Raw genomic sequence first — 112,159 nt, forward strand, 5'->3', positions numbered from 1 at the left:
TGAGCCGGGCACCTTGTGCCGCGTTGGTGGTGCGGGCCAGGGTGTGCCCTGGCGCGGCCGGTGGTAGCACGGCATGTTCGTGCGGCGTGACGTGGTCGATCGCCAGCATCAAGCCCATCCCCAGGGCCAGGCCCAGGCCGCTGAGCAGGGCCGCGCTGGTGCGCCCGCCGAGCAGTGCCTGCCCCGCGTCGAGCGAGGGCAACAGCAGCGCGAAGAGGGCCGCCGCGAGCATCACGCCCGCCGAGAAGGACATCAGGGCCGCCTCTTGCAGCTTGCTCACGCGCTGCACCAGCAACACCGGCAGGGCACCGACTGCGGTGGCCATGGCCGCCAGCAGCGAGGCCTGCACGCCCGCCACCATCGCACTACCTTGCTCGGCCGCGTCCCACCAGGCCCGTGTGGGCGCCCAGAAGGTGCTCAGCGACGCGATGCCGGCCATCAGCAAAGCACCCGTGCCCAGGGCGAGCAGGGCGTTGCGCAAGGCGTGGGGCGTCAGTGGCCGCTCAGGAGGGGCCCAGACGGGGCGGATGTGGCGGATGGGTTCGGCCATGCGGGCTCCAGAAGGTCGGAGCCGATAGTTTGGCAAACCCCCCGCTCAAAGGCCAATCGATGTTGGCAATGGTGTGGATAGGTTATTGGGCTTGCGCGCCAGACGCCTTGACCACGGCGCCCCAGTTCTTCGTTTCACGCGCCATGAACTCGGTGGCGTGGGCCACGGAGCCGCCCACCGGTTGCGCGCCCAGGGCCGCCAGCTTGTCTTTCACGTCCTGGCTGGCAAGGGCCTGGTTGACCTCGCGGTTCAGACGCTCGACCACTGCCTTCGGTGTCTGCGCGGGAGCGACCATGCCTACCCAGGCATAGAAGCTGAGATCGGCGAAGCCCGCCTCGGTGGCCGTGGGCACCTGCGGCAGATGGGGCAGGCGCTTCTCGGTCGTGACGAACAGCGGCTGGATCTTTCCCGATTCCAGGAACGGGGTGCTGGTGATCAGGGTATCGAAGAAGATGTCGACCTGTCCGCCGATGAGATCGGTCATGGCTTGCGAGCCCCCGCGGTAGGGCACGTGGGTCATCTGCACTTTGGCGAGTTCGGCGAACCAGTGTGCGCCCAGGTGCCCTATGGTGCCGCTGCCGCCAGAGGCGTAGTTGACCTTGCCAGGATGGGCCTTCGCATGGCTGAGCAGTTCCTGCACGGTCTTGTAGGGCGCACCGGGGCGCGCCACCATGATGAAGGGCACGCGGCCGGCGATCGCCACGGGCTGCAGGTCCGATGGCTTGTAGGGCATCGTCGCATAGAGCGCCGGGTTGACGGTGAAGCTGTTGCCGACCATGGCGATGGTGTAGCCGTCGGGCGCGGCCTTGGCCACTGCGTCCGTGCCTACGTTGCCGCCCGCGCCGGCGCGGTTGTCGACCACGATGGGTTGCCCGATGTGCTCGGACACCTTGTTGGCCACGATGCGCGCGATGCCGTCGGTGGTGCCGCCGGGGGCGAAGGGCACGACCATGCGGATCGGTTTGTTGGGGTAGTTCTGCGCGTGCGCCATGGCGCACGTGGCCAGGAGCAGGGATGTGGTGAGGAGCGAAGCCGCGAGGCGGCCGTTGGAAAGCTGGCGCATGCGTTGTCTCTTGAGTGGGGCTGAAGGGAGCCGGATTCTGGCGCCGCGTGCGGGTGAGGTCCAACGAGTATCGGCGTGGATGCACATAAGCCATGTTTATCGAAGCGGATGGAACCCTGCGGCAGAATCCCCGCATGAAAAGCGCGCCTCCACCCACGTCCGCCACCCCATCGCCCGTGCGCACGCGGGTGATCGAACACGATCTGCTGCGCGTGTTCGTGGCGGTGGTGGATTACGGTGGCTTTACCGCGGCCGCGTCGGTGCTGCACCGCACGCAGGCGGCGGTCAGTTTGCAGATCAAGCGGCTGGAAGAAACCGTACAGGTGGCCTTGTTCCAACATCCACGCCGGGCCGTACAGCTCACGCCGCGCGGCGAGCTGCTGCTCGAATACGCGCGGCGCATGATCAGTCTCAACGACGAGGCCTTGAGTGCGGTGCGCGGCGACGAGGTGACGGGCCGCATCCGCATCGGCGCGATCAACAATTACGCCAGCGGCATCCTGCCGCCGCTGCTCGCCGAGTTCTGCGGCATGTATCCCGAGGTGCAGATCGAGGTGCACACCGGTGTGGCGGCCGAGATGGAAAAGCGCCTGGGCAGCACCTACGACATGACCATCAACCTGCACCCGCCCGGCCAGGGCGAAGGGGTCTTGATCTCGACGCAGGAGCCGATCTGGATCACCTCGCTGCACAACTCGCCGCACGAGCGCGACCCCTTGCCCCTGGCCTTGTTGCCCAATGGTTCGCTGTTTCGCCGCTACGCGCTGCAGGCGCTGGCGCAGATGGGCCGCTCGTGGCACCTGGCGCAGGAGAGCACCAACATCCAGGCGGTGGAAGCCGCCACGGCCGCGGGGCTGGCGCTCACCGTGTTCCAGCGCAAGAGCGTGGACTTCAACCGCCTGCGCGAACTCACCGAGGCCGACGGATTTCCCAAGCTGCCGGGCGCGGACGTGCGCCTGGAAATCGCGGAGCGCTACCTGCCGCGCGCCGCGCTGCAGTTGCGCGAGTTCCTGCTGGAGCGGTTCGCGCAGCAGGCCAAGGCACCATAACGCGCCCTTATCCGGACGCATCGCATTCTTCGTTGGCCTGTTGGCGGTCGAGTTCCTAGACTTGATCGCATCCGCAACCGATGAAGGAATGTGTACATGCTCACCCCAGAACAGAACGACTTGCTCACCCGCGTGGGTCCCGGCACACGCATGGGCGACTACTTGCGCCGGTACTGGCACCCGATCGCCGGCGTGAGCGAGTTCGACACCGTGTCGATCAAACCGGTGCGTCTGCTGGGTGAAGACCTGGTGCTCTACAAGGATCTGAGTGGTGAGTACGGTCTCGTTGCCCGCCAGTGCGCGCACCGCCGTGCGGATCTGGCCCACGGCATCGTCGAGAAGAAAGGCATCCGCTGCAACTACCACGGCTGGACGTTCGATGCGTCGGGCCAGTGTGTGGAGCAACCCTTCGAGGACACCGCTGCGCCCGAGCGCAACGGCAAGGCGTCGATCCGGATCGATGGCTACCCGGTAGGCGTGCGCGGCGGCATGCTCTGGGCCTACATGGGGCCGTTGCCCGCGCCTTGCCTACCCGACTGGGAGGCGCTCTCGCGGCCCAACACCTTCGCGCAGATCGTGATCTCGGAGGTGCCCTGCAACTGGCTGCAATGCCAGGAGAATTCGATCGACCCGGTGCACTTCGAGTGGAACCACGAGTACTGGGACAAGCGGCTGCGCGAAGGTGACGACGCCCGGCCGGGCCCCAAACACACCAAGCTGGATTTCTCCGAATTCGAGTACGGCTTCGTCTACAAGCGGGTGCGCGAGAACAGCGACGAGAGCCACCCGTTCTGGACCATCGGCCGCGTGGCGCTGTGGCCCAACGCCTTCTTCCTGGGCGACCACTTCGAATACCGTGTGCCGATCGACGATGAGAACACCTTGAGCATCGCCTGGCGCCTGACCCATGTGCCGCGGGACCGCGAGCCCTACGTGCAGACTTCCATCCCCACCTGGCACGGCCCGATCAAGGACGAGCAGGGCGAATGGATCACCAGCCACGTGCTCAACCAGGACTTCGTCGCCTGGGTGGGCCAGGGGCGGATCATGGACCGCTCGAAGGAGCGCCTGGGCGCGAGCGACCGTGGGATCGTGATGGTGCGGCGCCGTTTCCTTGCCGATCTCGAGGAAGTGGCGCAGGGGCGAGACCCCAAGGGACTGATCCGCGATCCTGCGAAGAACGTGCGCGTGGCGTTGCCCATGGCCAACCACGACACGACCTTGCGCGGCTTCACCACCGCCGAGATCATGGCCGACCCACGCCGGCGATCGTTTCTCACGAGCTTCTACCTGCAGGCGGGACAACCCGAGTGGGTGCAGCGCGCGATGTCCGAGGCCATGGGCGTGCCGTATGGCGATTTCCGCGGCATCGCCGACATGGCGCCTGGCCAGCAGACGGCAGCCCGCCAGGCGCGCGACAGCGCGCCAGTGGCTTGACGCATGGGCGCCCACGCAGTACTGCAGGCCGTCGTCGTGGCCAAGCGAACGGAGACGCCGGACATCTGCGCCTTCGAGCTGGAAGGCGTGGGCGCAGCGGCGTTGCCCCCGTTCGCTCCGGGAGCGCATATCGATGTACACCTGCCCAACGGCCTGGTGCGACAGTATTCGTTGTGCAATGCGCCATCGCCGCGGGGCCGGTATCTGCTGGGCGTGCGCCGCGCGCCCGATTCCCGAGGCGGCTCGCGCGCCCTGCATGAAACCGTGGGAGTGGGCGACACGCTGCGCATCGGTGCGCCACGCAATCTCTTCGCGCTCCACCCGCAGGCGCGGTACAGCGTGCTGGTGGGTGCGGGCATTGGCATCACGCCCCTCCTGAGCATGGCCGAGCACTTGAGCGCGCAGGGGGCTGCCTTCGAGCTTCACTATGTGGTGCGATCCCGCGAGGCGGCCGGCTTCCTGCGGTGCATCGAATCGTCCCGCTTCGCAGATCACGTGCGCGTGCATGTGAGCGGCGGTCTGCCGGCCGCCCGGGTGAGCGCCGACAGGCTCGTGCCCCCGCCCGGGCCCGATCACCATCTCTATGTGTGCGGGCCGACCGGTTTCATGGACGCCGTGTCGGGCGCAGCTCGGCGCGCCGGCTGGGCCGCGCAGCGCTTGCACCAGGAGCATTTCGCGGCGGCCGCGACCATCCCGTCCGAGGCGGGCGGGTTCGAGGTCGTTCTCGCGCGCTCGGGCCGTTGCGTGGCGGTGCGCCCCGGGCAGGTCGTCACGCAAGCACTGGCCGCCGCCGGTGTGGCGATCCCCACTTCGTGCGAGCAAGGCGTTTGCGGCACCTGTCTCACGCGCGTGCTCGATGGTGAGCCCGATCACCGAGACCTGTACCTCTCGGCGGACGAGCAGGCGCGCAACGACCAGTTCCTCCCGTGTTGCTCGCGTTCGCGCTCGCCCCGCCTCACGCTGGACCTCTGAAAAGCAACTTTCATGACCGCATCTTCTGCAAACCCGGCGCCTCCTGCCGTGTTCACCGCCCTGGCCGACCATGCGTGTCGTCTCGGTTTTGACGATCTGCCCGAAGCCGTGGTGCGGCGCGTGGAGGCGGTCCTGATGGACCTGATCGGCTCCACCTGGGTGGTGCTGGGCGGCCCGGGATCGCGCGCGTTGTGGCGCTATGCGAGTGCGATGAACCCCACGCCGCAGGCCACGCTGTGGGGCACCTCCCGGCAGGTCGCGGTGGCCGAGGCGGCGACCGTGAACGGTGCGCTGGGCTACGAAGCCGAATTCGACGATGGCAACTCGCTGGGTGGGCACTGGGGGAGCTCCAGCATTCCCGCCATCCTCGCGCTGGCCGAGCGCGATGGCACGTGCGCGCAGGAGGTGGCGGTGGCGATCGTGGTCGCCTACGAGATCGGCAACCGGGTGAGCCGGCTGGTCTCCAAGGGCCTGCTGGAACGCGGCATCCATTTCCCAGGCACCATGGGCGCGGTGGCGGCGATCGCCGGTGCGGGGCGCCTGCTCGGGCTGGACCGCGACACACTGGCCGCGGCCCTGGGCCATGCGGCCTTGTCGCCCGTGGCTCCGTATCTGCCAGGCCACGTCGGCGCTGACACGAAGAACCTGTACTCGGGCTGGCCGAACCACTGCGGCATCCACTTCACGGCGCTCGCGCAAGCCGGTTACCTGGGCGCGGCGGACCTGCTCGAAGGCCGCGATGGCCTGGCCGCCGCGCTCGGCCGCCCAGGTGCGCCCGCAGAGCTCGCGGCCGAGGCACTCGATGGCCTGGGTACCCGCTGGGCCATCTCGCAAACCTATTTCAAGGCCTATCCCTGCTGCCGATGGCTGCAGGCACCGGTGCGCGGTGTGATCGGGTCGATGCGAGCGAACGCCATTGATGCCATGGACATTGCGAGCGTGCGTGTGCGCGGCCCCCGCTTCCTGGCGATGTACGCCCACGGCGAGCCCTGCATGCGCCCGATCCAGGGCAAGTACAGCCTCATGTACTGCGTGGGCGCGGCCGCCGCGCGCGGCGCGTTGGGGCAGGACGAGTTTTCGGCGGATGCGCTCGATGACGCACGCATTCGCGGTTTGTCGCAGTGCGTGGAGTTCTGCGTCGATCCTGTGCTGGAAGCCCAGTTTCCTGCCCGTTACGAGACAGTCGTCGAACTGCGCCTGCGAGACGGTCGCCTATTCGAGTCGCGGGACACACCGCCCTGGGGGCCTGACCAACCACCCGCGCTGGACGAACTCGCGGGCAAGTTCATGCCGATCATGCGCGCCGCCTGCGGCGACGGCACCGCACAGGCCTGGCTGGCGTGGTTTCGCGGAGGCCTCCAGGCCGACCCATCGATGCGCAATTTCTTTGACTTGTTGCGCCGCTCGGCGGTCGGCTGATGCGCCACCGTGAACACCGTCCTTCTTTTCCTCTTCATCTCCATCCAAAGGATCTGCACATGGCTTCACAACATTCGCGCGTGGCTGTCGTCACCGGAGCGCGTCGCGGCATCGGTCGCAGCATCGCGCTGGCCCTGGCCGACGCCGGCTGGGGCATCGTCGCGATCGACCTGCTCGACGACGACGAAACCCGCAAGACCCGCGAAGCGCTGGACAGCCGCCACGCCCGCCACGCGTTCCTCTCGGCCGACATTGCCGATGTGCAGCGCGCTGGGGAACTCTGCGAGCAGGCCCATGCCGCGTTCGGCCGCGTCGATGCGCTGGTGAACAACGCGGGCGTACAGGTGGCGGACCGCCAGGCGGACATCCTGCACACCAGTGTCGAGAGCTTCGACCGGCTGATGAACGTGAACCTGCGGGGTACTTTCTTTCTCACGCAGGCCTTTGCGCGCGCCATGCTGGCCCACCCCGCCAGCGATGGCGCCTACCGCTCCATCATCACCATGTCCTCGTCCAACGCCTTGCACGCCAAGACGCGCGGGGCCGAGTACGGGCTGTCCAAGACGGGCCTGTCGATGTTGAACAAGACCATGGCGCTGCAACTCGCGCCTCACGGCATCGCCTGCTTCGAAGTGCAGCCCGGCCTGGTGAAGACCGAGATGAATGCCTCGATGCACGCGGTGTACCAGCCGATCGTGGAACGCGGGCTCACGCCGATTCCCCGCTGGGCCTTTGGGGAGGACGTGGGCAAGACGGTGGTGACGCTGGCCGATGGCGGCTTGCCGTTCTGTACCGGACAGACGATCTACGTGGACGGTGGCCTGCACATCCCCAAGAGCCCATTCGAGAGTCCCTTCGTGCGCGACCACCTCGCGGTGTGAACGCCCGGGCCCGCGGCAGCGGGCCTTCTTCGAACCCGCCGCGCGGCTTCAGCGCGGCATGAGATCCAGGCGCGGGGCGGGACGCGTCGGCGCGGCCACATCCGCGTGGTGCACGCGCGATGCCATGCGGTAGCTGCCCACCGCGCGCCACACCGGCGCCACGGGCCACGCGGCGGTCTCGGTGCTGGTGGCCAAACGCGCCAATGCGTCGGATACATCGGGCTCGAAGCTGTCCACGATGCCGACATATTCCGCTCCCGTGGGTGCGCTGTCCACGTTGCGCAGCGCCTGTGGGCCCGCAGTCTCCACGGCCTGGATGCGCACCCGCGTCACGCCGAGCGCCGCGCCCGTGAACAGCAATTGGTCCGCGTACCGCTGCAAAGCCGCCGCCGAGGGTGCCGAGGTTTGCGGCCACACCCAGCGCACGATCGACACTGCGCAGCCAGCGGTGTTGCCCGCCTGCGCGCACACCGGTCCGGTCTTGCGCAGAAAGTTGGAGAAGGACGGACGCATCGACGCGCTCCAGGGCGTGGGATTGGCCACGAGGTCGTTGTAGGCTTCGCTGCGCAGGCAGTCCAGGCCGTCGAGTTCGTACAAGGTGAAATAGCGCACCTGCGCCTCGGTGGTGGCGACATACCGTGTGGCGGCGATGTAGCCCGGCACCCACACCCGCTCCGCTACGTGCTCGAGCGTGTGCCACCGGTCGTATTCGGGAATGCGCTCGCGCTCGATGTCGTTCCAGAGCGAGAGCAGTGCGAGGGGGTTTTTCAAAGGCATGCGTGGAGATCCTGGTGGGTGAACGGATGGGAGGGCGATGAGCCGCATTCTGGATGCGCGCACGCACCGACGCCAACGCGTTCTCGTTATGCCAGCATTAGCGCGATTGCAATGTGCTGTGGCCGGCCGCGGGGCGTGCCGTCGATAAGCGGGTGTTATGCACGCGTCACGCAGAACTCGTTTTGATGCGGTGGATCGGTTCCCTACCATTCGATTTCTTTTGCACCGAACATCCTCAGGAGACAGCACCCATGAACACATACACACGCCGCGGCTTGTTGGCCGCGATGGCTTCGGCCTGCCTGATCACCCTGGGCAGCGCAGCCGCGCAAGTCAGTACCAAGCCGCTGTCGATCGTGGTGGGCTTTGCCGCCGGCGGGCCCACCGACATCGTGGCGCGCGTGGTGGCCAAAGCCTTGGCCGAAGAACTGGGCAAGCCCGTGATCGTGGAGAACAAGCCCGGTGCAGGCTCGACCGTGGCAGCGGGATACGTGGCGCACGGGCCCACGGATGGGACCAGCATGTTGCTGGTGGTGCCGGGCCTCACGGGGGCCGAGACGTTGTTTCCCAACCGCAAATACGACCTGACGAAAGATTTCGCCGCCATTTCCTTGCTCGGCACCTCGCCCAACTGGCTGCTGACCCCCGTGGGCAGCGACTTCAAGACCGCACAAGAGGTGGAGAAGCGCGCCAAGGCGGCACCCGGCAAGTATTCCTACGGCCATGGGGCGACCGGTGGCATTTCGCATCTTTCTTCCGAATGGCTGAATGCGGTCAAGAAGCTGGACATTCTGTCCGTGCCCTACAAGGGCAATGGCCCCGCGCTGGTGGACCTCGTGGGCGGGCGCATCGACCTGATGTTCGACCAGCCGATCAGTTCCGAATCCTTTGTCGCCTCGGGCAAGCTGCGGCCTCTGGCCGTGACCTCGGCCAAACGCCTGGCCACCTATCCCGATGTGCCGACGATGGAAGAGGCCGGGTATCCGGGCTTCGTGGTGGAGGTCTGGTACGGATTGGTGTTTGCGGCCAAGACGCCCGAGACCACGGTGAAGACGGTCAACGAAGCCTTGGCGCGCGTGCTGGCCCGCGACGACGTGAAGAGCAGCTTGAACAATTCGGGCGTGACGCCGCAACACAGCACGCCGCAGGCGTTTCAGAGCCGCATCAATGGCGAAGTGGAGCGTTGGAAGCGCGTGATCATCGACGCGAAGATCACGACGCAATAAAAAAAAGCGACGCCGCGGCGTCGCTTTTTTTGGAGCCTGAACCTTCGATCAGGCAAAGAACGACTTCGCCTTCTCGAACCAGCCCTTGTCGTTCGGGCTGTGCTTGTGGCCGCCCTTCTTGAACGACTCGTCGAGTTCCTTGAGCAGCTTGCGCTGGTGCTCGGTGAGCTTGACCGGCGTTTCCACCGCCACGTGGCAGTACAGATCGCCGGGGTAGCTGGAGCGCACGCCCTTGACGCCCTTGCCGCGCAGGCGGAAGGTTTTGCCGCTCTGCGTGCCTTCGGGCAGGTCGATGGTGGCCTTGCCCGCGAGCGTGGGCACGTCGATCTCGCCGCCGAGCGCGGCGGTGGTCATGCTCACCGGCACCTGGCAGTGCAGGTCGTCGCCTTCGCGCTCGAAGATGTCGTGCTTGCGCAGCCGCACCTCGATGTAGAGGTCGCCCGAAGGCCCGCCGTTCTGTCCGGGCTCGCCGTTGCCGGTGCTGCGGATGCGCTGGCCGTCGTCGATGCCGGCCGGGATCTTGATCTCCAGCGTCTTCTGCTTCTTGATCTTGCCCTGGCCGTGGCACACGGTGCAGGGGTCGGGAATGATCTTGCCCTGGCCGTGGCACGTGGGGCAGGTCTGCTGCACGCTGAAGAAGCCCTGGCGCATCTGCACCTGGCCTTGCCCGTGGCAGGTGGTGCAGGTCTTGGCGCTGGTGCCGGGCTTGGCGCCCGTGCCGTTGCAGGTGTCGCAGTTGTCCCACGAAGGAATGCGGATCTGCGTTTCCTTGCCGGCTGCCGCTTCTTCCAGGGAGATCTCCATGGCGTAGGACAGGTCCGCGCCGCGGTACACCTGCCGGCCGCCGCGCTGGCCGCGCGCGCCGCCGAAGATGTCGCCAAAGATATCGCCGAAGGCGTCGCCGAAACCACCGAAGCCTTCGGCACCGCCCGCGCCACCGCGCATGTTCGGGTCCACGCCGGCGTGGCCGTACTGGTCGTACGCCGCCTTCTTCTGCGGGTCCGACAGCATTTCGTAGGCCTCCTTGGCCTCCTTGAATTTCTCTTCGGCCGTCTTGGCCGCATCACCCTGGTTGCGGTCGGGGTGGTGCTTCATCGCCAGCTTGCGGTACGCCTTCTTGATCTCGTCGTCCGAGGCGTTCTTGGGCACGCCCAGCACTTCGTAAAAATCGCGTTTAGCCATGGTCTTCTTGGGATTCGGGGAGAGCGGATGGAGTGCAAACGCCGCGTCAGGTTTCCCCAGACGCGGCGCGTGGATTCAGGAAGATCGCTCTCCCATCAGTCCTTCTTCACTTCCTTGACTTCGGCATCGACCACGTCGTCGTCGTTGGCCCGGCTGTTGCCCGGCTGCGCCGCGTCTTCGCCAGCCCCGCCCGCTGCCGCGGCCTGCTCGGCCTGCGACGCGGCGTAGACCTTCTCGCCCAGCTTCTGGCTGGCGGTCATCAGGGCTTCGGTCTTGGCGTCGATCGCGGCCTTGTCGTCACCCTTGACGGCTTCTTCCACGTCCTTCAACGCGGCTTCGATGGCTTCCTTCTCGGCGCCTTCGAGCTTGTCGCCGTGCTCGCCCAGCGACTTGCTCACGCTGTGCACCATGGCTTCGGCCTGGTTGCGCGCCTGCACGAGTTCGACCTTCTTCTTGTCGTCGGCGGCGTTGAGCTCGGCGTCCTTCACCATCTGCTGGATCTCGTCTTCCGACAGGCCCGAGTTCGCCTTGATGGTGATCTTGTTTTCCTTGCCCGTGCCCTTGTCCTTGGCGCCCACGTGCAGGATGCCGTTGGCATCGATGTCGAACGACACTTCGATTTGCGGCATGCCGCGCGGCGAAGCCGGAATGCCTTCGAGGTTGAACTCACCCAGCGCCTTGTTGCCGGCGGCGATTTCGCGTTCACCCTGGAACACCTTGATGGTCACGGCCGGCTGGTTGTCTTCGGCGGTGGAGAACACCTGCGAGAACTTGGTCGGGATCGTGGTGTTCTTCTGGATCATCTTGGTCATGACGCCACCCATGGTCTCGATACCGAGTGAGAGCGGGGTCACGTCGAGCAGCAGCACGTCCTTGCGGTCACCCGAGAGCACCTGGCCCTGGATGGCGGCACCCACGGCCACGGCTTCGTCGGGGTTCACGTCCTTGCGCGGTTCCTTGCCGAAGAATTCCTTCACCTTCTCCTGCACCTTGGGCATGCGGGTCATGCCACCGACCAGGATCACGTCGTGGATGTCGGACACGCTGATGCCGGCGTCCTTGATGGCGGTGCGGCAAGGCGCGATGGTGCGTTCGACCAGCTCTTCCACCAGGGCTTCGAGCTTGGCGCGGGTGAGCTTGATGTTCAGGTGCTTCGGACCCGACGCATCGGCGGTGATGTAAGGCAGGTTCAGGTCGGTCGCGGCCGAGCTGGAGAGCTCGATCTTGGCCTTTTCAGCGGCTTCCTTCAGGCGCTGCAGGGCCAGCACGTCCTTGCTGAGGTCGACGCCTTGTTCCTTTTTGAACTCGCCAATGATGTAGTCGATGATGCGCTGGTCGAAGTCTTCACCACCCAGGAAGGTGTCGCCGTTGGTAGAGAGCACTTCGAACTGCTTCTCGCCATCGACATCGGCGATTTCGATGATGGACACGTCAAACGTGCCGCCACCCAGGTCGTACACCGCGATCTTGCGGTCGCCCTTTTCCTGCTTGTCCAGGCCGAAGGCCAGGGCCGCAGCGGTGGGCTCGTTGATGATGCGCTTCACATCGAGGCCGGCGATGCGGCCGGCGTCCTTGGTGGCCTGGCGCTGTGCGTCGTTGAAGTACGCGGGCACGGTGATCACGGCTTCGGTGACCGGCTCGCCCAGGTAGTCCTCGGCGGTCTTCTTCATCTTGCGCAGGATGTCGGCGCTGACCTGCTGGGCCGAGATCTGCTTGCCGCGCACTTCCACCCAGGCGTCGCCGTTGTCGGCGGCCACGATGGCGTAGGGCATCAGGTTGATGTCCTTCTGCACTTCCTTCTCGGTGAACTTGCGGCCGATCAGGCGCTTGATCGCGTACAGCGTGTTCTTGGGGTTCGTCACGGCCTGGCGCTTGGCCGATGCGCCGACCAGCACTTCGCCGTCTTCCTGGTAAGCCACGATCGAGGGCGTGGTGCGCGCGCCTTCGGCGTTCTCGATCACCTTGGTGTTGTTGCCTTCCATGATGGCCACGCACGAGTTCGTGGTGCCCAGGTCAATGCCGATGATGCGTCCCATGTTGTTGCTCCGGTTCGAAAGAAGAAATGTGAAAAACGATGTGGGGAAGGTGTGGATAACCTGGGGTTATTTCAAGGCCCCAGAGGCTTATTTCGGTGCGGCGACCGTGACCAGGGCAGGGCGCAGGATGCGGTCGGCGATGAGGTAGCCTTTTTGCAGCACGGTCACCACGGTGTTGGGTTCCTGGTCGGCGGGCACCATGCTGATGGCCTGGTGCTGGTGCGGGTCGAACCGGGACGATGCGACCGGGTTGATCTCCAGCACCTTGTGGCGCTCCAGCGCGCTCTTGAGCTGCTTCAAGGTGGCTTCGGAGCCTTCGCGCAGCTGTTCGCGGGTGGCCTCCTGCACGGTGAGGCCGGCTTCCAGGCTGTCGGCCACGGCCAGCATGCTCTCGGCAAAGCTCTCCACGGCGAATTTGCGCGCCTTGCTCACCTCTTCCTCGGCGCGGCGGCGGGCGTTTTCCGCCTCGGCCTTGGCGCGCAGGAACTGGTCGGCCAGGTCGGCGTTCTGCGCCTTCAGGGTGGCGACTTCGTTGACGAGGGCGGTGGTGACGTCTGCGGCGTTGGCGGCCTGGGCCGCCTCGGCTTCTTCAGGGCTCACGGGATCCGCGTTCAATTCGGGCTGATCGGGTGGGTTGGGCGTCTGGCTCATGGGTCTTGGAAGTGCGTCAAAAAACAATGGCCAGGACGGCCACGCAAGGCAGTTGGGGTCGCCCCGAACCGATTCAAGGGGTCGAGATGAACTTTTGGTGCCGGGCCGCATCTCTTGGCGGTGGGCCGGGTCATCGATCGTCTCGATGAATGCTAATTTCTTCGGGTTGGCAGGGCCGGTTGGCGGTACTCGCCCCGCGGCGCGGGCCTTCAAGCGAGGGCAGCCTCGTCGCGGCCGATGGCGGCTGCTTGGCGATGGAGGCCTATGGAAGCTTTGGAGCGGGTGAAGGGAATCGAACCCTCGTATGAAGCTTGGGAAGCTGCCGTTCTACCATTGAACTACACCCGCGTGGGAGCGCATTCTAGCCGCTCAGATGCCCGAGGGCGCGCGTCCCAGCAGCCGGTCGGAGATGATGCGCATCTGGATCTCCGAGGTACCTTCGAAGATCTTGGTCAGGCGCGCGTCGCGCCAGTAGCGTTCCACGGCGTAATGCGTGGTATAGCCCGCGCCCCCCAGAATCTGCAAGGCTTCGCTGCACACGCGCTCCGACATCTCGGAGGCAAACAGCTTGCTCATCGCCGCTTCGGTGTCGCAGCGCTGCCCCGTGTCGATCTGGGTGCACACGTGGTAGTTGAGTTGGCGCGCGGCTTCGATCTCGGTGGCCATTCGGGCGAGCTTGAAGCGAATGGCCTGGAAGTGGGCGATCGGTTGGTCAAATTGCACGCGCTCCTGGGCGTAGCGCATGGCGTCCTCCAGCGCGCCGCGGGCCAGGCCAATGGAGCGCGCTGCGGTGTGCGCGCGGTAGCTCTCCAGGCCGCGCGAGAAGGCCGCGAAGGCTTCTCCTTCGCGGCCGATGAGCGCGCTGGCCGGCAGTGGGAAATTGTCGAACGCCAACTCCCAGGTCTTCCACCCGTAGTAGCCGATCTTGGGAATGGCCGAACCCGCCAGGCCAGGCGGGAAGCTGCCGCGCGGCTTGTCGATGAGGAAGGCGCTGATGCCCAGGTGCTTGCGTTTGGGGTCCGGTGACGGCGAGGTGCGGGCGAGCAGGAAGATGAAGTCCGCGCCGTCGGCAAAGGTGCACCAGGTTTTGTTGCCGTTGATGCGCCAGCCCTCGCCATCGCGCGTGGCCCTGCAGTTCACGTTGGCCAGGTCGGAGCCGGTGTCGGGCTCGGAGAGCGCCAACGCGCCGAGGTATTCGCCCCGGGCCACGCGCGGCATGATGGCCGCGCGTTGTGCTTCGTTGAAGAGTTGCGAACCCATGAAGCTGTTGCCGCGCGCGATGATGGAGCCCACGCTCATCCAGGCGCGGGTGAGTTCCTCCGCCACCAGGCAGTACTCGAAGCAGCCCAGCCCCATGCCCCCGTGGGACTCGGGGATGGTGATGCCGAAGTAGCCCAGTTCGCCCATCTTGTCGATGAGCGAGCGCGGCATGTCGGCGCGCTCGGGGTCCAGGCGGTTGGCCAGGGGCAGCACTTCTTCCCTGGCGAACTGGCGGGCGGCCTCCTGCAACATGCGGCGTTCGAGGGTCAGGTAGCCGGTGGTGGGGTCTTGCATGGCAATGGGTGGCTCAAAAAAGTGGGAGAAGAGGGCGGTTCTCAGGAGGTCCAATAGGGATCTCGTTCGGGTCCTGCCACCACGCCTGTATCGAACAATTTGCCGATCGCACCCGAGGCCAGTCCCAGCACGTCGGCCAGTACTTCCTCGGTGTGCTGACCCAGCCAGGGCGCGGGTGCGGTGGCCGCCCGCGGGAGGTCGGCCACCGAGACGGTGGCACCCGCGCCGCGGTGGCTCCCGACGCCGGGCGTGTCCAGGGGCTCGAACACCGGGTTCTCGAGACCTGCCCGGGGATCGTGGTCCACGAGATCCTGCACACCACGGTACAGACCCCAGCACACCTTGTGCTGCTGGAACACGGCCTCGACCTCGTGGAAATCGCGCGCGGCACACCAGGCTTCGATCCGCGTGGCAATGGGCTCGCGCGCGGCAAAACGCGCCTCCTCGTCCATCGCCAGGTGTTCGGCATCCAGGCCGCAGGCGGTACACAGCGCACGCCATTGGCCGGCGGAGATGCCCGCCACCATCACCCGCCGGCCGTCGCGGGTGCCGAAGTCGCGTCCGAAGGCGCCGTAGAGGTGGTTGCCCAGCGCTGGCCGCTCCTGCCCGAGGATCTCGGCTTCCGCCATGAACCCCAGATGGGACAAGGTGGTGAAGGCCACGTCGGACAGTGCGAGCCGCAGCTCGGCTCCCAGGCCGTTCGAGCGGCGGCGCTGCACGGCGGCCAGCACGGCGAACGCGGCCTGGTAGGCGCAGGCCAGGTCCCAGGCGGGCAGCACGCCGTTGACCGGCGCATCGACGCTGCCATGCCCCGTCATGGCGGGGAAGCCTGCCGAGGCATTGACCGTGTAGTCCACGGCGTTGTTGCCGTCGCTGGAGCCGATGATGGTGCAGGAAATGAGATCGGCGCGTTGCTGCGCGAGGGTGGCATGCGAGAGCCAGGGCACGGCGATGTTGGTGAGCAGCACGCCACCCCCCTCGCCAGGCGCCGTGGCCAAGGCCTGCACCAGCTCACGTCCTTCGGCGCTGCGGATGTCGACCGCCAGCGAGCGCTTGCCCTTGTTGAGTCCCGTCCAGTAGAGGCTGCGCCCGCCGGGCAGACGCGGGGCGCGTGCGTAGTCGATGCCGCCACCGATGTGGTCGACCCGGATCACATCGGCGCCGTATTGCGCGAGGGTGAGGCCGGCCAGCGGCGCGGCGATGAACGCGGAGCTTTCAAGAACTCTGAGGTTGCCAAGGAGTGCGTAGGTCATGCGGGGGCAGCATCCGGTCAGGGTCGGGTGGACGACGCTGCGAGCGTACGCCATGCGCGTCAACGCCCCAGCAGCTCCCTCAACACCGCTTCGGTGTGCTCCCCCAACATCGGCGGCGCACTCGGCACGCGCACCGGTGTGCCGTCCATGTGGATCGGCGACGACACCAGTGACACCGGGCCGAGCTTGGGGTGCTGCACCACGCTCACCATGCCGCGCGCCTGCGCCTCGGGGGACGCCAGTGCCGCGCCCACGCTGCGCACCTGGCCGCAAGGGATGCCGGCGGAGGAGAGGCGCTCCAGCCAGTCCGCCGCATCGCGCGTGCGCAGGGCTTCGGAGAGCAACGGTATGAGCGCGTCGCGGTGCTCGAGGCGCCCGCGGTTGGTGGTGAAGCGCGCGTCCGCCGCGATCTCCGGGCGCTGCAGCACGTTGTCGCACAGCAGCTTGAACTGGCGGTCGTTGCCCACGGCGAGCACGATCTCGCCGTCGCGCACCGGCAGAACCTGGTACGGCACCACCGACGCATGCGCATTGCCAAAGCGCTGCGGCTCCTGGCCAGTGACCAGCGTGGCGCTGGCGACGTTGGCCAGCATCGTCAGCTGGCAGTCGAACAGCGCCAGGTCGATGTTCTGGCCCTGGCCGTCGTTGCGCCGCGCGATCAAGGCCGCCAGGATGGCCTGCACCGCGTACATGCCGGTGAAGAGATCGGCCACGGCCACGCCCACCTTCATGGGCTCGCCCGCGGGCTCGCCGGTGATGGACATCAGGCCGCCTTCGGCCTGCACCACGTAGTCGTAGCCCGCGCGATCGGCCAAGGGAGACTGGCGGCCATAGCCGGAGATGGAGCACCAGATCAGATCGGGGCGGATCTTCTCCAACGACGCGCGGTCCAGCCCGAAGCGCTCCAGCGCGCCGGCCTTGAAGTTCTCCACCACCACGTCGCAGTGCGCCACCAAGGCGCGCACGGTGGCCTGTCCCTCGGGCGAGGCCAGGTCCAGCGCCACGCTGCGCTTGTTGCGGTTGGTGCAGAGGTAGTAGGCCGACTCGCCGTCCTTGTAAGGCCCCCAGCCGCGTGTGTCGTCGCCGCCTTGCGGGTTCTCGATCTTGATGACGTCCGCGCCCAGGTCGCCCAGCACCATGGTGCACCAGGGGCCGGCGAGCACGCGCGAGAGGTCGAGGATTCGGATGCCGTCCAGCGCGGGACGGCGGCGCGGTGCGGTAGAAGAAGTCATGGTGCTCAGAGCAAGGTGCGCACGAAGTCGGTGACGGTGGGGTGCTCGCTCTCGATGAGCTGACGCCCCAGCTCCCGATGCCAATAGGCTTCGGAGCCGTGTGCCATGCGCCATTCGTGCAGGCGGCGCGTGGAGAGCTGCAGGTCGTACTCCTCGGTCACGCCGATCGCACCGTGCAGCGCGTGGGCAATCGCCGCGACCTGCGCGGCGGCCTCGCTGCTGCGCGCCTTGGCCACCGCGCAGGCGGCCGGCGGCGGGGCATCGCCATCGGGGGCGGCGGCGAAGGCGGCTTCGCAGGCCATGCCGGCCGCGGCCACTTGCTCTGCCATCACCGCCAACTGGTGCTGGATGGCCTGGAACTTGCCGATCGATTTGCCGAATTGTTCGCGGTCGTTGGCGTATGCCATCGTGAGGTCGAACGCGCGCTGCAAGGCACCGGCCAGCAGCCCCGCGTGCAGCAGCGCCGCGATCGACTGGAGCCGCTCGGCGGGCAGGCGCGCCTTGAGCGCGCGCGGCACGGTGCCCGCAGGCCAGCGCAGGCTGGCGGCCTGGGAGCCGTGCACGCCCGAGGCCTGCGCCTGGTCGTCGGCCACGGGCAGCAAGACCCAGGCGCCGTCGAGCACGCCGACCACGTGGGCGGCCGCGCGCGCAGCGGGCACTTGCGCGGCCAGCAGACCGCCATCGGCCTCCCGGCGGAGCACCGATGCGAAGGTGATGGCGCCCGCAGGCAGGCACTGCGGGTCTTCGACCAGCGCGCGCAGCGCCAGGGTCTGGGCCAAGGGCAGGGGGACGGACCACACACCGGCGAGCCGCACGATGTCGTGCAGGTCGCGCCAGCTGGCGTCACCGCCGCCCTGGGCTTCGGGGGCCAGCAAGGCGAAGAAACCGGCGTCTTCCAGCGCGCTTGCCAGCGGTTGGCAGCTCGCGCCGTGTTCGATCGCGCGCACATGGGCGGGGGTGCAGTGGGTCTGCAGGAGGTCTTCGATGGCTTGGGCAAACATATATGGGTTTCCTCAACGCAGGCCCAGGCCGCGCGCGATCATGCCGCGCAGAATCTCGCGCGTGCCGCCGCGCAGGGAGAAAGTGGGCGCCATGGCCGCCACGTAGGCGGTGGTGCGCAGCAGCTCGGGGTCGGGGGGGGTCAAGGGATCGGCGCCCAGCGCGGCTTCCACCAGCGTGGGAATGGCCTGTTCGAATTCGGTGCCGATGTCTTTCACCAGGGCGGCTTCCACCACCGGGCTTTCGCCCGCGGCCAGCCGCGCGGTCACCGAGATGGAGAGTTGGCGCAGCGTGGCCAGGTGCGCCACCAGGCGGCCCAGCGTTTCCAGGGGGAGCAGGCCCGCCTTCTGCTGGCGCAGTTCGCGCAGCCAGATGTCGAGCAGCACGATGCTGGAGTAGATGCGCTCAGGGCCGCTGCGTTCGAACGCCAGTTCGGCGTTCACCTGCGCCCAGCCCTGGCCCTCTTCACCCACAAGCGCATCGGTGGGCAACTGCACGTTGTCGAAGAAGATCTCGCTGAAGTGCGCGTCGCCAGTGAGGTCCACGATGGGCCGCACGGTGACGCCGGGCAGCTTGAGGTCGACGATGAACTGGGAGAGTCCTTTGTGCCGGTCGGCTGCGCTGCCCGAGGTGCGCACCAGCGCGATCACGTAGTCGCACTGGTGTCCGTTGGTGGTCCAGATCTTGCGGCCGTTGAGCGTCCAGGTGCCGTCGCCGTTGGGGCTGGCGCGCGAACCCACGCTGGCCAGGTCGGAACCCGCATTGGGTTCGCTCATGCCGATGCCAAAGAAGATCTCACCGCGACAGATGCGCGAGAGGTAGTGGGCCTTCTGCGCCTCGGTGCCGAACTTCAGAATCAGCGGGCCGCTCTGGCGGTCGGCGATCCAGTGCGCGCCCACGGGTGCGCCGGCCGCGAGCAGTTCCTCCACGAGCACATAGCGGCTGAACGCGTCGAGCTCGGCACCGCCGTAGGCGCGCGGCAGCGTCACGCCCACCCAGCCGCGCGCAGCGAGCCGGCGGCTGAATTCGGCGTCGAAAGCCAGCCACGAGCGGGCGCGCACGTCGGCGGGTGCCGCTGGAAGATCGGTGGCGAGAAAGGCCTTGACGTCCTGGCGGAACGCCTCTGCATGGGGTGGCAGCGTGGCCTGTCGGAATTGGTCGAGCAGGGAAGACATGGCAAGGGCAGTGTGAAGGTGCGCCGCAGGGTACGGGCCGCGATGCCCATCGTCCAATACCGATTCGCCGCCGCGCCATAGCCAAACGCGATACCTTGAACGCGACACCAGCGCGCCGATAAGCAAACGCGATGGCGAACGGGCGATTCGGTATTGGACGCACACCGGGCAGGCTGGTTACCCTGTCGCTCTTTGTTTTTTGAAGAGCCGCCATGTCCGACTTCCTGATCTACGAGCAGCAAGGCCCCGTGGTCACGCTGACCATGAACCAGCCCGAGAAGCGCAACCCGCTCACGGGCAACTCCGCGGTCTCGGAGTTCCTGGTCGCGATCGACCGCATCGACGTCGACCCCGAGGTGCGCTGCGTGATCCTCACCGCCAACGGCCCTTCGTTCTCCGCCGGTGGCGACATCGTGGAGATGAAGCGCCAGGCCTCGCCCGAGGTGCAGGAGATGCGCATCCGCCAGGACTATCGGCGCGGCATCCAGAAGCTCGCGCTCAGCCTGTTCAACCTGGAGGTGCCGGTGATCGCCGCGGTCAACGGCCACGCGATCGGCGCGGGGCTGGACCTGGCCTGCATGTGCGACATCCGCATCGCCTCCACCCACGCCAAGTTCGCCGAGAGCTTCGTCAAGCTCGGCATCATCCCGGGCGATGGCGGCGCCTGGTTGTTGCCGCGCATGATCGGCCTGGCGCGGGCTTCCGAACTGGCCTTCACCGGCGACATGATCGACGCGCAACAGGCGCTCGAATGGAACCTGGTCTCGCGCGTGGTGGCGCCCGAGGAACTGCTGCCCACCGCGCGTGCACTCGCGGGCCGCATCACCGCCAACGCCGGCCACAGCCTGCGCCTGACCAAGCGGCTCATCCGCGAAGGCCTGCACACGCGGCTGGACTCGGTGCTGGAACTCTCGGCGGTGTACCAGGCGGTGTCGCACAAGACGCCCGACCACGTCGAGGCGGTCAACGCCTTCATGGAGAAGCGCGCGGCCCGCTTCGAATGAGTGCGCGGGCGCAGCGGAGGTGGGCGGGTATGCTGTGCGTCCCCTCTCTGCGTGACCGTGATCGATTCGTATGGACCTGCGCCGCCTTCGCCACTTCCATGTCCTGGCCGAAACGCTGAACTTCAGCCGCGCCGCCGAGCGCTTGCACATCGCGCAGCCGGCCTTGTCGGTGTCGATCCAGAAGCTGGAGAGCGAGTTGGGCGCGCGCCTGTTCGAGCGCATGCCCACCGGCGTGGCCTTGACGGCCAGCGGCCAGGCCGTGCTGATCGAGGCGCGCCGCATGCTCTACCACGGCGAGCAGATGCTGCGCCTGGCGCAGGACACCGCGCAAGGCACCGGCGGGCCGCTGCGCATCGGTTTCGTAGGCTCCACCATCTACAGCGTGCTGCCCGCGCTCGTGCCGGCCTTCCGTGCCGAGTACCCCGGCGTGGAGCTGGTGCTGCGCGAGTTGACCTCCTACCGCATCGTCGAGGCCCTGGCCGAAGAAGGGCTGGACGTGGGCATCGTGCGCACGCCCCTGCTGCAATCGAGCACGGCCGAGTTGCTGACCTTGCAGCGCGACCCCTTCGTGCTCGCGTTGCCGAGCGCGCACCCGCTGGCCTCGCGCGAGACCGTGGCGGTGAAGGACCTCGCGCGCGAACCCTTCGTGATGTACAACGCCGCCGAAGCCGGTGGCCTGCACGGCGCGGCCATGGCCTTGTGCCAGTGGGCCGGTTTCGTGGCCCAGGTAGCGCAGGAAGCGACGCAAGTGCCCACGGTGCTGGCCCTGGTCGAAAGTGGGCTGGGGGTGGCGCTGGTGCCCGCCGTCACGCGCGGCCAACGCGAGCCCGGCGTGGTCTACCGCGAACTGGCCGACCTGCCGCCCTCGGGCGAGACCACCCTGGCGCTGGCCTGGCAGCCGGGGCTGCAGACGCCGGCCGCGCTGCGGTTCATTGAAGTGGCGCGGCGTTATGCGGTGGGTTGAGCGCTGGCGCAAGCGCGTCTCTCAAGGCCTGCAAGCTGGCGCTGGCGACCTCTGCCACCGCCGGGCTGGTTGACAACCAGCGCAGAAACCCATGCGGCATGCCGTGCGCACGCACCAGCGTGGAACGCGGCGCACTTTGGCGCAGGCGCTGAATCAGGATTTCCGCGTCGCTGCGCAGCGGGTCGAGTTCGGCCGCGATGGCCACGACCGTCGGCAGGGAAGACAGGTCTTGGGCCAGGAGCGGGGCGGCGCGCCAGTCGCCATCGTCCAGGGGTCGGCCCACGTAGTCCGCCAGAATGCGCTGGCAGCGGGCGCGGGTGAGCAAGGGCGCTTCGGCGTTCTCGATGTACGAAGGGGTGTTGAAGTCGGCGCCAATGATCGGATAGGCCAGCCACAGCGCCCGCAGTGGCACCTGGTGCGCCAGGGCTAGCGCTGCAGCCATCGCCAGGTTGGCGCCGGAGCTGTCGCCGCCAGCGGCCACATCGGTGCGGGCCAAGCCCGCGCGTTCGGCCCACTCAGGCAGCCAGGAGAGCACGGCAACGGCATCGTCGAACGCTGCTGGAAAACGGTGCTCTGGCAAGACGCGGTAGTCGACGCTGGCCACCATGCAATGGGCTTGGCGCGCGATGGCGCAGGCAATGGCATCGTGGCTGTCCAGATCGCCGTTGGTGAACCCGCCGCCGTGAAAGTAGGCGAAAGCGGCCAGTGGCTTTCCCCTGTCGGCCGGTGGCCGGTAGGTGCGTATGGGAATGGGGCCGTGGCGGGCGTCGACCGTGCTGTCTTCGATGTGGAGGTCTTGGGCATCACGCCGCAGCGGCTGGCGCGCGGCCAGGAACGCGGCACGCACTTCGGCGGAGGTCTGCAGGTGCGCGGGTTTGCCGCCCGCGGCCTGGATGCGCATCACCGTCTCACGCAGTTCGGGGTGCAGGCGGCTTTCGTGGTCTTGTCGGACGTTCATGCGGCCAGCATACGGCACGGTGGGGCCGGGTGCGATGCCACTTGCGTGTACCGGCCATGCCGCCACGCGATGGTGTCTATCATTCGCGCATGGATATTCGCCAGCTCAAGTACTTCGTGGCCGTGGCCGAGCACGAGAACTTTTCGCGCGCGGCCACGCAGCTGTATGTGGCGCAGTCGGCGCTGAGCCGGCGCATGCAGGACCTGGAAGACGATCTGGGCGTGCGCCTGTTCGACCGCCACTTGCGCGGCGCGGCACTCACGCCGGAGGGGCGTGACCTGCTGGAGCGCGCGCGCTTTCTGCTGCGCAGTTTCGAACAGTTGCGCAGCGACCTGGGCCAGAGCCGATCCCGCCCGTTCGGCCCGGTGGGCGTGGGCATGACGCCGAACTTTGCCGCCATGGTGGGTGCGAGCTTCGCGCAGCAAGTGGTGGCGCAATACCCGGACGCGCAGTTGCGCATTGTCGAGGCCTACAGCCCGGAGTTGCGCGACATGCTGCGCGCAGGTTCCATCGACATGGCCGTGCTCAGTGGCAACGCGCCCGCACCGGTGCACAGCCTGGCCGTCGAGCCGTTGTTCGAAGACCGGCTGTGCCTCATCGGTCCCTCGTCCGCGCCCTTGATGCAGCGCGCTGAGATCGGCGTGCAGCAACTCAAGGGCTTGCCCTTGATCCTCACCGGCATGTCGAGCGCCGGTGTGCGCAACGAGCTGGAGGCGCTGGCCAGCCGCAAGCGGGTCGAACTCAGTGTGGCGCTGGAAGTAGCGTCGATCGGTCTGGCCACGCAGATGATCCGGCTGGGCATGGGCTACACCATCTACGTGGGCGCCGGCTTTGCGCACGACAGCGAACTCACGGCCGTGCCGATCACGGGGCTGTGGCTCAACCGCAGCTTGGCCTGGTCGACCGATCGGCCCATGTCGCGCCTGGGTGGCGAAGTGCTGGCGATGCTGCGCAGCCACCTGGGGAAAATCGTGCGCAGCGGCGGTTGGCGTGGCGCGCGACCGTGGCGCGGTTCGTCCGCGCGTTCGAAATCGTCGCGTTAGTGCCCGGTCCAACCCACCATGCCGCCGCGGCATGGCAAGCATCTCCAATGCGTGTTTTACGCCCCGGCCCGTCCGCCACATGATGCAGGCATTCACGAAACCGAAGGAGATCCTGCATGCCAAGCGAACTGTTGAAACAGATCGAAGCCACGCGCGTCGCGCGCTTCAAGAGCCTCAAGCCCTTCAGTCTGGCGTTTGTCGATTCCCTGCTGCCCGAAGGACGCAAGGCGAACCTGAAAGTCATCGGCCGCGGCGTGGTGGAGAACGCGGCCATGCAGCCGCCCATCAACGACGACCATGGCTTCACCGTGTCCTACATCGTGGTGCCCCCGGGCGGCGGCGCGGGCCTGCACGCCCACAAAACGCCCGAGGTGTTCATTCCCATCAATGGCCCGCTGACCGTGCTCATCGGCGATGACAAGGAAGAACTGCCCCTGGCGCCGCTGGACGTGTGTTCGGTGCCCACCGGCGTGATGCGCGGCTTTCGCAACCACAACGACTTCGAACTCACGGTGCTGGCCATGGTGGGCGGGCACACGGGCGGTGGCTCGGTCACCTGGCACCACGAAGTGCTCAGCCGTGCCGCGGCCGAATCGGGCCTGGCGGTGGATGAGGCCGGCAATCTGAAGAAGCTGCCGAATTTCAAGATGCCGGCGGATATCGAAGGTTCGGCGATCTGAACTGACGCAGTAATCAACCACGGGCAAAGCACCCGCAGATGGAGACAAGCATGATGAACAAGACCCCGCGCAGAAGCGCGATCGGACTGGTGTTGGCCATGGCGACGGCATTCGCGGCGTTCGTGCCCGCACTTGTTGGCGCACAAACCACGGACGGCGCCAGTGCCTACCCCACGCGCCCAGTGAAGATGGTGGTGCCCTTCCCGGCGGGATCCTCGCCCGACATCGTGGCGCGCTACCTCTCGCAGAAGCTGCACGAACGCACCGGCCAGCCTTTCGTGGTGGACAACCGTGCGGGCGCGGGCGGTGCAATCGGCGCCGAGGCCGTCGCGCGTTCGGCACCCGATGGCTACACCACATTCTTCATGGTGAATTCGATCGTCACCATGAACCAGTTCATCTACAAGAAACTGGGCTACGACCCCGCCAAGGACTTTGCGCCGGTGAGCCTGGTGGCGGCCGTGCCCTATGTGCTGCTGGCCCACAAGAACCTGGGCGCCAGCAATCTGCAGGAACTGATTGCCAAGGCCAAGGCCAAGCCGGGTTCGATCGACTACGCTTCGGCCGGCATCGGCGGCGCGGGCCACGTGATCATGGAGCTCATGAGTTCGGAGGCCGACATCAAACTGATGCACATCCCCTTCAAGGCCGATGGCCTGGCGGCCGTGATCGGTGGGCAGGTGCCCCTGATGTTCCAGCCGACCACCACCGCCGTGGCCCAGATCAAAAAAGGCAGCCTGATCGGGCTGGGCACCACCGGGTCCAAACGCCTGTCCGCCTTGCCCGACACGCCTGCGATCTCAGAGGTCTTGCCCAGGTTTTCCGCCGACGGCTGGCAAGGGCTGATGGTGCCGGCAGGGACACCCGCGCCGATCGTCGACCGTCTGAACAAAGAGGTCGCCGCCATCCTGGCCTTGCCGGAGACCGCCGAACGCTTCGCGGCCTTGGGCATCGAGGCGTGGCACACGTCGCCGCAGAAGATGCAGGAGACCATCACGGCCGACTCGGCCAAATGGGGCAAGGTGATCCAGGCCGCGCGCATCGAACCGAACTGAAGCGAACGAACCAGAATGAACAGCCGACTTCCCTCCGCCGCACTCGACCTGGGCGATCGCGTTCGCGAGCGCGTGAGCGCCGAAGAGTGGGCCTTGCGCGTCGACCTGGCCGCGGCCTACCGGCTGGTGGCGCACTACGCCATGGACGATCTCATCTACAACCACATCTCGGTGCGCGTACCGGGCGAAGATGAGCATTTCCTCATCAACGCCTACGGCCTGATGTACGAAGAGATGACCGCCTCCAGCTTGGTCAAGATCGACATGGCCGGCCACTTCGTGGACGAGCCGCCGCACGACTACGGCGTCAACCGCGCGGGGTTCGTGATCCACTCGGCGGTGCACCACGCCCGGCCCGACGTGGCCTGTGTCATCCACACCCACACGCCAGCGGGCATGGCCGTGTCGGCCCTGGAATGCGGCTTGCTGCCGCTGACCCAGACCGCGATGTTCTTCGAGCGGGTGCCGATCCACGAATACGAAGGCGTTGCCGTGGACCTGGACGAGCAGGCCCGCATCGTCCGGGACCTGGGCCCGCACCAGGGCATGATCCTTCGCAACCATGGGCTGCTGACGGTGGGGCCGAGCATCGCCGAGGCCTTTGCCGCCATGTATTGGCTGGAGCGGGCGTGCCAGGCGCAGCTGAAAGCCATGGCGTGCAATACGCCGTTGAAGACGCCGCCGGACAAGGTGGTGCAGCTCACCAACCACCTGTACAAACCCACGACCCGGCGGCCCTTTGGCCTGATGGAGTGGCCGGCCTTGCTGCGCATGCTGGACCGGCGCGATCCTTCGTTTCGGGATTGAGGCGCAACGGGGCGTTCGTTTGCAGCCAGCTGCCCCGTCCCGGCGCGCTGCCTCAGTACGGTCCGACGGCGATCACCGGGGGCTGCAGGCTGCCTCTCTGCGGGTCTTGCAGCGGCGTGTGCGAGAAAGCGCCGGAATCGGAAGACGGACAAAACTCCTGCATGGCGCGCACCATGCGCTCGACCGCGATCTGCATCTCCGTCTGAGGGCCAGAGGAGGCGGCGGACACCAGCGGCGCGGCCTGGAGTTGTTGGGCGGCTTCGCGCTCGCGCTGCGCCCTCATGCGTTGCGCCTGGACCGAACTCATGCCTACTGTTTCCGCGATCTCGTGCCACAGCGCCGACCCTGGCCTGAAGGGCTCCGTGATGGGGTGTCCGGCCATGGCCTTTTCCAGGGCGGTGGCATTGGCCGCCAGTGGCTCGAACTTGTTCGGCTCGGCTGGCGGGAGCGCCGCAGCCAGTGCTTCTGGCGCCATGGCCTGGGCCATCATCTGGCCGAAGGCCGTTCGGGCGGCCGGTGGCGTGGCACCCTGTTGCAGCAAGGCTTTGACCTGCCCGTAGTCCCAGCTGGTGCCGTCATCGAAGCGAATGGCGTCGAGTGTGTAGCCTTGCTGCGACCGGCCGTCCTGCAGGAAGTAGTTTTGTACCGTGACCTGATCGGTGCTGCCGTTGAGCCACACGACCAGGTTATCGCCGCTGCGGCTCACACTCACAGCCAGATGGGCCGAGGAGCCTGCGGCCGGTATCAGCGATCGCGAGATGGCTGGCCTTTCTTGGGCTCAAAGGCCTCGCGCATGGTCTCCAGCGAGGGCGCACGTTTGAGGAGCGTTTCGTAGCCCTCGTCGCGCAAGCCCGGTTTGCCGGAGCACAGGCGCATCATCGCGATGTCGTATTTCTGCGGCGCCCCGGCACGTTCAAAAGCGCGCAGCACTTCAATGGGTTTGAAGTGCTTCTGCTTGAGCAGCAGATACAGGTCGCACCAGTCGCGCGTCTTGGAGCGCTCCGCCGTGACGATGCACTTGAGCCGGAAGATCTCTGCCAGGCTGGCCACGCGTGGGCCCGGACTTTCCACCGGTTCCAATTGCCTGGCGCTTTCGGGCTCGAGGGCGACGAAGGTGAAGCTAGAGTGAGCTCAGCCCTGATGCCCGCTGAGCTGGCTGCCCGCATCCGTGCGCAGGCGCCAGCACGCCGGAATGGCCAGTGCGCCTACGAACGCCAGGATCACAAACGCGATGCTGAAATCCAGCGGCACGGCCTGGGCGCGCCCGGCAGCGCGCGTGGCGAGCGTGACCACCACCGACGAGAGCGAAATGCCGAACATGATCGCCATCTGCCACACCATGGTGTTGAGCGTGGTGGCCGCGCCGATGCGCGCGGGCGGCAGCTCGGCGTAGGCGATCGCGGTCACGGCGTTGAACTGGATGGCGCGCACGAAACCCACGCAGCACACGGTGAGCGCGATGACCCCGAGACCCCAGTACGGACGGAACAGCGCACACACCAGCAGCCCTAGCACGCACAGCGCGCCGTTGACCAGCATGACGCGCCGGAAACCCCAGCGGCGCAGGATGGTGGTGGTCTGCGTCTTGGTCAACATGGCGACCAGGCCGCTGGCCAGCAGCACCAGGCCACTTTGCACCGGTGAATAACCCAGGCCGATCTGCAGCATCAGCGGTAGCAGGAACGGCAGTGAACCAAAGCCCATGCGCAACAGCGAGCCCGACCAGAACGAGGCCGCGAAGGTGGGCACGCGCAGCAAAGAGAAATCGAGCATGGGCAGGGTGGCGCGGTGGTTGCGCCAGACGTAGGCCAGCGCCAGCAGGCCCGTGGGCAGCAGCCACACCAACTGGTCCATGTGCTGGACGCGCAGGCCTTCGAGCACCACGATGGCACTGCCCAGCGTGCCGCCCAGCAGCAGCCAGGACAGCAGGTCGAAGCGGCCGTCCGAAGGCTGGCGGATCTGCGGCAGGGAGCGTGCCGCGCCGATGAAGCACAGCAGCGCGATCGGCACGTTGATGAGGAAGATCCAGTGCCAGGACAGCCAGGTGGTGATCAGTCCACCCAGTGGCGGCCCCAGCATCGGCCCCAGCATGGCCATGGTGATCATCCAGGCCAGGGCATTCACGAGTTGCGGTTTGGGCGTGACGTGCACGATGGATGTGCGCCCCACCGGCACCATGAGCGCGGCGGATGCGCCTTGCACCGCGCGTGCGGCCACCAGCATCGACAGGTTCTGGGCCAGCGCGCACATCACCGAGCTGAGCGCGAACAGCACGATGGCCCACTGGAACACGGTGCGCGTGCCAAAGCGCGAGGCCAGCCGGTCGCCGGCCGGAATGAAGGTGATGCTGCACAGCAGGTACACCGTCATCGTGAGGTTCAGGCTCAGCGGCGCCACGCCCAGTTCGGCGGCGATGTCGGGAATGGCCGGCGCGATGATGGTCGAGTCCAGTTGCTCCATGAAGAAGGCCAGGCCCACGGTGAGGGGGAGCAGTCGGTTGCTCATGGGTGGCTCAGTACCCCACCGCCTGCCCATCCCGCCGCGAATCGCTGGCCGCCACATAGCCGTCTTCGAGATCCTCGCTCAGCCGCGCGATGAACTGGCCGCTGCCGAAGTCGAGGTACGTGTCGGCCGTGGGCTCGAAGCGGTGCCCCAGCGCTTTCAGGCCGTCGCGCAGCGCGGGTGCCATGGTGGGTTCGAAGTCCACGTCCAGGCCCTGGCCCCATTTCCAGCGCGGCGCGTCGCACGCGGCCTGCGGCTGCTGGCCGTGCACGAGCATGCGCACCAGTGTCTGCACATGGCCTTGCGGTTGCATGTTGGCACCCATCACGCCAAAGCCCATCACGGGCTGCCCGTCGCGCGTGAGGAAGCCGGGGATGATGGTGTGGAAGGGGCGCTTGCCCGGTGCGACCTGGTTCGGGTGGCCGTCTTTCAGCGTGAAGCCATGGCCCCGGTTGTGCAGACTCACGCCCCAGCCGGGCACGACCACGCCGCTGCCAAAGCCCAGGTAGTTCGACTGGATCAGGCTCACCATGCGGCCTTGTGCATCGGCCGTGGTGAGGTAGACCGTGCCGCCACTCGGTGGCTTGCCAGGCCCCGGGTCGATGGCGCGCTTGAGGTCGATAAGCTTCGCGCGCTCGCGCAGGTAGCCGGGGTCCAGCAGGTCGCTGGCGCGCACCTCGGTCATGAAGCGCTCGTCGGCCACCCAGCGGTAGGTGTCGGCAAAGGCGATCTTCATGGCCTCGATCTGCAGGTGCTGGCCTTCGATGCTGTCGGGGCCGAAGCGGCCGATGTCGAGCTGCTCCAGCATGCCCAGCGCCATGAGCGCCGCAATGCCCTGGCCGTTGGGCGGCAGTTCGTGCACGCGGTGGCCTGCGAAGGCGACGTTGATCGGTTGCACCCATTCCACGCGGTGCGCGGCCAGGTCGCTGGCGCGCAGTTGCGCGCCGTGCTCGCGCGCGTAGGCGTCGATGGCGGCGGCGATTTCACCGCGGTAGAAATCTTCGCCGCGCGTTTCTGCGATGCGGCGCAGGCCGCGCGCGGCATCCGCGAAGGTGACGCGTTCCCCGGGCATGGGCGCACGGCCGCGCGGCAGGAAGGCGGGCGCGAAACCGGGCTTGTCGTGCAGCAGCGGCATCGCCAGATCCCACTTGTGCGCGATCACCGGCGTGACCGCATAGCCGCGTTCGGCCAGCTCGATGGCGGGCTCCAGCAGGTCGGCGAAGGGCAGGGCGCCGAAGCGCTCGGACAGGGCGGCCCAGCCCGCGACGGCACCAGGCACGGTGACGGCATCAAAGCCGCGCAGCGGGATCTGGCCGTTGTGCTTCTGCTCGAAGTAGGCCTTGCTCCAGCCCGCTGGCGCCGCGCCCGAGCCGTTCATGCCGTGCAGTTGCTGGCCGTCCCAGACGATGGCGAAGTTGTCGCTGCCCAGGCCGTTGGAGCACGGCTCCACGATGGTGAGCGCGGCGGCAGCGGCAATCGCCGCGTCGATCGCGTTGCCGCCCTTGAGCAGCATGCGCAGGCCCGCCTGCGCGGCCAGGGGTTGGGTGGTGGCGACCACATTGCGCGCCATCAGCGGCGCGCGGGAGACGGGGTAGGGGTTGTGCCAGTCGAAGTTCAAAGCAAACCTGTTTTCAAAGACGAACAAACATGACCGGAGCGCGTGTCCCATTCCAGAAACGCCGCGGAACTGGCTTTGCCAGGCCGCAGGCGTTGCCCCCTGGGGGGTGACGGCCCAGGTGGGCCGGCGCGGGGGGAGTCATTTCACCCCGACGCAGAGGTATTTGATTTCTACGTAATCGTCCATGCCATGGTGCGAGCCCTCGCGCCCCAGGCCCGACTGCTTCACGCCGCCAAAGGGCACGTGCTCGCTGGCGATGATGCCCACGTTGATGCCCACCATGCCGTACTCCAGCGCTTCGCTCACGCGGGTGATGCGGCCGATGTCGCGGCTGTAGAAATAACTCGCCAGCCCGAACTCGGTGGCGTTGGCCGCGTCGATCGCATCCTGTTCGGTCTTGAAGCGGAACACGGGTGCGAAGGGGCCGAAGGTTTCTTCCTTCGCGCACAGCATGTCGCTGGTGGCCTCGGCCACCACGGTCGGCTCGAAGAACTGGCCTTCCAGTTTCTTGCCGCCGGTGAGCACCTGGCCGCCCTTGGCCACGGCGTCTTCCACATGCCGCTGCACCTTGGCCACGGCCGCGTCTTCGATCAGCGGGCCTTGCACCACGCCTTCGGTGAAACCGTTGCCCACCTTCATGGCCTTGACCTTGGCGGCGAACTTCTGCACGAAGGCGTCGTACACGCCGTCCTGCACGTAGAGGCGGTTGGCGCACACGCAGGTCTGGCCGGCGTTGCGGTACTTGCTGGCGATGGCGCCGTCCACCGCCGAATCGATGTCGGCGTCGTCGAAGACGATGAAGGGCGCGTTGCCGCCCAGCTCCAGCGAGAGCTTCTTGATCGTCGGCGCGCACTGCGCCATGAGGATGCGGCCCACTTCGGTGGAGCCGGTGAAGCTCAGGTGGCGCACCACGTCGCTCTCGCACAGCACCTTGCCCACGGCGCTGCTGTGGTCGGTGGTGATGACGTTGAAGACGCCGGCCGGTATGCCGGCGCGGATGGCGAGCTCGGCGGCGGCCAGGGCGGTCAGCGGTGTGAGCTCGGCGGGTTTGATGATCACCGGGCAGCCGGCGGCCAGCGCGGGCGCCACCTTGCGCGTGATCATCGCCAATGGGAAGTTCCACGGCGTGATGGCCGCGCACACGCCGATCGGCTGCTTGAGCACCATGAGGCGGCGGTTGTTGTCGAAGGTGGGCAGGGTCTCGCCGTTGACGCGCTTGGCTTCTTCGGCGAACCACTCCACGAAGCTCGCGCCATAGGCCACCTCGCCCTTGGCTTCGGGCAGGGGCTTGCCTTGTTCGGCGGTCATGAGGCGGCCCAGGTCGTCCTGGTTCGCCATCAGCAGGTCGTACCACTTGCGCAGGATCTGGCTGCGTTCCTTGGCGGTCTTGCCGCGCCAGGCCGGCCAGGCGGCGTTGGCCGCGGCAATGGCGGCTTGGGCGTCTTGCGGGCCGAGGTTGGCCACGTCGGCCAGCTTCTGGCCGGTGGCGGGGTCGAGCACGTCGAAGCGGCTGCTGCCGGGGAGCCACTGTCCGTTGACCAGACCGTCGGTCTTGAGCAGGGTGGGGTCCTTGAGTTGGGCCAGGGGGGAGGTCTTCATGTCCATGGGGGCTCCATCAATGTCATGCCGGAGAAAAGAGGCCGTTGCGGCCGATTTTGCCGCTCCCGGGCCGGGGGCAGCCGGCATGTTGGAAAATACCCGGTTTCGCGCGCGCGAGCGCCGCACTGCATTTCTACCGACGAACCCACAAGGCCAACATGACCCGCCCCGCTGTTTCCGTTGCCGACATCCGCAAGACCTTCCTGGATTTCTTCGCCTCCAAGGGCCACACCGTGGTGGCGTCCAGCCCGCTGGTGCCCGGCAACGACCCCACGCTGATGTTCACCAACTCCGGCATGGTGCAGTTCAAGGACGTGTTCCTGGGCGCCGACAAGCGCCCCTACGTGCGCGCCGCCTCGGTGCAGGCCTGCCTGCGTGCCGGCGGCAAGCACAACGACCTGGAGAACGTGGGCTACACCGCGCGCCACCACACCTTCTTCGAGATGCTGGGCAATTGGTCGTTTGGCGACTATTTCAAGCGCGAGTCGCTCAAGTGGGGCTGGGAGCTACTCACCGAGGTGTACAAGCTGCCCGCCGAGAAGCTGCTGGCCACGGTGTACATCGACGATGACGAGGCCTACGACATCTGGACGAAAGAGATCGGCCTGCCGCCCGAGCGCGTGATCCGCATCGGCGACAACAAGGGCGGCAAGTACAAGAGCGACAACTTCTGGATGATGGCCGACACCGGCCCCTGCGGTCCCTGCTCGGAAATCTTCTACGACCACGGCGACCACATTCCCGGCGGCCCGCCCGGCAGCCCCGAGGAAGACGGCGACCGTTTCATCGAGATCTGGAACCACGTGTTCATGCAGTTCGACATGAAGGAAGACGGCAGCGTGGTGAAGCTGCCCGCGCCCTGCGTGGACACCGGCATGGGCCTGGAGCGCCTGGCCGCCATCCTGCAGCACGTGCACAGCAACTACGAAATCGACATCTTCGATGCGCTCATCAAGGCCGCCGCGCGCGAGACGCACATCAGCGACTTGAGCAACCCCTCGCTCAAGGTGATCGCCGACCACATCCGCGCCACCGCCTTCCTGGTGAGCGACGGCGTCATCCCGAGCAACGAAGGCCGGGGTTACGTGCAGCGCCGCATCGTGCGCCGCGCCATCCGCCATGGCTACAAGCTGGGCCAGAAGACGCCGTTCTTCCACAAGCTGGTGCCCGATCTGGTGAAGATGATGGGCGCGGCGTACCCGAACCTGGCCAGCCAGGCCGAGCGCATCACCGAGGTGCTCAAGGCCGAGGAAGAGCGCTTCTACGAAACGCTGGCCAACGGCATGGAAATTCTCGACGCGGCCCTGGCTGGTGGCGCAAAGGTGCTGCCCGGCGACGTGGCCTTCAAGCTGCACGACACCTACGGCTTCCCGCTCGACCTCTCGGGCGACGTGTGCCGCGAGCGTGGCCTGTCGGTGGACGAAGCCGGCTTCCACGCCGCCATGGAAAAGCAGAAGGCGGCAGGCCGAGCGGCCGGCAAGTTCAAGATGGACCGCGCGCTGGAATACGGCGGCGCGGGCAACCTCTTCACCGGCTACGAACAACTGGCTGCGCCCGCCCGCGTGCTGGCGCTGTACCACGAAGGCGCCGCCGTGCAGCAGCTCACCGAAGGCCAGAGTGGCGTGGTGGTGCTCGACAACACGCCGTTCTATTCGGAAAGCGGTGGCCAGGTGGGAGACGCCGGCGTGCTGAGCGCCGAGGGCGTGCAGTTCGGCGTGGAAGACACGCAGAAGATCAAGGCCGACGTGTTCGGCCACCATGGGGTTCAGACCCAGGGCACGCTCAAGGTGGGCGATGCGGTGAGCGCACAGGTCGATGTGGCGCGCCGCCAGGCCACCATGCGCAACCACAGCGTGACCCACCTGATGCACAAGGCCTTGCGCGAGGTGCTGGGCGCGCACGTGCAGCAGAAGGGATCGCTGGTCGATGCCGACAAGACCCGCTTTGACTTCACGCACAACGCGCCGGTGAGCGAGGCGCAGATCGCCGAGATCGAAAAGCGCGTGAACGCCGAGATCCTGGCCAACGCCGAGACGCTGGCGCGCGTGATGGACATCGAAGCCGCGCAGGCCACCGGCGCGGTGATGCTGTTCGGCGAGAAGTACGGCGACACCGTGCGCGTGCTCGACATCGGCAGCAGCCGCGAGCTCTGCGGCGGCACGCACGTGGGCCGCACGGGCGACATCGGCCTGTTCAAGATCGTCTCCGAAAGCGGCGTGGCCGCCGGCGTGCGCCGGGTCGAGGGCATCACCGGTGCCAACGCGCTGGCCTATCTGCAGCAGGTGGAAAGTGCCCTGCACCAGGCCGCCGGCAGCCTGAAAGCCCCTGTGGCCGAACTGCAGACGCGCATTGTGCAAACCCTGGAGCAGGTGAAGGCGCTGGAGAAGGAAGTGGCCGCGCTCAAGGGCAAGCTGGCGTCGAGCCAGGGCGACGAGCTGGTGGCGCAAGCGGTGGACGTGAAAGGCCTCAAGGTGCTGGCGGCCGTGCTCAACGGTGCCGATGCCAAGACCTTGCGCGACACGCTGGACAAGCTCAAGGACAAGCTCAAGACCGCCGCCATCGTGCTCGCCACAGTCGACGGTTCCAAGGTGCAATTGGCCGCTGGCGTCACCGCCGACAGCATGGGCAAGGTCAAGGCCGGCGAGCTGGTGAACTTCGTGGCCCAGCAAGTGGGTGGCAAGGGCGGCGGCAAGCCCGACATGGCCATGGCCGGTGGCACAGATGCGAGTGGGCTGCCGGCAGCACTGAAGTCGGTGCAAGGCTGGGTCACCGAGCGGCTGTAAGCCTCGCGGCTTCGACGCTCCGGCGGGCGCTGTGCAGGTCTACAGGGGCCAGTCCAGCGCCCGTTGGCTTTCAAAGGCCCGTGCGTCACCGGTCACCGGATCGGTGAAGGCGATGGACCGCGCCAGCAGGCGCAGCGGGTTCGCAAAGTCTTCCGCTTCCTGTGGCCCGCGCAGCACCTCTGGGTAGAACTGGTCGCCCACGATCGGCAGGCCCAACGCGTTCATGTGCACGCGCAGCTGGTGGCGCTTGCCCGTCACAGGTTCGAGCCGGTAGCGCGCCCAGCCGCCTTGTGCTTCCAACAGGTCCAGGTGCGTCTCGCTGTTGGGCTCGCCCGGGGTCTCGTTCATGCGGAAGAACGCGTCGTGTGCCTCTTCGATGCGGCTGCGGCGCAGCAGGGGCCAGGTTCGGGTGGCGTCGAAGCGTGCGATGGCCTGGTACACCTTGTGCACGGCGCGGTCGCGGAACAGCGCCTGGTACGCCGCGCGCTCTTCGGGCCGCACGCTGAACACCACCAGTCCGGCCGTCTCGCGGTCGATGCGGTGGATGGGGCTGAGCGTGTCGATGCCGAGCCGGTTCTTCAAACGCACCAGCAGGCTTTGCTGCACGTAGCGGCCGGTGGGCGTGACCGGCAGGAAGTGCGGCTTGTCGGCCACAAGCAGGTGCTCGTCCCGGAACACGATGGTTTCCTCGAACGGCACTTCAGGTTCGTGTTCGAGCTCGCGGTAGTAGTAGAGGCGAATGCCTGGGGTGAAGCGCGCATCGGGCAGCAATGCCTGGCCCAGGTCGTCGAGCACCTCGCCGCGCGCCATGCGTTGTTCCCAGTGGTCGCGCGGGACGGCGGGCAGGCGCTCGGCCAGGAAGTCGATCAGCAGCGCCCAGGGCGCGGGCTTGTCGTAAGGCAGCGCGACACAACTCGCAGAGACGCCCTTGCGCGACGGGATGGCGGGGTTCTTCGGCGGGCGGGCCATGGCGGCCTACGCAAGGCGCGCGCTCAAGCGCGGCGAAACACGAGGTCCCACACGCCGTGGCCGAGCTTCAGGCCCCGGTTCTCGAACTTGGTGAGCGGGCGGTAGCCGGGCTTCTCCACGAAGCCCGTGCCACCGGGCGCTGCGGTGTTCTGCAGCAGCGGTTCGGCGCTGAGCACCTCCAGCATCTGCTGCGCGTAGGGCTCCCAGTCGGTGGCCAGGTGCAGGTAGCCGCCGGGCTTGAGGTGGCGCGCCAGGCGGTTCACGAATGGTCCCTGGATGAGGCGGCGCTTGTGGTGGCGGCTCTTGTGCCAGGGGTCGGGAAAGAAGATGTGCACGCCATCGAGCGAGGCCTCGCCCAGCATGTGGTCCAGCACCTCGACCGCGTCGTGGCGCACGATGCGGATGTTCTCCAGCCCCTGTTCGCCCACCAGCTTGAGCAGCGCGCCCACGCCCGGTTCGTGCACCTCGCAACACAGGAAGTTGTCCTGCGGCCGCAGGGCGGCGATGTGCGCCGTGGCGTTGCCCATGCCAAAGCCGATTTCCATGACGAGCGGGGCGTCACGGCCAAAGGCGGTCGTGGCGTCGAACGCGCCGGGCGTGTAGTTCAGCAGAAAGCGCGGGCCGTGTTGCTCCAAGGCGCGCGCCTGGCCGGGCCCCACGCGGCCGGTGCGCAGCACATAGCTCTTGATTTCGCGCAGGTGGGTGGTGTCGCTGGGCGGGGTGCGCGGCTGCGCGTGGCGGGGGTCGGTCATGAAAGAAGACGGCGGAGGCGTTCGGTCGGCGAAGGGACGGATTTTAGGCGTCCCACGCGGCTGTCCAATGCGCCAGCGCCTGCGCCACGGTGGCGCCCCGCGTGGCGGGCGGCAGCCCCAGGGCGCGCGCGGCCCGCTCCAGCGCGGCGAGTGGCTCGCCCAGGTCCAGCGCCTGCGCGCCGTTCTGCTTGCTCAGTTTCTCGCCGTTGTTCCCCAGCACGAGTGGCGTGTGCAGGTACAGCGGCGTGGGCAGGCCGAGCGCGCGCTGCAGCAGGATCTGGCGCGCGGTGTTGTCGGCCAGGTCCTCGCCGCGCACCACGTGGGTAATGCCTTGCGCCGCGTCGTCCACCACCACGGCCAACTGGTAGGCCCAGAGGCCGTCGGCGCGCTTGAGCACGAAGTCGCCGACCTCGGTGGCCACGTTCTGCTGTTGCGCGCCCAGGCGGCGGTCGAACCAGTGCAGGCGTCCCACGTGGCCGACTTCGAAGCGCCAGGCCCTGGCCGGTTTGCCTTGCAGACCGCCGTGCTCCGGGCGGCAGGTGCCGGGGTAGACCGCGCTGTGGTGGCGCTCGCGTGTGATGCCACGCGCCAGCAAGGCGGCCTCGATGTCCTTGCGCGAACAGGCGCAGGGGTAGACATCGCCATGCTCGGCCAGCGCGTCGAGCGCGGCCTGGTAGTGCGCGCCGCGCTGCGATTGGTGCAGCACGGCTTCGTCGCTTACCAGGCCGCAGGTGGCGAGTTGCTCCAGGATGAGCCGGTCCGCGCCCGGCACGCAGCGCGGTGTGTCCACGTCTTCGATGCGCACGACCCAGGTGCCGCGATGCGCGCGCGCATCGAGCCAGCTGGCGAGTGCCGCGACGAGAGAGCCCGCGTGCAGCGGGCCGGTGGGGGAGGGGGCGAAACGGCCCCTGTATGGGCCGCGTGGGTTCATCTCGCCATTGCGAGCGCCATCTCCAGGCCGGAGACGAACGCGTCTTCCACCCGATGGCCCAGGCACCAGTCGCCGCACACGCCGATGCCCAGCGCCGGGTCGTACAGGTGGCTCTGGCCCAGCGGTGTCTGCGTCTGCGCGAAGCGCCAGCGGTAGGCCACCGCGTGGGTCGGCGTGGCGCGGATGCCGGTGATCTCGGCGAAGCCCTTGAGCAGCTTGGCCTTGGCGCGTTCGCTGTCGTCTTCCAGGTGTTTGGTCGACCAGACCGGGCTGGCCTGGATGGTCCAGCGCTCGATCGGGTCGCGCCCGGGCTTGCTCGATTCGCGGGCCAGCCAGCTGATGCGGTGGTGGGTGCTGCGCGCGGCATTCCATTGCGGGCCCAGGTGCGGCAGGCCGGGCTGCATCGCCTGCGGGTAGGCCACCATCAGCGTCCAGCAGGGCGCCACGTGCACGGGGGTCAGCGCCCGGCGCAGTTCGGGGGCGAGGCCCGAGGCGAGCAGCAGGTCGTGGATCTGCGGGTGCGGCATGGCCAGCACGACGCGGTCGAAGCCGCCCAGCACCTGTTGCCCGTCCTGGGCGTCTTGCGCGCGCAGTTGCCATTGCTCGGGGTGCAGCGCATCGGGCTCGATGCGGGTCACGCGCGTGTCGAGGAGGGCGCGCGCGAGCAGGCCGCCATGCAGTTCGGGCTGTGCCAGGGGCCGAGCCCAGAGCTCGACCAGGGCGCCCATGCCGGGGGAGGCCACGAAGTGCGGCTCGGTCGGCGGCGGCGCGCTGGCCAGCACGTGGCCGAGTTCGTCGAGCACGCGCACGGTGCTGGCGCTCCAGGGGCGCACCAAGGCGGTGGCGTTGCTGCGCAGCGCGGTTTCGAAGCGTTTGTCGCGCACGGTGAAGTACTGCGCGCCGTGGTCGAAGCCGCCGAACTCGGTGCGCAGCGTGGCCATGCGTCCGCCGAATCCGTGGTTCTTCTCCAGCAGCGTGACGCGGTGGCCCGCCTGCACCAGCGTGCGCGCGGCGACCACCCCGGCCATGCCACCGCCGATCACCGCGATGTGCAAGGGAGCGGAGCCGGCCTTGGCGGCCTTTGATCGGGGGGCGGGCGCGGCTGCGGCGCGAGGCTTCTTGGTGTTGGTCATGTCTCTGGACGCGGTGGAGGTTGGGTGTGATCGACTGTAGCAGTGCTAGACCTGATGGTGGTTGTTCAGCAGCGCCTCGCGGGTTTTCGGGTTTTGCAGCCGGTCGAGCCACCAGCGCAGCGCCTGACCCGCGTCGCTGGCACGGGCGGGCTGGCGCCAGGCATAGGCCACGCGCAAGGACCGGTTGGGACGCTGCACGCTTTTCACCACCAGGCGCCCGGTGTTGATGAAAGGCTGCGCCAAGGCCAGGGGCAGGAAGCCGGCCCCCAGGCCGCGCAGTTGCGCTTCCAGCTTGTGCTGCATGGTGGGCACTGTCAGCACGTCCTGTCCGGGCAGCAGGTTGTGCGTGACGCCGCGCCCGCGCTGCGTGCTGTCGGCCACGGCCACTGCGCGGTGTTCGCGCAGTTCCTCGTCGCGCAGGGCATGCGTGGCCGCTGCCAGTGGGTGGTGCGGTGCCACGGCGTAGACGAAGCCGATCGTGCCCAGTGGGGCGGACTGGAAGTCGTGTAGCGAGAGCTCGCTCGTCACCCCCAGCGCGATGTCGGCCTGGCCACTCTGCAAGGCCTCGACGGTGCCCGACAAGGTTTCGGCGCGCAGCTTGAGGCGGGTGGGCGCGCCTTCGGCGTAGAAGGCCTCGCACAGTTCGTACAGTGTGGCGCGCGCGATGATCGCGTCGGCGGCGATCGTGAGTTGCGGCTCCCAGCCTGTGGCCACGCGCTTGACGCGCTGGGCGACGGCGTCGAGTTCGTTCAACAGGTATTGCCCCGAGCGCAGCAGCTCGGCGCCGGCGGGGGTGAGCACGGCGCGGCGCGCGCTGCGGTCGAACAGCAGCACGTCCAGCGCGTCTTCGACCTGGCGCACGCGGTAGGTCAAGGCGCTGGGCACCATGCCCAGTTCGCGCGCGGCGGCGGCCATGCTGCCCAGGCGGGCGACCGCTTCGAGCAGGCCCAGGTTTTCGGGCGAGAGGGCGGCGCGGGGTGTGGAGGTGGCCATGTCGGGCGATTTTTCATTCAAACGATTTGAATGATGCCATCAAAATCGTGCGGTCAAAACGGCGTGTTGTCCTCGCACAATCCTCCCATGCCAGCCGAGATCCCGGTCGGCCCCACGGAAGATGGAAAGGACCACACCATGCTCCAGATTCGACGCTCCGAAGCCCGCGGCCATGCCGACCACGGCTGGCTCAAAAGCCAGCACTCGTTTTCTTTTGCCGAGTATTTCGACCCCGCCTGGATGGGCTGGGGCAACCTGCGCGTGATCAACGAAGACCGCATCGCCCCGGGCACCGGCTTTGGCACGCACGGCCACCGCGACATGGAAATCATCAGCTACGTGCTGCAGGGCAACCTGGCGCACAAGGACAGCATGGGCAACGTCAAGGGCATTCCGCCGGGTGACGTGCAGCGCATGAGCGCGGGCAGCGGCGTGCGCCACAGCGAGTTCAACCGCGCGCCCAACAGCACCACGCACTTCCTGCAGATCTGGATCGAGCCCAACGTGACGGGCATCGACCCCGGCTACGAGCAGAAGAGCTTCTCCGACGCCGAAAAGCGCGGCCAGTTGCGGTTGGTGGCGTCGCCCGATGGCGCGCAAGGCTCGGTGACGATCCATGCCGATGCCTCGCTGTATGCCGGCCTGCTCGATGGCGAGCAGACCGCCGAACTCGCGCTGGACCCGTCGCGCAAAGCCTATGTGCACCTGGTGCGCGGCGAGCTGGACGTCAACGGGCAGCACTTGCGCGCCGGTGACGCCGCCGTGCTGGCCGATGAGAGCCGCATCGAGCTGGCCAAGGCCCAGGACGCCGAAGTGCTGGTGTTCGATCTCGCGCCCTGATCCTGTTTTTTCTTGTTTTCCCTTAACCTGTCGACTTTTCAACCAAGGAACTCACCACCATGAACGCTCTGCAAAATCCCCTGGCCCTGATCGGCCGCATCCTGCTGGCCATCCTGTTCATTCCCGCAGGCTTCGGCAAGATCGCCGGTTTCGCCGGTAGCGTGGGTTATGCCACCGCCATGGGGCTGCCGATGGCGCAAGTGGGCGTGGCGATTGCGCTGGTGATCGAACTGTTCGGTGGCATTGCGCTGCTGATCGGCTATCGCACCCGCATCGCCGCCATTGCTTTGGCGGTCTTCACGCTGGTGGCCAGTTTCTACTTCCATGCCTACTGGAGCCTGCCGGCCGAGCAGCAGATGATGCAGCAGCTCATGTTCTTCAAGAACCTCGCCATCACGGGTGGCCTGCTGGCTTTCGCCGCCTTCGGTGCAGGCGCCTTCAGCCTGGATGCGCGCCGCAAGGACGCCTGAGTCTTCCCGGTTTTCTCTCTTTCTTTCTTTCGCGGCGCCTGGGGCGCCGCGCTTTTTTTATTCAAGGAAGGTTCTTGCATGCCTCACATCGTTGTGGTCTATCACTCGGGTTACGGCCACACCCAGCGCATGGCGCAATCGGTGGCACAGGGCGCGGGCGCGGAACTGCTCGCGATCGATGCCGACGGCAACCTGCCCGAGGGCGGCTGGGAGACGCTGGACGCGGCCGATGCCATCGTCTTTGGCGCGCCCACCTACATGGGCAACGTGAGCTGGCAGTTCAAGAAGTTTGCCGACGCCTCGAGCAAGCCCTGGTTCGCCCAGAAGTGGAAAGACAAGATCGCCGCCGGTTTCACCAACAGCGCGGGCATGAACGGCGACAAGCTGAGCACCCTCAACACCTTGTTCACCTTGGCCATGCAGCACGGCATGATCTGGGTCAGCCAGGGCCTCATGCCCAGCAACACCAAAGGTGCACAGCGCAACGACGTGAACTACCTGGTGAGCTACAGCGGGGCGATGGCGCAGTCGCCTTCGGATGCGGGGGCTGGGGATATGTTGCCTGGGGATCTGGAGACGGCGCGGCTGTTTGGAGAGCGGGTGGCAGTGGTTGTGGATCGGTTCGTGCGTTGAGTTTTTTTCTTCTATTGAAGTGAGTTTTTTGCTTTCGTGGCGAGCCGGGTCTCGGCCCGGCGGCCGACTCACTTTTCTTTGCTTCGCCAAAGAAAAGTAAGCAAAAGAAAGGCGAGCCGAAGACCGGGCCCCTTCGGGGTTCCTTGCGCTGCTCGGTGCGCGGGGAGAAGTTCGCAAACTCGCTTCGCTCAAACACGCGAACTTCTTTTTCCCCGCACCCCTGCGCTGCTCAGCCCGGTCCAACGGCGGAATGCGGGAGCGGGATCACCCTCACCCCAGCCCTCTCCCGCTTGCGGGAGAGGGAGCAAAACCCGCTCTCCGGCGTGCGTGCCCCATCCAGAGGCATCGAGGGTCCGGCTCCGCCGGCCCGAGATGCCGTCCCCCCTCGAAGCGCCGAAGGCGCGCAACAGAGGGGGGAAGCCGCGTCAGCGGCGCAGGGGGGTGTTACCTGTACACCTTGCGCAGCAAAGTGATGAGCGTGTCCAGCTCGTCGGGCGTGAGCCGGCCCGCCACGTCGCGCTCCAACGAGGAAGCGGTGGCCTGGGCGTTGTTGTAGAGGGTTTGCCCCTCATCAGAAAGGTGAAGTCCCTGCGCACGCCGGTCGTTGGGATGCGGCTTGCGCACCACAAGTCCGCGCTTCTGCAGGCTCTTGATCATGCCGACCAGGTTGGGCGGGAGGATGTCCAGCGTGGCGCAGATTTGCCGCGAGGTCACGCCCGGGTTGTACGCGACCACCGAGAGCACCGAGAAGTCCACCGGCCGCACGCCATACGGCGCCATGCGGCGAAGGAACACCGCGATCACCGCCAGCGCGGCGCGGCGCGCGTTGTAGCCCAGCAGCGATTCCAGGAACGAGGTGTCGATACCGTGGGACTCGCTCAGACCGTCCAGAGAAGCGTCGTGCGCGTGCGAGCGGCCGCTGACGGCCTTGCGTGGAACGCCGGTGCGGCGAAGGGCATTGGCGGTGGAATGTTGTGGCATGGGGGGCGACTTTAGCCTCAACGCAAGGGGTCGGCCAGGGTGGTCTCCAGGATGCCCTGGCGCAGCTGGAACTCGGGCCAGACCCAGCGCCAGAAGGCGTTCTGCGCCTCTTGGACGTGTGGCTCGGGCCGTTTGGCTGTTGCGATTCGGTCCCAGGCCCAGGCCATGAGCAAGAGCGCCAGCGCGCGCAGGAAATCGTCCGCGAGGCGGTAGGGCAGGTCGGGTGCGTCGGCTTGCCGGGTGCGCGGCAGCAGCCCGTCGCGCACCAGGTGCTGCAGCTGCGCCAGCGCGTCGATGGCGCGCGGGTCGCGCAGGTCCTGGCCCAGGTCGGCGAGCAGGGCCTGCAGCGCCGCGCCGCCGTCGGGCAGGGTCTTGCGCACCAGCAGGTCGATGGCCTGGATTTCGTTGGTGCCCTCGTAGATCATGGCCACGCGCGCGTCGCGCACGTGCTGTTCGATACCCCATTCGCGCACGTAGCCGTGGCCGCCGAACACCTGCAGGCAGGCGCTGGCGCCGCTGAAGGCCTGCTCGGTCCAGGCCGACTTGAGCACCGGTGTGACCAGGCTGCACCAGCGTGCCGCGGCTTCGCGCCGCGCGCCATCGGGGTGGTGTTTCTGCGTGTCGAGTTCGAGCGCGGTGCGGTAGGCGATCACGCGCCCGGCATCGATCCAGGCGCGCTGGGTGTGCAGGATGCGCTGGATGGCCGGGTGCAGTCCAATAAGATCGGCCTCGCCCGATCGGCTGGCGCTGCCCGGCGCGCGCATCTGGCGGCGCTCCTGCGCGTAGGCGTGCGCCTTCTGCCAGGCCGCGTCCAGCAGGCCGATGCCTTGCAGCCCGACCAGCAGGCGCGCGGCGTTCATCATCACGAACATCGCGTTTAGGCCTTTGCCCGGTTCGCCGACGATCGATGCCTCGGCTTCGTCGAAGCGCAGCACGCAGGTGGGGCTGCCGTGCAGGCCCATCTTCTCTTCGATGCGTTCACAGAAGACCGCGCTGCGCTGCCCGTTCTCGTCGAACTTGGCCACGAGGAACAAGGACAGCCCTTTGGGCCCGGGCGGCGCATCGGGCAGGCGCGCGAGCACCAGGTGCACGATGTTGTCGCTGAGGTCGTGTTCACCGCCGGAGATGAAGATCTTGGTGCCGCTGAGCGCGTAGCGCCCGTTGGCCAGGGGCGCGGCCTTGGTGCGCACCAGGCCGAGGTCGCTGCCCGCATGGGGTTCGGTGAGGCACATGGTGGCCAGCCACTCGCCCGTTGCGAGCTTCTCCAGGTAGCGCGCCTGGAGCTCCGCGCTGCCATGGTGGCGCAGGCATTCGTAGGCACCGTGCAGCAGGCCCGGCGCCATGGTCCAGCCGTGGTTGGCGGCGTTGAGCATTTCGTGCAGCACCGCTTCCACCACCGTGGGCAGGCCCTGGCCGCCATGCTCGGTGGCGCAGGCCAGCGACGGCCAGCCGGCCTGCCAGAAGGCCTGGTACGCATCGCGAAATCCGGGTGGCATGGTGACTTGGCCGTCGTGCCACCGCGCGCCCACTTCGTCGCCTTCGCGGTTGAGCGGGGCGATCACCTCGCCCACGAACTTGCCCGCTTCTGCGATCACCTGGGTGAGCAGCCCGGTGTCGGCGTGTTCGGCCATGGCGGGCAATTTGGCCAGGCGCTCATGGGCGCGCAGCACGTCGAACAGGAGGAAGGCGTGCTCGGCGGGGTTCGGCTGGTAGGCGTTCATGGCAAGGGAAGGTCAGCGGCAGCTGAAACTGCTGGCCGATTCGATGGGGCCGCTGCCGTTGTAGGTGGCCACCGTGGGGTAGGCACACAGCGGACGTGTGCGGTTGGTGGCCCAGTCGGCGGGCAACTCGGCGTTGACGCCACCGGCGTTGCCCGCGCCGCGCGCGCTGGCGGTCACCGCTTGTGGCGCCACGCCTTGTTCGACCCACTTCACCAGCGGACCGAGCAGGTCGAACTGGTCGGCGGTGGGGCCGGCGCTGCAGTGGTTCATGCCCGGCACGGGGAAGTAGCGCGCGAAGTCGCTCGCCTTGCCGCCTTGTGCGGTGTTCAGGCGTTCGAACCACTGGCGCGTGTCTTCGGCGGAGAAGATCGCGTCGCTCACGCCGTGGTACAGCACCATCTTGGCGCCGCGCGCGCGCAGGGGCTGCAGGTTGGTGGGCTTCTCGTGGCCGGGCGGGCTCATCAGCGCGAGGCCGGACTCCTTGTACGTGTCGCTGGTGGCGGAGATGGCCGGCAGCAGCACGTCGATGCGGGCACCGGCGATGTCCGCTGCTGCGGCCGGCGGCGCGGTGAACACGGTGCCGACCGAGAGCGGGTCCAGCGCCACGCTGTTGACGAACTTCCAGGTCGCCCAGTTGTTGCCGGCGATGCCCGGGTCGTACGGGAACGCGCTGTAGATCGGTTGGCCGTTGCTGGCCTTGCCGCCCGCATGCACCTGGGCCAGCACGGTTTTCTGTGCCGGGGTGAGGCAGCTGCCATCGCGCGCGCCGCTGCAGGTGGGCACGTCGCGCGCCACGTCGAAGGCGGCCTGGCAGGCTTGCGTGGCTTGCACCAGGCCGTCTTTCAGGCCATCAAGCGCGTCGCAACGGTTGAGCACGGCGCGCGCCACGGTCTGGCGTTCGGCGGCGTTCAAGGCGCTGCCCAGGTCGGGAATGCTGGCGTTGGGGTTGAGCGGGTGGCGCACCGTGGCACCGGGCGTGGCCAGCGGGCTCCAGCGCTGTGCGCCCCAGAGTTGCGCCAGTGCGGCGTTGGGCAGTCGGTACCCGGGGGCGCCGATCAGGTAACCGTCGTACTGGTCGCCCAGGCGCGAAGCGGCGACCATGGCATGGCGCCCACCGTTGGAGCAGCCGCCGATGTAGGAGCGGTCGGGCGCTTTGCCGTAGGCGTTGGCGATCAGCGCCTTGGCCATGGGCGTGAGCTTGGCCACGGCCTGGTAGCCGTAGTCCAGGCGGGCCTGGGGCTCCAGGCCGAACACCGCCGTTTGCGGGCCGCTGTGGCCGGCGTCGGAGCTGATCACGGCGAAGCCTTGCACCAGCGCGCCGGTGACGGGGCCGCCGCCGAGCGCGCCCTGGGCCGGCTGCACGTTGCCGTCCAGGCCGCCGTTGCCCTGGTAGTAGAAGCGGCCGTTCCAGGCCTGCGGCAGGCGCATTTCGAAGCCGATGGCGTAGTCGCGCCCGTCGCTGCCCTTGCGCTTGTGCATCTGGCCTTTGACGAGGCAGTGCGCGGCCACCGGTTGCCCGCCGAGCGTGAGGCCACCGGCGGCCACGGGGGCGGCGGAGTCGATCGTGGTCTGGTCGAAGCGGAACTGGCCCGCCAGCGCCTCGCACTGGCGCAGGCCGGCGCCCACGGCGGGTGAGAGCGGCTGGGTGGGCACCGGTGGCGTGGTGCTGCAGGCCGCGATCAACAGCCCCAGCCCGAGGGGCGTCAGGGGCAGAAAGGCGGTGCGTCGCCGTGTGTTCTTCATCTGTGTCTCCTCGGGGTTGAAAAGGGGTCAGGCGTTTTGTCTTGCCGCACCGAGATAGGTGTCGATCACGCGCGGGTCACTCGCCAGTTCGCGCGCCGGCCCTTGCGCGCTGAGTTCGCCCATTTCCAGCACGTAGCCGTGGTCGGCTACCTGTAGTGCGGCGCGCGCGTTCTGCTCCACCAGCACGATGGTCACGCCGGTCTGGCGCAGCCGTTCGATGATGGCGAAGATCTCCTTCACGATCAGCGGGGCCAGGCCCAGGCTGGGCTCGTCGAGCATGAGCAGGTCGGGCGCGGACATGAGCGCGCGGCCCACCGCGAGCATCTGGCGTTCACCGCCCGAAAGCGTGCCGGCGAGTTGCACGCGGCGTTCCTGCAGGCGCGGGAAGATGCTGTAGACGTCGTCCAGGCGGCTGCGCCATTTCGCATTGCCCAGGCGCATCTGGCGAAAGCCACCCAGCAGCAGGTTGTCTTCCACCGCCATGCTGCCGAACAGCTCGCGCTTCTCGGGCACGAGCGCCATGCCGTTCATGACGCGCTCTTCGAGCGACAAGGCGCTGATGTCCTGCCCCCGGAATTCGATCACGCCCTGGCCCGGCAGGATGCCCATGAGCGTGTTGAGCAGCGTGGACTTGCCCGCGCCGTTGGGGCCGATGACGGTGATCACGCCGCCGGTGGGGGCTTCGATGTCGATACCGTGCAACACCTCGGCACGGCCGTAACCGGCGCGCAGGCCTTTGACTTGGAGGATGGGTGTGCTCATGTTCAATGCTCCGTGCCGAGGTAGGCGGCGCGAACTTTGGGATCCTGTTGAACCTGTGCCGGCGCCCCTTGCGTGAGCAAGGTGCCGAACTCCATCACCACCAGGTGGTCGCAGATCTGCATCACCAGGTCCATGTCGTGTTCCACCAGCAGGATGCTCATGCCTTCGCGCTTGAGCTGGCGCAGCACGTCGGCCAGCGCCTGCTTTTCCTTGTGGCGCAGGCCGGCGGCGGGTTCGTCGAGCAGCAGCAATGTGGGGTCGGCGCAGAGCGCGCGGGCGATTTCCATCAAGCGTTGCGGGCCCATGGCCAGGTTGCCGGCCTGCTCGTGCAGGTAGGCACCCATGCCGATGCGCTCCAGTTGGCGCTGCGCTTCGCGGAACAGTTGCCGTTCTTCCGCGCGGTTGGCGCGCGCCATGGCCGGCAGCACGCCTTTGCGCCCGCGCGTGTGCGCGCCCAGGGCCACGTTCTCCAGCACCGTCATGTCCGGGATCATCTTCACGTGCTGGAAGGTGCGCGCCATGCCCAGCTGTGCGATGTCGCGCGAGGGCAGGCCGATCATGTTGCGGCCCTGAAAACGCACTTCGCCGCGCGTGGCCGGCAGCACGCCGGTGATGAGGTTGAAGGTGGTGGACTTGCCCGCGCCGTTGGGGCCGATGAGGCCGACGATCTGGCCGGCGTGGATCTGGAAGCTGATGTCGTTCACGGCCACCAGGCCGCCGAACTGCATGCGCGCGCGGTCCACGTCGAGCACCAGGTCCCCGGTCGCAGGCTTGGCGCGCTCGGGCAGGGCGGCGGCGTTTTCCCAGTCGACCTTGCGGGGCTTGGCGGGCCGGTTGCGGCCCACGATGGACCACAGGCCATCGGGCAGGTATTTCAGCACCACCACCAGCGCGATGCCGAAGACGATCACTTCGTAGCTGCCGCTGGTGCCGATCAGCTTGGGCAGCAGCACCTGCAGCTGGTCTTCCAGCACGCGGATGAGGCCCGCGCCCACGATCGCGCCCCACACGTATCCCACGCCACCGATCACCGCCATGAACAGGTACTCGATGCCCATCTTCAAGCCGAAGGCAGAGGGGTTGACCGTGCGCTGGAAGTGCGCCAGCAGCCAGCCCGCGACGGATGCGAACAGCGCGGCCAGCACGAACATCGTGACCTTGTAGCGGAAGGTGTTGATGCCCATGGCCTCGGCCATCTGCGAGCCGTTCTTGAGCGAGCGCATGGCGCGGCCGGCACGCGAGTCCAGCAGGTGCAGCAGGGCGGCCACGAAGGCCAGCAGGAGGAACCAGGTGAGCACGAAGAAGGCGCGGCCCTGGCCGATGTCGAAATCGCCGATGGCCAGGCTCTTGATGCCGAGCAAGCCGTCGTACTTGCCCAGCGCATCGAGGTTGCCCATGAGGTAGTAGAGCGACAGGCCCCAGGCGATGGTGGCCAGCGGCAGGTAGTGGCCCGACATGCGCAAGGTGATCAACCCGACGATGAGCGCGCTTCCGGCGGTGAGCGCCATGCCGATGAAGAGCGTGAGCCACGGCGACATGCCCAGGTTGAGCGTGAGCCAGGCGGTGGTGTAGGCGCCGATGCCGACGAAGGCCGCCTGCCCGAACGAGGTGAGGCCACCCACGCCGGTGAGCAGCACCAGGCCGAGCACCGTCATGCTGTACATGCCGATGTAGTTGAGCTGGGTGATCCAGAAGTCCGGTAGGGGAAGGACCGCGATCAGCGGGATCGCGAGGGCCAGGATCAGCAGCCCGAGGTGTTGTGGTTTCGGCATGTCAGTGGTCCTCGTCGGAATGCTTGCTGCTGAGTGAACGGAGCAGCAAGACGGGGAGGATCAGGGTGAACACAATCACTTCCTTGAATGCGCTGGCCCAGAACGAGCCGAAGGCTTCGATCACGCCCACGCCGAGGGCCGCGATCAGCGCGCCCGGGTAGCTGGCCAGGCCGGCGGCCACGGCGGCCACGAAACCCTTCAGGCCGATCAGGAAGCCCGAGTCGAAGAACACGGTGGTCGTCGGGCCGATCAGCAAGCCCGAGAGCGCGCCGATGAAGGCCGCCATGGTAAGCGTGAGCTGTCCGGAAGCCTGCGACGAAATGCCCATGAGCCGCGCGCCCGTGCGGTTCACCGCGATGGCGCGCAAGGCCTTGCCGCGCAGCGAGCGTTCGAAGTACAGCCACAGCAGGACGATCAGCGCGACCGTGGCGGCGAAGGTGATGATGGCCTGGCCCGAGAGCATCACGGGACCGATGGTGAAGCGCGTGTCCCAGAACGCCGGGTTGCGGAAGCCTTCGGCACCGAAGAACAGCAGGCCCAGGCCGGTGAGCGCGAAGTGCACGCCGACCGAGACGATCAGCAGCACCAGCGGCGTGGAACTCTCCAGCGACTGGTAGGCCACGCGGTACACCAGCGGCCCATAGACCGTGACCACCGCCACGCTCAGCACCGCCTGCACCCACAAGGGCAGCAACTGCGGTGCGGCCCAGATGGCGAGAACGGACACGAGCACCGGCAGCACCACCAAACGCGCCGCGGCCTTGAACGCGGGGAGTGCCCGGCGCTGGGTGCGCCAGACCTGCACCAGCTCCATGAGCGCGGCCACGGCGGCGAGCAGCAACAGCAGCCACACCGTGCCCGGCACCTTGCCGGTCTGGAAGATGGCCAGGGTGAGCGCGCCATACGCGACGAACTCGCCCTGGGGAATGAAGATGATCCGGGTGACGGTGAACACCAGGACGATGGCCAGGCCCAGCAGCGCGTAGACGGCGCCGTTGGTGAGGCCGTCCAGCGTGAGGATGCTGGCGATGGAGAAATCCATGGGGAGCCTTAGCTAGGAAAAGATGCGCTGAAAAAGAAACTCAAACGGCGACGCAAGGAGACACCTATCAAACACAGACCACTGCACGCGTGCCCCTCACCCCAGCCCTCTCCCCAGAGGGGCGAGGGAGCAAGACACGCGCTCCGGAGCGAAGTGTCTTCATCCAGAGGCACCGAGGGACGGCTCTGCCGGCCCCAGGTGTCGTCCCCCCTCCAAGCGCCGAAGGCGCGCTAGAGAGGGGGGAAGCTGCGAAGCAGCGCAGGGGGGAGGGTCGAGTTCACTCGACCTTGAACTTCCCGTCGACGACTTTGAGCATCACGCCGGTCTCGTTCGTGTAGCCCCAGTGGTCGTCCTTGGTCCAGTTCATCACGCCGTGCGCGAAGACCGTGCGGCCCATGGTTTCAAACGCGTCGCGCAGGCCGGCGCGGAACTCCGGCGTGCCGGGCTTGCCTTTCTTCAGTGCGATCGGCACTGCCTTGTTCAGGGCGATGGCCGCGTCGTAGCTGTGGCCGGCGAACTGGTTGCGCTGGCCTTGGCCGACCAGTTTTTCATACTGGGTCACGAAGTCGATCGCCAGTTTCTTGGACGGGTGGTTGTCGGGCAGCTGCTCCGCTATCACGGCAGGGCCCGAGACCACGAAGGAGCCTTCCACGTCCTTGCCGCCGATGCGCACCAGGTCGGGCGTGGCCGCGGCGTGCGTCTGGTAGATCTTGCCCTTGTAGCCGCGTTCGACGATGGCCTTGTGCGGCATGGCGGCGCCCGAGCCCGAGGCCACGACCAGCATGGCATCGGGATTCGCGGCGGTGAGCTTGAGCGCCTGCGGCGTCACGCTGGTGTCGGTGCGGGCGAAGCGTTCTGCCGCCACCACCTTCATGCCGGCCTTCTCGGCCAGCGGCGTGATGGCCTTGAGCCACAGTTCGCCATAGGCGTCGGTGTAGCCGAGGAAACCGATGGTCTTCACGCCTTGCTTCTTCATGTGCTCGACCATGGCGTGCGCCATCACGTCGTTGCCTTGCGGCAGGCGGAACATCCATTGGTCGGCACCCGGGGGCACACCCACGGGCGAGGCGGCCAGCTGCACGGTCTTGGCTTCGGTGGCCACGGGCGTGATGGCCGCTGCCACCGGCGTCAGGCACGAGCCGATGATCAGGTCGACCTTGTCCTCGGTCACCAGGCGGCGCGCGTTGGCCGCGCCCTTGCCCGGATCGCTCGCGTCGTCCAGGATGATCAGGTTGACCTTCTCGCCCGCGATGGTCTGCGGAAACAGCTTGAACTGGTTCTGCATCGGAATGCCCAGGCCGGAGCCCGGGCCGGTGAGCGAGAGGATGACGCCGACGTTGATGTCGGCCAGCGCAGCGGTGCTGGCCAGGGCCGTGACGGCCACGGCGATGAGGGTCTTGACGGCTTTCATGCGATGTCTCCTTCTGGGGGTGGTGAAAAAACGGTGGATGAGAGGCTTCAGCTGCAGAGCGCCTTGATGTCTTCGGGCACGGGAATCGCCTTGATGCGCTCGGGCGCGTCGGGTGGGTTGATCACGAAGGCGCGCGTCTCGCTGCCTTCGCACAACACGTCCTCGCCGCGCTTGACCACATGCTTGTGGATGAACACCTTGTCGCGCCATTCGACGACGCTGGTGTGGATCTGCAGGCGCTCGCCGTACGTGGCCGGGCGCATGAACTTGGTGTGGATCTCCAGCAGCGGCGTGCCGACGATGCCGCGCGTCTTCTTCGTTTCGCGCCAGGGCGGCACACCGCACTGCTTGAAGAAGTTCAGCGAGGACGCGTCCATCCATTTGGAGAAATTCGGGAAGAACACGATGCCGGCGGGATCGCAGTCGCCGAACATCACGTCCACTTCGTAAACAACGGTCTTGGTCATCTTGGGGCCATGCGCAGGGCTCCGTCCAGGCGGATCACCTCGCCATTCAGGTGCGTGTTGGAGACGATATGCGCCGCGAGCTGGGCGAACTCTTCGGGTTTTCCCAGCCGCGGCGGAAAGGGAATGCTGGCCGCGAGCGAGGCCTGCACCGGCTCGGGCAGTTGCTTCATCAGCGGCGTGCTGAACAGGCCCGGTGCGATGGTGCAGACGCGGATGCCGTGCTGCGCGAGGTCGCGCGCCATGGGCAGTGTCATGCCCACCAGGCCGCCCTTGGACGCGCTGTAGGCTTGCTGGCCCACCTGGCCGTCGAACGCGGCCACGCTGGCGGTGAAGACCATCACACCGCGCTCGCCGTCTTCCAGCGGATCGAGCTTGGCGCAGGCCGCGGCGAACAGGCGGCTGGCGTTGTAGGTGCCGATGAGGTTGACGTTGATGACCTTGGCGAAGTCCTCCAGCGGCGCGGCGCTGCCGTCCTTGCCGACCACGCGCTTGGCCGAGCCGATGCCGGCGATGTTCATCAACACGCGTGCCGGGCCGTGCGCGGCGGCCGCCTGGTCGATCGCGGCCTGCAGGCTTTCGGTGTCGGTGATGTCGCAGCGCAGTGCCACGCCACCGATCTCGCTGGCCACGCGCCTGGCGTTGTCCAGGTTCACGTCGAGCACGGCCACTTTCGCGCCCAGGCGCGCGAGTTCGCGCGCGGTGGCTTCGCCCAGGCCCGAGCCACCGCCGGTGACGAGGGCCGCTTGTCCTTGGATGTTCATGGTCTTGTCCTTGCGTTGTTTCAGGCGTTCAGGTTTTCAATGAGCAAGGCCATGCCTTGGCCGCCGCCCACGCAGGCGCTGGAGATGCCATAACGTTGGCCGCTGCGCTGCAGTTCGCGCGCCAGCGTGAGCGTGAGGCGCACGCCCGTCGCGGCCAGCGGATGGCCGAGCGCGATGGCGCCGCCATTGACATTCAGGCGGTCGAGGTCCATGCCGAGTTCGCGCGCCACCGCCAGGGTTTGCGCGCCTTGCGCCTCGTTCACTTCGAAGCGGCCGATGTCGCCGAGCTTCATGCCTGTGCGCTCCAGCAGCAGGCGGATGGCCGGGGCCGGGCCGATGCCCATGATCTCCGGCGGCACACCGACGACCGCAGCGGCCACCACGCGCGCCATGGGCTTCTTGCCGTGGGCCTTGGCGTAGGCGCCGGAACTGACCACGCAGGCCGCCGCCGCGTCCACCAGGGCCGAGCTGTTGCCCCCGGTCTGCACACCGCCTTCGAACACCGGCTTGAGCTTGGCCAGCACCTCCACGGGAGAGAGGCGGGGGTGCGTGTCGGTGGCCACTTCCGTGGCCTTGCCTTGCAGCCGGATGCCACGCGGCTTGTAGCCTTCGAGCTCGAATTTTTCACTCACCACCGGCACGATTTCGCCCGCGAGAAAACCGCTTTCCTGCGCGGCCACGGCCTTCGCGAACGAAGCCGAGGCGAACGCGTCGACTTCTTCGCGCGTGATGCCGTATTGCTTGGCCAGGTTCTCGGCGGTCTGGATCATGTTGATGCCGGCTGCCGGGTCCTTCAGTGCTTCCCACATATAGTCCTTGAAGCCCACCGGCGCGCCGAGCTTGAACCCGGTGCGGTGGTCGAAGGCCGCGATGGGGTTGCGCGTCATGCTCTCGGTGCCCACCACCAGGGCCGCGTCGCACGCGCCGCCCTGGATGTGCTCGCCGGCCTGGCGGAACAGCTCGAAGCCGGTACCGCAGATGCGTTGCGCCATGATGGCCGGCACCTCCACCGGCACGCCGGCGTACAGGCCGATGTGGCGCGGCAGGAAGAACTGGTCGAAGTCCCCTGGCGCCATGTTGCCGGTGACCACCGAGCCGATGTGCTCGCCGGGCACACTGGCGCGTTGCAGTGCTTCGCGCGCGGCCTTGATGCCGAGGTCGGTGGGCGAGATGTGCCCGAGCGCGCCGCAGTAGTCGACCATGGGCGTGCGCACGCCGTCGAGCAGCACGACGTCGTCGAAGGCGTTGAAGAATCCGCGGGTGACCATATCGGTATCGCTCACTGAGGTTGAAGAATGGCGGACAAGGACCCGTCGTGCAGCTTCGCCACGGTGTCGGCGCGGTGCTGCAGCACCGCGCGCTGGTTGATCGAGCCCTTGTCGGTGACTTCCCCGCGGTCGATGGTGGGCGGGTCGGCCAGCAGGCACAGGCGCGCGATGCGGCTGGCGCTGCCGGTGGCGGTCTTGGCCAGTTCGTTCACCACGCGCTGGAAGTGCGCGAGCACCGGCGCGCTGTTGAGCACGTCGTGCAGCGAAGCCTCGGCGCCCAGGCCGCTGAGCGCGCGCACCGCGCCGGTGGGGAACACCATGGCGCCGACCTCGTTCATGTTCAGGCCGGTGAGCACCACGTCCTGGATGTAAGGCGCGCCGGCCGCGATGATCTTGGCGCGCATCGGACCCACGCTCACGAAGGTGCCGGTGGCGAGCTTGAAGTCTTCGGCGATGCGGCCATCGAACTTCAGGCCCTGGTGGATGTCGGTCTCGTCGATCCACTTCACCGCGTCGCCGGTCTTGAAGAAGCCTTCCTCGTCGAAGCATTCGGCGGTTTCCGCGGGCATGCGCCAGTAGCCGGGCGTGATGTTCGGCCCCTTGTAGCGCACCTCGGTCTTGCCGTCGGTGTCCACGAGTTTGAGTTCGAGCCCAGGGGTGGGCAGGCCGAGGTCGCCCGCGCGCACGTCGGGGCTGGTGACGAAGATGCCGAACGGGCTGGACTCGGTCATGCCCAGGCCCGTGCCCATCACGATGCGCTCGCCGATCTCGGCTTCCTGCACCGCGTGCAGCGCGTCCCACACCGGCTGCGCGAGCGCCGCGCCCGCATAGAAAAACATCTGCACGCGCGAGAGCAAGGTCTTGCGCAAGGCCTCGTCGGTTTTCATGGCGTTGGCGATGGCCTCGAAACCGGTCGGCACGTTGAAGTACACCGTGGGTGCGATCTCGCGCAGGTTGCGCAGCGTCTCGCCCATCAGCGCGGGCGTGGGCTTGCCGTCGTCGATGTACAGCGTGCCGCCGTGGTAGAGCACCATGCCCATGTTGTGGTTGCCGCCGAAGGTGTGGTTCCAGGGCAGCCAGTCCACCAGCACCAGCGGGCCGTCGGCCAGCACCGGCATCGACGCGGCCATCTGCTGCTGGTTGGCGCACCACATGCGCTGCGTGTTGATGACCGCCTTGGGCATCTTCGTCGAGCCCGAGGTGAAGAGGAATTTGGTGATGGTGTCTGGACCGGTGGCCGCCATCGCGGCGTCCACCGCCGGTGTTGGATCGGTGGCCAGCAGCGCGGCGAACGAGGTCGTGGCGCGGCCGGGCACGGTGCCTTCGGTGGTCACGATCTCCACGCCGTCGTCCAGCGTGGCCATGAGGGCGCGGCCGTAGCGTTGGGCGTCGGCGGCGAACACCAGGCCGGGCGTGAGCGTCTTCACCACGTGGCGCAGCTTGTCGAAGTCCTGGCTGACCAGCGAATAGGCGGGCGAGGCCGGGCAATAGGGAATGCCGACATATAGGCACGCCAGCGCGAGCAGCGCGTGCTCCAGATCGTTCTCGCTCAGGATCAGCACCGGGCGTTCGGCGGACAGGCCGCGGTCGAGCAGGCCCTGGCCGATGCGCCGTGCTGCGTCGAGGGCTTGCGCGAACGTGATGTGGCGCCAGTCGCCCGTCGAGCCATCGGCGTTCTTCATTCGGCGCGCGAACACCGTCTGCTCGGGCCGCGTGCGTGCCCAGTGCACGAGCCGGTCGGTGATCCGCGTGGCGAAGGGCGGCAGGTCCTGCTCGGCGCGCAGGTAGCATACGCCGGGCGCGCCATCGCGAAGCGATGCACGGGTCACGCCAAACTTCAAAGGCCGGTACTTCGCTGCACTCATGTTGTCTCTAGGTGTCGTTGTGGGGTGACGCCGAAGGCGGCGCGGGGGGGGGCGTCGTTCAGCCGCGCTTCACTTTTTCAGCCTTGCCTTCCAGGAAAGCACGCACCCGTTCCTTCGCATCGGGCGCGTCCTGCACGATGGCGGCCATCAGCGCTTCGGTGAAGAAGCCCTGGTCGGCCGGTTGTTCGGCGATGCGCGGCAGCGCGTGCATCAGCGCGTAGTTGGTGAGCGGCGCGTTCGTGGCGATGCGCGTGGCCAACTCCATGGCTTTTTCCAGCGCGGTGCCCTCGGGCACGAGGTACTGCGCCAAGCCGATGCGCTCGCCGTCCTCGGCCTTGTAGACCCGGCCGGTGAACATCATGTCGGCCATGCGCGCCGCGCCGATCAGTCGCGGAATGCGCACCGAGCCACCGCCGCCCACGAAGATGCCGCGCGAGCCCTCGGGCAAGGCGAAGAAGCTCGATGCGTCGGCCACGCGGATGTGGCAGGCGCTGGCCAGTTCCAGGCCGCCGCCCACCACCGCACCATGCAGCGCCGCGACCACCGGCACCGGGCCGTGTTGCACGCAATCGAGCGCCGAATGCCACATGCGCGAGTGGTGCAGGCCCTGGCCGGCATTGCGCTCCTGCAATTCGGACAGGTCCAGGCCGGCGCAGAAGTGATCGCCCGCGCCATGGATCACGGCCGCGCGCACCCCGTGGGGCATGCCCTGGAAGATGTCGCGCAGGGCCAGGACCAGGCCGTCGTTGAGCGCGTTGCGCTTGGCCGGGCGGTTGAGGGTGATGACCGCGATCTCGGACGAAGCACCCTGCAGTGTCAGGCTGATGTCGGTGGAATGAATGGGCATGTCGTCGTCGCTTTCTGCGTCCCTGTCGTCGGGTTTGTGTGCTTGAGAGTGGGGGTGATTATTGTTATAAAGAATAACCAAAACAAGCGCGTGGACCCGAATTCAATCCCCGTGTTTACCCTAGGTAGAGAGACATTCATGGACCACCAGAACCTGATCGCGATCGACATTCACACCCACGCCGAGGTGAGCTGCCGCAACCCGTTCGACAATTACGGCGAGGAGTACGACCGAGCGGCCGACAAGTACTTCGGCAGCAACCGCCGTCCCACGATTGCCGAAACGGTAGCCTACTACCGCGAACGCAAGATCGGCCTCGTGATGTTCACGGTGGACAGCGAATCTCAGTTGGGTCGGCGCCGCATTCCGAACGAAGAGATCGCGCAAGCGGCGCGCGAGAACAGCGACATGATGGTGGCTTTCGCCAGCATCGATCCGCACAAGGGCAAGATGGGCGCGCGCGAGGCCGAGCGCCTGATCGCAGAGGAGGGCGTCAAGGGCTTCAAGTTCCACCCCACGGTGCAGGGCTACCACCCCTACGACAAGATGGCCTGGCCGCTCTACGAAGTGATCAACGCGCACAAGCTGCCCACGATCTTCCACACCGGGCACAGCGGCATCGGCTCGGGCATGCGCTGCGGTGGCGGCTTGCGCCTGGAGTACAGCAACCCGATGCACCTGGACGATGTGGCGATCAGCTTTCCGGACATGCAGATCGTCATGGCACACCCCAGCTTCCCCTGGCAGGACGAGGCGCTCAGCGTGGCCATGCACAAGCCCAACGTGTGGATCGACCTCTCGGGCTGGAGCCCGAAGTACTTCCCCAAGCAGCTCGTGCAATACGCCAACACGCTGCTCAAGGACCGCGTGCTGTTCGGCAGCGACTACCCGCTGATCACGCCCGAGCGCTGGATGAAGGACTTCGAGGTGGCCGGCTTCAAGCCCGAGGTGATGCCGGGCATTCTCAAAGGCAACGCGGTGCGGCTGCTGGGCCTGGCCTGAACATGCAAGCCTTCAAGTCGTTGGGCGACATCGAGCAACTCGAGCGCACACCGCTGGCGCAAACCGCGCCGCACCGCAGTCCGTATGCGCTGATCCGCGCCGCTGCCGAGCGATTCCCCGAGCGCGAAGCCTTCACCTTTCTGCCCGATGCCGCGCTGGAGACACCACCGCAGCACACCACCTACCGCGATCTGCTGGCCAACATCCACCGCGCCGCCAACCTGTTCCGCTCGCTGGGTGTGGGGGCGGACGATGCGGTCGCGCTGCTCGTGCCCAACATCCCCGAGGCGCATGCGGTGTTGTGGGGCGCGCAGCTCGCGGGCCGCGTGTGCCCGATCAACTACCTGCTGCAACCGGAGCACATCGCGAGCTTGTTGAAAGCCTCGAAGGCCAAGCTGCTGGTGGCCCTGGGCCCCAACCGCGAACTGGCGGTGTGGCCGGTGGCCGAGCAGGTGGTGCGGCACCACGCGCTGCCGCTGCTGCAGATCCGCGTGGGCGAAGAGACCGCGCCCGATGCGCCGGTGTTGCAGGCGCTGCTCGCCGCGCAGCCCGACACGCTGGGCTTCGAGCCCGACCTCAACCCCGATCGCGTGGTCGCGCTGTTCCACACCGGCGGCACCACCGGCGCGCCCAAGCTCGCGCAGCACACGCAGGGCAACGAGGCGCACACGGCCTGGTTTGCGCACGCCTTCTATGGCGCCGACGAACACGCGGTGGAGATCAATGGGTTTCCGCTGTTCCACGTGGCCGGCGCCTTCGTGTATGGACTGGCGCTGCTGGCGGTGGGCGCTCGCCAAGTACTGCCCACGCTCACGGGCATGCGCAACGCCGGCTTCGTGCAGCACTACTGGCGCTTCTGCGAACGCGAGCGCGCGACGCACCTGGCCTGTGTGCCTACCGTGCTCGCCGCTTTGATGGGCGTGCCGGTGAACGCCGACATCACCACCGTGCGCGCCGCCTTCACCGGCGGATCGCCGCTGCCCACCGAACTCGCGCAGCGCTTCGAAGCGGCCACGGGCATCGCCGTGCGCAACATTCTGGGCATGACCGAATGCGCGGGCCTCGTGGGCATCGAACCTTTGAACGGGCCACGCACGCCGGGCTCCGCCGGCCTGCGGCTGCCCTACACCGACGTGCATGCCGTGCCCTGGCGCGGTGGTGAAGCGAAGCTGGGCGAACGCTGCGCCGTCGGCGAGACCGGCGTGCTGGTGCTGCGCGGCCCGCACGTGAGCCCGGGCTACACCGAGCGCGCGCGCAACGCCGGCCTGTTCGAGCAGGGCTGGATCGTCACGGGCGATCTCGGCCATCTCGACGCCGACGGGCGCATCCACGTCACCGGCCGCTCGAAAGACGTGATCATCCGCGGCTCGCACAACATCGACCCTGGCCTGGTGGAAGACGCGTTCCTCGCGCATCCCGCCGTGGCGCTGTGTGCCGTGGTGGCCGAACCCGATGCCTATGCGGGCGAAGTGCCGGTGGCCTTCGTCACGCTCAAGCCGGGCGCGGCCATCGGCGCCGAAGATCTGTTGGCCGCTGTCGCACCCCAGGTCTATGAGCGTCCCGCGTGCCCCAAGCGCGTCGTGGTGCTGGACGCGTTGCCGGTGACCGCGATCGGCAAGGTGTTCAAACCGGAGCTGCGCTTGCGTGCCATTGAGATCAAGCTCGGCGAATCGGCGCGCGAATGGGCACCCGGCGTGTCCGCGCAGGTCCAGGCGCTAGAGAAGAACGGCCAGCAGTGCGCGGTGATCACGGTGCAGGGCGCACCCGACGAGGCGTTGCGCGAGAAGCTGATGCAGGGCCTTGCCGCGATGGCCGTACATACCGAGCTGCGCTTCGTCTGAAGGACAGGGCGCGCGCTACCAACCGCCCTGCGCCAGCCAGCGTTCGACCTGATCGAATTTGTCCACACCCCAGAACGGTTCGCCGTCCACCACCACGGTGGGTGAACCGAACACGCCGGCTTGCAACGACGCATCGACCATCGCGCGCAGCAGCGTGGCAGCTTCATCGCTGGCGGCGGCATCGGCCACGGCATTCGCACTCAAGCCAGTGGGCAGCGAGAGCGAACGCAATGCATCCGGCGCAGACAGGTCCTGGCCTTCGCCCCAATACGCGTGGTAGATCGCGTGGGCCAGCGCGGCCGCGTGTTCGGGGTGGTGGTGTTTCGTCCAGGCGAACGCCCGCGCGCAGGGCAGGGGGTTCATCACCGGATCGTTCGGCCGCCGCGCCATCGCCAGGCCATTGCCGCGTGCGTACCGCAGCACATCGCGTTCCGAATAGGGGCCCTTGAGCGGCGTTTCCAACAGGGGCTTGAGGCCCATGACCTTCATCACCGACACGCCGAGCAACATCGCATGCCAGTCCACGGTGCGCCCGTGGCGGGCCGCCAGTGCCTCGATGCGCAGCGAGGCGAAATAGCCATAAGGCGAGATGAAGTCGAAGTAGAAATCGAGCGGCCGCGTCATGGCGGCATCGTACTCAACCAGCGCCAGGCGGAAGAGAAGTCACCCTCACCCCAACCCTCTCCCGCAAGCGGGAGAGGGAGTGAATCCCCGCGCTGCCGAGGACAGCACGTCTTGATAGGAGCACCCACAAATTTTTTGCAGGACGATGGCGGTACCCGAATGCGCAGGCCAATTCGCGGTTGCCACAGAGGGCGCGTGCCGACCCAGGTGTTGAAGGAGGGCTGCAGGCGGACCCGTGCAGACGTCCGCGACGGGCCGGAGCAGGCGGGTGCCGCCATCGGCCTGACGCGAGGTCGTCGAGCGGAATGCAACGAATGAAAGCTCAGCCCCAGACCTCCCGAGCCGTCTCCACCACCAGCGCCAGCTTGCGCCGCTGGTCTTCGACAGCAATGTTGTTGCCGTGCACGGTCGAAGAGAACCCGCATTGCGGAGACAGACACATCTGCTCCAGCGGCGCGTACTTCGAAGCCTCGTCGATGCGCCGCTTCAGGTCGTCCTTGCTCTCCAACTGGCCGAACTTGGTCGTCACCAGCCCCAGCACCACCGTTTTGCCCTTGCCCAGGTAGCGCAGCGGGCGGAAATCGCCCGAGCGGTCGTCGTCGTATTCGAGGAAGAACGCGTCCAGCTTCATCTCCGACAACAGCGCCTCGGCCACCGGTTCGTAGTTGCCCGCCGCCGCGTGCGTGCTCTTGAAATTGCCGCGGCACAGGTGCATGGCCAGCGTCATGCCCGCCGGCTTGTGCGCCACCACCTTGTTGATGAAGCCCGCATAGCGGTGCGGCAACTCGTTCGGGTCGTCCCCGCGCTGGCGCGCCGCTTCGCGCATGCGCTCATCGCACAGGTAGGCCATGTTCGTGTCGTCCATCTGCACATAGGTGCAGCCCGCGTCCGCCAGGCTTTGCAGCTCATCGCCATAGGCCTTGGCCACATCGTCGTAGAACGTCGGGTCCAGCTCCGGGTACGCCTCCTTGCTGATGCCTGCGCGCCCGCCGCGAAAGTGCAGCATCGTCGGCGAGGGAATCGTCACCTTCGGCGTCAGCGCCTTCTGGCCCAGTGCCTCCACCTCCGCCTTCAGAAACTGAAAGTCCGCCAACTGGATGTTCTTGGCGTGCCGCACCTTGTCGATCACGCGGATCACCGGCGGCGCCAACTCCTCCGTGCCGTCCGGCTTGCGGATGGTCACCGGAATGTCCGTCTTCACGCCGCCCAGCTGCTCCAGGAAATCGATGTGGAAATACGTGCGGCGGAATTCCCCGTCGGTGATCGACTGCAGGCCCACGTCGGCCTGGAACTTCACGATCTCCCGGATTGCCCGGTCCTCCACCTCGCGCAACTGCTCCGCGGTGATGGCCTTGTGGCTGAAAAACTGGTCGCGGGCCTCCAGCAAGTAGGCCGGGCGCAAGAAGCTGCCGACGTGGTCGGCGCGGAAGGGAGGCTGGGCGCGCAAGGTCATGAAAAACGTCCTGAGGTCTGGGCTGAAATAGGCTGAACGCGCACTTTGACAGCGTTTGTTGAATACAGAAACCTATGGAAAACCCGTGATCGGGTCTCTATTGATATCGCTTCTTCGATTTTTGTATACATTCCGTATCCCATGACCACACTGCCTCCCGCTGCAACGGATGCACCCCGCGCCGAGCCCGGTGCCGAAAGCGCGCAAGTGCGTGCGCTGCTGCAACTGCGCGAACTGATCCTCTCGGGCGAGCTGGCGGGGGGCTCGCGCATCGCCGAACTCAACATCGTCGAGCGCCTGGGCGTTTCCCGCACACCCATCCGCGCGGCGCTCATGCGCCTGGAGCAGGAGGGCCTGCTGGAAGCCCTGCCCAACGGGGGCTATGCGGTGAAAACCTTTTCCGAGCGGGACATCGCCGATGCGATCGAACTGCGCGGCACCCTGGAAGGCCTGCTGGCGCGCCTGGCGGCAGAGCGGGGCGCGCCGGGCGCGGTGCTGGGCGAAGCGCGGCAATGCCTCAACCGCATCGATGCCGTGCTGGCCGCGCCCGCGCTCGACGAGGTCGGCTTCTCCAGCTACGTGGCACTCAACAGCGAGTTCCATGTGTTGCTGTGGGAGATGGCGGCCAGCCCCACCATCGTCCGCCAACTGGACATGGTGCTCAGCCTGCCCTTTGCCTCCCCGTCGGGTTTCGTGGTGCTGCAGGCCCACTCGCAGCGCGCGCGCGACATGCTCGTGGTGGCGCAAGACCAGCATCGGCAGGTGCTCGATGCGATCGAACAACGCGAAGGCGCGCGCGCCGAGGCCCTCATGCGCGAGCACTCGCGACTGGCGCAGCGCAACCTGCGCGAAGTGCTGGACGGGCGCGCCACCTTGCACGCGCCCGAGTCCATCGCGGCCATCAAACTCATTCGGAGACGGTAGATGCAAGACCCCCCGCCGCCCTTCTTCATAAGGGATTGGCATAACTGAAAGTGAGATAGACGACTGGCGAAGAACCCAGTTGGCATGCACAGTGTGGGCCCCAGACGTTCAGCAAGCCCGCCAGCCCGGAGTGCGCCCACACGCTCCCGGTCTGGCCCGATGAGGAACAGGAGACAAGCATGAGATTCTTTCAACGCCGTGCCACCTTGGCCGCTCTGGGCGCGGTAGCCCTCGCCACGCTGGCTGCGCCGGCACTGGCGCAACAGACCGTGACGCTGCGCCTGCACCAGATGCTGCCGCAACAAGCCACCATTCCCGCGCGCGCCATCGTGCCCTGGGCACAAAAAGTCGAAGCCGAGTCGGGTGGCCGCATCAAGGTGCAGCTGTTCCACGCCATGTCGCTCGGCGGCTCGCCTCCGCAGCTGTTCGACCAGGCGCGCGACGGCGTGGTCGACCTCACGTGGACGGTGCTGGGCTACACCCCGGGCCGCTTCAACAAGTCCGAGGTGTTCGAGCTGCCCTTCATGAGCGGCTCGGCCGAAGAGTCCTCGCGCGCGTTCCAGGAGTACGTCGAGAAGTACGCCGCCGACGAATTCAGCAGCGTCAAACTGATCGCGGTGCACACGCACGGCCCGGGCCTGTTTCACACCAAGACGCCAGTGACCGGCCTGGAAAGCCTGCGCGGCATGAAGGTGCGCGGCGGCTCGCGCGTGATCAACAACATGCTCACCAAGCTGGGTGCGACCCCCGTGGGCATGCCGGTGCCGGCCGTGACCGATGCGCTCACCAAAGGCACGATCGAAGGCACCACCATTCCGTGGGAAGTCACCCCCTCGCTCAAGGTCACCGAACTGGTGAAGAACCACACCACCTTCGCCGGCAAGACGGGCCTGTACACGCAGACCTTCGCGTTCTCGATGAACAAGGCGTCCTACGACAAGCTGCCCCCCGACCTCAAGGCCGTGATCGACAAGAACTCGGGCATGGAGACCGCAGCCCTGTTCGGCCGCGCCATGGACGAGGGCGACAAGATCGGCCGCGACATCGCGGTCAAGGCCAAGAACAACATCGTCGCGCTCGACGCCGCCGAGACGCAGCGCTGGCGCCGCACCGCGGCCACCGTGGAGACCGACTGGATCAATGAAATGAAGGGCAAGAACATCGATGGCGCCAAGCTCGTGTCCGAAGCCCGCGCGCTGATCGCGAAGTACCAGCGATAAGATGCGGCCCCACCGCGGTCCGAAGACCGCGGTGGACCCCGCCTTCGGCTCACATGGAAGGGTGACAAGTTGAAATTGCTGTCTCTGCTGGCGCGCTTCTGCGCCATCCTGGCCGGCGTGCTGCTCACGGTGATCACCCTGATCACCTGCATCAGCCTCATCGGCCGCAACACCATCGGCGTCACGCTGGTGGGCGACTACGAACTCACGGCGGTCACGGCGGGCGCGGCCATCGCGCTGTTCATGCCCTGGTGCCAACTCAAGCGCGAGAACATCATCGTCGACTTCTTCACCTCCCGCGTGTCTTCCCGTGGCATCGAGCGCCTGGACCGTTTCGGCAGCCTGCTGCTGGCGGCCCTGATGATCGGCCTGGCCTGGCGCACCACCGTCGGCGGCATGAGCGCCCATGCCTCGCAGACCACCACCATGATGCTGGGCTTTCCCGAGTGGATCACCTATGCCTTCATGGTGCCGGCCTTCCTGTTGACCGGCGTCATCGCCCTGACCCAGGTGTTCCTGGGCCATTTCCCGGAGCAGGACGCATGAGCGCCTTGACCTTGGCGGGCTTGATCTTCGCCGTGATGCTGGTGCTCATGGCCATCCGCGTGCCGATCGCCGTCTCCATGTTTGCCGCCGGCACCTTCGGCTACATCTACCAGGTGGGCCTGCCCCCCTTTCTCAACAACCTCAACGGCGTGGCCTTCGCGCGTTTCGCGAGCTACGACCTGTCGGTGATTCCGCTGTTCATCCTGATGGGCAACTTCGCCACGCAGGGTGGCATCTCCAAGGCCTTGTTCCAGTTCGCCAGCGTGGTCACGTCGCGCTTCAAGGGCGGCCTGGCCATGGCCGCGGTGCTGGCCAGCGCGGGCTTTGGTGCCATCTGCGGCTCTTCGGTGGCCACGGCCGCCACCATCACCTCGGTGGCCTTGCCCGAGATGAAGCGCCACGGCTATTCAGGACGTCTGGCCACTGGCACGCTGGCCGCCGGTGGTACCTTGGGTATCCTCATTCCGCCCTCGGTGCCGCTGGTGATCTACGCCATCCTCACGGAGCAGAACATCGCCAAGCTGTTCGCCGCCGCCATGGTGCCCGGCATCATCGCCATGACCGGCTACATGATCGCGATCGCGGTGTACGTGCGCCTGGTGCCCGGCCACGCGCCGGAGCACGATGCCGAGCAGAGCAAGCTCACCTGGACCGCGCTCAAGGGCGTGCTGCCGATCGCCGTGGTGTTCCTGGTGGTGTTCGGCGGCATCTACGGCGGCCTGTTCACGCCCACCGAGGGCGCGGGCGTGGGCGCGGCGGCCACCTTCGTTGCGGCCACGCTCAAGCGCGAACTCACCTGGGCCAAGGTCAAGCAGTGCTTCTATTCCACTGCGGCGGCCAGCGCCATGATCTTCATGATCTTCATCGGCGCGGACCTGATGAACTCGGCATTGGCGCTCACGCAGGTGCCCGCGATGCTGGCCGATGTGATCAAGGGTTGGTCCATCTCGCCGGTGATGGTGGTTTCCGCCATCCTGCTGTTCTACGTGGTGCTCGGCGCCGTGATGGACGAGCTCTCCATGATTCTGCTGACCATTCCGATCTTCTTTCCCGTGATCATGGGGTTGGACTTCGGCATGCCGGCTGAATCGGTGGCGATCTGGTTCGGCATCATGGTGTTGATGACCGTGGGCTTTGGCTTGCTGGCGCCGCCGGTGGGCCTGAATGTTTACATCGTCAACGGCTTGGCCAAGGACGTGCCCATTGGTGAGAGCTACCGTGGTGTGCTGCCCTTCCTGGCCAGCGACGTGGTTCGCACGTTGCTTCTTCTTTTCTTTCCACCCATCTCCCTTTGGTTGGTTCAATTCGTAGGATGAATCCATGAAATCTATCGCTTCCCTTCACCGCCGCACCGTGTTGGCCGCCTCGCTGGCCGCCGCAGCCTTTGGCCTGGTGGCCCTGCCGGCGCAGGCCCAGACCTTTCCGTCCAAAGGCCTGCGCATCGTCGTGCCGTTCGGCCCGGGTGGCGTGGGCGACCTGACCGCGCGCATCGTGGCCGAGAAGCTCACCAGCCAACTCGGCCAACCGGTGGTGATCGACAACCGCCCTGGCGCGGGCGGCGTGGTGGCGGCCGAGTCGGTAGCCCGATCCGAGCCCGATGGCTACACCATGTTCCTGATGTCCAACGGCACCGCCGTGACGGCCAGCCTGTTCAACAAGCTGCCGTTCGACACGATCAAGGATTTCACGCCGGTCTCCACGCTGGGCTACTTTGACATTGCCGTGGTCGTGCCCGCGAACTCGCCGCACAAGACCTTGGCCGATCTGGTGAAGTTCGCCAAGGCCAACCCCGGCAAGATCAACATCGGCAGCATCAACATCGGCAGCACGCAGCACCTGGCGGCCGAGCTGTTCAAGAGCACGGCCGGCATCGACGCGCAGATCGTTCCCTACAACGGCTCGCCGGCGCTGATCGGCGCCATCCGCGGCCAGCAGGTCGACGTGGCGGTGGAAATCCTCGCGCCGGTGCTCACGCAGATCCAGGGTGGCGCGCTGCGCGCGCTGGCTGTGACGGGCGAGAAGCGCTCCATCGTGCTGCCCGACGTGCCCACGGCCGTGGAAGCGGGCGTGAAGGACTACATCGCCTCGTCGTGGAACGCGCTGGCGGTGCCTTCGAAGACGCCGCGCGCGGTGGTGGAACGCCTGAACAAGGAGATCGTCACGGCGGTGGCCGATCCGGGCGTGCGCGAGAAGCTGCGCAACCTCAACATCGATGCGCGTTCCAGCACGCCAGAGCAGAACGCTGCCTTGCTCGCATCGGACATCCGCCGCTGGAGCGGCGTGATCGAGCGGGCAAAAATCCAGAAGCAGTGACCACCCCCCTGCGCCGCTGACGCGGCTTCCCCCCTCTCTTGCGCGCCTTCGGCGCTTGGAGGGGGGACGGCAGCTTGGGCCGGCGGAGGTTCTATGGATAGAAGTCAAGCGCTGGGTGCATATCGCTGAGGCTCGAATGGTTTGCCAGAGCGCCAGACGGCAAAGGCGATACGCAGGAGCTTGCGAGCCAGTACAACGAGGGCTTCGGTGGTCTTCAGGCCGCGCTGGCGCAAAGCCTTGTACGTGGCTTCAAATGTCTTGGTGTGGCAGGCCGACATGGCGGCGAGGTACATCTGGCGTCGTAGAGCCGGTTGTCCGCGTTTTGAGAGCCTTCGGTGGCCTCGACTGCGGCCCGAATCACAGGCACGCGGGTCCAGCCCACTGTAGGCCACCAAGGCATCGGCGCTGGCAAAGTCCAGCTGGGCCAGCACGCTGGCCAGCAATGCACTGCTTTGCGCGCCCACGCCCACGATGCTTTGCAGTAAAGCCCGTTGCTCTGCCAAGCGGGCATCCTTTGCGAACAGTGCTGCGATGCGCGCATCCATGGCCTTGAGCAGCGTGGCGAAGGCCGCATCCAGGGCCCCTAGCTCGGCAGCGATGGCTGCATCACAGCCCTGTAGCGACTGGTGCAGCGCGGTGCGTTTGGTCACTACCGTCCAACGCTGCGCGAGCAGGGTGTTGACCTGAGCGAGCGCGGGGCAGCAAGCCTGCCAGGGGTGCAGGTGCTCATGATGTTCAAGAAGGTAACGGGCGATCACATGGGCATCGAGCCGATCGGTCTTGGCCCGAGCGCCCAGGGCGCGGGCGTAGAAGAACACATCGCGGGCGTTGAGCACGAACACCTGCAGACCCGCTGCGTGTGCCAGGGTGGCGAGCAGTTGGTGGTAGCGCCCGGTGGACTCCATGGCCACAAGGGTGTTGTCTGGTAGCTCACGCAGCCAGGCGCTGATGGCGCCGACCTCGTTGGCGATGCTGCGGCATCCTGGTTGGGAGGCCGTGGCGACGACGAGTTCGGCCTTGGCCACATCTACCCCGATGAACACATGGACTTCTTGCATGGCAACCTCCTGCGAGAAAGAATGGCAAGTGTTGGGGTGGAAATTCCCGCCAGCCGCGTTAGCTTGCTTCAAGATCGGCGCTACTGGGTGCCGCTCAGTTCCTTATCGACGCTGAAAGGCGGGGTGGGGGCAATCTCCGCCAGTCGGTCCAAGCCGATAGCCGTACTTCCAGGCCCTCCACCCCAACACCTCAACCATACAAGCCGTCCCTCGATGCCTCTGGATGAAGGCACGCGCGCCGGAGGCTGTGTCTTCGCTCCCTCTCCCGCTTGCGGGAGAGGGTCGGGGTGAGGGCGCGTGCAAGTACCTCCGTGCGCATCACCCCATCAAATGTCGAATCAGCTCCAGCGTCTTCTGCTGTGTCAGCGTAGCGGGGCGCTGCGAGCTCACTGCCAGGCACAGGCGGGTGCGCAGCGGCGGGTCGCACACCGCGCGCATGCGGTAGGCGGAGGGGCGGATCGAGCTCAGCACGGCGTTGGGCGCGAGCAGGGCGGCACCCACACCGTCGGCCACCAGATCGAGGATGGCCGAGACACCGTCGATTTCCAGCGCGATGTTGGGCCGGCAGCCGATGTTGGCCATCTCGGTCTCCACGTGCATGCGGATCGCATTGGGCCGGCTCGGGATCACCAAGGGCAGGACCGCAACCTCGCGCAGCGGCATGGGCAGCGGCGGGGGGTCTTCGGACAGGCCCGGCGGCCGTGGTTCCACCAGCACCAGTTCCTCGTCCTGCAAGGGCGAAATCTCCAGGTCGGGCGAGGGCAGCGCGTTGTAGAGCACCGCAATATCCAGCCGCCCCGTCACCAGCGCCTCGCGCATGGACATCGACAACCCCTCGCTGATCGACAGGCTGGCCTGCGGCAGTTGCTGGCGGAACGCCCGCGTGAGCGGCACCGTGATCACGCGCGCCAGGCTGGGTGGCAGGCCGATGGCCACGCGCCCGGCCAGCGCACCGCGCACCCGCCCCAGTTCCTCGCGCGCCCGCTCCACCTGGTGCAGGATGCCGCGCCCGTGCGCCAGCAACAGCGTGCCGGCTTCGGTGGGCGTGGCCCCGCGGCCGTTGCGCACCAGCAGGTTTTGCCGCAGCTCCACTTCGAGCAGCCGCACCTGGCGCGAGAGCGCGGGTTGCGCCACGTTGAGGGCGATGGCCGCGCGGGTGAAGCTGCCCAGTTCGGCCACGCGCACGAAGTATTCGAGTTGTTTCAGGTCCATAGCCGCACCATCATAGTTATGTAATTTTGTTCTAGCTGATAGGCTAGCTAGTGTCTTTTCCTCAGGGGTGGTGCGGGCCACAATGCGCAGTCTTTCACGCACAACACCATGAACACCGAGACAACCCCCACCCTGCGAGGCATTTCGTCCATGGCCACCCGGCAGGTGCTGGCCGAGCTGGCCAGCGCGTTCGAACGCCGCACGGGCTGCGCGGTGGCCATCGAGTCCGTGGGTGGTGTGGATGCCGCCCAGCGCGTGGCGGCCGGCGAAGCCTTCGACGTGGTGGTGCTGGCCTCCGACGCGATCGACCGGCTGATCGCCGCGGGCCACTTGCAGGCGGGCAGCCGGGTGGACCTGGTGCGCTCCAGCGTGGCGGTGGCCGCGCGCCAGGGTGCAGCGCAGCCCGACATCGGCACCGAAGCCGCGCTGCAGCAGGCGGTGCGTGCGGCCCGGCGCATCGGCTACTCCACCGGCCCCAGCGGCACGGCGCTGGTCGCCTTGTTCGAGCGCTGGGGCATGGGGGACGCGGTGCGCGAGCGGCTCGTGCAGGCGCGTCCCGGCGTGCCGGTGGGCTCGCTGGTGGCACAGGGCGAGGCCGACTTGGGCTTTCAACAGCTGAGCGAGCTCATCCACGTGCAGGGCATTGCCGTGCTGGGCACCATGCCCGCCGAGCTGAACTTCGACACCATCTTCTCGGCCGGCCTGCCCATGGGCCTGGCCGGCCGCCCCGAGCAGGCCGCGTGCGTGCGCGCCCTGCTCGATTTCCTGAACTCGCCCGATGCCGAAGCGGCCAAGCGCCGCCAGGGCATGGAGCCGATCTGATCCTTCCGATTTCCGAAAACCCTCTCAGGAGACAGCCCGCATGAGCCTCATCATCGATTGCCATGGCCACTACACCACGGCGCCCAAGGCGCTGGAAGCCTGGCGCAACCAGCAGATCGCTGGCATCCAGGACCCCGCGGTGAGCCCGAAGGTGGCCGACCTGAAGATCAGCGACGACGAGCTGCGCGAGTCCATCGAGACCAACCAGCTCAAGCTGATGAAGGAGCGCGGCAGCGACATCACGCTGTTCTCGCCACGCGCGAGCTTCATGGCGCACCACATCGGCGACTTCAACGTCTCCAGCACCTGGGCCGCCATCTGCAACGAGCTCTGCTACCGCGTCTCCACGCTGTTCCCGGACCACTTCGTGCCCGTGGCCATGCTGCCGCAATCGCCTGGTGTGGACCCCAAGACCTGCATTCCCGAGTTGGAGAAATGCGTCAAGGAATACGGCGCGGTCGGCATCAACCTGAACCCCGATCCGTCAGGTGGCCATTGGACCAGCCCGCCGCTGACCGACAAGCACTGGTACCCGATCTACGAAAAGATGGCCGAGTACGACCTGCCGGCCATGATCCACGTGAGCACCAGCTGCAACGCTTGCTTCCACACCACCGGCGCGCACTACCTCAACGCCGACACCACGGCCTTCATGCAGCTGATCCAGGGCGATCTGTTCAAGGACTTCCCGACGCTGAAGTTCCTGATTCCGCACGGCGGTGGCGCGGTGCCGTACCACTGGGGCCGTTTCCGTGGTCTGGCACAGGAGATGAAGAAGCCGTTGCTCGACACGCACCTGATGAACAACGTGTTCTTCGACACCTGCGTGTACCACCAGCCCGGCATCGACCTGCTCAACACCGTGATCCCGGTGAAGAACGTGCTGTTCGCCAGCGAAATGATCGGCGCGGTGCGCGGCATCGACCCGACCACCGGCCACTACTACGACGACACCAAGCGCTACATCGAAGCGTCGACGATTCTGAGTGCCGAGGACAAGCACCAGATCTACGAAGGCAACGTGCGCCGCGTGTTCCCGCGCCTGGACGCGCGTCTCAAATCGAAAGGACTTTGATATGTACGAACTTGGCGTTGTCTACCGCAACATCACCCGCGCCAACCGCGAGGCCGCTGACGGCCTGGCCGCACTCGGCTCCGCCACGGTCCACGAGGCCATGGGCCGCGTCGGCTTGCTCAAGCCCTACATGCGCCCGATCTACCCGGGCCAGCAGGTCAGCGGCACCGCCGTCACCGTGCTGCTGCACCCCGGCGACAACTGGATGCTGCACGTCGCGGCCGAGCAGATCCAGCCCGGTGACATCGTCGTGGCCGCCATCACCGCGGAGTGCACCGACGGATACTTCGGCGATCTGCTCGCCACCTCGTTCCAGGCGCGCGGTGCGCGCGCGCTCGTCATCGATGCCGGCGTGCGGGACGTGAAGACCCTGCAGGAGATGAACTTCCCGGTGTGGAGCAAAGCCATCAGCAGCAAGGGCTGCATCAAGGCCACCATCGGCTCGGTGAACATCCCCGTGGTCTGTGCCGGCATGCTGGTGACGCCGGGTGACGTGATCGTGGCCGACGACGACGGCGTCGTTTGCGTGCCCGCCGCGCGCGCGGTGGAAACGCTGGCGGCCGCCCAGAAGCGCGAGAGCTTCGAGGGTGAAAAGCGCGCCAAGCTGGCCAGCGGCGTGCTGGGGCTGGACATGTACAAGATGCGCGAACCGCTTGCCGCTGCAGGTCTTCGCTATATCGACTGAGGACGGCACATGAGCAAACCAACTTCCGGCGACTTCACCAAAACCGCGGGCTGGCTCGACTGGTTCGACGGCCCGAGCAAGCCGCGTTTCAAGTTGCCCGCAGGCGCGGTTGACGCGCACTGCCACGTGTTCGGCCCCGGCGCCGAATTCCCTTACGCAGCCGAGCGCAAATACACGCCGTGCGACGCGAGCAAGGCCCAGCTGTTCGCTCTGCGCGACCATCTCGGCTTCTCGCGCAACGTGGTGGTGCAGGCCACCTGTCACGGTGCGGACAACAGCGCCATGGTCGACGCCTGCCTCTCCAGCGGTGGCAAGGCACGCGGCGTGGCCACGGTCAAGCGCAGCGTCTCCGACGAGGAACTTCAGCGCCTGCACGCCGCTGGCGTGCGCGGCGTGCGCTTCAACTTCGTCAAGCGTCTGGTCGACTTCACGCCCAAGGACGAATTGCTGGAGATCGCCACGCGCGTCGGCAAACTGGGCTGGCACGTGGTGATTTACTTCGAAGCGGTGGACCTGCCCGAGTTGTGGGACTTCTTCACCGCGCTGCCCACCACCGTGGTGGTGGACCACATGGGCACGCCCGATGTGACCAAGCCGGTGGATGGCCCCGAGTTCGCGCTGTTCCTCAAGTTCATGCGCGAGAACCCCAATGTGTGGAGCAAGGTGACTTGCCCCGAGCGCTTGAGCGTCACCGGCCCGAAGGCGCTGGACGGCGAGCAGGCCGCCTACCAGGACGTGGTGCCGTTCGCGCGCCGCGTGGTGCAAGAATTCCCCGACCGCGTGATCTGGGGCACCGACTGGCCGCACCCCAACCTGAAGAAGCACATGCCCGACGACGGCCTGCTGGTGGACTTCATTCCCCAGATCGCACCCACCCCCGAAGAGCAGAAGAAGCTGCTGGTGACCAACCCCATGAAGTTGTACTGGCCAGAGGAGGTCTGACATGGCACTCGACAAACCCTACCTGGACGTGCCCGGCACGACCATCTTCGACGCCGAACAAAGCCGCAAGGGCTACTGGCTCAACCAGTTCTGCATGAGTCTCATGAAGGCCGAGAACCGCGAGCGCTTCAAGAAAGACGAGCGCGCCTACCTCGACGAGTGGGCCATGACCGAAGAGCAGAAGCAGGCCGTGCTCGCGCGCGACCTGAACTGGTGCATTCGGCTGGGCGGCAACATCTATTTCCTGGCCAAGATCGGTGCCACCGACGGCAAGAGCTTCCAGCAGATGGCCGGCTCCATGACCGGCATGACCGAGGAGGAGTACCGCAACATGATGGTGGCTGGCGGCCGCTCGGCCGACGGCAACCGCGTGGTCGGCGAAGACGGCGATGCGCAGGCGCACCGCCAACCCCAAGGAGAACACTGATATGGCCCGCATCACCGCATCCGTCTACACCTCGCACGTGCCCGCCATCGGCGCGGCACTCGACCTGGGCAAGACCCATGAGCCGTATTGGCAGCCGGTCTTCAAGGGCTACGAATTTGGCCAGCAATGGATGAAGGACCACAAGCCCGACGTGATCTTCCTGGTCTTCAACGACCACGCGACCGCGTTCAGCCTGGACATGATCCCGACCTTCGCCATCGGCACCGCCGCCGAGTACCAGCCGGCCGACGAAGGCTGGGGCCCGCGCCCCGTGCCCAAGGTGATCGGTCACCCGGAACTGGCCTCGCACATCGCGCAATCGGTGATCCAGCAGGACTTCGACCTCACCATCGTCAACAAGATGGACGTGGACCACGGCCTGACCGTGCCGCTGTCGCTGATGTGCGGCCCGCAAGACCCGGTGAAGGGTGCCTGGCCCTGCCCGGTGATTCCTTTCGCCGTCAACGTGGTGCAGTACCCTGTGCCCAGTGGGCAGCGCTGCTACAACCTGGGCAAGGCGATCGCGAAGGCGGTGGCGAGCTACGACGAAGACATCAACGTGCACATCTGGGGCACGGGGGGCATGAGCCACCAGTTGCAAGGCCCGCGCGCGGGGCTGATCAACAAGGACTTCGACAACGCCTTCCTCGACAAGCTGATCCACGACCCCGAAGCCGCGGCGAACATTTCGCACATCGACTACGTGCGCGAAGCGGGCAGCGAAGGCATCGAACTGGTGATGTGGCTGATCGCGCGCGGCGCGATGGCCGACGCCGCCGGCGGCCCCCGCCCGAAGGCTGTGCAACGCTTCTACCATGTGCCTGCGTCGAACACGGCGGTGGGCCACCTGATCCTGGAAAACCAATAAGCTTGCGGGGCAGACCGCAGTCGCGCAGCGGCCAGCTCTGTCCCCAACTGGAGTAAAGATATGAGCAAAACCATCAAAGTCGCCCTCGCGGGCGCCGGCGCCTTCGGCATCAAGCACCTGGACGGCATCAAGAACATCGACGGCGTCGAGGTGATCTCGCTGATCGGCCGTGAACGGGACAAGACCCAGGAAGTGGCGAAGCAGTACGGTATTGGCCACGTCACCACCGAGCTGTCCGAGTCGCTCGCGCTCAAGGACCTGGACGCCGTCATCCTCTGCACGCCCACGCAGATGCACGCCGAACAGACCCTGGCCTGTCTGAAGGCCGGCAAGCACGTGCAAGTGGAAATTCCGCTGGCCGACAGCCTCCAGGGTGCGGACGACGTCGTCGCGCTGCAGAAGAAGACGGGCCTTGTCGCCATGTGCGGCCACACGCGCCGCTTCAACCCCAGCCACCAGTTCGTGCACAACCAGATCCAGGCTGGCACGTTCAACATCCATCAGATGGATGTGCAGACCTATTTCTTCCGCCGCACCAACACCAACGCACTCGGCCAGGCGCGCAGCTGGACCGACCACCTGCTGTGGCACCACGCCGCACACACGGTGGACCTTTTTGCCTACCAGGCCAACAGCCCGATCGTGCAGGCCAACGCCATCCAGGGTCCGATCCATCCCACGCTGGGCATCGCCATGGACATGAGCATCCAGCTCAAGGCCGCCAACGGCGCGATCTGCACGCTCAGCCTGAGCTTCAACAACGATGGGCCCTTCGGTGCCTTCTTCCGCTACATCGGCGACAACGCGACCTACATTGCACGCTACGACGACCTGTACACGGGCAAGGACGAGAAGGTCGACGTGTCCAAGGTGGCGGTGAGCATGAACGGCATCGAGTTGCAGGACCGCGAGTTCTTCGCCTCCATCCGGGAAGGCCGCGAACCCAATTCCAGCGTGGCCAAGGTGCTCGCCTGCTACCAGGTGCTGCACAAGCTCGAACAGCAACTCAACGCGCAAGGGTGATCGCCATGCAGCAGCGCCCACTCGGTCCCTTCAGCGTCTCGGCCATCGGGCTGGGCTGCATGAACATCTGCCATGCCTACGGAGCGCCTGTGTCGAAAGAGCAGGCCGAGCGCGTGCTGCTGACCGCGCTGGACAACGGCGTGACCCACTTCGACACCGCAGCGCTCTACGGTTTTGGCGCGAGCGAAACGCACGTGGGCAACGTGCTGGCCAAGCACCGCAGCCAGTTCACGCTGGCCAGCAAAGGCGGCATGGCCGGCGTGCAGTTCGACGATGGTGTCAAGCGCGTCATCGACGGCCGGCCCGAGGCCATTCGCAAGAACTGCGAAGACAGCCTGCGCCGGCTGAAAACCGACGTCATCGACCTCTACTACCTGCACCGCTGGGACAAACAGGTGCCGGTGGAAGAGAGCGTCGGCGCGATGAGCGACCTGGTGCGCGCGGGCAAGGTGCGCACGCTGGGCCTGTCGGAGGTCTCGGCCGCCACCCTGCGCAAGGCGCAGGCGGTGCACCCCATCACCGCCTTGCAGACCGAGTACTCGCTGTGGACGCGCAACCCCGAAATTGCGGTGCTCGAGACCTGCCGCGAGTTCGGCATTGCCTTCGTGGCCTTCAGCCCTTTGGCACGCGGGTTCTTGTGCGGCCCCGATCTGAATGTGGGCAGCTTCGACCCCAAGGACATCCGCCTGCCGATGCCGCGTTTCAAGCCCGAGCATTTCGGCCGCAACCTGCAATTGCTTCCCGCCTACCGTGCCATTGCCCAAGAGGTGGGCTGCACGCCGGCCCAACTGGCGCTGGCCTGGCTGTTGCACCAGGGGCCGGACATCCTGCCGATTCCCGGCACCGCGCGCGAAGCCCACCTGCTGGACAACCTCGGCGCTGCCGACGTGAAGCTGGACGCGGCCACGCTGGCCAGGCTCGATGCGCTGATCAACCAGAAAACGGTGAGTGGAAACCGGTACACCGAGCAGGCGAACAAAGAGATCGACACGGAGGCTTATTGACCCCCCGTCGCGCTTCGCGCGGGCGCTGAAAAAAACCGAAACATAGCGATACCGCGCCGAGACGACGCTGGCGTGTCCGCTCGGCACCATCTGGGTCATGTTCAACCGTCCCATCGAAAGGACATCACATGAAAACCTGGATCAAACGCTCGCTCATGGGCTTCACCGGCGTGGCCATCGCGGTCGGCAGCCTGGCTGCCTGCGGCACACGCCACCACGAACGCGGGCCCATGAGCCCCGAGAAGATCACCGAAGTGCGTGGCAAGGTGGTCAACCGCATCACCAGCAAACTCGATCTCAACGCCGAACAACAGCAAAAACTCAACGTGCTGGCCGACAAGGTGCAAGCGCAGCGCCTGGCCATGATTGGCCAGACCACCAACCCGCGCGCCGAGATGCAGGCATTGGTGTCGGGCGACAAGTTCGACCGCGCCCGCGCCCTGCACCTGCTCGACGAGAAGACCCGCGCGGTTCAAGTGAGCAGCCCCGAAGTGATCAACGCGCTGGCCGATTTTTACGACAGCCTGAACCCCACGCAACAGGGCGAGGTGCGCGAGCGCCTGCAAAAACGCCGAGGCTGGTTCGCGCGCGGTTGATCGCCCCACTGGGCGACAATGCCCCATGCCCCGCATCCTGCTCATCGACGACGACGAACAGCTCGGACCGCCGCTGACCACCTACTTCCAGCGGTTCGAGCTCGCGCTCGCCCACGCGCTGCGGCCCGGTGAGGGCCTGGCGCGTCTGCGTGGCGAAGCCTTCGATGCCGCCATCCTCGACGTCATGCTGCCCGAGATGGACGGCTTCGAGCTCTGCCGCACCATCCGCAAGGAAAGCGACATCCCCATCGTCATGCTCACCGCGCGCGGCGACGTGATGGACCGCGTGGTCGGCCTCGAACTCGGCGCAGACGCCTACCTGCCCAAACCCTTCGAGCCGCGCGAACTCGTGGCACTCATTCAGACCGTGCTGCGCCGTCGCAACGGCGGCAATGGACCGGCCACACCGGCCATGGCCATGGCCATGGCCACGGCCGTGGTCGAGCAGGGCGTGTTGCACTTCGATGGCCTGAGCATCGACCCGACGCGGCGCAGCGTGTTGCGCCAGGGCGAGCCGGTAGAACTCACCAGCACCGAGTTCGACCTGCTGCACCTGCTTGCGCGCGATGCGGGCCGCGTGTTCAACCGCGACGACATCCTCAACCAGTTGCGCGGCCACGAGGCCGACCTCTACACCCGCGCGGTCGACATCGTGGTGAGCCGCCTGCGCAAGAAGCTCGAGCCGCTGGACTGCATTAAAACGCTGCGCAACGCCGGCTATACGCTGGCGCTGCCCAAGCGGCACCGCTGACATGACCGCCACCGCCTTGCCCTGGTACCGCCGCGCGCTCAACGCCGTGCGCTGCTCGCTCAAGCTGCGCATGGTGCTGGTGTTTCTGCTGCTGGCCTCGGCCATGTCGTTCACCTTCATCGCGGGCGTGCAGAAAGCCTTCTCCGTGGGCTGGCGCGAAGCCGCCCGGCCCTTGCTCATGGATTACGTCGACCGCCTGGCCAACGAGGTCTCGGCCCAGGGTGTATCGCCCGATATCGGGCGCGCCCAGGCACTGACGCAACGCCTGCCGATCACCATCGACATCAGCGGTCCGCGGGTGAACTGGCGCTCGCACCCTGACCAGGAGCACCCACGCTGGCGACGTGACCAGTGGCGTGCGGACCGCGAAGATGGTGCCGGCTGGGGCGACGACGCGGACTGGCAGCAATTGCTGCAACGCGCGACGGCCGATGGCCACCGCATCGAATTCGGTGTGAACGAAGCCGCGTTCGACCGACGCCCCAAGCTGGTGGGCTACACCCTGGTTGCCTTGCTCACGCTCACGTTGCTGGCCTACCTGTACGTGCGCCGCCTGCTGCGCCCGCTGGACCATATCCGCCAGGGCGCGCTGCGCTTTGGCGCTGGCGAGTTCGGCGAACCCATTCCCGTGCGCCATGCGCACCGGCCCGACGAACTCGGCCAACTCGCGGCCACCATCAACACCATGGGCCACGACATCCACCAGATGCTCGAAGCCCAGCGCGCGCTGCTGCTGGCCATCAGCCACGAGCTCCGCAGCCCGCTCACGCGTGCCCGGCTCAACACCGAGTTGCTGCCCGAGTCGGACGAAGTCGCGCCACAGCGCCAGGCCCTCTTGCGCGATCTGAGCGAAATGGCGCGCCTCATCAGCGACCTGCTGGAGAGCGAGCGCCTGGCGGGCCGGCACAAAGCCTTGCGCCGCGAACCTACTGACCCGGCCAGCCTGGTGCGCGAAGTCATCGACGAACTCGCCGCCACCCAGCCTGCGGCGCGCGACATTGCCGTGCATCTGGCGCCGGACTTGCCCTCGCTGGCGCTCGACCGCATCCGGGTGCGCCTGCTGCTGCGCAACCTGCTGGACAACGCCTTGCGCCACAACGCGGGCGCGGACCGGCCTGTTGAGCTGCACGTTCGCACGATCGAAGGAGCGCCGGGCATCGAAGTCACCGTGCGCGACCACGGCCCCGGTGTGCCCGACGACCAGATCCCGAACCTCGCGCAGCCCTTCTACCGTCCCGATGCCGCGCGCACCCGCAGCGCGGGTGGTGTGGGTTTGGGTTTGTACCTGTGCAAACTCGTTGCGCAGGCACACGGGGGAGGGCTGCAGGTGCGCAATGCGCGACCCGGGCTGGAAGTGTCAGTGCGCCTGCCGGGCGACGACCGGGAGGGGGCCGCAGGCGCCGTTCAGCGCCGCGTGTGATCGCCCGGCGGTGGATACCGCTTGACGATGTGCACGAGGTTCGTGTCCCGGCCGTTTTCGCGCACCCGCGCGTAGGAAGCCTCATCGGCCAGCTGGCGCACGAAGTGAATGCCCAGGCCACCGATGGCCCGGTGGTCGATGTCCGCCAGCAGGTCGGGCGTGGGCGCGGTGAGCGGGTTGTAGGCCACGGCGTGGTCGCGCACCTGGACCTCGATCTGGCCGGGGGATAGCCAGGCGTTCACGTGAATCTCGCCGTGCTGCGTGGGCGCGTAGCCATGTTCCACCACGTTGGTGATCAGCTCGTCGAGCATGAGGTGCACCGCCCGCACCGTGGCGCAAGGCACTTGTGCTCCCGAAGCCCATTGCGTCAGCGCGTCGGCGAGTGCGCCGATTTCGTCCAACCGATTGCTCAGGGAACGTGTGAATACGCTGTTGGGTTGGACGAAAGGTGTGGGCATGAAGGTGGGTGATGAATGCCTGTCGAGCGCGTTTTATTCTCGCATCGTCGGACCTCGCGCACACCTCCTTGCATCGCCGCGTGCATGCTTGCGCGCCGCCCGGGGCGGCATCCGGGTTCAGACTTCGGCCAGCACCTTGCCCCGCAGGATGGTGCAGCGCCAATCCGTCACCTGAGCGGCAAACCCGCGTAATACATAGGCCAGGTCGACGCCTTCCATGGGCTCGGCCATGGGAATGGCCAAGGTGAACATCAACCGGTCGCCTGCGACGTCCAGCACAAACATGCCCGTCACCAGGCCCGCCAGTTGGGCTTGAAACGTCAGCGCGGCTTCATAGGCTTCCAGACGGCTCTGGTCTTCGAGAGCCCCCACCTCCATGTGCAGCTGCATGTGCCGCGTCCCGTTCCACACGAGTTGCATCTCCACACCATCCACGTCCACCAGACCGCCTTCCCCCAGACGCTCGGTGTTGGGAAGGTCCAGGCTGCTGCTGGCGTCGCGGCAGAATTTTTCGTAGGCAATTCGGTCCATCGTGGTACTCCTTGGGGTGATTTGTTTCTTCATGTGCTCACGGGCTCGAAGCCCGAGGGCTTGCGGGCTTTTGAGTAACGGAATTTGGGGCTTCGTTCTGCCTCGACGCAGGCGCAGAAGGGTCCAAAAAGAAGGAGGCCGATGGGCCTCCGTCTGGATGTGTCGGGATCGTTCTTCGAAGGGCTCAAGGCGGCGTGCGTGTGGGCTCCTGAGGGACGAGGGGTGGTGGCGCCCACGTGCCGGGCGCGCTGATGATGGTGGGCTTGATGACGAACAAGCGTTCGCGCCGTTGCGTGGTGCGAGAGCGGCTGGTGAACAACACACCCAGTCCAGGGATGTCACTGAGGAAGGGCACGCGCTGGTCGCTGGTCGTGTTGCTGTCCGAGGTGTGGCCGGCGATCACCAGCGAGTCGTTCTCCCGCACGATGGCTTGGGTGCTGACGGTGCTGCGTCCCACGGTGGGCAGTGTGTCTATCTGCCGGTCTTCGATGCGGCCGTCCTCGATGTCGACCGTCAGTTGCACAAAGCGCTCCTGGCCCTCGGTGATCACGCGCGGCGTGACCCGCAAGGTGGTGCCTGCGGTCACGGGTGTGAGGGAGGCCACCCGTTCGCCCTGCAGGCGCACGTAGAACGTTTCCGAGAGATCCAGCAGCGCTCCGGTGTTGTCGCTGGTGAGTACCGAAGGGCGGCTCTGTATGCTCGCGTCTCCGGTGCTTTCGAGCAAGCGGATCTGACCAATCAGATAGCCGCCGGCGTTGACCGCCACCGACCCCGGGTTGATCGTAGCGGATGCGGCGTGCACCAGCGACAGGGTGCCCGGCTGTGGCGTGGCGTTCAAGGCACCAAAACCGAGGGCTGAGTTGTTGCCCACCCTGCCGGCCCAGTTGATCCCCAGCTCGCGCGCCTTGTCGGAATTGACGTTGATGATCATGGCCTCGATCTCGATCAGAGCCGTGGGCACGTCCAGCTGTTCGATGATCTTGGCATACAGCGGAATGCGTTCGGGGAGGTCTTCCACGATCAGGGCGTTCAGCCGCGGATCGGATTGCACGGAAGGGCCGCGCGTGCGGACGTTTGAGCGGCCATTGCTGGAGATGACGCGACCGCTGTCGGCGGCAGGCGCATTGGCCTGAGCGCTGCCGGACGCCACCGGCGCACCACTGCCACCCGTGACGGGCGTGCCGCTGTCGCTGTTGACCGTGACCGTGCGCGGGGCGGAGGAGGTGGAAGCCGAAGGGTTCAGGCGCTCGTCCCACACGAAGCCCGTGGCCGGCGAGCCTCCTCGGTCGACCACCAGATTGCGAAGCACGGTCGCCAGGCCGGGCTGGACGACTTCGCGGTCGCGGTAGCGGATCGTGCGGTCTTCGGCCGATGCATGGCGCAGACGAAAGACGGCCACTTGCTGAGCGCCACTGGCCGGCGGCAGCTGCTTCAGGGTCGCCTCCATCAGACTCACGTAGCTGGGTGGTCCGGAGACCATGACCACGCCCTGGTCCTGGAGTTCTCCCCAACCGAATCGGGGCTCGAGAACGCCGAGGTCTGTCAAGGCCTTGCGCAGGTTGCTCACGCCGCCGCCAGGAACGGGCAGGCCGCGTGTGACGGTCTCGTTGGCTTTGGAGATGTACAAGGTCCCCGCATGGGTGAACCAGGTGAAGCCGTATATGCCGCCCAGGCGCGAGATGAACTCGGTGGGATTCTTGGCGCTGAATCGACCGTTGACGGTGCCTTCGATGCCAGGCTGCATGGACAGGGCCAGGCTGAACCCGGCCGCGAACTCCGCCAACACCGATGCGAGGGACACGTTCTCCGCATAGTGGTTGAAAGGCGCATCGGGCCAAGGAACGGGTCCCGATAGGGCCGCGCCGGAACTCAGACAGGTGGCCAGCACGGTGGCCCGCAAGCCAGCGAGGATGCGCGCGGTCTGAAAAGGGAATGGGCGTCGGCAAGGGGACGGCATGAAAGCTCCTAGAGGGCTCGGGCGACGGTCGTCGTGGAGGTGCTGGCACAGGTGCGCGTCCAGAACTCCAGTGCGTTGAGAAAGTCTTCCAGTTCGGCTTGGAGCCGTTCGAGGTTGGTGTCCGCGGCCAACTGTGCCTGGAGCTGCAAGGTCTGGTCGCGGGTGTCGATGCAAAGGCCCGACCCGTGGTCCCGCAACAAACCGGCAGCCAGTGTGGACAGGTGCATCAGCACGTCCTCCTTCTTGCTGCCCAGCGAACCCAGACTCAGCAACCGGGCCGTGATGGCGATGCGTCCACTGGGTGCCGCTTGCATGTGCACGCGATAGCGGTCGTCGAAGCGCAGCGTAAGACGGCCATCGGCCTTGAACGCATCGGCGCCCAGGCCCTGCCGTGCGGCGTATGCGGCCACCGCCGGGTGGGCTGCGGGAGACTTTTGTGATGCTTTCATGGGTTGTGCTCCTGTTTCATGGCTTCGACCATCCGCAGCACCTCGGCCACCGCTTCGACCAGTTCGCTCGGAATGTATTGATCGACCTCGGCGGATTCCATCATGGCCCGCGCCAAGGGGATGTTCTGCAACACCGGAACACCCGATTCCCGCGCCGCTTGCACCATGCGGGCCGCCAGCGCGCCTTCGCCTTTGGCGAGTACCACCGGCAGGGGTGTCTTGTCCTTGTCGTACAGGATGGCGATGGCCAGATGGGTGGGGTTGGTGATCACCGCCGATGCTTGCCGGGTTTTCTCCACCGCGCCCTCCTGCAGCATTTCCTGGTGCAGGTGCTTGCGCTGGTGCTTGATGTGGGGGTCCCCTTCGGCTTGCTTGTACGCTTTGCTTGACGCTATTTTGATGATGTCGCGGCTCGAAACAGGAATGATCGTCCCCAATTTGATGCCATTCGCACTGGACCCCATCCTGGGGCAGTTGCACCAGGCGTACAGCAGCGTGGCCGCAAAGAAGAGGCTGCGTTTCGCGGTGTGTCCAACGTCTGCCATTGCCTATAGCGACCCGGCTTTGCTGCAGCGCATTTTGTCCAATTTGATTTCGAATGCTCTGCGATATACCGAAACCGGCGGAGTGGTGGTCACCTGCCGCCAGCGAGGTGACGCTTTGCGCCTGGAGGTTTGGGACACGGGCCCTGGTATCCCGCGAGAGCACCGGGAAGCCATCTTCCGCGAGTTCTATCGGATTGATCGAACCGACTCGCAAGGAGGGGTTGGGTTGGGTCTGGCGATAGTTCGAAGTTGTTCGGAACTGTTGGGCTATCGCGCGCGCATTTCTTCCCAGCCTGGCCGGGGCTCCCGGTTCTATTTGGAAGTGCCGCGTGGCACGTTGCCAGCTTCCACGGGCACCGACGCATTGTTGACCGATGTGGTTTCCGATGAACCTGTGGGCAAGCCGTTTTCCGGTTTGCGGGTGGTGCTGGTGGACGATGATTTGGTCATTCTTGAACGCACGTGTCGGCTGTTAGAGCGATGGGGCTGCAGCGTAACGGCGGCTTCGTCGGGACCGCAAGCTGAGGCTCTGGTCGCCCGCCTTCCTCATCCACCCGATTTGGTGCTGACAGACTTGCGTTTGGATGCCGGTGAAGTAGGAACGGATCTCATTGCACGGCTGCGTCTGCGTTTGCGTCCCAATCTTCCCGCCATCGTGCTCACGGGTGACAGCTCGCTCGACACCGCGCGGGAGGTTCGACGCGCGGGGCTCACGCTGTTGTACAAGCCCGTTCCGCCCGCGAAGCTTCGGGCGGTGATGAGCCGGTTGTTGGCGGCCTGAGGCGTCGGGTATAAAAAAGGGAGCGTTGCGGCTCCCCTTATAAGGCTACAGCGTGTCGATGAAGCTGCGCAGCTTGTCTGACCGGCTCGGATGCTTGAGTTTGCGAACGGCCTTGCTTTCGATCTGACGGATGCGCTCGCGCGTTACATCGAATTGCTTGCCCACTTCTTCCAGCGTGTGGTCCGTGGACATTTCAATACCAAAGCGCATGCGCAACACCTTGGCCTCGCGCGGTGTGAGGCTGTCGAGGATTTCCTTGACCACTTCGCGCAGACCGGCTTGCATGGCCGCTTCGATGGGGGCCGTGTTGGCCTGATCTTCGATGAAGTCGCCCAGATGGGAGTCGTCGTCGTCCCCGATGGGGGTTTCCATCGAGATCGGCTCCTTCGCAATCTTCATGATCTTGCGAATCTTGTCCTCTGGCATCTCCATTTTCTCGGCCAGGATGGATGCATCAGGCTCGAAGCCGAACTCCTGCAAGTGCTGGCGGCTGATGCGGTTCATCTTGTTGATGGTCTCGATCATGTGCACTGGAATGCGGATCGTGCGGGCCTGATCGGCGATCGAGCGGGTAATGGCCTGGCGAATCCACCACGTGGCATAGGTGGAGAATTTGTAGCCACGACGGTATTCGAACTTGTCCACCGCCTTCATGAGGCCGATGTTGCCTTCCTGAATCAGATCCAGGAACTGTAGGCCGCGGTTGGTGTACTTCTTGGCGATCGAAATCACGAGGCGCAGGTTGGCCTCGATCATTTCCTTTTTGGCATCGCGCGAGGTCGCTTCGCCTTGGTTCATCCGTTTGTGGATGTCCTTGAGGTGCGTGAGCGGCACGACCACGCTGCTTTGAATATTGATCAGACCTTGTTGCAGTTCCTGCACCGGGGGAATGTTGCGCTCAAGCACAACGCTCCAGGGCTTGCCCGCTGTGGCCTGCTTTTCCACCCACTTCAGGTTGAGCAGATTGGGCGGGAATTCCTTGATGAAGGTTTCCTGAGGCATACCGCACTTGTCCACGATGATGCGACGCAGTTCGCGCTCCTTCTTGCGCACATCGTCGACTTGGCCGCGCAAGGTACCGCACAGTTTTTCAATTGCCTTGGCGGTGAAGCGGATCGACATCAGCGTTTCGGTGATCGCGACCTGCGTCTTGAGGTAGGCAGGAGTGCCGTAGCCTTCCTTGTCGTAAATCTTGTGCAGCTTTTCGAACAGGTCGCGCATCGTGTCGAAGCGGGTCAGGGATTCGCGCTTGAGTTCTTCGAGCTTGCGGGTCAGCGCCTTGGAGCCGCCCTTGCCATCGTCGTCGTCGGCTTCGTCATAGTCGTCGAAGTCTTCTTCGGCAACATAGTCGTCGGCCGCGTCGGCATCGGCAAAACCGTCGACCACGGTGGAGATAACAACCTTGCCTTCGCGGATGTCGTCGGCCATCAGCAGAATTTCGGCGATTGTCGCCGGGCTCTCGCTGATGGCAGCCATCATGTCGTTCAAGCCGCCTTCGATGCGTTTGGCGATTTCGATCTCGCCCTCGCGCGTGAGCAGCTCCACCGTGCCCATCTCGCGCATGTACATGCGCACAGGGTCGGTCGTGCGGCCGAATTCACTGTCCACGGTGGACAGGGCGGCCTCGGCTTCTTCTTCTGCTTCTTCTTCGGTGGCGGCCGTCGGACCGGTGTTGTTCAGCAGCAGAGTTTCGGCGTCGGGCGTTTGTTCATAGACAGCCACGCCCATGTCGTTGAGCAACGAGACCACAACCTCCAGCGTTTCGGCCTCGACCAGCTTGTCGGGCAAGTGGTCGTTGATTTCGCCATGTGTGAGGTAGCCGCGCGTTTTGCCCAGCTTGATCAGGGTTTTGAGGCGTTCGCGGCGGTTACGCGCTTCTTCTTCGGACAAGACGGTTTCGTCCAGGCCGAATTCCTTCATCAGCGCGCGCTCTTTGGCCTTGCTGATCTTCATTCGCAGAGGCTTGACCTTTTCGACCGTCTGCGGGGTGGCATCGGTGGCCTCGGCTTCGGTCTCGCCCGCCAGGTCGTCTTCGATATCGCTCAGGTCTGCATCGTCAAGATCGGCATCGCTCTGGCCTTTGGCCTTGCTGTCGGCCTTGGGCTTGCGGCCCCGCTTGGCAGCGGGCTTCGCAGGGGGCGCAGCCTTCTTTTTCTGGTTGAGCGCTTCTTCTTCGGTCAAATCGGGCTTGGCTTTTGCGACGGTTTTTTTGGCGGGGGTCTTTTCGGTCACAGCAGTGGCTTTCTTTGAGGGCAAGGCCGAGGTTGCAACGCGCGCGCTGGCCTTCGGGGCGGTTCGGGTGCTGGACACGACGGGCGTACTGGATTTCTTCGCGGGCATGAGGACCTCAAAAAAATGTCGAACTGGAACCGGCTGAACACACACACACACAATCCGCCTGAAGGCCGCGCGACGCGGTCCCCCCGGTGATTTTGTTGGGCACAACACCTACCTTTCGCCGGAAAGGGCAGGCCTGCAAGCTGTGGGGCGAACATTTGGTGTGCAGTCCTTGCGGAGTTCCGTCGAGCCAAGGAGGCGTCGAGGTGGCCAGGAATTTGTTCCATCTGACCCTGTACAGGGGCGAGGCCGGTGCCGGAGGTGCTGCTGTCGCGCTTGCGGTGCAAAGCCCAGGATTATACCGTTGACGGTGGATTCATGCCGTTTGGCCTGTGATCAAGGCCTGCAGGCGGTCGCGCACGCTTTTGTATTCGTCCATTGCAGAGGTGTCGCCGCGACTCACGCGCTCAGCGAGCCGGCGGGCTTGCGCTTCGAGGCCGTCGCGCCGCAAGCGGTTCATCACGTCGGCCAGCTCGGCCAGCTCGTTGTCTGGCTCGGTGCCCATGAGGACCTGCTCGACCTGACTGCAGACGAAGGATTCGTGCTCGTGGCCACGCAGCGCCTCGCGCAGGGCGGCCCAGGGCTGGTGACCGTGTTCGTGCAGTTGGACTTCCAGCCAGTGGAATACTGGACCATGGGGTGCCTCCAAGTGGGCGAGCAGCGCGTGGTCGTCGGCGGATAGCGTGTCCCAGGCCGATGCGTTGGTCAGCAACAGGCTCACAGCCCGGTCGGCGCGGCTGCCACCGACGTGGCGAGTGCCGAGCATGCGTGGCGGCGGCGGTGGGCCTTTGCGCCACTTGCCGCCGAAACTCTTGCCACTACCGCCACCGCCGCCATAGCTGTTGTTGCTTCGGTAGGAACTGCCTTGCGGTGCATAGGCGTCGGTGGGGGGGCTGGCGTCCTGGTGGCCGTACGCCTGCGATGCCTGGGGGGCAGCGGGCGCTGGCGCGCGGCCGCTTCGCGAGCCGGTGCCGGTTTGCTGCCAGAGTTGCAGCAGATCCTGGCTGCCAATGCCAATACCGGCAGAGAGTTCGCCAATGAGCTGGCGCTTGAGTGCGCCATCGGGCAGGGCGCTCCAGAGGGGGCGGGCCTGGCTGGCCATGCGCGCTCGACCCTCGGCGGTGGACAGGTCGCAGTCGGCGCTGGAGGACTCGATCAGAAAGCGCGACAGTGGCATGGCTTCCTTGACGCACGCGGCAAAGGCGGCCTCGCCGTTGGCTCGGATAAAGCTGTCCGGGTCGTGTTCGGCCGGCAGGAACAGGAATTTGACGCTGCGGGTGTCGGTGGCCAAGGGCAGCGCGGCGTCAAGCGCCTTGCGTGCCGCGCGTCGGCCCGCGCTGTCGCCATCGAAGCTGAACACCACCGAGTCGGTGAAACGAAAGAGCTTCTGCACGTGGTCGGGTGTGCACGCGGTGCCCAGTGTGGCGACGGCGTTGGCAAAGCCGAGTTGGGCCAGGGCGACCACATCCATATAGCCTTCTGTGACCAGGGCGTAGCCGGCGACGCGGATGGCGGTGCGGCCTTCGAACAGCCCATAGAGTTCACGGCCCTTGCTGAAGACCGGCGTCTCGGGCGAGTTGAGGTATTTGGGCTCACCCTTGTCGAGCACGCGTCCCCCGAAGCCAATGCACTCACCTTTGACGTTGCGGATCGGGAACATGATGCGGTCGCGGAAGCGGTCGTAGCGTTTGGCTTGGCCGTCCGCTCCTTTTTCGTCCTCGTGCTCGATCACCATGCCGGATTCGACCAGCAGCGGTGTCTGGTAGTCGGGGAAGACGCTGGCCAAGGCGCGCCAACCTTCGGGTGCGTAGCCCAGGCCGAAGGTTTTTGCGGCCTGGCCGGAGAGACCACGTCCCTTGAGGTAGGCGACCGCGCGCGGTGTGCTTTTGAGCTGCTTGGCATACGCCTGCGCCGACTTCTCCAGCACGTCGGTCAGCGTGGCCTGCTTCTGGCGCTGTTGAGCGGCGCGCTCACGGTCCTGCGGCGAGGCCTCGTCTTCCGGAATCTGCATGCCGGCCTGCTGCGCGAGATCTTTGACTGCCTCGATGAAGCTCATGCCGGCGTGTTCCATCAGGAACCCAATGGCGTTTCCGTTGGCTCCGCAGCCGAAGCAGTGATAGAACTGCTTGCTCGGGCTGACGCTGAAAGAGGGTGATTTTTCTCCGTGGAAGGGACAAAGGCCCATCAGGTTGGCGCCACCCTTCTTGAGTTGCACGTAGCGGCCCACCACGTCGACGACGTCGACGCGGTTGAGCAGTTCCTGAATGAAAGTCTGGGGGATCGCCATGGGAAGGACGCAAGCTTAACGCCGGGCGCGGGTTCGGCGCGGCGCTTTCCCGCCAAGCCCCCTGGATCGGCTCAATCCCCCGCGACGATGCCCTCGCGGCGCGGGTCGGCACCGCCCAGCCAGACACGTTGGCCGCGTTGCATGCCGCGCTGAATGGCTTGCAAGCCACTGGTCATTTCAGGTTCTTCCACCGTGTGGCCTCGGTCCCTCAGGGCTTGGGCCGTGGCTGCGGGGAAGCGCCCTTTTTCCAGCAGCACGGGGCCTCCGGTCGTGCCAAAGTTGGGCAGGTTGATGGCGGCTTGGGGCGAGAGTCCCCATTGCTGCGTCCCATGCAGGGTCTTGGCCGTGAAATGGATGATGAGGGCGCCCCCGGGACTGCCCCCGCTCATCAGCAGTTCGCCGCTGGTCTTGTCGAACACCAGCGTCGGTGACATGGAGGAGCGGGGCCGCTTGCCGGGTTGCACGCGATTGGCAATCGGATGGCCTTGGGCATCGCTCGGCGCAAAGCTGAAGTCGGTGAGCTCGTTGTTGAGCAGGAAGCCACCTGGGCGCTTCGGATCGGTGGTGACCATGAGGCGCGAACCGAAGGCGGCTTCGATGGTGGTGGTCATGGCCAGTGCGTTGCCGAAGGCGTCGACGATGCTGATGTGGCTGGTGCCGTATTCGGGCTGGTCGGGCATGGGCGCCCATGCTGCTTGCACGCCAGCGGGCTGCCCGGCGGGTGCCGCGGGCATGCGCGCCGAGCTGATGAGGCGCGCTCGCTCGTCCAGGTAGCGCGCATCGAGCAAGCTGGCCCAGCGGCCGCCGGGGGCGCTGACGAAGTCCGGGTCGGCCACATACTGGGCCCGGTCGGCAAAGGCCAGGCGAGAGGCTTCGGTGTAGGCGTGCAGCCACTCGGCCGATGGATAGGGAGTGGTCATCGCGCCTTGAACCAGGGGTTCTCGCGCCTGCGGCGTGCGCGCCAGCAGGCCCAGGATCTGGCCCACGGCGATCGCGCCCGAACTCGGCGGCGGGAACCCGCAGACGTTCAGGATGCGTTGTGCGGCGGCGAGGTCGTGACACAGGGCTTCGCGCTCGCGTGGTTGGTAGCGCTTGAGGTCGTCCAGGCTGAGGTTGCCCGGGCGCACAGGGTGTTGCTGCACCTTGTCGACGATGGCTCTCGCGACGGGCCCCTCGTGCAAGGCGATCGGACCTTGCGCTGCGATGTTGCGCAACACCTGCGCAAGTTCGGGGTTGCGCAGCATATGGCCAACGGGATGGGGTTGGCCATTGGGGCGATAGAAATAAGCCGCGGCCACGGGGTCCGACTTCAGCGCGGTTTCGGCCAGCAGCAGCGTTTGCAGGCGTGGGCTTACCGCAAAGCCTTGTTCGGCCAGTTGTATGGCGGGGTCGAACAGCCGCGACCAGGGCAGTTTGCCGTGCTGGCGATGGGCTTGCGCGAGCATCATCACGGCGCCTGGCACGCCCACGGATCGGCCGCTGGCCACCGCGGTCATGAAGGGAAGAGGCTTGCCTTGGTCGTCAAGAAACAAGCGCTCGGTGGCGGTCGCGGGCGCGGTCTCACGGCCGTCGAAAGCCTGGATTTTCCGACCGTCGTAGTGCAAGAGGAAGGCGCCGCCGCCGATGCCGCTGGATTGCGGCTCCACCAACGTGAGCACCATCTGCACGGCGATGGCGGCGTCCACCGCGCTGCCGCCCGCGCGCAGGATGCGTGCACCGGCTTGCGTGGCCAGCGGGTTGGCCGCAGCCACGGCCTGGCGCTGGAACGTCCAGCCCGGTTTGATGGTCAGACCCGAGGCACCTTCGGGCTGCTGCACCGAGGAAGGTGCGGAGGGGGTGCCGCAGGCACTCAGCAGGGTGAGCGAGGCAATCAGGCAGGCAAAGCGTGTCATGGCAGGGCTCCCGTTGGTCGAGGAAACGCGATCAACCGTAACCCAGAATCGCTTGCCGGCCGAGAGGGTCGGCCCAAAGATGCGTAAGAAGCCGCGTCACCGGCGGCGCCGTCGGCGTTACTTCGGTGCCAGGCGGATGGCGCCATCCAGTCGGATCACCTCGCCATTGAGCATGTCGTTCTCGAAAATGTGCCTGGCCAGTTTGGCGTAGTCATCGGGGGTACCCAGGCGGCTCGGGAAGGGCACGCCGGCGGCGAGCGCGTCCTGGACTTCCTTGGGCATGCCGAACAGCATGGGCGTGCCGAAGATGCCGGGTGCAATCGTCATGTTGCGAATGCCGTTGCGGGCCAGATCGCGGGCGATGGGCAAGGTCATGCCGACCACGCCCCCCTTGGAGGCTGCGTAGGCCGCCTGGCCGATCTGACCGTCATAGGCGGCAACGCTGGCGGTGGAGATCATCACGCCGCGCTCGCCCGTGGCTTCGGGCTCGTTCTTGCACATGGCGTCGGCGGCCAGGCGAATCATGTTGAAGCTGCCCACGAGGTTGACCATGATGGTCTTGGTGTAGACCCCTAGACTGTGCGCGCCATTCTTGCCAACGGTTTTTTCCGCCGGGGCGATGCCGGCGCAATTGACCAATCCCATGAGCTTGCCGAGGGACACGGCCTTGGCCACCACCGCCTGGCCATCGGCTTCGCTGCTGACGTCGCATTTCACAAATGCACCGCCGATGTCCTTGGCAACTGCTTCACCCTTGTCGGCCTGCATGTCGGCGATCACGACCTTGCCGCCGTTGGCTGCCAGCATGCGCGCTGTGCCTTCGCCCAGCCCCGATGCGCCGCCGGTGACGATGAAAACCTTGCCTTGAATGTCCATGCTGTGCTCCTGGTGTGTGTGGGATGGGATGGGATGGGATGTGACGTTGACGTAAACGTCAATTCGATGGGGATTATGCGACATGTGTGTGTCACGCCACTGTCACGTCGAGGCGCTAGGCTGGGCGCCTTGTTTTCAGATGGAGCCATCATGTTCGACAGCCCTGAGGAGTGGATGCGCCGCATGCACACCGACCTCATCGACAGTTACGACGAAGAGTTGGAGATGGAGCTCGAGGACGATGCGCTGGATCCACCGGGAGATGACAGTGCCGAGTCCACGCGCAAGGCTGCGCGCCGCACGTATTTCCGCGAACTGTTTCGGCTGCAAGCCGAGTTGGTGAAGCTGCAGGACTGGGTGGTGGCCACGGGACACAAAGTGGTGATCGTGTTCGAGGGCCGCGATGCGGCGGGCAAAGGCGGCGCCATCAAGCGCATCACACAGCGTCTGAATCCGCGGGTGTGCCGTGTCGCCGCATTGCCGGCGCCCAATGACCGCGAACGCACGCAGTGGTACTTCCAGCGATACGTGGCCCATCTGCCGGCGGCGGGTGAGATGGTGCTGTTCGACCGCAGTTGGTACAACCGTGCAGGCGTCGAGCGTGTCATGGGGTTTTGCACCGATGAACAGTACGAGGAGTTTTTCCGTTCGGTGCCCGAGTTCGAGAAGATGCTTGTGCGCTCAGGTGTGCAGCTCATCAAGTATTGGTTTTCGATCTCGGACGAAGAGCAGCACCTGCGGTTCCTGGGGCGCATCCACGACCCGCTAAAGCAATGGAAGCTCAGCCCCATGGATCTGGAAAGCCGTCGGCGCTGGGAGCTTTACACGCAGGCGAAAGAGACCATGCTGGAGCGCACCCACATACCCGAGTCCCCGTGGTGGGTGGTGCAGGCGGACGACAAGAAGAGGGCGCGCCTGAACTGCATCCACCACCTGCTGCGGCAGATGCCCTATACGGAGGTGGAACGGTCCACGATCACATTGCCCGAACGTGTGCGCCATGAGGGGTACCTCCGGCACCAAGTGCCTGGCGAGATCCACGTGCCGCAGGTGTACTGAAGCTCCCAAAAAACAAAGCCCTTGGCTATCGCCAAGGGCTTTGTTCAATCTCTGAATCCAGAACGCTGCGAAATGGCTTCGCCAGGCCGCAGTCGGATTACTTGTACCCGACACGGTCCAGCATCTGCTGAACCTTGGTCATGTTCTTCGCCACGATGCCCAGGGGCACGGTCTCGGCCTTGAAGCTCTCACCTCCCATGGACTTGATGGCAGGGTTGTCGACCTTCAATCCCTTGACGGTGGGAAACTCGTTGTTGCCATTGGCGAAATAGTCCTGTGCATAGGGGCTGGCCAGGAATTCCATGAATGCGATCGCGTTGTCGCGGTTCTTGGCATGTTTGGCGACCCCCGCGCCTGCGATGTTCACATGGGTTCCGCTGGTGGCCTGGTTGGGGAACATGACCTTGATCTTGCTCACCACGGCTTTGTCTTCTGCCTTGTCCGATTTGATCAAGCGTGCCACGTAGTAGGTGTTGGTCAGTGCCACGCCGCATTCGCCAGAGGCCACACCCTTGATCTGGTCGGTATCTCCACCCTTGGGGGGGCGCGCCATGTTGTCCACCACACCCTTGAGCCAAGCTTCGCCCTTCTGGTCGCCCATGTGCTCCACGATGGTGGAGAACAGCGAGAGGTTGTAAGGATGCGATCCCGAACGCGTGCAAACCATGCCCTTGAGCTTGGGACTGGCCAGTTGCTCGTAGGTGGCCACGTCTTCTGCCTTCACGCGGGCCGGGTCGTAGACGATCACGCGGGCGCGGGTGGAAAAGCCCGTCCAGGTCACGCCGTTGGCGGTGGCGGTGGCGCGCAGGTTGGCGGGAATGGCCGCGTCGAGCTTGGCGGACTTGATCGGCTGGAACAGGCCTTGGGTGTCGGCCACCGCCAGGCGCGCGGCATCCACCAGCATGATCACGTCGGCCGGCGAAGCGGCGCCTTCGGCGCGCAATCGCGCGATGATGCCCGCGTCGTCCGCGTCCACTCGGTTGATCTTGATGCCGGTGGTTTTGGTGAAGGTGTCGTACATCGCCTCGTCGGTTTGGTAGTGACGGGCGGAGTAGAGGTTGAGCACTTTGTCCTGGGCGAACGCGGTGGTTTGTGCGCCGAGGCAAGCCAATGTGACCGTCAACGCGGCTGAAAGTTTGAGGGCGTGTTTCATACGTGTCTCTCGCTGGAGGTGAACGGGCATCATCTCGGCAAACACCTGTGGTGTGGCTTCAAAAGGCACCCTGGATAATCGCGGGGCATGCTAGCACAAATACGAATGGTTCTTAATGACTTTTAAGAAAACGAAAGCCTGGTGCCGCAGGACGGTCCTGGCGACATTGCTGCTGATGGTGGCCGCTTGCGGTACTTCGGTGCGTTTGCCTGAGACACCCGTGACCGGTTCGGTGGAGGCGCCGCAGCCTCCTACCCGAGCGCCGCGTTTGGGGTTGGCGCTCGGGGGTGGTGCCGCGCGAGGCTTCGCCCATGTGGGCGTGATCCAGGTGTTGGAGCAAAACGGCATCCGTGCGGACGTTGTCGCCGGTACGTCGGTGGGCAGCATGGTGGCGGCGATGTACGCCAGCGGGAAAACTGCAGGCGAGCTGGAGGCCGCAGCGCTCAGCATCGAAGAGGCGATGCTCACCGACTGGTCGCTGCCCATCTTTGGACGTGGCGTCTTGCGTGGCGAGGCGCTCACACGTTATGTGCGCCAGTCTGTGGGTGGCAAGCTGCTGGAGAACATGAAGATTCCTCTGGGCGTGCTGGCCACCGACCTGGCGACGGGGCAGGGCGTGCTGTTCCGGCGTGGGGATGCCGCGCAGGCAGTGCGCGCCTCCAGTGCGGTGCCCGGGGTTTTTGCGCCGGTGAGCATCAGCGGGCGCGACTACGTGGACGGCGGCCTGGTCGCGCCCGTGCCCGTGCGTCAAGCCCGCGACATGGGGGCGGAGGTTGTGCTGGCCGTTGACATTTCCAGCGCACCCGAAGGCAACCCGGCAGTCGGCAGCATGCAGGTGCTTTTGCAAACCTTCGCCATCATGGGGCAAAGCATCAACCGCCATGAGCTCGGCGGTGCCGATCTGGTCGTGCGTCCTGCTTTGACCGGTGTGGGTGGTGCGGACTTCAGCGCGCGCCTGCGCTCGATCGAAGCCGGCCGCGCAGCCATGCAAGCGGCGTTGCCGCAACTGAAAGCCCTGCTGGTCCGGCGTTTGCCAGCTCCATAAAAAAAGCCCTCACTTTGCGGCGAGGGCTTAAGGGGTCCGATGAAACCGAATTTCGAAAAGGACCCGAGGAGACAACCAGAAAAGCAGACTTGAGATTCAAGCACTGCCTTTGTCATTGGGGCAGCGCGTCGTGAAGTTGATCGTAATGAGGCACCTTTGAACGGTGTCAGGGATGCCGATCAACGGCACGATCGCGGTGACGTTCAGCGCTTCTTGGCGGCGGTCTTCGTGGCGTTCACAGCGGAAGCGGTCACGGTGTTGAAGTTGGATTCGGCCATTTCGGTCGCCTGCTTCACAGCCTTTTGTACCGATTCGATGGCGTTGTTGGCGGCGGAGACAGCGCTCTTCATCACAGCCACGGCGGTTTCAGAACCGGCGGGAGCGTTCTTGGCGGCGTTGTCCACAACAGCCAGGAACTTTTTCTGGGAATCGCTGGCCTGTGCTTCCGCGGCCTTGCTGAATTCGGCACCGGTGCCCGAAGCGATGTCGTACAGGTGGCGGCTATAAGCCACGGTCTTCTCGGCCAGGGGCTGGAACAGGTTGGCTTGCAGAGCCAACAGTTCTTGCGCGTCCTTCACGCTCAGCAGCGCTTGCGTGTTGTTGGCGGATTCGGCCAGCGCGGCCTTGGTTGCCTGCACGTTGAGGTCCACGAGCTTTTCCACGCCTTCGAAGGCTTTCTGGGTCAGACCGAAGATGGCCTCGATGTTGGCTTTCTGGGCGGCAATTACTTGTTCGGCGGTCAACATATTCATACTCCTGAGCTTGTAAATAAACTGGGTTTAGTTGAAGGCTGCTGGTAAATTGCTGCGCTGCAACATGGCTCGAATTATAAAGATGGCTCGCGCTTGTGCAAGTCTTTTTTGTTGCGATGCAGCATTTTAGAGGCCGGCTTCTAGAAAGGCCTCGTCGAGGCTTCTCGATACCGTTTCACCTATCCTGCGACGCCCGTCGCCTTTTCCTTGGGTTCTCCCGCGTGCGCGCCTTTTACGCCGACCACTTTGTTTTGCCGCTGCCCAGCGGGCACCGCTTCCCCATGGCGAAATACGCGCGCCTGCGCGAGCGTCTGGTGGCGGAGGTGCCCGCGCTGCAGATGTTCGAGGCGTTGCCGGCAAGCGAAGCCGAATTGGCTCTGGTGCACAACGGGGACTACATCGAGGCGGTGAGCACGGGTGGCCTGAGCACGGCCGCTCAGCGCGAGATCGGGTTTCCCTGGAGTCGCGCCATGGCCGAACGGGCGCGGCGCTCGGTGGGCGCCACGCTGCAGGCTTGCCGCGCCGCCATGGGTGGAGATGGACTCGCGGCCAATCTGGCGGGTGGTACCCACCACGCCTTTGCCGGCAAAGGCAGCGGTTTCTGCGTGTTCAACGACTTCGCTGTGGCCGCGCGCCGGATGCAGGCCGAACATCCGTCACTGCGCGTGGCCATCATCGATCTGGACGTGCACCAGGGCAACGGCACGGCATCCATCTTTGCGAACGACACTTCGGTGTTCACCCTGTCGCTGCACGGTGCCCGCAATTTCCCGTTTCGCAAGGAGGCCAGCGACCTCGACGTTGAGCTGCCGGACGGCTGCCACGACGATGCCTACCTGGAGGCGCTGGAGCGTGCGCTGGACGAACTGGAGCGGCGTTTCGAGCCGGGCCTGGTGCTGTATCTGGCCGGGGCAGATCCGCACGAGGGCGATCGGCTGGGGCGCTTGAAGCTGACTTTCGATGGCCTGGAGGTGCGAGATCGGCATGTGATGGAGTGGGCCTGGCGCAGGCGCGCGCCGTTGGCAATGGCCATGGGCGGAGGATATGGCCACGATCTGGAGACCACGGTGCAAGTGCAGGTCAACACCTATCGTTTGGCGTTGCAATACTGGCAGCGTTGGCAGGCACGGGCATCCGATAGGGCGACAGCGGTGGGCGCCTGAGGCTGGCACAATGCCCAGGCCTGAGCGCACGTTGCGGCGCACAGCCAAAAAACAATGAGCCGTACCCCCAGCAACCTGCCCCCCCGCGCGCAAGCCTTACCCCGCAGCGCTTACCGTGCGTTCCGTGCCATCGGCACGCGCTGGGGCGACAATGACATCTATGGCCACGTGAACAACGTGGTGTATTACAGCTGGTTCGACACGGCCGTCAATGCGCACCTGATCGAGCAGGGCGCGCTCGATATCCATGCGGGCCAGGTGATTGGCCTGGTGGTCGAGACGCAGTGCAACTATTTTGGGCCCTTGGCGTTTCCCCAGACCGTTTGGGCGGGTTTGCGCGTGGCGCACCTGGGACGCTCCAGCGTGCGCTACGAGGTGGGGCTGTTTGCCGATGGCGAAGACCTTGCGGCTGCCTGCGGCCATTTTGTGCACGTGTACGTGGACCGCGAGACGCGCCGTCCGGTGACGCTGTCCGACACTCTGAAAAATACCTTGGAGGCTTTGCGATGAGTCAGAACCCCACCACGCCCTTGATCGACGCGGCCAGCGTGGACGCCGCGATCAACACCCGCATGTCGACCCGCGCCTTTCTGCCCGATCCGGTGCCGCGTGAGACTCTCGAACACCTTCTGCGCTTGGCCAGCCGTGCGCCCTCGGGCACCAACACACAGCCCTGGAAGGTCTATGTGCTGCAAGGCGCCAGCCGCGACAGCCTGGTGGAAAAGGTCTGTGCCGCGCACGATGCCGTGCGCGTCGATCCCTCGCTCGCAGAGGGTGAGTCTTACGACTACTACCCCGAAAAATGGGTCAGCCCTTACATCGATCGCCGTCGCGAGAACGGCTGGAGCTTGTACGGACTGCTGGGCATCACCAAGGGCGACAAGGACAAGATGCATGCGCAACACCAGCGCAACTACCGCCTGTTCGATGCACCGGTGGGACTGATGTTCACGATCGACCGCGTCATGGGCCGTGGATCGCTCGTGGACTGCGGCATGTTCCTGCAGACGCTCATGATCGCCGCTCGTGGCCACGGTTTGCACACCTGCCCGCAGGCTGCGTGGAACAGTTTTTCCCGCACCGTCCTGCAGCACATCGGCGCGGGTGACAACGAAATGCTGGTGTGCGGCATGTCGCTCGGCTACGCCGACCCGAGCCACCTGGTCAACGGTTTTCGCACGCCCCGCGAGCCGGTCGAGAGCTTCACGCATTGGCTGGAATAATCGCCGCTTCTTTTTCAATCCCATTCAAGGACACACAACATGATTACCACCCCCAGCGGCCTGCAGTACGAAGACACCGTGGTTGGCAACGGCGAAGTCGCCAAGGCCGGAGGCCCCGTGCAAGTCCACTACACGGGCTGGCTCTACAACGACGGTGTGCAAGGCGCCAAGTTCGACTCCAGCAAGGACCGTGGCCAGCCGTTCGAATTCCCGCTCGGTGCAGGCCACGTGATCAAGGGTTGGGATGAGGGCGTGCAGGGCATGGCCGTGGGCGGCACGCGCCGCCTGGTGATTCCCGCTGCGCTGGGTTATGGCGCGCGAGGCGCAGGTGGCGTGATTCCGCCCAATGCGACCTTGTTGTTCGAAGTGGATTTGCTCGCAGTCTGAGTCATTGGCGTATCGCGGCACCGCGCCCCGTGCGTGCCGTGTCGGTTCTTTTTGATAGACCCGTGGAGACCCGTTTGAGACAACGACAAGCGCCCTGGCTGGGCTTGGCGGCCACCCTGCTGCCGGGCCTTGTGCAGGCGGCTGAACTGGACGGCAGCCAGCTGTCCGTGTGGTGGGGTGTGCCTTTCGCAGGCATTCTGCTGTCGATTGCCCTGGTGCCGCTGCTGGCGCCGACCTTCTGGCACCACCATTTCGGCAAGCTGTCTGCCGCCTGGGCGCTGGCGTTTCTGGTGCCGTTCGCGGCGGTCATGGGGCCGGGTGTGGCGTGGTCGAGCGTGGTGCATGCGTTGGCGGCGGAGTACATCCCGTTCATCATCCTGCTCACTGCGCTGTTCACCGTGGCGGGGGGCATTTTTGTGCGGGGCAACCTGCATGGCAGCCCAGGTCTGAACACCGGCTTGCTCGCGCTGGGCGCGGTCCTCGCCAGCTTCATGGGGACCACGGGCGCGTCGATGCTGCTGATACGCCCGCTGATCCGCGCCAACGACAACCGCCAGCACCAGGTGCATGTGGTGGTGTTCTTCATCTTCATCGTCTCCAACGCCGGTGGCGCCCTCACCCCGCTGGGCGATCCCCCGCTGTTTCTGGGCTTCCTCAAGGGCGTCGACTTCTTCTGGACGGCGACGCACCTCTGGGGCCAGGCCTTGTTTCTCGTCGGTGTGCTGCTGGCGCTCTTCTATGCCATCGACTGGTGGTACTACCACCGGCGCGAAGAGACCCGGCCGGACGACCCGACGCCCGACACCGTGCGGGTGGGTTTTGATGGCAGCGTGAATTTCGTCTTGCTGGGCGTGGTGGTGGCGCTCGTGCTCATGAGCGGGTTGTGGAAGTCGTCTGTCGTGTTCGACATCGCGGGCACGGAGGTGGGTCTGCCCGGCCTTTTGCGCGACATCGGACTGATCGCCGTCACGCTGGCTTCGCTCAAGCTCACGCCGGCCGGCGTGCACGAGAACAACCAGTTCTCCTGGGGGCCAATGCAGGAAGTCGCCAAGCTTTTCGCGGCAATTTTCCTGACCATCGTGCCCGTCATTGCCATGCTCAAGGCCGGCGTCGACGGCCCGTTTGGTGCCGTCGTGCGCGCGGTGACCAACGCGGAGGGCTCACCCAACCCGGCCATGTACTTCTGGGCCACCGGCCTTCTCAGTTCGTTTCTCGACAATGCGCCGACGTACCTCGTGTTCTTCAACACCGCGGGTGGCGATCCCGCCGTGCTCATGACCGCGTTGGCACCCATCCTGGTGGCGATTTCCGCGGGTGCCGTCTTCATGGGGGCCAACACCTACATCGGCAATGCGCCTAACCTGATGGTCAAGGCGATTGCCGAAGACCGCGGTATTCGCATGCCCAGCTTCTTCGGTTACATGCTGTGGTCGGTCGGCATCCTGGTGCCGTTGTTCGCGCTGATGACCTGGATCTGGTTCGTCTGACCTGTTCAAAGAAAGTGGATGTCCATGAGCACCCGTCCTTCCATCCTGGTGGCCCGCAAGATCTTTCCCGACGTGGTGGCCAGGTTGCGCGAGCATTTCGACGTCGAGACCAATGAGGGCGATGCACCGATGTCGCCGGCGCAACTGATCGAACGCCTGCAAGGCAAGGCCGGTGCAATCACCACCGGCAGCGAGCGCGTGGATGCCGCGCTGATCGCGGCTTGCCCGCAGCTCAAGGTGGTGGCGAACATCGCGGTCGGCTACAACAACTTTGATCTGCCGGCCATCACCGCCGCCGGGGTGCTGGCCTCCAACACGCCTGACGTGCTGACCGAGACCACGGCCGACTTCGGGTTCGCCTTGCTGCTCGCCACGGCACGCCGTCTCACCGAGAGCGAACACTTCCTGCGCGCGGGCCAATGGAACCGCTGGGCGCTGGACATGTTCGCGGGCACCGAAGTCAACGGCAGCACGTTGGGCATTCTGGGTATGGGCCGGATCGGGCAAGCCATTGCGCGGCGCGGTGCGCATGGCTTCAACATGAAGGTGATCTATCACAACCGCTCGCGCCTCGACGCCGCTACCGAAGCCGAGTGCAAGGCACGCTACGTCGACAAGGCCGAGTTGCTCAAGACCGCAGACCACCTCATCCTGGTGTTGCCCTACAGCGCCTCGTCGCACCACGCCATTGGTGCGGCGGAGCTTGCGCAGATGAAGCCGACGGCCACCCTGGTCAACGTCGCGCGCGGCGGCATCGTGGACGATGCCGCGCTGGCGAGCGCACTGCGCGAAAAACGCATCGCGGCAGCTGGCCTGGACGTGTTCGAGGGCGAGCCGAGCGTGCACCCGGGGCTGCTGGAGGCGTCCAACGTCGTGCTCACGCCGCACATCGCCAGCGCGACCATCACCACCCGCAAGGCGATGGCGAACCTCGCCGCGGACAACGTCATTGCCTATCTCACGCAGGGCAAGATGGTCACGCCGCTGAATCCGCAAGTGGCGGACCAGCGCTGAGCACGAGACGGATGACCAACGACACGTTGCTCTGGCTGCTGCTGATCCTGGTGGCGTTCAACCTGGCGCTTGGCGTGTGGCTGCTGCTGCGCCGCGCACCGGTGGACGCGCAGGAACTCGCGCACCGCGAGCGCGTGCTGGATCAACTGCAGCAACAAGGGCAGCAGGTGGGTCAGCGAGTGGAACGGATGGAGAGCGAACTGCGCCGCGAGATCAGCGAGCAATCGCGCGGCGGCCGCCAGGAAATGCAGCAGACCCTTGCCACCTTCCAGGAAACGCTCTCGCGCCAGGAGGCCGAAGCCACGCGCACGCAGAACGCGCAACTCGACGCTTTCGCCGTGCAGCTCGTGCAACTGCGCGGCACGCTGGGCGACACGCTCACACGGCAATTGCAGGACATGAGCGAAGCCAACGCGCGCCGCCTGGCCGAGATCCGAACCACGCTGGACGGGCAACTCGCTCAACTGCAGCAGAGCAACGCCGCCAAGCTGGACGAGATGCGTGCCACCGTCGACGAGAAACTGCAGAGCACGCTGCAGGCGCGCCTGGGCGAGAGCTTCAAGCAGGTGGCCGACCGGCTGGAGCAGGTGCACAAGGGCCTGGGCGAAATGCAGACCCTGGCGCAGGGTGTGGGCGACTTGAAGCACCTGCTGACCAATGTGAAGACGCGCGGCATGTTCGGTGAGGCCCAGCTCGCGGCCTTGCTGGAACAGGTGTTCGCACCCGACCAGTACGCCGTGCAGGTGATGACCAAGCCGGGCAGCCGCTTCACGGTCGATTTCGCGATCAAGATGCCCGGTCGCAGCGAAGACGGCGCGCCGTGCTGGCTGCCGATCGACGCCAAGTTCCCCAACGAAGACTATGAGCGACTGCTCGACGCGCAGCAGCGCGCCGACGTGGAGGGCGCGGAAGCCGCTGCGCGCGGGCTGGAGCAACGCATCCGGCTGGAAGCGAAGTCCATGGCCGACAAGTATCTGCAGCCGCCGCACACGACCGACTTCGCGATCCTGTTCCTGCCCACCGAAGGCCTGTACGCCGAGGTGCTGCGCCGGCCCGGCCTCATGGAGGCGCTGCAGCGCGAGCACCGCGTGACGCTGGCAGGCCCCACCACGCTCATGGCCATGCTCAATTCGCTGCAGATGGGTTTTCGAACGCTGGCACTGGAGAAGCGTTCGAGCGAGGTCTGGCAGGTGCTGGGCGCGGTCAAGACCGAATTCGGCAAATTTGGCGACGTGCTCGCGCGTGTGAAGAGCCAGACCCAGACCGTGCTCAACACGCTGGACAGCGCCGAGACCCGCAGTCGCGCGATGGGCCGCGCACTCAAGGCGGTGGAGGCTTTGCCGCAAGACCAGGCCAGTGCACTGCTGCCACTGGACCCCAACGACAGCGCAGACGCTTGAACCCCACCCTTCGAACCGAGCTCGCGCGTCTGATCGCCGCGCAGATCTGCCTTCACGCCTGCATGACGGGCTTTCGCATGGCCGCGCCGCTCATGGCACTGCGCGAAGGCTACAGCCCGGCGGCGGTAGGCATGTTGCTGGCGCTGTTCGCGTTGGCGCCGGTGTTCATGGCCTTGCCCTCGGGCCGGTACGCCGACCGGCGCGGACTCAAGAAGCCGGTGCTGTTGTCGGTGGGCATCGCCTCGTTCGGTGCCGCGCTCGCGGTGCTGTTTCCGGTGTTCATCGTGCTGTGCGTGACGGCATTGACCTGCGGCGCGGCCACGGGCCTGGCGATGATCGCGTTGCAGCGGCACGTGGGCCGCATGGCCAACGGGCCGATCGAGCTCAAGCAGGTGTTCAGCTGGATGGCCATCGGACCCTCGATCTCCAATTTTCTCGGCCCATTCGCCGCCGGTGTGGTGATCGACACGTTCGGCTTTCGGGCGTCGTTTCTGTTGCTCGCACTGCTGCCTTCGCTGGCCTGGTACTGGGTTCGGCACACCGTCGAGCACGAACCGGTGGCGGCCAAGCCGGGCGAGAGCCGGGGCTCGTCGTGGGAATTGCTGCGCGACAAGGGTTTTCGCCAGCTGATGGTGTTGAACTGGATGCTGTCGTCCTGCTGGGACGTGCACACCTTCCTGGTACCGGTCCTGGGACACGAACGCGGTCTGAGCGCGACCGTGATCGGCACCATCCTCGGCGCATTCGCGCTCGCGGCCACGGCCATTCGCCTGCTCATTCCGTTGCTGGCCGCGCATCTGCGCGAGTCGGTGGTGATCGGATCGGCCATGTGCGCGACCGCGGTGCTGTTTGCGGGCTATCCCTTTGTGCACTCGGCATGGGCCATGGGCACGCTGTCGGTGCTGCTGGGCCTTGCGCTTGGCACTGTGCAGCCCATGATCATGAGCTCGTTGCACCAGATGACGCCGCACCATCGGCAGGGTGAAGCCTTGGGCTTGCGCGCCATGGCCATCAACGGCTCAAGTGTGGTGATGCCGCTGCTGTTCGGCACTGCCGGCGCCCTGGTGGGCGTGGGCAGCGTGTTCTGGCTGGTGGGAGCGGCGGTGGGTTTGGGCTCGCCTCTGGCTTGGACCTTGCGTCCGGAATCCACGCACGAGGACCCGCCGCAGCGCTCGCCCTGAAATGTCAGGCCGGCGCCAGCTTGCGGCTGGGCGGTTTGCGCGCCGCCGATGCCGCGCGCCGCGGCATGTGCTTGGTGGGTGGGGCGAAACCCAATCCCGCCAGGTACACCTCCATGGTGTCGCGCCCGCTTTGCACGAGATCGAACGCGTCGGGATCGAGCAGCCAGTTCTGGATGAGCCCGTCCATGATCACGTGCAAGCCCAGCGCGGCGGTGCTCAAGGGAATGTTGAGCGTGATGCCTTGTCGTTGCACCGCCTGCTGCAGGATTTCCTGGGTCATGTCCATGCATTCGTTGCGCACCTGCAGGTGGCGGTCGCGCACGGCCTGCATCTCGCTGACATACTCCACTTTGTGCGTGGCCACTTCGAAGACGCGGCGGGTGTGGTCGTCGGTGGCGGTTTGATGGAGCGCGCTCATCATCGAGTCGCGCAGCGCGAGCAGGGGGTCGGCCGTGGTGTTGGCTTCACGCGCGTTGCAGGCCAGCGTGCCTTCGAGCGGCATGGTCACGCGCTCCATCATCGCGTTGAACAGGTCGGCCTTGTCCTTGAAGTGCCAATAGATCGCGCCGCGCGTGGTGCCGGCGGCGGTGGCGATGTCGTTGAGCGAAGTGCGCGAGACGCCACGCTCCTGAAACAACTGCTCGGCAGCATCGAGCAGGCTGTTGCGGGTGGCCAGCGCATCGGCTTTGGTGCGACGAACCATGGTGTTTGTCTCCAGAATGCATGCCCTTGGGTACGGGCCGGACTATACATACATTCTTGTGTGTATGTATACTTCGCGCTTTTTCCGCCGCTCCAAAATGCTCGGGTATTCCGAGCACTCCCTTTCTGGCGTTTCCTTCTTCATACCCCGAGGACTCCCATGCCCGCCTTGAGCCTTATCAAGCCTGTGTCCGTTTCGCGCACCCTCGATGCTTCTGCTGCGCGCCCTTCTCATCTGCTGCGGGGTCTGTCCACGTTGGCGTTGGCCGCGCTGTTGGCGGCATGCGGCAATTCCGGCACGCCCGAAGGCGCTGCCGGTGCTGTGGGCGCAAGCATGCCTCCACCCGAGGTGGGCGTGGTCACCGTCGCTCCAGGCGATGTGGGCTTGACCACCGAGTTGCCAGGCCGTCTGGAGGCCTCGCGCGTGGCCGAGGTTCGCGCCCGCGCCGCCGGCATCTTGCAGGAGCGCCTGTTCCGAGAAGGCAGCGATGTGAAGGCGGGGCAGCCGTTGTTCCGCATCGACTCCGCGCCGTACAACGCGGCTCTGCAGAGTGCGCAGGCGAACTTGGCACGCTCGGAGGCCAACCTCACCCAGGCCGCTGCGCTGGCCAACCGCTATGCGCCGCTGGTGAAAGAGAACGCCATCAGCCAGCAGGAATACGCCACCGCCGTTGCGGCCCAGAAGCAGGCCGAAGCCGATGTGGCCGCGGGCAAGGCTGCCATTCAAACCGCCAACATCAATCTGGGCTATGCCCGCGTTACCGCCCCCATTTCGGGCCGCATCGGCCGCGCCTTGGTGACCGAAGGCGCGCTGGTCGGGCAGGGCGAGGCCACCCAACTGGCGGTGATCCAGCAAATCAACCCGATGTACGTGAACTTCACGCAGTCCGCTTCCGAGGTGTTCAACCTGCGCAAGGGCATGGCCAGTGGCTCGCTCAAGAGCGCGGGCGCGCAATCCGTTCCGGTGCAAGTGGTACTGGAAGACGGCAGTGTGTACGAGCAACCCGGCCGCTTGCTGTTCTCCGATCTGACGGTGGACAGCGCCACCGGCCAGGTGACGCTGCGCGCGGAAATTCCGAACCCCAAGGGCACCTTGCTGCCGGGCCTCTACGTGCGCGTGCGCCTGGAGCAGGCCAAGGCCAGCAATGCGATCTTGGTGCCGCAGCAAGCGGTGACGCGCACCAACCAGGGTGACACGGTCTCCGTGGTCGGTGCCGACGGCAAGATCGAGTCGCGCAAGATCAAGGTGGGTGGCCAGCAAAACGGCCAGTGGGTCGTTCTCGACGGTGTGAAGGCGGGAGAACAGATCATGGTCGACGGCTTCCAGAAGTTGCAGATGATGCCGCCCGGCACACCGGTGAAGGCCGTGCCCTGGCAGGCGCCGGGCAGTGCGCCTGCAGCACCCGCCGCCGCATCCCCTTCGGCCGCGCCCGAGGCGGCGACCCCGAAGACCGAGGCCGCAAAGTAAGGAGCGCCCGACATGGCGAAGTTTTTCATTGACCGGCCCATCTTCGCGTGGGTGATCGCGCTGTTCGTCATGGTGATGGGCGGTGTGGCGATCACGCAGTTGCCGATCGCGCAGTACCCGCCGGTGGCGCCTCCCGCCATCATCATCAACACCGCCTACCCAGGCGCATCTGCCGCCACGCTGGAAGACAGCGTGCTGTCGGTCATCGAGCGCGAGATGAACGGTGCGCCCGGCCTGATCTACATGGAGTCGGTGGCGCAGGCCGATGGCAGCGGCAGCATCACGCTGAGCTTCGAGACCGGCACCGACCCCGACCTGGCGCAGGTGGATGTGCAGAACCGGCTTTCGCGCGCCACGCCGCGCCTGCCCGCGGCGGTGACGCAGCAGGGCGTTCGGGTGGACAAGTCGAACGCCAACTTCCTGCTGTTCGCCATGTTGTCCAGCGACGATCCGGCGTTGGACCCGGTGGCGCTGGGCGACTACGCCGCGCGCTCCGTGGTGCCTGAAATCCAGCGTTTGCCTGGTGTGGGCCAGGCCCAGCTGTTCGGATCCGAGCGTGCCATGCGCGTCTGGATCGACCCGAACAAGTTGCTGGGGTTCAACCTGAGCTCGGCCGACGTGACCGCCGCCATCCGCGCGCAGAACGCGCAGGTCTCGGCCGGTGAAATCGGTGCGCTGCCCAATGTGGGCGGTCAGAGCATCGCGGCCACCGTGGTGGTCAACGGGCAGCTTGGCAGTGTCGAGGAGTTCGGCAACATCGTGCTGCGTGCAACCCCCGGTGGCGCGACAGTGCGCCTCAAGGACGTGGCCCGCATCGAGCTCGGCGGCCAGGCCTACGCCACCTCTGCGCGCCTGAGCGGCAAGCCCGCCGTCGGCGTGGGTGTGCAGCTCTCCCCCAGTGGCAACGCATTGGCCACTGCCGAGGCGGTGCGCGAGAAGATGCACGAACTCGAACGCTTTTTCCCCAAGGGGATGAAGTGGTCGATTCCCTACGACAGCTCGCGCTTCGTGAAGATCTCCATCCAGCAAGTGGCCCAGACGCTGGGCGAGGCCATGCTGCTGGTGTTCCTGGTGATGTTCCTGTTCCTGCAGAACATCCGCTACACCATCATCCCGACCATCGTGGTGCCGGTGGCGCTGCTGGGCACATTTGCGGTGCTGCTGGCGATGGGCTTCTCTATCAACGTGTTGACGATGTTCGGCATGGTGCTGGTGATCGGCATCGTGGTGGACGATGCCATCGTGGTGGTGGAGAACGTCGAGCGCATCATGAGCGAGGAGGGGCTTTCGCCCCGAGAGGCGACGCGCAAGGCCATGTCGCAGATCTCGGGCGCCATCGTCGGCGTGACCGTGGTGCTGATCTCGGTGTTCGTGCCGCTGGCCTTCTTTGCCGGCTCGGTGGGCAACATCTACCGCCAGTTCTCAGCGGTGATGGGTGTGTCCATCGCCTTCTCGGCCTTCATGGCGCTGTCGCTCACGCCGGCGCTGTGCGCCACCTTGCTCAAGCCCGTGGAAGCCGGCCACCACCACGAGAAGAAGGGCTTCTTCGGGTGGTTCAACCGGGGTTTCTCGCGCACGGCCAAGCGCTACGAACGCGGCGTGGCTGCGCTGCTGCCGCGTGCGGGCCGTACCTTGATCATCTATGTGGCCATCGTGGCGGTGGCCGCCGTGGTCTACATGCGTTTGCCCACCTCATTCCTGCCGAACGAGGACCAAGGCACCATTCTGGTCAACGTTCAACTGCCGCCGGGGGCCACGCAAGAGCGCACGCTGGAAGTGATGAAGCAGGTGGAGGGATTCATCCTCCAACAGCCTGAGGTGGAAAGCATGGTCGGCGTGCTCGGCTTCAGCTTCTCCGGGCAAGGGCAGAACGCGGCGCTGGCATTCGTGACGCTCAAGGACTGGGCCGAGCGCACCGGCCCGAACAACTCGGCCGAAGCCCTGGCGGGGCGGGCGTTTGGTGCACTGTCGGGCGTGCGCGACGCGTTCATCTATCCCTTGAGCCCGCCACCCATTCCGGAGCTGGGCGCGTCCTCGGGCTTCGCTTTCCGCCTGCAGGACCGGGGCGGACTGGGCCGCGAGGCGCTGCTGAACGCGCGCAACCAGTTGCTGGGCATGGCCTCGCAAAGCAAGGTGATCACGCAGGTGCGGCCGGACGGCCTGGAAGACGCTCCGCAGTTGCAGATCGACATCGACCGCGACAAGGCCAACGCCTTGGGCGTGGGCTTCGATGCCATCAACGCCGCCATCGGTACGGCGCTCGGTTCGAGTTACGTGAACGACTTTCCGAACGCGGGCCGTCTGCAGCGCGTGGTGGTGCAGGCCGATGCACCTGCCCGCATGCAGCCGGAGGACCTGATGCGCTTGAACGTGGTCAACAACAAGGCGCAAGCCGTGCCGTTGTCGGCGTTCGCGACCACGAAGTGGATCACCGGACCGATGCAGACCGTTCGCTACAACGGCTACCCGTCCATGCGCATCAGCGGCAGCGCCATGCCCGGTATGAGCACGGGTGCGGCCATCGCCGAGATGGAGACGCTAGCGGCCCAACTGCCGCAAGGCATTGGCTACGAGTGGACGGGCCAAACGCGGGAAGAAAAACTCGCGGGTTCGCAGGCCATCATCCTCTATGGCTTCGCCATCCTGGCGGTGTTCCTTTGCCTGGCCGCGCTGTACGAGAGCTGGACCATCCCGCTGTCCGTGATTCTGGTGGTGCCGCTGGGGGTGCTCGGCGTGCTGCTTGCCACCTTGTTGCGCAACTACTCGAACGACGTGTACTTCCAGGTGGGGCTGATCACGATCATCGGCCTGTCCGCGAAGAACGCGATTCTGATCATCGAGTTCGCCAAGGACCTGCAGGCGCAGGGCAAGGGCGTGATCGCGGCTGCGCTGGAAGCCGCCCATATCCGGTTCCGGCCGATCATCATGACCTCGATGGCCTTCACCCTGGGGGTGCTGCCCTTGGCGATCGCCTCGGGCGCGGGCTCGGCCAGCCAACGTGCCATCGGCACCGGCGTGATCGGCGGCATGCTCACCGGCACTGCGTTGGCCGTGGTGTTCGTTCCTATCTTCTTCGTGGTGGTGCGCACGCTGTTCAAGGGCAGCGAGCGTCAACGCAAGCTCGACGCCGAGCAGGCCGCTGCCCACCATGGCCCTGGAGTGCATATCGATGTATAGACTGAAAAATCCCCCCCGCGAAGCCAGTTCCGCCGACACCTTGGATATCTCGGCTCGGCGCTTGTCGCGCCTTGCCTTGACGGTGGTTGCGGTTGCCGTGCTGTCTGCGTGTTCGTTCATTCCCAAGTACGAACGACCAGAGGCACCTGTGGCGTCGCAGTTCCCCGGCCCGCAGCCTGCGGCAGCGGCCGATGCCAAGTCGGGCGCCGACATCGCCTGGCAAGAGTTCATCGGGGACGCGCGCTTGCGCGAGCTGGTGGCGCTGGCACTGAAGAACAACCGCGACTTGCGCGTGGCCACGCTCAACATCGAGCAGGTGCGCGCGCAGTACCAGATCCGCCGTGCCGACCAGTTCCCCACCATCGGCCTGGCCGCGACCGGCAACCGCCAGCCCGATGGCAATGGCGGTATCACCAGCGTCTACAGCGTGGGCCTGGCGCTCAGCAGCTGGGAGATCGATTTCTTCGGCCGCCTCGGCAGCTTGAAAGAAGCCGCATTGGCGCAGTACCTCGCCAGCGAAGAAGCGCAACGCGCCGCGCAGACCAGTCTGGTGGCGGCCGTGGCCAGCACCTGGTTGAGCCTGCAGGCCAACGACGAGTTGCTGGCCTTGACCGAGAGCACCGTGGGCACGCGCGACGAGTCGCTGCGCCTGAGCCGGCTGCGTTTTGACGCGGGTGCGACCTCGGCGCTGGACCTGCGGCAAGCCGAGTCGCTGAGCGCCGCTGCGCAGTCGGCGCTGGCCCAGCAGCGGCGCTTGCGCGCCTTGGACCTGAACGCGCTGACCTTGCTGGTGGGGCAGACGCCACCGCCCGACTTGCTGCCCGTGCCGCCGACCATGCCCGCTCCTGTCGCCGCGGCGGCAACGGACCGTGAGGCGGTGGCCGTGCCCACCGCACCGGTGCCCGCGGCGCCGATGTTGCGCGACGTGCCGGCGGGTTTGCCGTCCGATCTGCTCACGCGCCGTGCCGACATCCGGCAGGCCGAGCAGCAACTGATCTCGGCCAACGCCAACATCGGCGCTGCCCGGGCCGCGTTCTTCCCCCGCATCTCGCTCACCGCGAGCGCGGGAACGGCCAGCAACAGCCTCTCGGGCCTGTTCAAGGACGGCTCGTGGGGTTTCACGCTGGCGCCGCAGGCCTTGCTGCCGATCTTCGACGCGGGACGCAACAACGCCAACCTGGAAGCGTCCAACGCGGCGCGCGACATCGCGATCGCGCAGTACGAGAAGGCCATCCAGACCGCGTTCCGCGAAGTGGCCGACGCCTTGGCCGGCAGTGCGACCCTGGGCGATCAGCTGAGTGCCCAGCAACTGCAAGCCACTGCCGAAGCCGAGCGCTTCCGCCTGGCCGAGCTGCGTTACCGCAACGGCGTGGCCAGCTTCCTGGATGTGCTGGACGCACAGCGCTCGCTGTTCACCACCCAGCAAGCCTTGACGCAGACACGTCTGGCGCAGCAGCAGAACCAGGTGAACCTGTACAAGGCGCTGGGTGGCGGCTGGAGGGAGTAGGAGGCACCCCCTGCGCCGCTGACGCGGCTTCCCCCTGAAGGGGGACGCACCCTTGGGCCGGCGAAGCCGGACCCTCGGGCGCCCTGGTCGATGCCTCGCTCCGGACGCGGCGCAAGGGGTCAGCTCTTCAAACTATAGAAGTCGACGATGTGCTGCCAGGCCGTCTGCGGATCGTCCACGTAATTGAACAGGTTCAGATCGTCGGGCGAGATCGTGCCTTCTTCCACCAGCAGGTCCAGGTTGATCAGGCGCTTCCAGTAGTCCGATCCGAACAACAGGATCGGCACGGGCTTGGACTTCTTGCATTGCACCAGCGTGATCACCTCGAACAGCTCGTCGAGCGTGCCAAAGCCGCCCGGGAATGCCAGCAAGGCCTTGGCGCGCATCATGAAGTGCATCTTGCGCAGCGCGAAGTAGTGGAACTTGAAGCTCAGTGCCGGCGAGACGTACGGGTTGGCCGCCTGCTCGTGCGGCAGAGCAATGTTCAGGCCCACGGTGAGCGCGCCTTCATCGTGCGCGCCGCGGTTGGCTGCTTCCATGATGCCGGGGCCGCCCCCCGTGCAGATGAAGAGCTGGTCGGCCTTCGGGCACTGGGCGCTGTAGCGCGCCACCGTGCGGGCGAATTCGCGCGACTGGTCGTAGTAGTGCGCGTTGCGCACCAGGGCTTTCGCGCGCGCGATCTCGCGCGCGTCGCCGCTGCGTTCGGCGCGCACCAGTTGCTCCTGGGCCTCGCTGGTCTCGCGAAAGCGCGCGCTGCCAAACACCACGATGGTGTTTTCGATGCCCGCATCGTGCTGCGCCAGATCGGGTTTGAGCATTTCCAGCTGGAAGCGGATTCCACGCGTCTCGCGGCGCAGCAGGAATTCGGGGTCCGCGAAGGCGAGGCGGTAGGCATCCGCTTCCAGAGGGAAGCCCTCGTTGGCATGGGATTGCAGTTCGGCCCAGGCATCGGCCAGGCGGCGTTCGTTCAAGTCGTGTGAAACAGGGGCGTCCATGGATGAATTCCTGATGTCGAGAAGGATTTTTCGGGTGTGCAGTTCACAACTTCTCAGAGAGCCAAGGCCAACGCCAGCGGCACGAAGACCACCGCCAGCGCGTTGCCCAGCATGATCATGGCACCGACCTTGTCGGGCTCCTGGTGGTACCGCTCGGCCAGCATGAACTGCATCACGGCAGGCGGCAAGGCCGCGAACAGCAGCAATTGCCCACGCGCTGCGCCTTCCAGGCCCAGCGCCCACGCCAATGGCAGCGCGATGGCCAGACCGATCAGGGGGCGCGCCAACGCACCGAGCAAACCGATGGCGAGGCCTTGGCGCGTCAGCGCGGTCAGGCGCACGCCCAGCGCGAACAGCATCATGGGCAGCATGGCGTCGCCCAGCAGCTTCAAGCCCGAGAGCACCACATCGGGTGGGCGCACATCGGTCAAGGCGCTGAAGAAGCCGAGCGCGGTGCCGATCATCAAGGGACTGGTGAGCAGGTCGCGCGTGCGTGCCAGGCGGCTGGTGATGCGCGCGCCGATCGAGAAATGCAACAGGTTGCTCACCGAGAACAGGGCCACGGCCGCACCGAAGTTTGAGGGTCCGAAGGCGAGCAAGGCCAGTGGCAAGCCCATGTTGCCGCAGTTGTTGAACATCACCACCGGCACCAGCGTGCGCGGCTGCGCACCGAAGGCGCGCGCCAGTGGCCACGCCAGCAGGCCGCCGCCCAGGATGATCACCGCGGCACCCACGAGCAGCACGACGTGCTGTGCAATGACGAAGTCCCGCGACGCGAGCGCCGAGTACACCAGCACAGGCGCGAGCACATCGAGTGCGATGCGGTTGAAGGTGCCCATGTCGGGCGCTTTCTTGCGGGCGTACGCGAAGCCGATGCCCACGATCAGGAACACCGGGATGATGACGTCGGCAACGCGAGCGATCAGGTCCATGCGGGTGGGTGGAAGTGAGCGGGTCTCTGAATGCGAAAAATGCGAAAAGGCTCCCGCAGGAGCCTTTTCAAGGGTTCGCCGTGGGGTCCGACAAACGCTCAGACGCGCTTGCGGTACTCGCCCGTGCGGGTGTCGATTTCGATTTTGTCGTCTTGTGCCACGAACAGCGGCACGGCGACTTCGAACCCGGTGGCGATCTTGGCCGGCTTGAGCACCTTGCCCGAGGTGTCGCCCTTGACGGCGGGTTCGGTCCAGGTGATGACGCGCTCGACGCTGGTGGGCAGTTCGACCGAGATGGCCTTGCCGTCGTAGAACACCACTTCGACGGCCATGCCGTCTTCGAGGTAGTTCAGTGCATCGCCCATGTTCTCGGCTTCCACTTCGTACTGGTTGTACTCGGCGTCCATGCAGACGTACATGGGGTCGGCGAAGTAGGAGTAGGTGCACTCCTTCTTGTCCAGAATGATCTGGTCCATCTTGTCGTCGGCCTTGCAGACGACTTCGGTGGCCATGTTGTTCAGCAAAGCCTTGAGCTTCAAGCGCACGGTGGCCGCGCCGCGGCCGCCACGGCTGTACTCGGTTTTCAGGACGATCATCGGGTCCTTGCCGTGCATGATGACATTGCCGGCGCGGAGTTCTTGAGCGATTTTCATAGGGGTTCCAACGGTTGGGCCGCGTGCTCCCGGCGTGCGCTGGACACCCGAAAACTGAACTGATGGTGGCGGTCTGTGCGGCGAGGCAGACGGCTGGCGGAATCGGGGCGTCGGCTTGAAGCCGGTCCGGTTTTCCGCAAAGCCTCGAATTTTATCGCTTTTCCAGTACGAAACCGACCAACTGTTGGCACAGATCGGCCTGCGCGAGCAGTCGCTCCCGTGCGCTCAGGGCAGCGTCGCGCCAGGCCGACAGAGTGCCCGCGTCCGGCCAGCGCGCCCGGACGCTGCCGATGCCGTTCCAGGCGCGGTGAAAGTCGCGCAGCGAGTCGGGGGCTTCCAGCCAGTCCAGAAAGGCTTCGAGTTTGGCGTGGTGCGCGCCGTCGTGTTGCGGGTAGATGTGCCACACGAAGGGTTTGCCGGCCCAGAGCGCGCGGGCCAGCGAGTCCTCGCCGCGCACGAAATTGAGATCGGCCGACCAGAGCAGGTGGTCGAATTCGACCTGCGGCAACAAGGGCAGAGCGAGCAGGCGGCAGGTCGGGCAGGCCGGGCCGGGGGATGCAGCGGCCTGCACCGCCTGCCAGGCCCGCCCGGGGGTGACCAGCCAGTCGCTCGGGGTCGCATCGTGCCCGGCCTGTTGCAGCACGTCGGGCAGGGCGGCGGGCTCGTAGCAGAACAGGCTGACGCGGCGCGCGTTGCGCCGCCCTGGTAAGCCCAGGTTGTGGAGCCAGGCCTCGGCATCGAATGCCGACTGCCGGGCCAGCAGGTCGGTTTCGCGCAGCAGGCCGCCGGTGCGCGGCGTGAAGCCGGGGTAGAAAAACCATTTGGTGACGAAGCCGCGCAGAGGGCCGCTGGAGACGGGCGAGGGCAGGCGGTGCGAGCGCTCCACGTAGGACTCGGCGCTGAGGTATTCGAGGTTGATCCACACCGGTGCGCGCGCGCCGTTGGCGATCCGGGCGGCGAGGGCTTCGATGCACTCGGGCGGGGGTTCGCAACCGAAGGCCTCGATCCACACATCGGCCGGGCGTCCCGGATCGACGTCGGGCAGGGGGGAGCGCCAAGGGATCACTTCGACACCGGGCACATGGCCTTCCAACGCACCGGGAGCCATCCAC

Annotated in this window: 102 protein-coding genes and 1 tRNA gene (2 of these 103 running past the window's edge); 48 read left to right on the top strand and 55 right to left on the bottom strand. The window is 66.2% G+C overall.

Features of this window, described 5'->3' with window-relative positions; genetic code table 11:
- Both F9K07_RS11870 and F9K07_RS11875 read right to left on the bottom strand, forming a co-directional pair.
- A protein-coding gene (locus F9K07_RS11870; protein WP_159593279.1) for a ZIP family metal transporter crosses the window boundary here: on the bottom strand, positions 1 to 550 show its 5' portion. It extends 434 nt beyond the left edge of the window; only the first 550 of its 984 coding nucleotides appear in the window; its start codon is at positions 548 to 550; its stop codon lies off the left edge, out of view.
- An 82-nt stretch (positions 551 to 632) separates the two neighbouring features.
- A complete protein-coding gene (locus tag F9K07_RS11875) occupies positions 633 to 1,613 on the bottom strand; it encodes a Bug family tripartite tricarboxylate transporter substrate binding protein (RefSeq protein ID WP_159593282.1) in 981 nt (326 codons plus the stop codon).
- A 134-nt stretch (positions 1,614 to 1,747) separates the two neighbouring features.
- Between F9K07_RS11875 and F9K07_RS11880 the strand changes: the two genes are divergently transcribed.
- The 5 genes from F9K07_RS11880 to F9K07_RS11900 all read left to right on the top strand — a co-directional run bounded on the left by F9K07_RS11880 (position 1,748) and on the right by F9K07_RS11900 (position 7,371).
- On the top strand, positions 1,748 to 2,662 hold the full coding sequence (locus F9K07_RS11880; RefSeq protein ID WP_159593285.1) for a LysR substrate-binding domain-containing protein: 915 nt from the start codon (positions 1,748 to 1,750) through the stop codon (positions 2,660 to 2,662).
- A 96-nt stretch (positions 2,663 to 2,758) separates the two neighbouring features.
- Positions 2,759 to 4,099, top strand: coding sequence for an aromatic ring-hydroxylating dioxygenase subunit alpha (locus tag F9K07_RS11885; RefSeq protein WP_159593288.1), 1,341 nt, complete (start codon positions 2,759 to 2,761; stop codon positions 4,097 to 4,099).
- A gap of 3 nt (positions 4,100 to 4,102) precedes the next feature.
- On the top strand, positions 4,103 to 5,071 hold the full coding sequence (locus tag F9K07_RS11890) for a PDR/VanB family oxidoreductase (RefSeq protein ID WP_159593291.1): 969 nt from the start codon (positions 4,103 to 4,105) through the stop codon (positions 5,069 to 5,071).
- 12 nt (positions 5,072 to 5,083) lie between these two features.
- Positions 5,084 to 6,490 (top strand): MmgE/PrpD family protein, encoded by a 1,407-nt coding sequence (locus F9K07_RS11895; RefSeq protein ID WP_159593294.1) that lies wholly within the window; start codon positions 5,084 to 5,086, stop codon positions 6,488 to 6,490.
- Positions 6,491 to 6,549: 59 nt separating this feature from the next.
- The gene (locus tag F9K07_RS11900) at positions 6,550 to 7,371 is read left to right on the top strand and encodes a 3-ketoacyl-ACP reductase (protein ID WP_159593297.1); all 822 of its coding nucleotides are present in this window, start codon (positions 6,550 to 6,552) and stop codon (positions 7,369 to 7,371) included.
- Between the two features lie 48 nt (positions 7,372 to 7,419).
- On the opposite strand, the gene F9K07_RS11905 is transcribed toward F9K07_RS11900, so the two are convergent.
- Positions 7,420 to 8,148: a hypothetical protein gene (locus tag F9K07_RS11905; protein WP_159593300.1), complete on the bottom strand. Its 729-nt coding sequence runs from the start codon at positions 8,146 to 8,148 to the stop codon at positions 7,420 to 7,422.
- A gap of 251 nt (positions 8,149 to 8,399) precedes the next feature.
- Between F9K07_RS11905 and F9K07_RS11910 the strand changes: the two genes are divergently transcribed.
- Entirely contained in the window at positions 8,400 to 9,374 is a 975-nt protein-coding gene (locus F9K07_RS11910) for a Bug family tripartite tricarboxylate transporter substrate binding protein (RefSeq protein ID WP_159593303.1), read from the top strand.
- A gap of 48 nt (positions 9,375 to 9,422) precedes the next feature.
- On the opposite strand, the gene dnaJ is transcribed toward F9K07_RS11910, so the two are convergent.
- The 9 genes from dnaJ to F9K07_RS11955 form a co-directional block, all read right to left on the bottom strand.
- Positions 9,423 to 10,556: a molecular chaperone DnaJ gene (gene dnaJ, locus F9K07_RS11915; RefSeq protein ID WP_159593306.1), complete on the bottom strand. Its 1,134-nt coding sequence runs from the start codon at positions 10,554 to 10,556 to the stop codon at positions 9,423 to 9,425.
- 95 nt (positions 10,557 to 10,651) lie between these two features.
- On the bottom strand, positions 10,652 to 12,592 hold the full coding sequence (gene dnaK, locus F9K07_RS11920; protein WP_159593309.1) for a molecular chaperone DnaK: 1,941 nt from the start codon (positions 12,590 to 12,592) through the stop codon (positions 10,652 to 10,654).
- Between the two features lie 87 nt (positions 12,593 to 12,679).
- Positions 12,680 to 13,243, bottom strand: a complete 564-nt coding sequence (gene grpE / locus F9K07_RS11925) for a nucleotide exchange factor GrpE (RefSeq protein ID WP_159593312.1) — start codon at positions 13,241 to 13,243, stop codon at positions 12,680 to 12,682.
- A gap of 274 nt (positions 13,244 to 13,517) precedes the next feature.
- Positions 13,518 to 13,591 (bottom strand) — tRNA-Gly (locus tag F9K07_RS11930).
- Positions 13,592 to 13,612: 21 nt separating this feature from the next.
- Entirely contained in the window at positions 13,613 to 14,797 is a 1,185-nt protein-coding gene (locus F9K07_RS11935; protein WP_159593315.1) for an acyl-CoA dehydrogenase family protein, read from the bottom strand.
- Positions 14,798 to 14,838: 41 nt separating this feature from the next.
- Positions 14,839 to 16,050: a CoA transferase gene (locus tag F9K07_RS11940; protein WP_159593318.1), complete on the bottom strand. Its 1,212-nt coding sequence runs from the start codon at positions 16,048 to 16,050 to the stop codon at positions 14,839 to 14,841.
- A gap of 59 nt (positions 16,051 to 16,109) precedes the next feature.
- Positions 16,110 to 17,282: a CaiB/BaiF CoA transferase family protein gene (locus tag F9K07_RS11945; protein ID WP_159593321.1), complete on the bottom strand. Its 1,173-nt coding sequence runs from the start codon at positions 17,280 to 17,282 to the stop codon at positions 16,110 to 16,112.
- Positions 17,283 to 17,287: 5 nt separating this feature from the next.
- Positions 17,288 to 18,283, bottom strand: a complete 996-nt coding sequence (locus F9K07_RS11950) for an acyl-CoA dehydrogenase family protein (protein ID WP_159593324.1) — start codon at positions 18,281 to 18,283, stop codon at positions 17,288 to 17,290.
- A 12-nt stretch (positions 18,284 to 18,295) separates the two neighbouring features.
- Positions 18,296 to 19,456 (bottom strand): acyl-CoA dehydrogenase family protein, encoded by a 1,161-nt coding sequence (locus F9K07_RS11955; RefSeq protein ID WP_159593327.1) that lies wholly within the window; start codon positions 19,454 to 19,456, stop codon positions 18,296 to 18,298.
- 212 nt (positions 19,457 to 19,668) lie between these two features.
- Here F9K07_RS11955 and F9K07_RS11960 point away from each other — a divergent pair, with 212 nt between their 5' ends.
- A complete protein-coding gene (locus F9K07_RS11960) occupies positions 19,669 to 20,460 on the top strand; it encodes a crotonase/enoyl-CoA hydratase family protein (RefSeq protein ID WP_159593330.1) in 792 nt (263 codons plus the stop codon).
- 70 nt (positions 20,461 to 20,530) lie between these two features.
- On the top strand, positions 20,531 to 21,424 hold the full coding sequence (locus F9K07_RS11965) for a LysR family transcriptional regulator (protein WP_159593333.1): 894 nt from the start codon (positions 20,531 to 20,533) through the stop codon (positions 21,422 to 21,424).
- On the opposite strand, the gene F9K07_RS11970 is transcribed toward F9K07_RS11965, so the two are convergent.
- Positions 21,390 to 22,382, bottom strand: a complete 993-nt coding sequence (locus F9K07_RS11970) for an alpha/beta hydrolase (protein WP_159593336.1) — start codon at positions 22,380 to 22,382, stop codon at positions 21,390 to 21,392. The genes F9K07_RS11965 and F9K07_RS11970 overlap by 35 nt on opposite strands.
- 89 nt (positions 22,383 to 22,471) lie before the next feature.
- Here F9K07_RS11970 and F9K07_RS11975 point away from each other — a divergent pair, with 89 nt between their 5' ends.
- From F9K07_RS11975 to F9K07_RS11990, 4 genes are all read left to right on the top strand, one after another.
- A complete protein-coding gene (locus F9K07_RS11975; RefSeq protein ID WP_159593339.1) occupies positions 22,472 to 23,425 on the top strand; it encodes a LysR family transcriptional regulator in 954 nt (317 codons plus the stop codon).
- A 116-nt stretch (positions 23,426 to 23,541) separates the two neighbouring features.
- The gene (locus F9K07_RS11980) at positions 23,542 to 24,105 is read left to right on the top strand and encodes a cupin domain-containing protein (RefSeq protein WP_159593342.1); all 564 of its coding nucleotides are present in this window, start codon (positions 23,542 to 23,544) and stop codon (positions 24,103 to 24,105) included.
- Between the two features lie 50 nt (positions 24,106 to 24,155).
- On the top strand, positions 24,156 to 25,160 hold the full coding sequence (locus F9K07_RS11985; protein WP_159593345.1) for a Bug family tripartite tricarboxylate transporter substrate binding protein: 1,005 nt from the start codon (positions 24,156 to 24,158) through the stop codon (positions 25,158 to 25,160).
- 15 nt (positions 25,161 to 25,175) lie between these two features.
- The gene (locus tag F9K07_RS11990; protein ID WP_159593348.1) at positions 25,176 to 25,967 is read left to right on the top strand and encodes a class II aldolase/adducin family protein; all 792 of its coding nucleotides are present in this window, start codon (positions 25,176 to 25,178) and stop codon (positions 25,965 to 25,967) included.
- A gap of 52 nt (positions 25,968 to 26,019) precedes the next feature.
- Here the strand turns inward: F9K07_RS11990 and F9K07_RS11995 are convergent, their stop codons facing one another.
- The 5 genes from F9K07_RS11995 to F9K07_RS12015 form a co-directional block, all read right to left on the bottom strand.
- Positions 26,020 to 26,679 (bottom strand): calcium-binding protein, encoded by a 660-nt coding sequence (locus F9K07_RS11995; protein WP_159593351.1) that lies wholly within the window; start codon positions 26,677 to 26,679, stop codon positions 26,020 to 26,022.
- A 32-nt stretch (positions 26,680 to 26,711) separates the two neighbouring features.
- Complete coding sequence (locus tag F9K07_RS12000; RefSeq protein WP_328794050.1) at positions 26,712 to 27,038, bottom strand: nucleotidyl transferase AbiEii/AbiGii toxin family protein; 327 nt, start codon at positions 27,036 to 27,038, stop codon at positions 26,712 to 26,714.
- A 60-nt stretch (positions 27,039 to 27,098) separates the two neighbouring features.
- Positions 27,099 to 28,472 (bottom strand): MFS transporter, encoded by a 1,374-nt coding sequence (locus F9K07_RS12005; RefSeq protein ID WP_159593357.1) that lies wholly within the window; start codon positions 28,470 to 28,472, stop codon positions 27,099 to 27,101.
- Between the two features lie 7 nt (positions 28,473 to 28,479).
- Complete coding sequence (locus tag F9K07_RS12010; RefSeq protein WP_236582001.1) at positions 28,480 to 30,039, bottom strand: gamma-glutamyltransferase family protein; 1,560 nt, start codon at positions 30,037 to 30,039, stop codon at positions 28,480 to 28,482.
- Between the two features lie 186 nt (positions 30,040 to 30,225).
- A complete protein-coding gene (locus F9K07_RS12015) occupies positions 30,226 to 31,692 on the bottom strand; it encodes an NAD-dependent succinate-semialdehyde dehydrogenase (protein ID WP_159593363.1) in 1,467 nt (488 codons plus the stop codon).
- Positions 31,693 to 31,844: 152 nt separating this feature from the next.
- On the opposite strand from F9K07_RS12015, the gene alaS reads away from it, so the two are divergent.
- Positions 31,845 to 34,469, top strand: coding sequence for an alanine--tRNA ligase (alaS, locus tag F9K07_RS12020; protein WP_159593366.1), 2,625 nt, complete (start codon positions 31,845 to 31,847; stop codon positions 34,467 to 34,469).
- Positions 34,470 to 34,508: 39 nt separating this feature from the next.
- On the opposite strand, the gene F9K07_RS12025 is transcribed toward alaS, so the two are convergent.
- From F9K07_RS12025 to F9K07_RS12045, 5 genes are read right to left on the bottom strand one after another with little or no spacing between them, the layout of a single operon-like run.
- Positions 34,509 to 35,438, bottom strand: coding sequence for a pseudouridine synthase (locus tag F9K07_RS12025; protein WP_159593369.1), 930 nt, complete (start codon positions 35,436 to 35,438; stop codon positions 34,509 to 34,511).
- A 23-nt stretch (positions 35,439 to 35,461) separates the two neighbouring features.
- On the bottom strand, positions 35,462 to 36,190 hold the full coding sequence (trmB, locus tag F9K07_RS12030; RefSeq protein ID WP_159593372.1) for a tRNA (guanosine(46)-N7)-methyltransferase TrmB: 729 nt from the start codon (positions 36,188 to 36,190) through the stop codon (positions 35,462 to 35,464).
- Positions 36,191 to 36,233: 43 nt separating this feature from the next.
- Positions 36,234 to 37,121 carry a tRNA glutamyl-Q(34) synthetase GluQRS gene (gene gluQRS / locus F9K07_RS12035; protein WP_159593375.1) on the bottom strand — a complete coding sequence of 296 codons (888 nt, stop codon included), beginning with the start codon at positions 37,119 to 37,121 and terminating at the stop codon, positions 36,234 to 36,236.
- Positions 37,118 to 38,254 carry an NAD(P)/FAD-dependent oxidoreductase gene (locus F9K07_RS12040; protein ID WP_159593378.1) on the bottom strand — a complete coding sequence of 379 codons (1,137 nt, stop codon included), beginning with the start codon at positions 38,252 to 38,254 and terminating at the stop codon, positions 37,118 to 37,120. The genes gluQRS and F9K07_RS12040 overlap by 4 nt, the downstream gene beginning before the upstream one ends.
- A gap of 45 nt (positions 38,255 to 38,299) precedes the next feature.
- Positions 38,300 to 39,247: a LysR family transcriptional regulator gene (locus tag F9K07_RS12045; RefSeq protein ID WP_159593381.1), complete on the bottom strand. Its 948-nt coding sequence runs from the start codon at positions 39,245 to 39,247 to the stop codon at positions 38,300 to 38,302.
- A 138-nt stretch (positions 39,248 to 39,385) separates the two neighbouring features.
- On the opposite strand from F9K07_RS12045, the gene F9K07_RS12050 reads away from it, so the two are divergent.
- From F9K07_RS12050 to F9K07_RS12060, 3 genes are all read left to right on the top strand, one after another.
- Positions 39,386 to 40,087 carry a pirin family protein gene (locus F9K07_RS12050; protein ID WP_159596910.1) on the top strand — a complete coding sequence of 234 codons (702 nt, stop codon included), beginning with the start codon at positions 39,386 to 39,388 and terminating at the stop codon, positions 40,085 to 40,087.
- 59 nt (positions 40,088 to 40,146) lie between these two features.
- Entirely contained in the window at positions 40,147 to 40,557 is a 411-nt protein-coding gene (locus F9K07_RS12055; protein WP_159593384.1) for a DoxX family protein, read from the top strand.
- A gap of 78 nt (positions 40,558 to 40,635) precedes the next feature.
- Positions 40,636 to 41,190: a flavodoxin family protein gene (locus tag F9K07_RS12060; RefSeq protein ID WP_159593387.1), complete on the top strand. Its 555-nt coding sequence runs from the start codon at positions 40,636 to 40,638 to the stop codon at positions 41,188 to 41,190.
- A gap of 444 nt (positions 41,191 to 41,634) precedes the next feature.
- Here F9K07_RS12060 and F9K07_RS12065 read toward each other — a convergent pair whose 3' ends face one another.
- The 12 genes from F9K07_RS12065 to F9K07_RS12120 all read right to left on the bottom strand — a co-directional run bounded on the left by F9K07_RS12065 (position 41,635) and on the right by F9K07_RS12120 (position 55,830).
- On the bottom strand, positions 41,635 to 42,171 hold the full coding sequence (locus F9K07_RS12065; protein ID WP_159593390.1) for a MarR family winged helix-turn-helix transcriptional regulator: 537 nt from the start codon (positions 42,169 to 42,171) through the stop codon (positions 41,635 to 41,637).
- 17 nt (positions 42,172 to 42,188) lie between these two features.
- Entirely contained in the window at positions 42,189 to 43,892 is a 1,704-nt protein-coding gene (locus F9K07_RS12070; protein WP_159593393.1) for an acyl-CoA dehydrogenase family protein, read from the bottom strand.
- Between the two features lie 12 nt (positions 43,893 to 43,904).
- The gene (locus F9K07_RS12075; RefSeq protein WP_159593396.1) at positions 43,905 to 45,635 is read right to left on the bottom strand and encodes a tannase/feruloyl esterase family alpha/beta hydrolase; all 1,731 of its coding nucleotides are present in this window, start codon (positions 45,633 to 45,635) and stop codon (positions 43,905 to 43,907) included.
- Between the two features lie 27 nt (positions 45,636 to 45,662).
- Positions 45,663 to 46,397 carry an ABC transporter ATP-binding protein gene (locus tag F9K07_RS12080; protein ID WP_159593399.1) on the bottom strand — a complete coding sequence of 245 codons (735 nt, stop codon included), beginning with the start codon at positions 46,395 to 46,397 and terminating at the stop codon, positions 45,663 to 45,665.
- Positions 46,398 to 46,399: 2 nt separating this feature from the next.
- Positions 46,400 to 48,169 carry a branched-chain amino acid ABC transporter ATP-binding protein/permease gene (locus F9K07_RS12085; RefSeq protein WP_159593402.1) on the bottom strand — a complete coding sequence of 590 codons (1,770 nt, stop codon included), beginning with the start codon at positions 48,167 to 48,169 and terminating at the stop codon, positions 46,400 to 46,402.
- 1 nt (position 48,170) lies between these two features.
- Entirely contained in the window at positions 48,171 to 49,211 is a 1,041-nt protein-coding gene (locus F9K07_RS12090; protein WP_159593405.1) for a branched-chain amino acid ABC transporter permease, read from the bottom strand.
- A 277-nt stretch (positions 49,212 to 49,488) separates the two neighbouring features.
- Entirely contained in the window at positions 49,489 to 50,622 is a 1,134-nt protein-coding gene (locus tag F9K07_RS12095) for an ABC transporter substrate-binding protein (protein WP_159593407.1), read from the bottom strand.
- Positions 50,623 to 50,669: 47 nt separating this feature from the next.
- Positions 50,670 to 51,089, bottom strand: coding sequence for an acyl-CoA thioesterase (locus F9K07_RS12100; protein ID WP_159593409.1), 420 nt, complete (start codon positions 51,087 to 51,089; stop codon positions 50,670 to 50,672).
- Complete coding sequence (locus tag F9K07_RS12105; RefSeq protein ID WP_159593411.1) at positions 51,086 to 51,850, bottom strand: SDR family NAD(P)-dependent oxidoreductase; 765 nt, start codon at positions 51,848 to 51,850, stop codon at positions 51,086 to 51,088. The genes F9K07_RS12100 and F9K07_RS12105 overlap by 4 nt, the downstream gene beginning before the upstream one ends.
- A 20-nt stretch (positions 51,851 to 51,870) precedes the next feature.
- Positions 51,871 to 53,118 (bottom strand): thiolase family protein, encoded by a 1,248-nt coding sequence (locus tag F9K07_RS12110; RefSeq protein WP_159593413.1) that lies wholly within the window; start codon positions 53,116 to 53,118, stop codon positions 51,871 to 51,873.
- Positions 53,119 to 53,129: 11 nt separating this feature from the next.
- Positions 53,130 to 54,983, bottom strand: coding sequence for a feruloyl-CoA synthase (locus tag F9K07_RS12115; RefSeq protein ID WP_159593415.1), 1,854 nt, complete (start codon positions 54,981 to 54,983; stop codon positions 53,130 to 53,132).
- Between the two features lie 58 nt (positions 54,984 to 55,041).
- On the bottom strand, positions 55,042 to 55,830 hold the full coding sequence (locus tag F9K07_RS12120) for a crotonase/enoyl-CoA hydratase family protein (RefSeq protein ID WP_159593417.1): 789 nt from the start codon (positions 55,828 to 55,830) through the stop codon (positions 55,042 to 55,044).
- A gap of 138 nt (positions 55,831 to 55,968) precedes the next feature.
- Here F9K07_RS12120 and F9K07_RS12125 point away from each other — a divergent pair, with 138 nt between their 5' ends.
- The gene (locus tag F9K07_RS12125; RefSeq protein ID WP_159593419.1) at positions 55,969 to 56,832 is read left to right on the top strand and encodes an amidohydrolase family protein; all 864 of its coding nucleotides are present in this window, start codon (positions 55,969 to 55,971) and stop codon (positions 56,830 to 56,832) included.
- A gap of 2 nt (positions 56,833 to 56,834) precedes the next feature.
- Complete coding sequence (locus tag F9K07_RS12130) at positions 56,835 to 58,673, top strand: AMP-binding protein (RefSeq protein WP_159593421.1); 1,839 nt, start codon at positions 56,835 to 56,837, stop codon at positions 58,671 to 58,673.
- 15 nt (positions 58,674 to 58,688) lie between these two features.
- Here F9K07_RS12130 and F9K07_RS12135 read toward each other — a convergent pair whose 3' ends face one another.
- Both F9K07_RS12135 and F9K07_RS12140 read right to left on the bottom strand, forming a co-directional pair.
- Positions 58,689 to 59,297, bottom strand: a complete 609-nt coding sequence (locus F9K07_RS12135) for a 2-hydroxychromene-2-carboxylate isomerase (protein ID WP_159593423.1) — start codon at positions 59,295 to 59,297, stop codon at positions 58,689 to 58,691.
- 322 nt (positions 59,298 to 59,619) lie between these two features.
- Positions 59,620 to 60,750, bottom strand: coding sequence for a 5-methyltetrahydropteroyltriglutamate--homocysteine S-methyltransferase (locus tag F9K07_RS12140; RefSeq protein ID WP_159593425.1), 1,131 nt, complete (start codon positions 60,748 to 60,750; stop codon positions 59,620 to 59,622).
- Between the two features lie 141 nt (positions 60,751 to 60,891).
- On the opposite strand from F9K07_RS12140, the gene F9K07_RS12145 reads away from it, so the two are divergent.
- The 5 genes from F9K07_RS12145 to F9K07_RS12165 all read left to right on the top strand — a co-directional run bounded on the left by F9K07_RS12145 (position 60,892) and on the right by F9K07_RS12165 (position 65,753).
- Positions 60,892 to 61,674 carry a GntR family transcriptional regulator gene (locus F9K07_RS12145; RefSeq protein ID WP_159593427.1) on the top strand — a complete coding sequence of 261 codons (783 nt, stop codon included), beginning with the start codon at positions 60,892 to 60,894 and terminating at the stop codon, positions 61,672 to 61,674.
- Between the two features lie 179 nt (positions 61,675 to 61,853).
- Positions 61,854 to 62,894, top strand: coding sequence for a TRAP transporter substrate-binding protein (locus F9K07_RS12150; protein WP_159593429.1), 1,041 nt, complete (start codon positions 61,854 to 61,856; stop codon positions 62,892 to 62,894).
- A gap of 69 nt (positions 62,895 to 62,963) precedes the next feature.
- A complete protein-coding gene (locus tag F9K07_RS12155; RefSeq protein WP_159593431.1) occupies positions 62,964 to 63,440 on the top strand; it encodes a TRAP transporter small permease in 477 nt (158 codons plus the stop codon).
- Positions 63,437 to 64,756 carry a TRAP transporter large permease gene (locus tag F9K07_RS12160; RefSeq protein WP_159593433.1) on the top strand — a complete coding sequence of 440 codons (1,320 nt, stop codon included), beginning with the start codon at positions 63,437 to 63,439 and terminating at the stop codon, positions 64,754 to 64,756. The genes F9K07_RS12155 and F9K07_RS12160 overlap by 4 nt, the downstream gene beginning before the upstream one ends.
- 4 nt (positions 64,757 to 64,760) lie before the next feature.
- Positions 64,761 to 65,753, top strand: coding sequence for a Bug family tripartite tricarboxylate transporter substrate binding protein (locus tag F9K07_RS12165; RefSeq protein ID WP_159593435.1), 993 nt, complete (start codon positions 64,761 to 64,763; stop codon positions 65,751 to 65,753).
- Positions 65,754 to 65,857: 104 nt separating this feature from the next.
- On the opposite strand, the gene F9K07_RS12170 is transcribed toward F9K07_RS12165, so the two are convergent.
- Both F9K07_RS12170 and F9K07_RS12175 read right to left on the bottom strand, forming a co-directional pair.
- Entirely contained in the window at positions 65,858 to 66,811 is a 954-nt protein-coding gene (locus tag F9K07_RS12170; RefSeq protein ID WP_159593437.1) for an IS110 family transposase, read from the bottom strand.
- A 318-nt stretch (positions 66,812 to 67,129) separates the two neighbouring features.
- Entirely contained in the window at positions 67,130 to 68,023 is an 894-nt protein-coding gene (locus F9K07_RS12175) for a LysR substrate-binding domain-containing protein (protein ID WP_159593439.1), read from the bottom strand.
- Positions 68,024 to 68,131: 108 nt separating this feature from the next.
- Here F9K07_RS12175 and F9K07_RS12180 point away from each other — a divergent pair, with 108 nt between their 5' ends.
- The 11 genes from F9K07_RS12180 (at position 68,132) to F9K07_RS12230 (ending at position 77,636) form a co-directional block, all read left to right on the top strand.
- Entirely contained in the window at positions 68,132 to 68,845 is a 714-nt protein-coding gene (locus F9K07_RS12180) for a substrate-binding domain-containing protein (protein WP_236581932.1), read from the top strand.
- 40 nt (positions 68,846 to 68,885) lie between these two features.
- A complete protein-coding gene (locus F9K07_RS12185) occupies positions 68,886 to 69,920 on the top strand; it encodes an amidohydrolase family protein (protein WP_159593441.1) in 1,035 nt (344 codons plus the stop codon).
- Between the two features lies 1 nt (position 69,921).
- Positions 69,922 to 70,605 (top strand): 4-carboxy-4-hydroxy-2-oxoadipate aldolase/oxaloacetate decarboxylase, encoded by a 684-nt coding sequence (gene ligK, locus F9K07_RS12190; RefSeq protein ID WP_159593443.1) that lies wholly within the window; start codon positions 69,922 to 69,924, stop codon positions 70,603 to 70,605.
- Between the two features lie 9 nt (positions 70,606 to 70,614).
- A complete protein-coding gene (locus tag F9K07_RS12195) occupies positions 70,615 to 71,547 on the top strand; it encodes an amidohydrolase family protein (RefSeq protein ID WP_159593445.1) in 933 nt (310 codons plus the stop codon).
- 1 nt (position 71,548) lies between these two features.
- Positions 71,549 to 71,974 (top strand): protocatechuate 4,5-dioxygenase subunit alpha, encoded by a 426-nt coding sequence (gene ligA, locus F9K07_RS12200; RefSeq protein ID WP_159593447.1) that lies wholly within the window; start codon positions 71,549 to 71,551, stop codon positions 71,972 to 71,974.
- A gap of 1 nt (position 71,975) precedes the next feature.
- Positions 71,976 to 72,842: a class III extradiol dioxygenase subunit beta gene (locus F9K07_RS12205; RefSeq protein ID WP_159593449.1), complete on the top strand. Its 867-nt coding sequence runs from the start codon at positions 71,976 to 71,978 to the stop codon at positions 72,840 to 72,842.
- A gap of 60 nt (positions 72,843 to 72,902) precedes the next feature.
- Positions 72,903 to 73,865 carry a Gfo/Idh/MocA family oxidoreductase gene (locus tag F9K07_RS12210; protein WP_159593451.1) on the top strand — a complete coding sequence of 321 codons (963 nt, stop codon included), beginning with the start codon at positions 72,903 to 72,905 and terminating at the stop codon, positions 73,863 to 73,865.
- A 5-nt stretch (positions 73,866 to 73,870) separates the two neighbouring features.
- Positions 73,871 to 74,869, top strand: a complete 999-nt coding sequence (locus F9K07_RS12215) for an aldo/keto reductase (protein WP_159593453.1) — start codon at positions 73,871 to 73,873, stop codon at positions 74,867 to 74,869.
- Between the two features lie 128 nt (positions 74,870 to 74,997).
- Positions 74,998 to 75,465 (top strand): Spy/CpxP family protein refolding chaperone, encoded by a 468-nt coding sequence (locus F9K07_RS12220; protein WP_159593455.1) that lies wholly within the window; start codon positions 74,998 to 75,000, stop codon positions 75,463 to 75,465.
- Positions 75,466 to 75,490: 25 nt separating this feature from the next.
- Positions 75,491 to 76,216 carry a response regulator transcription factor gene (locus F9K07_RS12225; RefSeq protein ID WP_159593457.1) on the top strand — a complete coding sequence of 242 codons (726 nt, stop codon included), beginning with the start codon at positions 75,491 to 75,493 and terminating at the stop codon, positions 76,214 to 76,216.
- A 1-nt stretch (position 76,217) separates the two neighbouring features.
- A complete protein-coding gene (locus tag F9K07_RS12230) occupies positions 76,218 to 77,636 on the top strand; it encodes a sensor histidine kinase (protein ID WP_159593459.1) in 1,419 nt (472 codons plus the stop codon).
- On the opposite strand, the gene F9K07_RS12235 is transcribed toward F9K07_RS12230, so the two are convergent.
- The 5 genes from F9K07_RS12235 to F9K07_RS12255 form a co-directional block, all read right to left on the bottom strand.
- Positions 77,621 to 78,094, bottom strand: coding sequence for an ATP-binding protein (locus F9K07_RS12235; RefSeq protein WP_159593461.1), 474 nt, complete (start codon positions 78,092 to 78,094; stop codon positions 77,621 to 77,623). The genes F9K07_RS12230 and F9K07_RS12235 overlap by 16 nt on opposite strands.
- Before the next feature lie 117 nt (positions 78,095 to 78,211).
- A complete protein-coding gene (locus F9K07_RS12240) occupies positions 78,212 to 78,625 on the bottom strand; it encodes a hypothetical protein (RefSeq protein WP_159593463.1) in 414 nt (137 codons plus the stop codon).
- A gap of 184 nt (positions 78,626 to 78,809) precedes the next feature.
- Positions 78,810 to 80,582 carry a type III secretion system outer membrane ring subunit SctC gene (gene sctC, locus F9K07_RS12245; RefSeq protein WP_159593465.1) on the bottom strand — a complete coding sequence of 591 codons (1,773 nt, stop codon included), beginning with the start codon at positions 80,580 to 80,582 and terminating at the stop codon, positions 78,810 to 78,812.
- 8 nt (positions 80,583 to 80,590) lie between these two features.
- Positions 80,591 to 81,031, bottom strand: coding sequence for a CesT family type III secretion system chaperone (locus F9K07_RS12250; protein WP_159593467.1), 441 nt, complete (start codon positions 81,029 to 81,031; stop codon positions 80,591 to 80,593).
- Positions 81,028 to 81,495, bottom strand: coding sequence for an EscU/YscU/HrcU family type III secretion system export apparatus switch protein (locus F9K07_RS12255; RefSeq protein WP_328794053.1), 468 nt, complete (start codon positions 81,493 to 81,495; stop codon positions 81,028 to 81,030). The genes F9K07_RS12250 and F9K07_RS12255 overlap by 4 nt, the downstream gene beginning before the upstream one ends.
- On the opposite strand from F9K07_RS12255, the gene F9K07_RS12260 reads away from it, so the two are divergent.
- Complete coding sequence (locus F9K07_RS12260; RefSeq protein WP_328794054.1) at positions 81,404 to 82,357, top strand: hybrid sensor histidine kinase/response regulator; 954 nt, start codon at positions 81,404 to 81,406, stop codon at positions 82,355 to 82,357. The two genes, F9K07_RS12255 and F9K07_RS12260, sit on opposite strands and share 92 nt — an antisense overlap.
- A gap of 45 nt (positions 82,358 to 82,402) precedes the next feature.
- On the opposite strand, the gene rpoD is transcribed toward F9K07_RS12260, so the two are convergent.
- The 4 genes from rpoD to F9K07_RS12280 all read right to left on the bottom strand — a co-directional run bounded on the left by rpoD (position 82,403) and on the right by F9K07_RS12280 (position 89,749).
- Positions 82,403 to 84,697, bottom strand: a complete 2,295-nt coding sequence (rpoD, locus tag F9K07_RS12265) for an RNA polymerase sigma factor RpoD (RefSeq protein ID WP_159593473.1) — start codon at positions 84,695 to 84,697, stop codon at positions 82,403 to 82,405.
- A 313-nt stretch (positions 84,698 to 85,010) separates the two neighbouring features.
- Positions 85,011 to 86,981, bottom strand: a complete 1,971-nt coding sequence (dnaG, locus tag F9K07_RS12270) for a DNA primase (protein ID WP_159593475.1) — start codon at positions 86,979 to 86,981, stop codon at positions 85,011 to 85,013.
- Between the two features lie 71 nt (positions 86,982 to 87,052).
- Positions 87,053 to 88,873, bottom strand: coding sequence for a gamma-glutamyltransferase family protein (locus F9K07_RS12275; protein WP_159593477.1), 1,821 nt, complete (start codon positions 88,871 to 88,873; stop codon positions 87,053 to 87,055).
- A gap of 117 nt (positions 88,874 to 88,990) precedes the next feature.
- Complete coding sequence (locus F9K07_RS12280) at positions 88,991 to 89,749, bottom strand: 3-hydroxyacyl-CoA dehydrogenase (RefSeq protein WP_159593479.1); 759 nt, start codon at positions 89,747 to 89,749, stop codon at positions 88,991 to 88,993.
- A gap of 150 nt (positions 89,750 to 89,899) precedes the next feature.
- Between F9K07_RS12280 and ppk2 the strand changes: the two genes are divergently transcribed.
- Complete coding sequence (gene ppk2, locus F9K07_RS12285; RefSeq protein WP_159593481.1) at positions 89,900 to 90,808, top strand: polyphosphate kinase 2; 909 nt, start codon at positions 89,900 to 89,902, stop codon at positions 90,806 to 90,808.
- Positions 90,809 to 90,905: 97 nt separating this feature from the next.
- Here the strand turns inward: ppk2 and F9K07_RS12290 are convergent, their stop codons facing one another.
- Positions 90,906 to 91,961, bottom strand: coding sequence for an extracellular solute-binding protein (locus tag F9K07_RS12290; protein WP_159593483.1), 1,056 nt, complete (start codon positions 91,959 to 91,961; stop codon positions 90,906 to 90,908).
- A 115-nt stretch (positions 91,962 to 92,076) separates the two neighbouring features.
- Between F9K07_RS12290 and F9K07_RS12295 the strand changes: the two genes are divergently transcribed.
- Positions 92,077 to 93,006, top strand: coding sequence for a patatin-like phospholipase family protein (locus tag F9K07_RS12295; protein ID WP_159593485.1), 930 nt, complete (start codon positions 92,077 to 92,079; stop codon positions 93,004 to 93,006).
- Positions 93,007 to 93,209: 203 nt separating this feature from the next.
- On the opposite strand, the gene F9K07_RS12300 is transcribed toward F9K07_RS12295, so the two are convergent.
- The gene (locus F9K07_RS12300; RefSeq protein WP_159593487.1) at positions 93,210 to 93,752 is read right to left on the bottom strand and encodes a phasin family protein; all 543 of its coding nucleotides are present in this window, start codon (positions 93,750 to 93,752) and stop codon (positions 93,210 to 93,212) included.
- Between the two features lie 227 nt (positions 93,753 to 93,979).
- On the opposite strand from F9K07_RS12300, the gene F9K07_RS12305 reads away from it, so the two are divergent.
- The 8 genes from F9K07_RS12305 (at position 93,980) to F9K07_RS12340 (ending at position 101,613) form a co-directional block, all read left to right on the top strand.
- A complete protein-coding gene (locus tag F9K07_RS12305) occupies positions 93,980 to 94,921 on the top strand; it encodes a histone deacetylase family protein (RefSeq protein WP_201451548.1) in 942 nt (313 codons plus the stop codon).
- A gap of 54 nt (positions 94,922 to 94,975) precedes the next feature.
- On the top strand, positions 94,976 to 95,431 hold the full coding sequence (locus tag F9K07_RS12310) for an acyl-CoA thioesterase (RefSeq protein ID WP_159593489.1): 456 nt from the start codon (positions 94,976 to 94,978) through the stop codon (positions 95,429 to 95,431).
- On the top strand, positions 95,428 to 96,144 hold the full coding sequence (locus tag F9K07_RS12315; RefSeq protein ID WP_159593491.1) for a nitroreductase: 717 nt from the start codon (positions 95,428 to 95,430) through the stop codon (positions 96,142 to 96,144). Before F9K07_RS12310 ends, F9K07_RS12315 begins: the two co-directional genes overlap by 4 nt.
- A 39-nt stretch (positions 96,145 to 96,183) precedes the next feature.
- A complete protein-coding gene (locus F9K07_RS12320) occupies positions 96,184 to 96,531 on the top strand; it encodes an FKBP-type peptidyl-prolyl cis-trans isomerase (protein WP_137921859.1) in 348 nt (115 codons plus the stop codon).
- A gap of 62 nt (positions 96,532 to 96,593) precedes the next feature.
- Positions 96,594 to 98,018, top strand: a complete 1,425-nt coding sequence (locus F9K07_RS12325) for a sodium:proton antiporter (RefSeq protein WP_442907422.1) — start codon at positions 96,594 to 96,596, stop codon at positions 98,016 to 98,018.
- Between the two features lie 24 nt (positions 98,019 to 98,042).
- Positions 98,043 to 99,032 carry a 2-hydroxyacid dehydrogenase gene (locus F9K07_RS12330; RefSeq protein ID WP_159593495.1) on the top strand — a complete coding sequence of 330 codons (990 nt, stop codon included), beginning with the start codon at positions 98,043 to 98,045 and terminating at the stop codon, positions 99,030 to 99,032.
- 11 nt (positions 99,033 to 99,043) lie between these two features.
- Positions 99,044 to 100,432 (top strand): DNA recombination protein RmuC, encoded by a 1,389-nt coding sequence (locus tag F9K07_RS12335; RefSeq protein ID WP_159593497.1) that lies wholly within the window; start codon positions 99,044 to 99,046, stop codon positions 100,430 to 100,432.
- The gene (locus tag F9K07_RS12340; RefSeq protein WP_159593499.1) at positions 100,429 to 101,613 is read left to right on the top strand and encodes an MFS transporter; all 1,185 of its coding nucleotides are present in this window, start codon (positions 100,429 to 100,431) and stop codon (positions 101,611 to 101,613) included. The genes F9K07_RS12335 and F9K07_RS12340 overlap by 4 nt, the downstream gene beginning before the upstream one ends.
- Positions 101,614 to 101,617: 4 nt before the next feature.
- On the opposite strand, the gene F9K07_RS12345 is transcribed toward F9K07_RS12340, so the two are convergent.
- On the bottom strand, positions 101,618 to 102,316 hold the full coding sequence (locus tag F9K07_RS12345; RefSeq protein ID WP_159593501.1) for a TetR family transcriptional regulator: 699 nt from the start codon (positions 102,314 to 102,316) through the stop codon (positions 101,618 to 101,620).
- Positions 102,317 to 102,502: 186 nt separating this feature from the next.
- On the opposite strand from F9K07_RS12345, the gene F9K07_RS12350 reads away from it, so the two are divergent.
- The 3 genes from F9K07_RS12350 to F9K07_RS12360 are packed head-to-tail and all read left to right on the top strand — an operon-like array spanning position 102,503 to position 108,467.
- Positions 102,503 to 103,783 (top strand): efflux RND transporter periplasmic adaptor subunit, encoded by a 1,281-nt coding sequence (locus F9K07_RS12350; protein ID WP_236582004.1) that lies wholly within the window; start codon positions 102,503 to 102,505, stop codon positions 103,781 to 103,783.
- 12 nt (positions 103,784 to 103,795) lie between these two features.
- Entirely contained in the window at positions 103,796 to 106,960 is a 3,165-nt protein-coding gene (locus F9K07_RS12355) for an efflux RND transporter permease subunit (RefSeq protein WP_159593505.1), read from the top strand.
- Positions 106,953 to 108,467: an efflux transporter outer membrane subunit gene (locus tag F9K07_RS12360; RefSeq protein WP_159593506.1), complete on the top strand. Its 1,515-nt coding sequence runs from the start codon at positions 106,953 to 106,955 to the stop codon at positions 108,465 to 108,467. The genes F9K07_RS12355 and F9K07_RS12360 overlap by 8 nt, the downstream gene beginning before the upstream one ends.
- A gap of 119 nt (positions 108,468 to 108,586) precedes the next feature.
- Here F9K07_RS12360 and F9K07_RS12365 read toward each other — a convergent pair whose 3' ends face one another.
- The 4 genes from F9K07_RS12365 to earP all read right to left on the bottom strand — a co-directional run.
- Positions 108,587 to 109,462: a TIGR00730 family Rossman fold protein gene (locus tag F9K07_RS12365; RefSeq protein ID WP_159593507.1), complete on the bottom strand. Its 876-nt coding sequence runs from the start codon at positions 109,460 to 109,462 to the stop codon at positions 108,587 to 108,589.
- Positions 109,463 to 109,515: 53 nt separating this feature from the next.
- The gene (locus tag F9K07_RS12370; RefSeq protein WP_236581934.1) at positions 109,516 to 110,394 is read right to left on the bottom strand and encodes an AEC family transporter; all 879 of its coding nucleotides are present in this window, start codon (positions 110,392 to 110,394) and stop codon (positions 109,516 to 109,518) included.
- Between the two features lie 98 nt (positions 110,395 to 110,492).
- The gene (gene efp, locus F9K07_RS12375; protein WP_159593508.1) at positions 110,493 to 111,047 is read right to left on the bottom strand and encodes an elongation factor P; all 555 of its coding nucleotides are present in this window, start codon (positions 111,045 to 111,047) and stop codon (positions 110,493 to 110,495) included.
- Positions 111,048 to 111,198: 151 nt separating this feature from the next.
- A protein-coding gene (gene earP, locus F9K07_RS12380; RefSeq protein WP_159593509.1) for an elongation factor P maturation arginine rhamnosyltransferase EarP crosses the window boundary here: on the bottom strand, positions 111,199 to 112,159 show its 3' portion. 131 nt of this gene lie beyond the right edge of the window; 961 of the gene's 1,092 nt are visible here — the last part of the coding sequence; its start codon lies beyond the right edge, outside the window — the gene reads right to left on this strand; the stop codon is at positions 111,199 to 111,201.

Origin of the sequence: Hydrogenophaga sp. BPS33 (genome assembly GCF_009859475.1) — a bacterium.
In the GTDB taxonomy this organism is placed as follows: Bacteria; Pseudomonadota; Gammaproteobacteria; order Burkholderiales; family Burkholderiaceae_C; genus Hydrogenophaga.

Bases quoted from the DNA above. Each gene is read 5' to 3' on its own strand.
- F9K07_RS11875 (WP_159593282.1), bottom strand. From the start codon at position 1,613: ATGCGCCAGCTTTCCAACGGCCGCCTCGCGGCTTCGCTCCTCACCACA.
- F9K07_RS11880 (WP_159593285.1), top strand. From the start codon at position 1,748: ATGAAAAGCGCGCCTCCACCCACGTCCGCCACCCCATCGCCCGTGCGC.
- F9K07_RS11885 (WP_159593288.1), top strand. From the start codon at position 2,759: ATGCTCACCCCAGAACAGAACGACTTGCTCACCCGCGTGGGTCCCGGC.
- F9K07_RS11890 (WP_159593291.1), top strand. From the start codon at position 4,103: ATGGGCGCCCACGCAGTACTGCAGGCCGTCGTCGTGGCCAAGCGAACG.
- F9K07_RS11895 (WP_159593294.1), top strand. From the start codon at position 5,084: ATGACCGCATCTTCTGCAAACCCGGCGCCTCCTGCCGTGTTCACCGCC.
- F9K07_RS11900 (WP_159593297.1), top strand. From the start codon at position 6,550: ATGGCTTCACAACATTCGCGCGTGGCTGTCGTCACCGGAGCGCGTCGC.
- F9K07_RS11905 (WP_159593300.1), bottom strand. From the start codon at position 8,148: ATGCCTTTGAAAAACCCCCTCGCACTGCTCTCGCTCTGGAACGACATC.
- F9K07_RS11910 (WP_159593303.1), top strand. From the start codon at position 8,400: ATGAACACATACACACGCCGCGGCTTGTTGGCCGCGATGGCTTCGGCC.
- dnaJ (WP_159593306.1), bottom strand. From the start codon at position 10,556: ATGGCTAAACGCGATTTTTACGAAGTGCTGGGCGTGCCCAAGAACGCC.
- dnaK (WP_159593309.1), bottom strand. From the start codon at position 12,592: ATGGGACGCATCATCGGCATTGACCTGGGCACCACGAACTCGTGCGTG.
- grpE (WP_159593312.1), bottom strand. From the start codon at position 13,243: ATGAGCCAGACGCCCAACCCACCCGATCAGCCCGAATTGAACGCGGAT.
- F9K07_RS11935 (WP_159593315.1), bottom strand. From the start codon at position 14,797: ATGCAAGACCCCACCACCGGCTACCTGACCCTCGAACGCCGCATGTTG.
- F9K07_RS11940 (WP_159593318.1), bottom strand. From the start codon at position 16,050: ATGACCTACGCACTCCTTGGCAACCTCAGAGTTCTTGAAAGCTCCGCG.
- F9K07_RS11945 (WP_159593321.1), bottom strand. From the start codon at position 17,282: ATGACTTCTTCTACCGCACCGCGCCGCCGTCCCGCGCTGGACGGCATC.
- F9K07_RS11950 (WP_159593324.1), bottom strand. From the start codon at position 18,283: ATGTTTGCCCAAGCCATCGAAGACCTCCTGCAGACCCACTGCACCCCC.
- F9K07_RS11955 (WP_159593327.1), bottom strand. From the start codon at position 19,456: ATGTCTTCCCTGCTCGACCAATTCCGACAGGCCACGCTGCCACCCCAT.
- F9K07_RS11960 (WP_159593330.1), top strand. From the start codon at position 19,669: ATGTCCGACTTCCTGATCTACGAGCAGCAAGGCCCCGTGGTCACGCTG.
- F9K07_RS11965 (WP_159593333.1), top strand. From the start codon at position 20,531: ATGGACCTGCGCCGCCTTCGCCACTTCCATGTCCTGGCCGAAACGCTG.
- F9K07_RS11970 (WP_159593336.1), bottom strand. From the start codon at position 22,382: ATGAACGTCCGACAAGACCACGAAAGCCGCCTGCACCCCGAACTGCGT.
- F9K07_RS11975 (WP_159593339.1), top strand. From the start codon at position 22,472: ATGGATATTCGCCAGCTCAAGTACTTCGTGGCCGTGGCCGAGCACGAG.
- F9K07_RS11980 (WP_159593342.1), top strand. From the start codon at position 23,542: ATGCCAAGCGAACTGTTGAAACAGATCGAAGCCACGCGCGTCGCGCGC.
- F9K07_RS11985 (WP_159593345.1), top strand. From the start codon at position 24,156: ATGATGAACAAGACCCCGCGCAGAAGCGCGATCGGACTGGTGTTGGCC.
- F9K07_RS11990 (WP_159593348.1), top strand. From the start codon at position 25,176: ATGAACAGCCGACTTCCCTCCGCCGCACTCGACCTGGGCGATCGCGTT.
- F9K07_RS12005 (WP_159593357.1), bottom strand. From the start codon at position 28,472: ATGAGCAACCGACTGCTCCCCCTCACCGTGGGCCTGGCCTTCTTCATG.
- F9K07_RS12010 (WP_236582001.1), bottom strand. From the start codon at position 30,039: ATGGCGCGCAATGTGGTCGCCACCACCCAACCCCTGGCCGCGCAGGCG.
- F9K07_RS12015 (WP_159593363.1), bottom strand. From the start codon at position 31,692: ATGGACATGAAGACCTCCCCCCTGGCCCAACTCAAGGACCCCACCCTG.
- alaS (WP_159593366.1), top strand. From the start codon at position 31,845: ATGACCCGCCCCGCTGTTTCCGTTGCCGACATCCGCAAGACCTTCCTG.
- F9K07_RS12025 (WP_159593369.1), bottom strand. From the start codon at position 35,438: ATGGCCCGCCCGCCGAAGAACCCCGCCATCCCGTCGCGCAAGGGCGTC.
- trmB (WP_159593372.1), bottom strand. From the start codon at position 36,190: ATGACCGACCCCCGCCACGCGCAGCCGCGCACCCCGCCCAGCGACACC.
- gluQRS (WP_159593375.1), bottom strand. From the start codon at position 37,121: ATGAACCCACGCGGCCCATACAGGGGCCGTTTCGCCCCCTCCCCCACC.
- F9K07_RS12040 (WP_159593378.1), bottom strand. From the start codon at position 38,254: ATGACCAACACCAAGAAGCCTCGCGCCGCAGCCGCGCCCGCCCCCCGA.
- F9K07_RS12045 (WP_159593381.1), bottom strand. From the start codon at position 39,247: ATGGCCACCTCCACACCCCGCGCCGCCCTCTCGCCCGAAAACCTGGGC.
- F9K07_RS12050 (WP_159596910.1), top strand. From the start codon at position 39,386: ATGCTCCAGATTCGACGCTCCGAAGCCCGCGGCCATGCCGACCACGGC.
- F9K07_RS12055 (WP_159593384.1), top strand. From the start codon at position 40,147: ATGAACGCTCTGCAAAATCCCCTGGCCCTGATCGGCCGCATCCTGCTG.
- F9K07_RS12060 (WP_159593387.1), top strand. From the start codon at position 40,636: ATGCCTCACATCGTTGTGGTCTATCACTCGGGTTACGGCCACACCCAG.
- F9K07_RS12065 (WP_159593390.1), bottom strand. From the start codon at position 42,171: ATGCCACAACATTCCACCGCCAATGCCCTTCGCCGCACCGGCGTTCCA.
- F9K07_RS12070 (WP_159593393.1), bottom strand. From the start codon at position 43,892: ATGAACGCCTACCAGCCGAACCCCGCCGAGCACGCCTTCCTCCTGTTC.
- F9K07_RS12075 (WP_159593396.1), bottom strand. From the start codon at position 45,635: ATGAAGAACACACGGCGACGCACCGCCTTTCTGCCCCTGACGCCCCTC.
- F9K07_RS12080 (WP_159593399.1), bottom strand. From the start codon at position 46,397: ATGAGCACACCCATCCTCCAAGTCAAAGGCCTGCGCGCCGGTTACGGC.
- F9K07_RS12085 (WP_159593402.1), bottom strand. From the start codon at position 48,169: ATGCCGAAACCACAACACCTCGGGCTGCTGATCCTGGCCCTCGCGATC.
- F9K07_RS12090 (WP_159593405.1), bottom strand. From the start codon at position 49,211: ATGGATTTCTCCATCGCCAGCATCCTCACGCTGGACGGCCTCACCAAC.
- F9K07_RS12095 (WP_159593407.1), bottom strand. From the start codon at position 50,622: ATGAAAGCCGTCAAGACCCTCATCGCCGTGGCCGTCACGGCCCTGGCC.
- F9K07_RS12100 (WP_159593409.1), bottom strand. From the start codon at position 51,089: ATGACCAAGACCGTTGTTTACGAAGTGGACGTGATGTTCGGCGACTGC.
- F9K07_RS12105 (WP_159593411.1), bottom strand. From the start codon at position 51,850: ATGAACATCCAAGGACAAGCGGCCCTCGTCACCGGCGGTGGCTCGGGC.
- F9K07_RS12110 (WP_159593413.1), bottom strand. From the start codon at position 53,118: ATGGTCACCCGCGGATTCTTCAACGCCTTCGACGACGTCGTGCTGCTC.
- F9K07_RS12115 (WP_159593415.1), bottom strand. From the start codon at position 54,983: ATGAGTGCAGCGAAGTACCGGCCTTTGAAGTTTGGCGTGACCCGTGCA.
- F9K07_RS12120 (WP_159593417.1), bottom strand. From the start codon at position 55,830: ATGCCCATTCATTCCACCGACATCAGCCTGACACTGCAGGGTGCTTCG.
- F9K07_RS12125 (WP_159593419.1), top strand. From the start codon at position 55,969: ATGGACCACCAGAACCTGATCGCGATCGACATTCACACCCACGCCGAG.
- F9K07_RS12130 (WP_159593421.1), top strand. From the start codon at position 56,835: ATGCAAGCCTTCAAGTCGTTGGGCGACATCGAGCAACTCGAGCGCACA.
- F9K07_RS12135 (WP_159593423.1), bottom strand. From the start codon at position 59,297: ATGACGCGGCCGCTCGATTTCTACTTCGACTTCATCTCGCCTTATGGC.
- F9K07_RS12140 (WP_159593425.1), bottom strand. From the start codon at position 60,750: ATGACCTTGCGCGCCCAGCCTCCCTTCCGCGCCGACCACGTCGGCAGC.
- F9K07_RS12145 (WP_159593427.1), top strand. From the start codon at position 60,892: ATGACCACACTGCCTCCCGCTGCAACGGATGCACCCCGCGCCGAGCCC.
- F9K07_RS12150 (WP_159593429.1), top strand. From the start codon at position 61,854: ATGAGATTCTTTCAACGCCGTGCCACCTTGGCCGCTCTGGGCGCGGTA.
- F9K07_RS12160 (WP_159593433.1), top strand. From the start codon at position 63,437: ATGAGCGCCTTGACCTTGGCGGGCTTGATCTTCGCCGTGATGCTGGTG.
- F9K07_RS12165 (WP_159593435.1), top strand. From the start codon at position 64,761: ATGAAATCTATCGCTTCCCTTCACCGCCGCACCGTGTTGGCCGCCTCG.
- F9K07_RS12170 (WP_159593437.1), bottom strand. From the start codon at position 66,811: ATGCAAGAAGTCCATGTGTTCATCGGGGTAGATGTGGCCAAGGCCGAA.
- F9K07_RS12175 (WP_159593439.1), bottom strand. From the start codon at position 68,023: ATGGACCTGAAACAACTCGAATACTTCGTGCGCGTGGCCGAACTGGGC.
- F9K07_RS12180 (WP_236581932.1), top strand. From the start codon at position 68,132: ATGAACACCGAGACAACCCCCACCCTGCGAGGCATTTCGTCCATGGCC.
- F9K07_RS12185 (WP_159593441.1), top strand. From the start codon at position 68,886: ATGAGCCTCATCATCGATTGCCATGGCCACTACACCACGGCGCCCAAG.
- ligK (WP_159593443.1), top strand. From the start codon at position 69,922: ATGTACGAACTTGGCGTTGTCTACCGCAACATCACCCGCGCCAACCGC.
- F9K07_RS12195 (WP_159593445.1), top strand. From the start codon at position 70,615: ATGAGCAAACCAACTTCCGGCGACTTCACCAAAACCGCGGGCTGGCTC.
- ligA (WP_159593447.1), top strand. From the start codon at position 71,549: ATGGCACTCGACAAACCCTACCTGGACGTGCCCGGCACGACCATCTTC.
- F9K07_RS12205 (WP_159593449.1), top strand. From the start codon at position 71,976: ATGGCCCGCATCACCGCATCCGTCTACACCTCGCACGTGCCCGCCATC.
- F9K07_RS12210 (WP_159593451.1), top strand. From the start codon at position 72,903: ATGAGCAAAACCATCAAAGTCGCCCTCGCGGGCGCCGGCGCCTTCGGC.
- F9K07_RS12215 (WP_159593453.1), top strand. From the start codon at position 73,871: ATGCAGCAGCGCCCACTCGGTCCCTTCAGCGTCTCGGCCATCGGGCTG.
- F9K07_RS12220 (WP_159593455.1), top strand. From the start codon at position 74,998: ATGAAAACCTGGATCAAACGCTCGCTCATGGGCTTCACCGGCGTGGCC.
- F9K07_RS12225 (WP_159593457.1), top strand. From the start codon at position 75,491: ATGCCCCGCATCCTGCTCATCGACGACGACGAACAGCTCGGACCGCCG.
- F9K07_RS12230 (WP_159593459.1), top strand. From the start codon at position 76,218: ATGACCGCCACCGCCTTGCCCTGGTACCGCCGCGCGCTCAACGCCGTG.
- F9K07_RS12235 (WP_159593461.1), bottom strand. From the start codon at position 78,094: ATGCCCACACCTTTCGTCCAACCCAACAGCGTATTCACACGTTCCCTG.
- F9K07_RS12240 (WP_159593463.1), bottom strand. From the start codon at position 78,625: ATGGACCGAATTGCCTACGAAAAATTCTGCCGCGACGCCAGCAGCAGC.
- sctC (WP_159593465.1), bottom strand. From the start codon at position 80,582: ATGCCGTCCCCTTGCCGACGCCCATTCCCTTTTCAGACCGCGCGCATC.
- F9K07_RS12250 (WP_159593467.1), bottom strand. From the start codon at position 81,031: ATGAAAGCATCACAAAAGTCTCCCGCAGCCCACCCGGCGGTGGCCGCA.
- F9K07_RS12255 (WP_328794053.1), bottom strand. From the start codon at position 81,495: ATGGGGTCCAGTGCGAATGGCATCAAATTGGGGACGATCATTCCTGTT.
- rpoD (WP_159593473.1), bottom strand. From the start codon at position 84,697: ATGCCCGCGAAGAAATCCAGTACGCCCGTCGTGTCCAGCACCCGAACC.
- dnaG (WP_159593475.1), bottom strand. From the start codon at position 86,981: ATGGCGATCCCCCAGACTTTCATTCAGGAACTGCTCAACCGCGTCGAC.
- F9K07_RS12275 (WP_159593477.1), bottom strand. From the start codon at position 88,873: ATGACACGCTTTGCCTGCCTGATTGCCTCGCTCACCCTGCTGAGTGCC.
- F9K07_RS12280 (WP_159593479.1), bottom strand. From the start codon at position 89,749: ATGGACATTCAAGGCAAGGTTTTCATCGTCACCGGCGGCGCATCGGGG.
- ppk2 (WP_159593481.1), top strand. From the start codon at position 89,900: ATGTTCGACAGCCCTGAGGAGTGGATGCGCCGCATGCACACCGACCTC.
- F9K07_RS12290 (WP_159593483.1), bottom strand. From the start codon at position 91,961: ATGAAACACGCCCTCAAACTTTCAGCCGCGTTGACGGTCACATTGGCT.
- F9K07_RS12295 (WP_159593485.1), top strand. From the start codon at position 92,077: ATGACTTTTAAGAAAACGAAAGCCTGGTGCCGCAGGACGGTCCTGGCG.
- F9K07_RS12300 (WP_159593487.1), bottom strand. From the start codon at position 93,752: ATGTTGACCGCCGAACAAGTAATTGCCGCCCAGAAAGCCAACATCGAG.
- F9K07_RS12310 (WP_159593489.1), top strand. From the start codon at position 94,976: ATGAGCCGTACCCCCAGCAACCTGCCCCCCCGCGCGCAAGCCTTACCC.
- F9K07_RS12315 (WP_159593491.1), top strand. From the start codon at position 95,428: ATGAGTCAGAACCCCACCACGCCCTTGATCGACGCGGCCAGCGTGGAC.
- F9K07_RS12320 (WP_137921859.1), top strand. From the start codon at position 96,184: ATGATTACCACCCCCAGCGGCCTGCAGTACGAAGACACCGTGGTTGGC.
- F9K07_RS12330 (WP_159593495.1), top strand. From the start codon at position 98,043: ATGAGCACCCGTCCTTCCATCCTGGTGGCCCGCAAGATCTTTCCCGAC.
- F9K07_RS12335 (WP_159593497.1), top strand. From the start codon at position 99,044: ATGACCAACGACACGTTGCTCTGGCTGCTGCTGATCCTGGTGGCGTTC.
- F9K07_RS12345 (WP_159593501.1), bottom strand. From the start codon at position 102,316: ATGGTTCGTCGCACCAAAGCCGATGCGCTGGCCACCCGCAACAGCCTG.
- F9K07_RS12355 (WP_159593505.1), top strand. From the start codon at position 103,796: ATGGCGAAGTTTTTCATTGACCGGCCCATCTTCGCGTGGGTGATCGCG.
- F9K07_RS12360 (WP_159593506.1), top strand. From the start codon at position 106,953: ATGTATAGACTGAAAAATCCCCCCCGCGAAGCCAGTTCCGCCGACACC.
- F9K07_RS12365 (WP_159593507.1), bottom strand. From the start codon at position 109,462: ATGGACGCCCCTGTTTCACACGACTTGAACGAACGCCGCCTGGCCGAT.
- F9K07_RS12370 (WP_236581934.1), bottom strand. From the start codon at position 110,394: ATGGACCTGATCGCTCGCGTTGCCGACGTCATCATCCCGGTGTTCCTG.
- efp (WP_159593508.1), bottom strand. From the start codon at position 111,047: ATGAAAATCGCTCAAGAACTCCGCGCCGGCAATGTCATCATGCACGGC.